114 protein-coding genes, 1 tRNA gene and 1 other RNA gene (1 of these 116 only partly in view) are annotated in these 112,360 nt (G+C 57.8%); 61 read left to right on the forward strand and 55 right to left on the reverse strand.

All coding sequences use genetic code 11. The features are described 5' to 3' along the window. Both AC2FIB_RS04765 and AC2FIB_RS04770 read right to left on the reverse strand, forming a co-directional pair. Positions 1–411: the 5' portion of a DUF6497 family protein gene (locus AC2FIB_RS04765; RefSeq protein ID WP_496734068.1), read on the reverse strand. Its footprint begins 75 nt before the window's first position; only the first 411 of its 486 coding nucleotides appear in the window; it begins with the start codon at positions 409–411; its stop codon lies off the left edge, out of view. Positions 412–521: 110 nt separating this feature from the next. Beyond that, the gene (locus tag AC2FIB_RS04770; protein WP_109313344.1) at positions 522–2,054 is read right to left on the reverse strand and encodes an acyl-CoA carboxylase subunit beta; all 1,533 of its coding nucleotides are present in this window, start codon (positions 2,052–2,054) and stop codon (positions 522–524) included. Positions 2,055–2,237: 183 nt separating this feature from the next. Here AC2FIB_RS04770 and AC2FIB_RS04775 point away from each other — a divergent pair, with 183 nt between their 5' ends. Further along, complete coding sequence (locus tag AC2FIB_RS04775; protein ID WP_058276833.1) at positions 2,238–3,443, forward strand: multidrug effflux MFS transporter; 1,206 nt, start codon at positions 2,238–2,240, stop codon at positions 3,441–3,443. 64 nt (positions 3,444–3,507) lie between these two features. Beyond that, positions 3,508–4,908, forward strand: coding sequence for a helix-turn-helix domain-containing protein (locus AC2FIB_RS04780; protein WP_496734065.1), 1,401 nt, complete (start codon positions 3,508–3,510; stop codon positions 4,906–4,908). 72 nt (positions 4,909–4,980) lie between these two features. Here AC2FIB_RS04780 and AC2FIB_RS04785 read toward each other — a convergent pair whose 3' ends face one another. From AC2FIB_RS04785 to AC2FIB_RS04810, 6 genes are all read right to left on the reverse strand, one after another. After that, entirely contained in the window at positions 4,981–5,220 is a 240-nt protein-coding gene (locus AC2FIB_RS04785) for an HP1242/YdcH family protein (protein WP_109313161.1), read from the reverse strand. Positions 5,221–5,311: 91 nt separating this feature from the next. Next, a complete protein-coding gene (gene betA / locus AC2FIB_RS04790; protein WP_496734063.1) occupies positions 5,312–6,970 on the reverse strand; it encodes a choline dehydrogenase in 1,659 nt (552 codons plus the stop codon). Between the two features lie 73 nt (positions 6,971–7,043). After that, positions 7,044–8,552, reverse strand: coding sequence for a choline-sulfatase (gene betC, locus AC2FIB_RS04795; protein ID WP_496734062.1), 1,509 nt, complete (start codon positions 8,550–8,552; stop codon positions 7,044–7,046). Beyond that, complete coding sequence (gene betI / locus AC2FIB_RS04800; RefSeq protein ID WP_496841782.1) at positions 8,549–9,121, reverse strand: choline-binding transcriptional repressor BetI; 573 nt, start codon at positions 9,119–9,121, stop codon at positions 8,549–8,551. The genes betC and betI overlap by 4 nt, the downstream gene beginning before the upstream one ends. Positions 9,122–9,208: 87 nt before the next feature. Further along, positions 9,209–10,117, reverse strand: coding sequence for a DMT family transporter (locus AC2FIB_RS04805; protein WP_496734059.1), 909 nt, complete (start codon positions 10,115–10,117; stop codon positions 9,209–9,211). A gap of 40 nt (positions 10,118–10,157) precedes the next feature. Continuing rightward, on the reverse strand, positions 10,158–10,757 hold the full coding sequence (locus AC2FIB_RS04810) for a LysE/ArgO family amino acid transporter (protein ID WP_496720652.1): 600 nt from the start codon (positions 10,755–10,757) through the stop codon (positions 10,158–10,160). Positions 10,758–10,843: 86 nt separating this feature from the next. Here AC2FIB_RS04810 and AC2FIB_RS04815 point away from each other — a divergent pair, with 86 nt between their 5' ends. Continuing rightward, entirely contained in the window at positions 10,844–11,740 is an 897-nt protein-coding gene (locus tag AC2FIB_RS04815) for a LysR family transcriptional regulator ArgP (protein ID WP_496734057.1), read from the forward strand. Here AC2FIB_RS04815 and AC2FIB_RS04820 read toward each other — a convergent pair. Then, a complete protein-coding gene (locus tag AC2FIB_RS04820) occupies positions 11,737–13,008 on the reverse strand; it encodes an MFS transporter (protein WP_496734056.1) in 1,272 nt (423 codons plus the stop codon). The two genes, AC2FIB_RS04815 and AC2FIB_RS04820, sit on opposite strands and share 4 nt — an antisense overlap. A gap of 156 nt (positions 13,009–13,164) precedes the next feature. Continuing rightward, on the reverse strand, positions 13,165–13,905 hold the full coding sequence (locus AC2FIB_RS04825; protein ID WP_058275643.1) for a YebC/PmpR family DNA-binding transcriptional regulator: 741 nt from the start codon (positions 13,903–13,905) through the stop codon (positions 13,165–13,167). Positions 13,906–14,015: 110 nt separating this feature from the next. Here AC2FIB_RS04825 and AC2FIB_RS04830 point away from each other — a divergent pair, with 110 nt between their 5' ends. The 4 genes from AC2FIB_RS04830 to AC2FIB_RS04845 all read left to right on the forward strand — a co-directional run bounded on the left by AC2FIB_RS04830 (position 14,016) and on the right by AC2FIB_RS04845 (position 19,142). Further along, positions 14,016–15,788, forward strand: coding sequence for an SLC13 family permease (locus AC2FIB_RS04830; protein WP_496696013.1), 1,773 nt, complete (start codon positions 14,016–14,018; stop codon positions 15,786–15,788). A gap of 16 nt (positions 15,789–15,804) precedes the next feature. Beyond that, a complete protein-coding gene (locus tag AC2FIB_RS04835) occupies positions 15,805–16,539 on the forward strand; it encodes a glutamine amidotransferase (protein ID WP_496734055.1) in 735 nt (244 codons plus the stop codon). 72 nt (positions 16,540–16,611) lie between these two features. Beyond that, complete coding sequence (locus tag AC2FIB_RS04840) at positions 16,612–17,469, forward strand: bile acid:sodium symporter family protein (RefSeq protein WP_496734053.1); 858 nt, start codon at positions 16,612–16,614, stop codon at positions 17,467–17,469. 11 nt (positions 17,470–17,480) lie between these two features. Then, positions 17,481–19,142, forward strand: a complete 1,662-nt coding sequence (locus tag AC2FIB_RS04845; protein WP_496734051.1) for an FAD-binding dehydrogenase — start codon at positions 17,481–17,483, stop codon at positions 19,140–19,142. A 14-nt stretch (positions 19,143–19,156) separates the two neighbouring features. Here the strand turns inward: AC2FIB_RS04845 and AC2FIB_RS04850 are convergent, their stop codons facing one another. The 3 genes from AC2FIB_RS04850 to AC2FIB_RS04860 form a co-directional block, all read right to left on the reverse strand. Next, complete coding sequence (locus AC2FIB_RS04850; protein ID WP_496734049.1) at positions 19,157–19,897, reverse strand: YbaY family lipoprotein; 741 nt, start codon at positions 19,895–19,897, stop codon at positions 19,157–19,159. Between the two features lie 98 nt (positions 19,898–19,995). Beyond that, on the reverse strand, positions 19,996–21,774 hold the full coding sequence (locus AC2FIB_RS04855) for an SLC13 family permease (RefSeq protein ID WP_496734047.1): 1,779 nt from the start codon (positions 21,772–21,774) through the stop codon (positions 19,996–19,998). 90 nt (positions 21,775–21,864) lie between these two features. Then, positions 21,865–22,680, reverse strand: coding sequence for a TIGR00282 family metallophosphoesterase (locus tag AC2FIB_RS04860; RefSeq protein WP_496841783.1), 816 nt, complete (start codon positions 22,678–22,680; stop codon positions 21,865–21,867). A gap of 89 nt (positions 22,681–22,769) precedes the next feature. On the opposite strand from AC2FIB_RS04860, the gene AC2FIB_RS04865 reads away from it, so the two are divergent. Further along, entirely contained in the window at positions 22,770–23,003 is a 234-nt protein-coding gene (locus AC2FIB_RS04865) for a putative hemolysin (RefSeq protein ID WP_058275635.1), read from the forward strand. Between the two features lie 5 nt (positions 23,004–23,008). Here the strand turns inward: AC2FIB_RS04865 and AC2FIB_RS04870 are convergent, their stop codons facing one another. Continuing rightward, on the reverse strand, positions 23,009–23,572 hold the full coding sequence (locus AC2FIB_RS04870; RefSeq protein ID WP_472723206.1) for a 5-formyltetrahydrofolate cyclo-ligase: 564 nt from the start codon (positions 23,570–23,572) through the stop codon (positions 23,009–23,011). Beyond that, positions 23,569–24,963: a magnesium transporter gene (mgtE, locus tag AC2FIB_RS04875; RefSeq protein WP_496734045.1), complete on the reverse strand. Its 1,395-nt coding sequence runs from the start codon at positions 24,961–24,963 to the stop codon at positions 23,569–23,571. Before mgtE ends, AC2FIB_RS04870 begins: the two co-directional genes overlap by 4 nt. Positions 24,964–25,103: 140 nt before the next feature. On the opposite strand from mgtE, the gene guaD reads away from it, so the two are divergent. Then, positions 25,104–26,393, forward strand: a complete 1,290-nt coding sequence (gene guaD / locus AC2FIB_RS04880) for a guanine deaminase (protein WP_496734043.1) — start codon at positions 25,104–25,106, stop codon at positions 26,391–26,393. On the opposite strand, the gene AC2FIB_RS04885 is transcribed toward guaD, so the two are convergent. From AC2FIB_RS04885 to AC2FIB_RS04895, 3 genes are all read right to left on the reverse strand, one after another. Further along, positions 26,390–27,724, reverse strand: coding sequence for an 8-oxoguanine deaminase (locus AC2FIB_RS04885; protein WP_496734042.1), 1,335 nt, complete (start codon positions 27,722–27,724; stop codon positions 26,390–26,392). The genes guaD and AC2FIB_RS04885 overlap by 4 nt on opposite strands. A gap of 114 nt (positions 27,725–27,838) precedes the next feature. Next, positions 27,839–28,630 carry a histidinol-phosphatase gene (hisN, locus tag AC2FIB_RS04890; protein WP_496734040.1) on the reverse strand — a complete coding sequence of 264 codons (792 nt, stop codon included), beginning with the start codon at positions 28,628–28,630 and terminating at the stop codon, positions 27,839–27,841. Between the two features lie 44 nt (positions 28,631–28,674). Then, on the reverse strand, positions 28,675–29,046 hold the full coding sequence (locus AC2FIB_RS04895; RefSeq protein ID WP_058275630.1) for a helix-turn-helix domain-containing protein: 372 nt from the start codon (positions 29,044–29,046) through the stop codon (positions 28,675–28,677). 320 nt (positions 29,047–29,366) lie between these two features. Between AC2FIB_RS04895 and AC2FIB_RS04900 the strand changes: the two genes are divergently transcribed. Beyond that, positions 29,367–30,323, forward strand: coding sequence for an NADPH:quinone oxidoreductase family protein (locus AC2FIB_RS04900; protein ID WP_472723203.1), 957 nt, complete (start codon positions 29,367–29,369; stop codon positions 30,321–30,323). Between the two features lie 8 nt (positions 30,324–30,331). Here AC2FIB_RS04900 and AC2FIB_RS04905 read toward each other — a convergent pair whose 3' ends face one another. Next, positions 30,332–31,213 carry a LysR family transcriptional regulator gene (locus tag AC2FIB_RS04905; protein ID WP_108859372.1) on the reverse strand — a complete coding sequence of 294 codons (882 nt, stop codon included), beginning with the start codon at positions 31,211–31,213 and terminating at the stop codon, positions 30,332–30,334. A gap of 127 nt (positions 31,214–31,340) precedes the next feature. On the opposite strand from AC2FIB_RS04905, the gene AC2FIB_RS04910 reads away from it, so the two are divergent. Further along, a complete protein-coding gene (locus tag AC2FIB_RS04910; protein ID WP_496734029.1) occupies positions 31,341–31,550 on the forward strand; it encodes a DUF1127 domain-containing protein in 210 nt (69 codons plus the stop codon). Positions 31,551–31,730: 180 nt separating this feature from the next. Next, on the forward strand, positions 31,731–32,507 hold the full coding sequence (locus tag AC2FIB_RS04915; protein WP_496734027.1) for a Bax inhibitor-1/YccA family protein: 777 nt from the start codon (positions 31,731–31,733) through the stop codon (positions 32,505–32,507). Positions 32,508–32,685: 178 nt separating this feature from the next. On the opposite strand, the gene AC2FIB_RS04920 is transcribed toward AC2FIB_RS04915, so the two are convergent. Continuing rightward, positions 32,686–33,192, reverse strand: a complete 507-nt coding sequence (locus AC2FIB_RS04920; RefSeq protein ID WP_496841784.1) for a hypothetical protein — start codon at positions 33,190–33,192, stop codon at positions 32,686–32,688. Here AC2FIB_RS04920 and AC2FIB_RS04925 point away from each other — a divergent pair. Continuing rightward, a complete protein-coding gene (locus AC2FIB_RS04925) occupies positions 33,191–33,409 on the forward strand; it encodes a hypothetical protein (protein ID WP_282119059.1) in 219 nt (72 codons plus the stop codon). The genes AC2FIB_RS04920 and AC2FIB_RS04925 overlap by 2 nt on opposite strands. Here AC2FIB_RS04925 and rpmG read toward each other — a convergent pair. Both rpmG and AC2FIB_RS04935 read right to left on the reverse strand, forming a co-directional pair. Beyond that, a complete protein-coding gene (gene rpmG, locus AC2FIB_RS04930) occupies positions 33,402–33,569 on the reverse strand; it encodes a 50S ribosomal protein L33 (protein WP_058275626.1) in 168 nt (55 codons plus the stop codon). The genes AC2FIB_RS04925 and rpmG overlap by 8 nt on opposite strands. Positions 33,570–33,695: 126 nt before the next feature. Next, on the reverse strand, positions 33,696–34,400 hold the full coding sequence (locus tag AC2FIB_RS04935) for a DUF533 domain-containing protein (RefSeq protein ID WP_496734023.1): 705 nt from the start codon (positions 34,398–34,400) through the stop codon (positions 33,696–33,698). Positions 34,401–34,715: 315 nt separating this feature from the next. Between AC2FIB_RS04935 and AC2FIB_RS04940 the strand changes: the two genes are divergently transcribed. The 3 genes from AC2FIB_RS04940 to AC2FIB_RS04950 all read left to right on the forward strand — a co-directional run bounded on the left by AC2FIB_RS04940 (position 34,716) and on the right by AC2FIB_RS04950 (position 36,608). Next, positions 34,716–35,351: a DUF1326 domain-containing protein gene (locus tag AC2FIB_RS04940; protein ID WP_496734021.1), complete on the forward strand. Its 636-nt coding sequence runs from the start codon at positions 34,716–34,718 to the stop codon at positions 35,349–35,351. A 13-nt stretch (positions 35,352–35,364) separates the two neighbouring features. Continuing rightward, on the forward strand, positions 35,365–36,207 hold the full coding sequence (locus AC2FIB_RS04945) for a DUF2182 domain-containing protein (protein ID WP_496734020.1): 843 nt from the start codon (positions 35,365–35,367) through the stop codon (positions 36,205–36,207). 68 nt (positions 36,208–36,275) lie between these two features. Next, positions 36,276–36,608: a GYD domain-containing protein gene (locus AC2FIB_RS04950; RefSeq protein WP_058275623.1), complete on the forward strand. Its 333-nt coding sequence runs from the start codon at positions 36,276–36,278 to the stop codon at positions 36,606–36,608. Positions 36,609–36,616: 8 nt separating this feature from the next. Here AC2FIB_RS04950 and rnpB read toward each other — a convergent pair. The 5 genes from rnpB to gatC form a co-directional block, all read right to left on the reverse strand. Further along, positions 36,617–37,016, reverse strand: an RNA gene (rnpB, locus tag AC2FIB_RS04955) — RNase P RNA component class A. Positions 37,017–37,067: 51 nt separating this feature from the next. Further along, on the reverse strand, positions 37,068–37,778 hold the full coding sequence (locus AC2FIB_RS04960; RefSeq protein ID WP_496734019.1) for an N-acetylmuramoyl-L-alanine amidase: 711 nt from the start codon (positions 37,776–37,778) through the stop codon (positions 37,068–37,070). After that, complete coding sequence (locus tag AC2FIB_RS04965) at positions 37,729–38,427, reverse strand: hypothetical protein (protein ID WP_496734018.1); 699 nt, start codon at positions 38,425–38,427, stop codon at positions 37,729–37,731. The genes AC2FIB_RS04960 and AC2FIB_RS04965 overlap by 50 nt, the downstream gene beginning before the upstream one ends. Positions 38,428–38,467: 40 nt before the next feature. Continuing rightward, entirely contained in the window at positions 38,468–39,955 is a 1,488-nt protein-coding gene (gene gatA, locus AC2FIB_RS04970; protein WP_496734017.1) for an Asp-tRNA(Asn)/Glu-tRNA(Gln) amidotransferase subunit GatA, read from the reverse strand. A gap of 3 nt (positions 39,956–39,958) precedes the next feature. Further along, positions 39,959–40,246, reverse strand: coding sequence for an Asp-tRNA(Asn)/Glu-tRNA(Gln) amidotransferase subunit GatC (gene gatC / locus AC2FIB_RS04975; protein WP_058275619.1), 288 nt, complete (start codon positions 40,244–40,246; stop codon positions 39,959–39,961). Between the two features lie 236 nt (positions 40,247–40,482). On the opposite strand from gatC, the gene AC2FIB_RS04980 reads away from it, so the two are divergent. Next, a complete protein-coding gene (locus AC2FIB_RS04980) occupies positions 40,483–40,647 on the forward strand; it encodes a hypothetical protein (RefSeq protein WP_186437502.1) in 165 nt (54 codons plus the stop codon). 140 nt (positions 40,648–40,787) lie between these two features. Continuing rightward, positions 40,788–41,351, forward strand: a complete 564-nt coding sequence (locus AC2FIB_RS04985; protein WP_496841785.1) for a DUF4202 domain-containing protein — start codon at positions 40,788–40,790, stop codon at positions 41,349–41,351. Here AC2FIB_RS04985 and AC2FIB_RS04990 read toward each other — a convergent pair. Beyond that, complete coding sequence (locus AC2FIB_RS04990; RefSeq protein WP_496734015.1) at positions 41,342–41,998, reverse strand: ceramidase domain-containing protein; 657 nt, start codon at positions 41,996–41,998, stop codon at positions 41,342–41,344. The genes AC2FIB_RS04985 and AC2FIB_RS04990 overlap by 10 nt on opposite strands. 60 nt (positions 41,999–42,058) lie before the next feature. Between AC2FIB_RS04990 and AC2FIB_RS04995 the strand changes: the two genes are divergently transcribed. Then, on the forward strand, positions 42,059–42,751 hold the full coding sequence (locus tag AC2FIB_RS04995) for a metal-dependent hydrolase (RefSeq protein ID WP_496734014.1): 693 nt from the start codon (positions 42,059–42,061) through the stop codon (positions 42,749–42,751). Between the two features lie 2 nt (positions 42,752–42,753). On the opposite strand, the gene AC2FIB_RS05000 is transcribed toward AC2FIB_RS04995, so the two are convergent. Continuing rightward, complete coding sequence (locus tag AC2FIB_RS05000) at positions 42,754–43,203, reverse strand: nucleoside deaminase (RefSeq protein ID WP_282151698.1); 450 nt, start codon at positions 43,201–43,203, stop codon at positions 42,754–42,756. Here AC2FIB_RS05000 and AC2FIB_RS05005 point away from each other — a divergent pair. From AC2FIB_RS05005 to AC2FIB_RS05080, 16 genes are all read left to right on the forward strand, one after another. Then, positions 43,202–44,074, forward strand: a complete 873-nt coding sequence (locus tag AC2FIB_RS05005; protein ID WP_496734013.1) for a pseudouridine synthase — start codon at positions 43,202–43,204, stop codon at positions 44,072–44,074. The genes AC2FIB_RS05000 and AC2FIB_RS05005 overlap by 2 nt on opposite strands. 174 nt (positions 44,075–44,248) lie before the next feature. Continuing rightward, complete coding sequence (locus AC2FIB_RS05010; RefSeq protein WP_496734012.1) at positions 44,249–45,163, forward strand: 5-bromo-4-chloroindolyl phosphate hydrolysis family protein; 915 nt, start codon at positions 44,249–44,251, stop codon at positions 45,161–45,163. 29 nt (positions 45,164–45,192) lie between these two features. After that, the gene (locus tag AC2FIB_RS05015) at positions 45,193–46,383 is read left to right on the forward strand and encodes a toxic anion resistance protein (RefSeq protein ID WP_058275612.1); all 1,191 of its coding nucleotides are present in this window, start codon (positions 45,193–45,195) and stop codon (positions 46,381–46,383) included. Positions 46,384–46,432: 49 nt separating this feature from the next. After that, positions 46,433–47,353 (forward strand): DUF2927 domain-containing protein, encoded by a 921-nt coding sequence (locus tag AC2FIB_RS05020; RefSeq protein WP_496841839.1) that lies wholly within the window; start codon positions 46,433–46,435, stop codon positions 47,351–47,353. Between the two features lie 21 nt (positions 47,354–47,374). Continuing rightward, positions 47,375–48,523, forward strand: coding sequence for an SPFH domain-containing protein (locus AC2FIB_RS05025; protein ID WP_496734011.1), 1,149 nt, complete (start codon positions 47,375–47,377; stop codon positions 48,521–48,523). Between the two features lie 3 nt (positions 48,524–48,526). Continuing rightward, positions 48,527–49,069, forward strand: a complete 543-nt coding sequence (locus tag AC2FIB_RS05030; RefSeq protein WP_496734009.1) for a hypothetical protein — start codon at positions 48,527–48,529, stop codon at positions 49,067–49,069. Next, a complete protein-coding gene (locus tag AC2FIB_RS05035) occupies positions 49,066–50,154 on the forward strand; it encodes a TFIIB-type zinc finger domain-containing protein (RefSeq protein ID WP_496734007.1) in 1,089 nt (362 codons plus the stop codon). Before AC2FIB_RS05030 ends, AC2FIB_RS05035 begins: the two co-directional genes overlap by 4 nt. Before the next feature lie 80 nt (positions 50,155–50,234). Then, on the forward strand, positions 50,235–50,903 hold the full coding sequence (locus AC2FIB_RS05040; RefSeq protein WP_496734006.1) for a nitroreductase: 669 nt from the start codon (positions 50,235–50,237) through the stop codon (positions 50,901–50,903). 25 nt (positions 50,904–50,928) lie between these two features. After that, positions 50,929–51,366, forward strand: a complete 438-nt coding sequence (dtd, locus tag AC2FIB_RS05045; RefSeq protein ID WP_496734005.1) for a D-aminoacyl-tRNA deacylase — start codon at positions 50,929–50,931, stop codon at positions 51,364–51,366. Further along, on the forward strand, positions 51,366–52,469 hold the full coding sequence (locus tag AC2FIB_RS05050) for a glycerate kinase type-2 family protein (RefSeq protein ID WP_496734003.1): 1,104 nt from the start codon (positions 51,366–51,368) through the stop codon (positions 52,467–52,469). Before dtd ends, AC2FIB_RS05050 begins: the two co-directional genes overlap by 1 nt. Positions 52,470–52,520: 51 nt before the next feature. Further along, positions 52,521–54,515 carry a CocE/NonD family hydrolase gene (locus AC2FIB_RS05055; protein ID WP_496734002.1) on the forward strand — a complete coding sequence of 665 codons (1,995 nt, stop codon included), beginning with the start codon at positions 52,521–52,523 and terminating at the stop codon, positions 54,513–54,515. Between the two features lie 125 nt (positions 54,516–54,640). After that, positions 54,641–56,227, forward strand: coding sequence for an ABC transporter substrate-binding protein (locus tag AC2FIB_RS05060; RefSeq protein ID WP_496734001.1), 1,587 nt, complete (start codon positions 54,641–54,643; stop codon positions 56,225–56,227). A 15-nt stretch (positions 56,228–56,242) separates the two neighbouring features. Beyond that, positions 56,243–57,199, forward strand: a complete 957-nt coding sequence (locus tag AC2FIB_RS05065) for an ABC transporter permease (RefSeq protein WP_058276793.1) — start codon at positions 56,243–56,245, stop codon at positions 57,197–57,199. Continuing rightward, positions 57,199–58,014, forward strand: coding sequence for an ABC transporter permease (locus tag AC2FIB_RS05070; protein WP_058275739.1), 816 nt, complete (start codon positions 57,199–57,201; stop codon positions 58,012–58,014). The genes AC2FIB_RS05065 and AC2FIB_RS05070 overlap by 1 nt, the downstream gene beginning before the upstream one ends. Next, entirely contained in the window at positions 58,011–59,648 is a 1,638-nt protein-coding gene (locus AC2FIB_RS05075; protein ID WP_058275603.1) for an ABC transporter ATP-binding protein, read from the forward strand. The genes AC2FIB_RS05070 and AC2FIB_RS05075 overlap by 4 nt, the downstream gene beginning before the upstream one ends. Positions 59,649–59,806: 158 nt before the next feature. Beyond that, entirely contained in the window at positions 59,807–60,643 is an 837-nt protein-coding gene (locus tag AC2FIB_RS05080; protein ID WP_496733999.1) for an alkaline phosphatase family protein, read from the forward strand. A gap of 4 nt (positions 60,644–60,647) precedes the next feature. Here the strand turns inward: AC2FIB_RS05080 and AC2FIB_RS05085 are convergent, their stop codons facing one another. The 8 genes from AC2FIB_RS05085 to AC2FIB_RS05120 form a co-directional block, all read right to left on the reverse strand. Continuing rightward, entirely contained in the window at positions 60,648–61,571 is a 924-nt protein-coding gene (locus AC2FIB_RS05085) for an alpha/beta hydrolase (RefSeq protein ID WP_496733997.1), read from the reverse strand. A 12-nt stretch (positions 61,572–61,583) separates the two neighbouring features. Beyond that, positions 61,584–63,473, reverse strand: coding sequence for an acyl-CoA synthetase (locus tag AC2FIB_RS05090; protein ID WP_496841786.1), 1,890 nt, complete (start codon positions 63,471–63,473; stop codon positions 61,584–61,586). A 154-nt stretch (positions 63,474–63,627) separates the two neighbouring features. Next, on the reverse strand, positions 63,628–65,448 hold the full coding sequence (locus AC2FIB_RS05095) for an ABC transporter transmembrane domain-containing protein (RefSeq protein ID WP_496841787.1): 1,821 nt from the start codon (positions 65,446–65,448) through the stop codon (positions 63,628–63,630). Between the two features lie 127 nt (positions 65,449–65,575). Further along, positions 65,576–65,650, reverse strand: a tRNA-Gly gene (locus AC2FIB_RS05100). A 136-nt stretch (positions 65,651–65,786) separates the two neighbouring features. Continuing rightward, positions 65,787–66,923: an N-acetylglucosamine-6-phosphate deacetylase gene (gene nagA, locus AC2FIB_RS05105; protein ID WP_496733993.1), complete on the reverse strand. Its 1,137-nt coding sequence runs from the start codon at positions 66,921–66,923 to the stop codon at positions 65,787–65,789. After that, positions 66,920–67,948, reverse strand: coding sequence for an SIS domain-containing protein (locus AC2FIB_RS05110; RefSeq protein WP_496733991.1), 1,029 nt, complete (start codon positions 67,946–67,948; stop codon positions 66,920–66,922). Before AC2FIB_RS05110 ends, nagA begins: the two co-directional genes overlap by 4 nt. 19 nt (positions 67,949–67,967) lie before the next feature. Beyond that, a complete protein-coding gene (locus AC2FIB_RS05115) occupies positions 67,968–68,717 on the reverse strand; it encodes a GntR family transcriptional regulator (protein ID WP_496724132.1) in 750 nt (249 codons plus the stop codon). Then, positions 68,704–69,579, reverse strand: coding sequence for a glucosamine kinase nucleotide-binding domain-containing protein (locus AC2FIB_RS05120; RefSeq protein ID WP_496733990.1), 876 nt, complete (start codon positions 69,577–69,579; stop codon positions 68,704–68,706). The genes AC2FIB_RS05115 and AC2FIB_RS05120 overlap by 14 nt, the downstream gene beginning before the upstream one ends. 169 nt (positions 69,580–69,748) lie before the next feature. On the opposite strand from AC2FIB_RS05120, the gene AC2FIB_RS05125 reads away from it, so the two are divergent. The 7 genes from AC2FIB_RS05125 to AC2FIB_RS05155 all read left to right on the forward strand — a co-directional run bounded on the left by AC2FIB_RS05125 (position 69,749) and on the right by AC2FIB_RS05155 (position 77,879). Beyond that, positions 69,749–70,636, forward strand: coding sequence for an N-acetylmuramic acid 6-phosphate etherase (locus AC2FIB_RS05125; protein WP_496733988.1), 888 nt, complete (start codon positions 69,749–69,751; stop codon positions 70,634–70,636). Between the two features lie 25 nt (positions 70,637–70,661). After that, positions 70,662–71,915 carry an ABC transporter substrate-binding protein gene (locus AC2FIB_RS05130; protein WP_496733986.1) on the forward strand — a complete coding sequence of 418 codons (1,254 nt, stop codon included), beginning with the start codon at positions 70,662–70,664 and terminating at the stop codon, positions 71,913–71,915. Between the two features lie 72 nt (positions 71,916–71,987). Further along, positions 71,988–72,902: a carbohydrate ABC transporter permease gene (locus AC2FIB_RS05135; RefSeq protein WP_058275594.1), complete on the forward strand. Its 915-nt coding sequence runs from the start codon at positions 71,988–71,990 to the stop codon at positions 72,900–72,902. Positions 72,903–72,912: 10 nt separating this feature from the next. Further along, complete coding sequence (locus AC2FIB_RS05140; RefSeq protein WP_496733985.1) at positions 72,913–73,752, forward strand: carbohydrate ABC transporter permease; 840 nt, start codon at positions 72,913–72,915, stop codon at positions 73,750–73,752. Further along, on the forward strand, positions 73,749–74,783 hold the full coding sequence (locus tag AC2FIB_RS05145) for a Gfo/Idh/MocA family protein (RefSeq protein ID WP_496733983.1): 1,035 nt from the start codon (positions 73,749–73,751) through the stop codon (positions 74,781–74,783). The genes AC2FIB_RS05140 and AC2FIB_RS05145 overlap by 4 nt, the downstream gene beginning before the upstream one ends. Next, positions 74,780–75,775: an ABC transporter ATP-binding protein gene (locus tag AC2FIB_RS05150; RefSeq protein ID WP_058275591.1), complete on the forward strand. Its 996-nt coding sequence runs from the start codon at positions 74,780–74,782 to the stop codon at positions 75,773–75,775. The genes AC2FIB_RS05145 and AC2FIB_RS05150 overlap by 4 nt, the downstream gene beginning before the upstream one ends. A 214-nt stretch (positions 75,776–75,989) precedes the next feature. Then, positions 75,990–77,879: a PhoX family protein gene (locus AC2FIB_RS05155; RefSeq protein WP_496841788.1), complete on the forward strand. Its 1,890-nt coding sequence runs from the start codon at positions 75,990–75,992 to the stop codon at positions 77,877–77,879. Between the two features lie 52 nt (positions 77,880–77,931). Here the strand turns inward: AC2FIB_RS05155 and AC2FIB_RS05160 are convergent, their stop codons facing one another. Continuing rightward, entirely contained in the window at positions 77,932–78,498 is a 567-nt protein-coding gene (locus tag AC2FIB_RS05160; RefSeq protein ID WP_496841789.1) for a tetratricopeptide repeat protein, read from the reverse strand. Between the two features lie 30 nt (positions 78,499–78,528). After that, positions 78,529–79,017, reverse strand: coding sequence for an Lrp/AsnC family transcriptional regulator (locus tag AC2FIB_RS05165; protein ID WP_113790039.1), 489 nt, complete (start codon positions 79,015–79,017; stop codon positions 78,529–78,531). Between the two features lie 102 nt (positions 79,018–79,119). Between AC2FIB_RS05165 and putA the strand changes: the two genes are divergently transcribed. Together putA and AC2FIB_RS05175 are read left to right on the forward strand one after the other, a co-directional pair. Continuing rightward, positions 79,120–82,521 carry a bifunctional proline dehydrogenase/L-glutamate gamma-semialdehyde dehydrogenase PutA gene (gene putA / locus AC2FIB_RS05170; protein WP_496841790.1) on the forward strand — a complete coding sequence of 1,134 codons (3,402 nt, stop codon included), beginning with the start codon at positions 79,120–79,122 and terminating at the stop codon, positions 82,519–82,521. Positions 82,522–82,563: 42 nt separating this feature from the next. Further along, positions 82,564–83,307 (forward strand): rhomboid family intramembrane serine protease, encoded by a 744-nt coding sequence (locus AC2FIB_RS05175; protein WP_496733975.1) that lies wholly within the window; start codon positions 82,564–82,566, stop codon positions 83,305–83,307. A gap of 7 nt (positions 83,308–83,314) precedes the next feature. Here the strand turns inward: AC2FIB_RS05175 and AC2FIB_RS05180 are convergent, their stop codons facing one another. Next, positions 83,315–84,136 carry an IclR family transcriptional regulator gene (locus AC2FIB_RS05180; RefSeq protein ID WP_496841791.1) on the reverse strand — a complete coding sequence of 274 codons (822 nt, stop codon included), beginning with the start codon at positions 84,134–84,136 and terminating at the stop codon, positions 83,315–83,317. 190 nt (positions 84,137–84,326) lie between these two features. On the opposite strand from AC2FIB_RS05180, the gene bhcA reads away from it, so the two are divergent. The 4 genes from bhcA to bhcD are packed head-to-tail and all read left to right on the forward strand — an operon-like array spanning position 84,327 to position 88,670. Next, complete coding sequence (bhcA, locus tag AC2FIB_RS05185) at positions 84,327–85,517, forward strand: L-aspartate--glyoxylate aminotransferase BhcA (protein ID WP_496733972.1); 1,191 nt, start codon at positions 84,327–84,329, stop codon at positions 85,515–85,517. A gap of 11 nt (positions 85,518–85,528) precedes the next feature. Next, positions 85,529–86,500, forward strand: a complete 972-nt coding sequence (gene bhcB / locus AC2FIB_RS05190; RefSeq protein ID WP_496733971.1) for a beta-hydroxyaspartate dehydratase BhcB — start codon at positions 85,529–85,531, stop codon at positions 86,498–86,500. 11 nt (positions 86,501–86,511) lie between these two features. Further along, the gene (bhcC, locus tag AC2FIB_RS05195) at positions 86,512–87,675 is read left to right on the forward strand and encodes a 3-hydroxy-D-aspartate aldolase BhcC (RefSeq protein WP_496733969.1); all 1,164 of its coding nucleotides are present in this window, start codon (positions 86,512–86,514) and stop codon (positions 87,673–87,675) included. Between the two features lie 11 nt (positions 87,676–87,686). Then, a complete protein-coding gene (gene bhcD, locus AC2FIB_RS05200) occupies positions 87,687–88,670 on the forward strand; it encodes an iminosuccinate reductase BhcD (protein WP_496733967.1) in 984 nt (327 codons plus the stop codon). 56 nt (positions 88,671–88,726) lie between these two features. Here bhcD and AC2FIB_RS05205 read toward each other — a convergent pair whose 3' ends face one another. After that, the gene (locus AC2FIB_RS05205; protein WP_058275936.1) at positions 88,727–89,512 is read right to left on the reverse strand and encodes an inositol monophosphatase family protein; all 786 of its coding nucleotides are present in this window, start codon (positions 89,510–89,512) and stop codon (positions 88,727–88,729) included. A 96-nt stretch (positions 89,513–89,608) separates the two neighbouring features. Next, positions 89,609–90,514, reverse strand: coding sequence for a LysR family transcriptional regulator (locus AC2FIB_RS05210; protein ID WP_496734210.1), 906 nt, complete (start codon positions 90,512–90,514; stop codon positions 89,609–89,611). Positions 90,515–90,608: 94 nt separating this feature from the next. Here AC2FIB_RS05210 and metF point away from each other — a divergent pair, with 94 nt between their 5' ends. Beyond that, entirely contained in the window at positions 90,609–91,475 is an 867-nt protein-coding gene (gene metF, locus AC2FIB_RS05215; RefSeq protein ID WP_496733965.1) for a methylenetetrahydrofolate reductase [NAD(P)H], read from the forward strand. A gap of 178 nt (positions 91,476–91,653) precedes the next feature. Then, the gene (locus tag AC2FIB_RS05220) at positions 91,654–92,304 is read left to right on the forward strand and encodes a DnaJ domain-containing protein (protein ID WP_496733963.1); all 651 of its coding nucleotides are present in this window, start codon (positions 91,654–91,656) and stop codon (positions 92,302–92,304) included. 50 nt (positions 92,305–92,354) lie between these two features. Here AC2FIB_RS05220 and AC2FIB_RS05225 read toward each other — a convergent pair whose 3' ends face one another. Further along, positions 92,355–92,873, reverse strand: a complete 519-nt coding sequence (locus tag AC2FIB_RS05225) for a YHS domain-containing (seleno)protein (protein WP_282119021.1) — start codon at positions 92,871–92,873, stop codon at positions 92,355–92,357. A gap of 250 nt (positions 92,874–93,123) precedes the next feature. Between AC2FIB_RS05225 and yghU the strand changes: the two genes are divergently transcribed. After that, positions 93,124–94,002 (forward strand): glutathione-dependent disulfide-bond oxidoreductase, encoded by an 879-nt coding sequence (yghU, locus tag AC2FIB_RS05230; RefSeq protein WP_496733961.1) that lies wholly within the window; start codon positions 93,124–93,126, stop codon positions 94,000–94,002. A 43-nt stretch (positions 94,003–94,045) separates the two neighbouring features. Here yghU and AC2FIB_RS05235 read toward each other — a convergent pair whose 3' ends face one another. Then, on the reverse strand, positions 94,046–94,834 hold the full coding sequence (locus AC2FIB_RS05235; RefSeq protein ID WP_496733959.1) for an SseB family protein: 789 nt from the start codon (positions 94,832–94,834) through the stop codon (positions 94,046–94,048). After that, positions 94,827–95,414 carry a uracil-DNA glycosylase family protein gene (locus AC2FIB_RS05240; protein WP_496733958.1) on the reverse strand — a complete coding sequence of 196 codons (588 nt, stop codon included), beginning with the start codon at positions 95,412–95,414 and terminating at the stop codon, positions 94,827–94,829. Before AC2FIB_RS05240 ends, AC2FIB_RS05235 begins: the two co-directional genes overlap by 8 nt. Positions 95,415–95,644: 230 nt before the next feature. On the opposite strand from AC2FIB_RS05240, the gene AC2FIB_RS05245 reads away from it, so the two are divergent. Genes AC2FIB_RS05245 through AC2FIB_RS05260 form a run of 4 tightly spaced genes read left to right on the forward strand, consistent with a single transcriptional unit; the run spans position 95,645 to position 100,206 of the window. After that, entirely contained in the window at positions 95,645–96,304 is a 660-nt protein-coding gene (locus AC2FIB_RS05245; RefSeq protein WP_108859323.1) for an ABC transporter ATP-binding protein, read from the forward strand. Continuing rightward, positions 96,282–97,856 (forward strand): KpsE/RkpR family capsule polysaccharide export protein, encoded by a 1,575-nt coding sequence (locus tag AC2FIB_RS05250; protein WP_496733956.1) that lies wholly within the window; start codon positions 96,282–96,284, stop codon positions 97,854–97,856. The genes AC2FIB_RS05245 and AC2FIB_RS05250 overlap by 23 nt, the downstream gene beginning before the upstream one ends. 5 nt (positions 97,857–97,861) lie before the next feature. Next, complete coding sequence (kdsA, locus tag AC2FIB_RS05255) at positions 97,862–98,695, forward strand: 3-deoxy-8-phosphooctulonate synthase (RefSeq protein WP_496733954.1); 834 nt, start codon at positions 97,862–97,864, stop codon at positions 98,693–98,695. Positions 98,696–98,709: 14 nt separating this feature from the next. Then, entirely contained in the window at positions 98,710–100,206 is a 1,497-nt protein-coding gene (locus AC2FIB_RS05260) for a phosphomannomutase/phosphoglucomutase (RefSeq protein WP_496841792.1), read from the forward strand. A gap of 56 nt (positions 100,207–100,262) precedes the next feature. Here the strand turns inward: AC2FIB_RS05260 and AC2FIB_RS05265 are convergent, their stop codons facing one another. Next, the gene (locus AC2FIB_RS05265) at positions 100,263–102,212 is read right to left on the reverse strand and encodes an AsmA family protein (protein WP_496841793.1); all 1,950 of its coding nucleotides are present in this window, start codon (positions 102,210–102,212) and stop codon (positions 100,263–100,265) included. Between the two features lie 93 nt (positions 102,213–102,305). Between AC2FIB_RS05265 and rimO the strand changes: the two genes are divergently transcribed. Beyond that, the gene (gene rimO / locus AC2FIB_RS05270) at positions 102,306–103,700 is read left to right on the forward strand and encodes a 30S ribosomal protein S12 methylthiotransferase RimO (protein ID WP_496733949.1); all 1,395 of its coding nucleotides are present in this window, start codon (positions 102,306–102,308) and stop codon (positions 103,698–103,700) included. Positions 103,701–104,301: 601 nt separating this feature from the next. Here the strand turns inward: rimO and AC2FIB_RS05275 are convergent. Continuing rightward, positions 104,302–104,490 carry a hypothetical protein gene (locus AC2FIB_RS05275; protein WP_058275732.1) on the reverse strand — a complete coding sequence of 63 codons (189 nt, stop codon included), beginning with the start codon at positions 104,488–104,490 and terminating at the stop codon, positions 104,302–104,304. Between the two features lie 215 nt (positions 104,491–104,705). Between AC2FIB_RS05275 and AC2FIB_RS05280 the strand changes: the two genes are divergently transcribed. Further along, positions 104,706–104,948, forward strand: a complete 243-nt coding sequence (locus AC2FIB_RS05280) for a CDGSH iron-sulfur domain-containing protein (protein WP_496733947.1) — start codon at positions 104,706–104,708, stop codon at positions 104,946–104,948. Between the two features lie 6 nt (positions 104,949–104,954). Here the strand turns inward: AC2FIB_RS05280 and AC2FIB_RS05285 are convergent, their stop codons facing one another. From AC2FIB_RS05285 to AC2FIB_RS05300, 4 genes are all read right to left on the reverse strand, one after another. Continuing rightward, positions 104,955–105,209: a DUF6455 family protein gene (locus AC2FIB_RS05285; RefSeq protein WP_496733945.1), complete on the reverse strand. Its 255-nt coding sequence runs from the start codon at positions 105,207–105,209 to the stop codon at positions 104,955–104,957. A 66-nt stretch (positions 105,210–105,275) separates the two neighbouring features. Further along, entirely contained in the window at positions 105,276–105,551 is a 276-nt protein-coding gene (locus AC2FIB_RS05290) for a DUF6455 family protein (protein ID WP_496733944.1), read from the reverse strand. Positions 105,552–105,619: 68 nt separating this feature from the next. Continuing rightward, the gene (locus tag AC2FIB_RS05295; protein ID WP_496733942.1) at positions 105,620–105,988 is read right to left on the reverse strand and encodes a YigZ family protein; all 369 of its coding nucleotides are present in this window, start codon (positions 105,986–105,988) and stop codon (positions 105,620–105,622) included. Further along, positions 105,985–106,692: a M48 family metallopeptidase gene (locus AC2FIB_RS05300; RefSeq protein ID WP_496733940.1), complete on the reverse strand. Its 708-nt coding sequence runs from the start codon at positions 106,690–106,692 to the stop codon at positions 105,985–105,987. The genes AC2FIB_RS05295 and AC2FIB_RS05300 overlap by 4 nt, the downstream gene beginning before the upstream one ends. Positions 106,693–106,814: 122 nt before the next feature. Here AC2FIB_RS05300 and AC2FIB_RS05305 point away from each other — a divergent pair, with 122 nt between their 5' ends. Next, on the forward strand, positions 106,815–107,063 hold the full coding sequence (locus tag AC2FIB_RS05305) for a DUF8831 family protein (RefSeq protein WP_496733939.1): 249 nt from the start codon (positions 106,815–106,817) through the stop codon (positions 107,061–107,063). On the opposite strand, the gene AC2FIB_RS05310 is transcribed toward AC2FIB_RS05305, so the two are convergent. Beyond that, positions 107,051–107,326, reverse strand: a complete 276-nt coding sequence (locus AC2FIB_RS05310) for a DUF167 domain-containing protein (RefSeq protein ID WP_496733937.1) — start codon at positions 107,324–107,326, stop codon at positions 107,051–107,053. The genes AC2FIB_RS05305 and AC2FIB_RS05310 overlap by 13 nt on opposite strands. Positions 107,327–107,464: 138 nt before the next feature. Between AC2FIB_RS05310 and AC2FIB_RS05315 the strand changes: the two genes are divergently transcribed. Further along, entirely contained in the window at positions 107,465–108,043 is a 579-nt protein-coding gene (locus AC2FIB_RS05315) for a nitroreductase family protein (RefSeq protein WP_496733935.1), read from the forward strand. Next, a complete protein-coding gene (locus AC2FIB_RS05320) occupies positions 108,040–108,738 on the forward strand; it encodes an EI24 domain-containing protein (protein WP_496733934.1) in 699 nt (232 codons plus the stop codon). The genes AC2FIB_RS05315 and AC2FIB_RS05320 overlap by 4 nt, the downstream gene beginning before the upstream one ends. A gap of 3 nt (positions 108,739–108,741) precedes the next feature. On the opposite strand, the gene AC2FIB_RS05325 is transcribed toward AC2FIB_RS05320, so the two are convergent. Next, positions 108,742–109,017, reverse strand: a complete 276-nt coding sequence (locus AC2FIB_RS05325) for a DUF1467 family protein (protein WP_496724063.1) — start codon at positions 109,015–109,017, stop codon at positions 108,742–108,744. Between the two features lie 21 nt (positions 109,018–109,038). Next, positions 109,039–109,443, reverse strand: a complete 405-nt coding sequence (mce, locus tag AC2FIB_RS05330; RefSeq protein ID WP_496733932.1) for a methylmalonyl-CoA epimerase — start codon at positions 109,441–109,443, stop codon at positions 109,039–109,041. Positions 109,444–109,577: 134 nt separating this feature from the next. Between mce and AC2FIB_RS05335 the strand changes: the two genes are divergently transcribed. Continuing rightward, a complete protein-coding gene (locus AC2FIB_RS05335; RefSeq protein WP_496841794.1) occupies positions 109,578–110,294 on the forward strand; it encodes a response regulator in 717 nt (238 codons plus the stop codon). Positions 110,295–110,541: 247 nt separating this feature from the next. Here the strand turns inward: AC2FIB_RS05335 and aspS are convergent, their stop codons facing one another. After that, entirely contained in the window at positions 110,542–112,317 is a 1,776-nt protein-coding gene (aspS, locus tag AC2FIB_RS05340; protein ID WP_496841795.1) for an aspartate--tRNA ligase, read from the reverse strand. Positions 112,318–112,360 lie beyond the last annotated feature (43 nt).

Below are 112,360 nucleotides of genomic sequence, written 5' to 3' on the forward strand. Positions count from 1 at the left end.
ACGGCCGAATTCGATGGGCCGGTCAGACAGGGAAATGACCACCCGGGCAGCGTCCAGTTCGTATTTAGCCACGTAAGTAACCGCAAGCGTCTGGCACAGATGTTCCATGTCGACCGAGGCAATATCGTACCCGATCCGGCCAATGTCCGAACCGATCTTGGGCGCAATAAAGCGAAACCGCACCCAAAGTTCACCGGGGTTATTGTCCAGCAAAACGTCGCTCAGGTGCACTGGCTGTCCGGACGGGACCGGCAACAGGTTTTCGGAGTCAGCCAGAACGGGGATCGCAAAAACCGACAGTACAACAGCTAAGGCGCGATCCCGGACCCGCCACAGGCGAGCTCCTCTCTCCGGGATCGCGCGCGCCTGGCTTTTGGCCCGCGCTGTTCTATGTCTGATTGGGCAACTCATTAGCAGTTGTGGCCTCAAAGTCAATTTTGCACCCAAGTAATCTGCCCTGACCGTTTGTCCGAGACGCTGTCCAAACCGTTTTGGCCGGGCAGATTTCCTTGCACATCCCCTCAAAGAGGGATGTTGTCGTGCTTTTTCCACGGGTTTTTCACGTGTTTGTTCCGCAAGCTGGCAAAGGCCCGCGAAACGCGACGGCGGGTCGATTGAGGCATGATCACCTCATCGATAAAGCCACGCTCGGCCGCGACAAACGGGTTCGCAAACCTGTCCTCATAATCCTGCGTGTGCTGCACAATTTTCTCGGCATCGCCCAGATCGGCACGGTGAATGATCTCGGTCGCGCCCTTTGCGCCCATCACCGCGATTTCGGCTGTAGGCCAGGCATAGTTGAAGTCACCGCGCAGGTGCTTGGACGCCATAACATCATAGGCACCACCATAAGCCTTACGGGTGATGACGGTAACTTTTGGCACCGTGGCTTCACCGTAGGCAAACAACAGCTTTGCACCGTGCTTGATCACTCCGCCATATTCCTGCGACGTCCCCGGCAGGAAGCCAGGCACATCCACCAGCGTCAGGATCGGAATTTCGAAGCAATCGCAGAACCGCACAAACCGCGCGGCCTTGCGCGAGCTGTCGATGTCCAGACAACCGGCCAAGATCATCGGCTGATTGGCTACAACGCCCACTGTCTGCCCTTCAAGCCGGATGAACCCGGTGATGATGTTTTTGGCAAAATCCTCCTGAATTTCGTAGAAATCACCCTCATCCGCCACTTTGGTGATGAGTTCCTTCATGTCGTACGGCGTATTAGGGTTGTCGGGGATCAATGTATCCAGCGAGGTTTCCAGACGGTCGGGTTCGTCAAAGAACGGGCGCACTGGCGGCTTTTCGCGGTTGTTGAGCGGCAGGAAATCAACCAAACGGCGCACCTCGGCCAGTGCTTCAACGTCGTTCTCAAACGCTCCGTCAGCAACCGAGGATTTCTTGGTATGGGTCGACGCTCCACCCAGTTCCTCGGCGGTAACCACTTCGTTTGTGACCGTCTTGACCACGTCGGGGCCGGTCACAAACATGTACGAGGTGTCTTTGACCATGAAGATAAAGTCTGTCATCGCCGGGCTGTAGACTGCGCCACCAGCACAGGGGCCCATGATCACGCTGATCTGCGGAACCACGCCTGACGCCATGATGTTGCGTTGGAACACCTCGGCATAACCAGCCAGCGACGCCACGCCTTCCTGAATTCGCGCCCCGCCCGAATCGTTAATGCCAATCACCGGTGCACCGTTCTGAACGGCCATATCCATGATCTTGCAGATCTTCTGAGCATGGGTTTCCGAAAGTGAGCCGCCAAAGACTGTAAAGTCCTGGCTGAACACATAAACCATGCGGCCATTGATCGTACCCCAGCCAGTAACGACACCGTCACCCGCTGGCCTTTGCTTCTCCATCCCGAAATCGGTGCACCGATGGCTGACAAACATGTCAAATTCTTCAAAGCTGCCTTCATCCAGCAACAGTTCGACCCGTTCCCGCGCAGTCAGTTTGCCGCGCGAGTGCTGTGCGTCGATGCGCTTTTGTCCACCACCCAGCCGCGCGTTGTCGCGACGGTCTTCAAGTTCGGAAAGGATGTCTTTCATAACGATGATCCCCTGTAAAATCTGGCCGGACACTATACGTAGATGCCGCAAGACCAAAGTATCTTTCGGCAAATTTGCAAATCTTTTCCAATCACCTTGGTGAATATTGTAAACTTGCTAATTTTCACTCACAAAACGCGTGATGGATGGCATTCTTATCCGTGGTGACTATACACGTGAACTATGCAGTTTAGTTCTTCGTCGGCACATCGCTCGCCTCCTAAAATTACCACTCTGGTATTGCTGTCCGGATTGTCCGCGCTCAGCCTCAATCTGTTTTTGCCGAGCCTGCCCAATATGGCACTGCACTTTCAGGCCGACTACAAGGTCATGCAGCTGTCGATTGCCCTGTACCTGCTGGTCAATGCGGTGCTTCAGATCCTGATCGGACCAATTGCAGACAAGGCGGGGCGCCGTCCCGTTCTACTTTGGGGGTTGGTCCTTTTTTTGGTGGCGACGTTGGGCTGCATCTATGCACCCAACGTCCAGGTCTTTCTTGTTTTCAGAATGTGTCAGGCAATCATCGTGGTCGGCATGGTTCTTAGCCGTGCGGCGGTTCGGGACCTATATGATCAGGACCAGGCGGCGTCGATGATCGGTTACGTAACGATGGGCATGGCCATTGTCCCCATGATCGGACCCGCGATCGGGGGCCTGTTGGAGGAGAGCTTTGGCTGGAAAGCCAACTTCTGGCTGCCCTTCGTTCTTGGCGTAATGACGCTGGTGCTAACTTACTTAGATTTTGGCGAAACCTCAGCCAAAAGCGGCAAAACACTGGTTCAACAATTCCGGGAATACCCCGAACTGCTGGGTTCCCCGCGATTTTGGGGCTATTCGCTGTCATCCGCGCTGTCGTCTGGCGCCTTCTTTGCCTATCTGGGCGGCGCTCCCTTTATCGGCACCGAACTATTCGGCCTCAGCGCCGCCGAGGTCGGCATCTACTTTGGCGCCCCAGCCGTAGGGTACTTTTTTGGCAATTTCTTCAGCGGTCGCTATTCCGTTCACTTCGGCGTCAATCGAATGGTACTTTGGGGCTGCTGGCTGAACGCAGCAGGCGTTGCAATGTCCGCGATCTTGTTTCTGGCCGGCTTCGGAACGGCGCTCAGCTTTTTCGGATTCATGACCTTTGTAGGCATTGGAAACGGCATGACGATTCCCAACGCAACGTCGGGCGCACTTTCGGTGCGACCGCATCTGGCCGCCACAGCATCCGGACTGAGTGGAGCGATCATGCTGGGCGGCGGCGCGGGCCTCAGCGCGCTTGCAGGAGCCTTGCTAACCCATGAAACTGGAGCAATGCCCCTGCTGTGGTTGATGCTGGCAACCTCGGTCCTGGCAGTATGCGCAATATTGTCCGTCATTCGACGCGAACGGCAACTGGGCCTTTGAATGGCTTGCCTATGACGGTTTGCAAAGTTAGCTTGCCGAATTAGGAAAGTTGCAAAGGCCCAACATGGCGACTCAGAAACTCTATGCAGGTGCAAAGCTACGCGAAATGCGTACGCGCTTGTCCCTGACCCAAAAGGAATTTGCCGCCAAACTGGGTGTTTCCCTGCCCTATCTAAACCAGATGGAGAACAACAACCGTCCGATTTCGACCACGGTCGTTCTGGCGCTGGCGCAAGAATTTGGAATGGATGTCACCGAGTTGAGCACCGGCGACAGTGAACGCCTGGTCTCGGACATGCGCGAGGCATTGGCCGATCCGGTCTTTGACGATGCCGTTCCACCGCTCGCCGATCTCCGTCTGACGGCTTCAAACGCACCCGCTCTGGCACGGGCCTTCATTGCACTGCACCGCACCTATCGTCAGACGCATGAACGCTTGGCCTCCCTTGACGAAGCATTGGGGCGCGAAGACGCGCAAATCCAGGCCAGCCCATGGGAGGAAGTGCGGGACTTCTTCCACTATTGCGACAACTATATCGACGCGGTGGACCGCGCGGCTGAACGATTTGCCGGGCGCGCCGAGGATGCCGGCGGCATACGCGCTGCAGCCCTGGACGGCCTCGCGGAGCGCGGCATCCGGGTCCAATTCCCGGATATCGATGAAACCCGAAAGTACGACCCAGAAAACAAATCACTGCAGCTTTCGTCCAGAACCGCACCACAAACTCAGGTGTTTCAGTTGTTGTTGCAGGTTGCACTGATCAGCCAGGACAAACTTCTTGAAGCAACGCTGGATTTTGCCAAATTTCACAGCGATGAGGCTCGTGCCATTGCCAAGATCGGGCTGGCAAATTACTTCGCCGGCGCATCACTGATGCCTTACGCCAAATTTCTGGCCACAGCACAGGAATATCGTCACGACCTTGAATTGCTTAGCAACCGGTTTGGCGCATCGATCGAACAGGTGGCGCACAGGTTGTCGACCCTGCAACGCCCTGGCGCAAAAGGCATTCCGTTTTTTTTCGTTCGCGTTGATCAGGCCGGAACGATCACCAAAAGACACTCGGCCACGCGCCTGCAATTTGCCCGGTTCGGCGGCGCCTGCCCCTTATGGAACGTCCACCGCGCTTTCGAAACGCCCGGCCACTTCCTGCGGCAGCTGGCAGAAACACCCGATGGTGTTCAGTACATATCTTTGGCTCGGGACGTGTCGAAATCAGGCGGCTCATTCGGCGCACCTGTGCGCCGTTATGCGATTGCACTAGGTTGCGAGGTGCGCCACGCCGAGGCGCTGGTTTATGCCGACAATCTGGATTTCAACAACGCCAGCGCTTACGAGCCAATTGGCATATCCTGCCGCATCTGCGAGCGGCCGAATTGTCATCAGCGATCGGTCCCGCCATTGGAAAGACGCCTGACGATCGACGCCCATACCCGCGGTACCTTGCCCTATGAAGTCACCTGATCTTCACCTGGCCTAAAAATATCCCGGGGGCGTGGCGGCTTGTCGCGACGGGGGCAGAGCCCCCGCCATTTCTCAGGACTTGGACAAGATCGCCCAGATCTCGTCTTTCAGAACCGCACGTCTTTTACGCAGATCTGTCTCAGCGATATCATCCATCGGTTCGACATTCGTTTCGGCACGATGAACCTCGCGGTTGATCTCATGATACTCGTCCGCCAGCCGTGAAAAATGAGCGTCCGTTTGCTTAAGCTGGCTCATCAACTCAACCTTGTCCGGAAACTCTTCGGCCAGTTCGTGCGGGGTGTGGGACATTCCTGTTCGCTCCTGAAAATATGTCGTTACGATTCAAGTCTATTCGTCCCGGCCCCGTCAAGCTTTGACGCGGATCAAATCATGCCGCCTTTCACCGTTGAGCAACAGCCCATTGCGGGTGAATCCAAGGGCGGTCATTGGCAGAAGGCAAGGCTTCCTTGCCCAACAGATGGTCGGACATTTTCTCACCCACCATGATCGACGGCGCGTTCAGATTGCCATTGGTGATCTGCGGAAAGATCGAGCTGTCGGCAACACGCAAGCCATCCACACCAATCACGCGTCCCTGCGGATCGACCACAGCATTTCTATCATCCGCCCGGCCCATACGGCAGGTTCCACAGGGGTGATAAGCACTTTCAGCATGTTCGGCGATAAAGGCATTAAGCGCTTCGTCAGACTGCACATCTGCACCCGGTTGGATTTCTTTACCGGAATAAGGTTTGAACGCATCCTGCCCGAAAATCTCACGCGTCAGGCGAATACAAGTGCGAAAATCTGCCCAATCCTGCTCGTGGCTCATGTAGTTGAAACGGATCACAGGCGCGTCCTCGGCATTGGTCGACCGCAGTGTGACCGCCCCGCGCGAGGGCGAGCGCATCGGCCCGACATGCGCCTGAAAACCATGACCTTCTGCTGCTGCCTGACCGTCGTAGCGAACGGCGATCGGCAGGAAATGGTACTGAATATCAGGATACTCCACGCCCGGCTTTGACCGGATGAATGCCGCACTTTCGAACTGGTTTGATGCACCCAACCCGGTCTTTGTGAACAACCATTGTGCTCCGATCAGGCCTTTACTGATCAGGTTCCAGTGTTTGTAGAGTGTGATGGGCTGTAGGGATGCCTGCTGGATATAAAGCTCCAGGTGGTCTTGCAGATTGCCACCCACACCCGGACGGTCCGCCACAATTTCGATCCCATGCTCGGCCAGATGCGCTGCTGGTCCGATACCGGAAAGCATCAGCAGTTTGGGAGAGTTGATGGATGATGCTGCCAGAACCACTTCGCGCCGAGCGCGGATGACCTCAGTCTTGCCACCTCGGATCAATTCCACTCCAATTGCGCGGCCATTTTCCATAACCACCCTTGAGGCCAGTCCGCGCACGATATCGCAGTTGTCGCGCTTGAGCGCAGGTTTCAGATAGGCATTCGCCGCCGACCAACGCCGTCCTTTCCAGACGGTTTGTTCCATCGGGCCAAAGCCTTCCTGCTTTTCACCGTTGTAGTCGCCGGTAACCTCGTACCCCGCCTGCTGACCCGCATCGACAAAAGCCTGAAACAGGGGATTCTCGCGAGGGCCGCGCGAGACATGCAGGGGCCCATCGGTTCCACGCCATGTCGGATCACCACCGTGGCCACCATCATGCCAGGTCTCCATGCGTTTGTAGTACGGAAGAACATCCGCAAAGGACCAGCCATCGGCGCCCATCTCGGCCCATGTATCGAAATCGCGCGCGTGGCCACGAACGTAGACCATACCATTGATCGAAGACGAGCCGCCAATCACCTTGCCGCGCGGGCAGGCCAGTTCGCGGTTATTCAGGTGCGGCTCGGGCTCGGACTTGTAACCCCAGTCATACATCGGCATGTTCATCGGATAGCTAAGCGCCGCTGGCATCTGGATGAACGGGCCCGCATCGGTCCCGCCATGCTCGATCACCAGAACCGAGGCCCCGGCCTCGCTCAGGCGATAGGCCATCGCGCAACCTGCGGATCCTGCGCCGACGATGACGAAATCTGCTTCCATTTTCAGGTCTCCATATCCTGCCGAACTGCGTTTTGAACCGTTCGGCAGGAGTATTTTCAAAAAGGTGAAGAGGTTACTCGCCGCGTGGGTAGCGGGCGTTTTCCTCGACGACATTCAGATCCATGTGATTGCGCATGTAGCGCTCGGATGCCTTCTGCAGTGGCTGGTAATCCCATGGGTAATACCCGCCCTGCCGCAGCGCCTCGTAAACAACCCATCGGCGCGCCTGGCTGGCGCGGACATCCGCGTCGAATTGATCCAAGTCCCAACGCGCCTGAGATTTCGCGCGCAGAGTTTCAAGCGTGCCTGCTTGTTCGGGGTTTTCCGCGAGGTTTTCCAACTCTTGCGGGTCAGCCTCAAGATCGTACAGCTGATCTGGGTCCAATGCGCAGCGATTGTATTTCCACTTACCGTAGCGCAGCGAAACCAGCGGCGCATACGAGCCTTCGGCCGCGTATTCCATCTTCACCGGAGCAGTCCGTTCGGTGCCATTGGCCAGTGGTACAAGGTCTTCGCCATCGGTCCACGGCGCGATCTCGGCCATATCTACACCCGCCAGTGCACCAAGGGTTGGCGTGACGTCGATTGTCGAAACCGGTGTGTCGATACGGCCTGCCGGCATATCCGGCGCGGCAATCATCAACGGCACGCGTGCCGACCCTTCGTAGAAGTTCATTTTGAACCACAGGCCCCGTTCACCCAGCATGTCGCCGTGATCCGAGACAAACATGATGATCGCCTCTTGCCGGGTTGTTTCCAGCACCTCTAGGATTTCACCGATCTTGTCGTCCAGATATGAGATATTGGAAAAGTACGCGCGGCGCGACTTGCAGATGTCTTCTTCTGTGATGTCGAAGCTGCGCCAATCATTGGCATCAAAGATACGCTTTGAGTGCGGATCCTGATTGTCATAACCAATGTCCGCAATCTCGGGCTGCAGGTGCTCACAGTCTTCGTACAGATCCCAATACTTGCGGCGCGCCACGTAAGGATCATGCGGGTGGGTAAAGCTGACGGTCACACACCACGGGCGGTCATCCTTGCCACGCGCCAGATCATAGAGCTTGGCCTTGGCGTTGTAGGCGACCTCGTCGTCATACTCCATCTGGTTGGAAATCTCGGCCACGCCTGCGCCCGTCACCGAACCCATATTGTGGTACCACCAGTCAATACGCTCGCCCGGTTTGCGATAGTCCGGCGTCCAACCGAAATCAGCCGGATAGATATCGGTTGTCAGGCGGTCCTCAAACCCGTGCATCTGATCGGGGCCAACAAAGTGCATCTTGCCGGACAGGCAGGTGTAGTAGCCCGCACGACGCAGATGGTGCGCATAGGTCGGGATGTCGCTGCGGAATTCTGCGGCGTTGTCATAAACACCCGTGCGCGAAGGCAGCTGACCGGACATAAAGCTGGCCCGCCCCGGCGCGCACAGAGGCGACGCGGTATAGGCGTTGGCAAACCGGGTCGACCGTTCAGCCAGCTTCTTCAGGTTCGGAGCGTGAAGCCAGTCAACGGGACCGTCTGGAAAGAGGGTCCCGTTCAGCTGATCCACCATCAGGATCAGAATGTTCGGTTTTGTCATTTTTCAGCCTCGAGCAGAGTGTTGAGGACACGCATTGCGTGATTGACCGCCAGCTGCGGTTCTTCCGGCGCGCTTAGTGCGGCGCGGATATACAGCCCATCGATCAGGGCGATCATGTTTTCGGCCGCCTCGGCCGGATCGCCCAGCAATGGGCGCAGGGCGTGGGTCAGGTTCGACCGGATACGTGCCTGATAGATTTGCCACAGGCGCAAGGCGTCATCATTGGTTTGGGCCAGCACGTAGAATGTCATCCAGGCTGCGATGACATCCGGAGTGAAACATGACGGCGCAAAACAGGCCCGGATAATCGCCTGCGCGCGCTCTTCCGGAACGGCATTTTTCAGCTCCCCTCGGGCCTCGTCAGCAAAGTCCGAAAGAATACGGCGCATGGCAGCCAGAAAAATCTGATCCTTGCCGCCGAAATAGTGATGCGCCAGCGCACTGGACATACCCGCACGTTTAGCGATCTGGCTGACAGTCACATCAAGGGATTTCTTCGACCCGAGCTCGGCGATTGTTGCCTTGACGATCGCGTCACGGCGGATTGGCTCCATTCCGAGTTTCGGCATCGCTATCCCCTCATTACGTGTACCGGGAAACGCTAAGGGGTTTTTATTGACCCGTCAATCAATAACGTTTTAAGCGGCCGTGAACGGCTAGAGTTTTGGTGCGATGCTTGGGGTCGTCAAGCTGCTGCGGTTCAAAACCGCCTCGCGCCAGGCAATGAAGCTGACCGCCAGAAGAATCACCGTACCGCCGGCGACAACCCAAATGTCGATGCTTTCGTTGAAGACCAGCGCGCCCAACATGGTGGCCCAGATCAGCTGCAGGAACGTAACCGGCTGTGTGACCGCGACCGGGGCCGCCTTGAGTGCGATCGTCATGAAATAGTGGCCCGCCGTGGCAAAACTGGCCACCAGAAACAGCACGCCGAGGTCGCGCAAGCTGGGCGTGGTCCAAACTGCAATAGCAAAGGGGATCAAGGCTATGGTCACCCAGATCGACATATGCGCCACAACGACCGACGGCGGCAGATCACGCACAAGCACTTTGGCGATCAGATAAGATCCGCCCAGGGTCAGGGCCGTGCCCAGCATGGTGATATGACCCAGTGAAATCTCACGAAAACCCGGCCTTAGGATGATCAGAACGCCAACCAGTGCCACGCCAATCGCGGCGATCCGACGGATGGCCAGCTTCTCGCCCAGAAACAACGCGGCCCCCAGCGTGACATAGACCGGCGTCATGTAGTTCATCGCCGTAACCTCGGCCAGCGGGATCTGGGTCATCGAGAAGAACCACAGCATCACTGCAAATGCGTGGACGACACCGCGTGTCCCCAGCAACACGATGTGGCTGCGTGTAAGGTGGGTTTTCAACACCAAGCGCAACGCTGGCAACAGAAAGATCAAGCCGAAGGCAAAGCGCAGGAACGCGGCCTGCGTAGGGTCCATCGAGGAGCCCAGCGACTTTACCAACGCGGTCATGACCACAAACGACAAGCCTGCCGAAAACATCCAGAGCATGCCAGCCACGGGGCGGTGTTGGGCGGTTAAAGTTGACATGTTAACGGTTGAACACCGAATACTTGGCAGAGGCAACCCGTCACATCAATACGAGCTTTGCAGCAATTGCCAGCATGACCACGCCGATTATTAAGTCCAGCACCTGCCACGCCCGTGGTCTTGTGAAAATCGGGGACAGCATCCCTGCCCCGTAGCCCAGCGAAAAGAAGAACACAAAGCTGGACGTCATTGCCCCAAGCGCAAAGGCCAGCCGATCCTCATACTGCGCCGAGATTGACCCAATCAGCACAACTGTATCCAGATAGACATGCGGGTTCAGCCATGTGAACGCAAGAACGGTCAGCAGAACAGATTTCAGGCTGACCCGCTTACCCTCGCCGATCTCCATCACCGCTCCGCCGCGCCAGGCCGAACTCAGGCTGCGCAAACCGTACCATATCAGAAAGATCGCCCCGCCATATCGCATGACGGTCTCGAACCAGGGCAACGCGTGCGCCAATGTTCCGAAACCCGCAACGCCTGCAGCTATGAGAATGGCATCAGACACCGCGCAAGTCAGGCACAGTGGGAATACGTGCTCGCGCCGCAATCCCTGACGCAGAACAAAGGCGTTTTGCGCGCCAATGGCGAGGATCAGGCTGAAGCCAAGCACAAAGCCTGCGATCAAGGATGTGGACATGAAACCTCCGATAGTCTGAGGCGTTGACTACTTGCTTACCAAGCATCTATCAAATTAAAGAAACTGACCTGAGTTAAGTCTGTCTAATGCTACTGGATCCAAACCACCTGACTGCGCTGTCTGCCATCCTGCGTCATGGCAGCTTTGACGCGGCCGCTTCGGAACTTGCAGTTACGCCTTCTGCGGTTTCACAACGGATCAAGGCGCTGGAAGACCTTGTCGGCGCGACCCTGATCAATCGCGGAACGCCCTGCACGGGCACTCCGATGGGTTTGCGTATCGCTCAACACGCTGAGGATATCGGGTTACTTGAGACGCATCTGGCCCGCGAACTGACACTTGATCAAACCAACGGCCCCGCGCGCGTGCGCGTCGCCGTGCCAGCCGACGTTCTGGCGACGTGGTTCATCAATGTCATGTCTCAGGTCGACGGCCTGCTGTTCGATCTGGTCGTTGACGATCAGGATCATTCGGCGGAATGGCTGAGGCGCGGAGAGGTCAGCGCCGCCATAACGGTCGGAGGTGATACAGTCCCAGGCAGCGACGCCGTCGCCCTTGGCGCCCTGCGGTACATCCCCACGGCCAGCCCCGATTTCATGCGCAAATGGTTCGCGGACGGTGTAAATGTCGAGACGTTGTCCCGCGCCACCTGTTTGACATTCAACCGCAAGGATGGGCTGCAAAAAGCCTGGATTACCCGGCAGACAGGTCAACGGCTATCCCCCCCCTCGCATTTCCTGCCCTCCTCTCAGGGATTTGTAGAAGCGGCCATTGCGGGGATTGGGTGGGGAATGAATCCGGAAAGCCTTGCGCGCCCAGCGCTGGAAGATGGCCGGTTATGCCCTTTGGTACCGGGCGCGCGGCTTGACGTAGGGCTGACCTGGCAGGTGGGTCGTGTGCTCTCCACGGCGTTGGCCCCGCTAACTGACGCAGTCAAGCGCGCCGCCAATGGTGCCCTGCTTCCAGTTGACACGGCAGACTAGGACTGAACCGCTTTTTTCTCGCTGGGTACAACCACACGGTAACAGGCGACCGCCGCGAAAACGCTTGTGGCGACGATGAAGGCGATTGCCCATGCGACCTCGTGCAAATGCGCAACGCCTGCCAACGCGGCCGAGAGCAATACGCCAGAGATCCGGCAAATGCTCTTGATCGCTGCGGCACCTTTGACCCTTTGATCTTTTGGGGCAACGTCCAGGAAGTACAGCTTGCGGGCACTGCTGATCCCTGTCACCGCAACAGTGACAACGAACAAGGCAATGGCGTGTAAGTGAACGTCATGGTCCATGCCCAGAAAGTGCACGGACAAAAGCGCACCGCCCGTCAGTGCCACCATCAGGTTCCCGGTGACCATCACGGCGCGATGCGATTTCATGTTCACCAATTGCCACAGTGGGGCAGAAACAAGATACCCCGACGCCGACGACACGATCATCGCCGTCAGCCCTCTGGCCGAATCGTGGTGCGCTTCGGCTGCGATCAGCGCAAAGAACGGTACGGACAGGGATACGACGACAAGCGGCATGCGCATGATCATGTACCGGCGGAACCAGTGCTGATCGAACATTGCGGCGATATCGGTGAAGTTATCCAGGAACTTTCGCTTCTTGACCCGTTGCGCGCCCTGTTCCTGGGTGGGACCGACGGTTTCGGACATCATTAGAATCGACAGGCCGGACAGGACAAAGAATGTTACCGAAACGGCGATGACTGCGGAATGGCGCGAAAACGGTGGGTTTTCTTTGGTGATCTCGTGAACCAGCAACGCCAATCCGATTGCACCCAATCCACCCACCCCTAGCTGCAGATAATGCATGATCATCCGCGATTTGGAGCGCACCTGATCGCCCAGCAGATCGGTATACATCAGCGACTGAATTTCTTCGATCAAACCGATCATGAAAAATGCCGCGACAAAAGCCACACCTATGACCGGAACGACACCTGTTGAGGCCACCAACAAAGCCAAAATCAGGCAGGCACCGATTGCGACCTCAGTCATCGCGATTGCACGTTTCTTACGGTCACGCGCTGCGATGGGATACGCGAGGAAAACATCCGAGATCATGCTGCCAACCATCCGCACCGACACCAGCGCGCCGGCTATGTACATCGGAAGCTCAAGCGATACGGCCAGAAACGGCAAGACCACGGATGGGCTGCCTAGGGTCCACGCCACCTGAGACAGAATGCTTTGCCCAGCCAGGACCGGAACGTTTCTTTTCGATGTGTCCAGTGACTTGTCAGTCATATGCGCGCTTGGGTTCCTCGGCTCGCAAAAGGGCGCGCCACTTGGGTTTGATCAATCCATGGTACTCAGTTCCACGCAACCGGCCAAGAACCCCCTGTGTCAAAAATGAAAACCCGGCCAAAGACCGGGTTTTTCGTGCTTTTCTTGCAATGCGGATCAGAGCTGAGCCATGACTTCGTCCGTGGCTTCGAAATTCGTCGTCACGCGCTGAACGTCATCGTCGTCCTCCAGCGCATCGACCAGCTTCATCAGCTTTTGCATGTCTTCCAGACCCAACTCGGTTGTCGTCGTAGGCTTCCAGATCAGCTTGGTGGAATCGGTTTCCCCCAGCGCAGCTTCAAGGGCGCTCGACACTTCGTTCAGGTCAGTATCTGCACACCAGATGATATGCCCTTCTTCCGAGCTTTCGACATCTTCAGCGCCGGCTTCGATTGCGGCTTCGAACACGGTGTCCGCGTCGCCGACGGAACCCGGATAAACCACTTCGCCCTTGCGTTCGAACATGAAGCCAACTGAACCGGTTTCACCCAGGTTGCCGCCGTTCTTGGAAAAAGTCGAACGCACGGTCGAAGCTGTGCGATTGCGGTTGTCGGTCATCGTCTCGACGATCACCGCCACACCGTTCGGGCCATAGCCCTCATACCGGATTTCTTCGTATTCATCGCCTTCGCCCGCCGTCGATTTCTTGATCGCGCGGTCGATGACATCTTTTGGAACCGACTGTGACTTGGCTTCTTTCACGGCCAAACGCAGCCGTGGGTTTTTTTCAGGATCGGGGTCGCCCATCTTGGCAGCGACGGTGATCTCTTTCGACAGTTTGGAAAACAGTTTGGACCGCGCGGCGTCCTGACGCCCCTTGCGGTGCTGGATGTTGGCCCATTTGGAATGGCCTGCCATGTTGCGTCCTCGTCATCGTGATTGCGTATTCGGCGCTCATATAGACGTTTGAGGGGCCAAGGATCAAGAGAGCGGCTTGCGACAGTCGCCGCGAAGGGTATGGTGGCCGCATGACGACAGACCAGATTATTCTTTTTTCCCTTTTCGCCACTGTGTTTGGAATGCTGCTTTGGGGGAAGTTTCGATACGATCTTGTGGCCTTCACCGCGCTATTGATCGGAGTTACGCTGGGTGTTGTGCCGGTCGATGACGCCTTTGCCGGGTTCGGACACCCCGCTACGATCATCGTCGCTTTGGTATTGGTTGTCTCGGCCGGGTTGGTGCGCTCCGGCGCTGTTTTCCTGATCACCCGCACACTGGTCGATGCCTCGCGCGGGCTTGGCGCGCACATCGCGCTGATGGGCGGGATTGGCGCTGTTCTGTCAGCTTTTATGAACAACGTGGCCGCGCTGGCGCTGCTGATGCCGGTCGATATCCAAACCGCGCGCAAGGCGGGGCGACCGGTCGGTCTGACCCTGATGCCGCTGAGTTTTGCCACTATTCTGGGCGGCATGGCCACGTTGATTGGAACGCCCCCTAACATCATCATCGCATCGATCCGGGCTGAGACCTTGGGTGAACCGTTCCGAATGTTCGATTTCGCCCCCGTTGGTGGATTGGCCGCGATTGCCGGGCTAGCATTTGTCGCGCTGGTCGGATGGCGGTTGATTCCCAATCGCGGAACACAGGAAGAGGCCTCGGAAACCCTTGCCGAATACATCGCGGAACTGACGGTCCCGCCAGAGTCGCCGCAAATCGGAAAACGTGTCAGCGAGCTTTATGAGGCCGCCGAGAAATCCGACGTGGCGATCATCGGCCTTATTCGAGATGGAAAACGGCGCTATGGCCGGTCGGCCCATGCTACAATAAAACCGGGCGACGCTTTGGTGCTGGAGGCCCGCCCCGAGGCGCTAGACGAATTTCGCACCGCGCTGAACCTCGATTTCTCAGATACCCGCCGTCAGGAATTGCTGACCGCCGAAGGGGACGGTCTTGAAGTGATTGAGGTAGTTGTGCCGCTAAACGCACGCGTCACCGGTCGCACCGCGCAAGGCCTGGGATTGGCCTGGCGTCAAAGCACCGTTTTGATGGGGATTTCACGTCAAGGGCGTCGCATTACCGAACAGGTCCGTAAAACTCAGATTGAGGCAGGCGACATTCTGTTGCTGCTATGCCCACGTGACCGCAGTGCCGATGTGACCGAATGGCTGGGGTGTTTGCCACTTGCTGAACGCGGTCTGAACGTCACCGCCAACGAAAAAGCGTGGCTTGCCATTGGCTTGTTTGGTGCAGCTGTTCTGGCGGCCAGTGTCGGGCTGATCTACCTGCCCATCGCTTTGGGGCTGGTCGTTGTCGCCTATGTTCTGACCAAGATCATGCCGATTGCCGATATCTACAATCATATCGAGTGGCCCGTTGTAGTTCTGCTGGGCTCGATGATCCCGCTAGGCAGCGCGTTGGAGACGTCAGGCGGCACGGAACTGATTGCGAACGCGTTGATTCAATTAACCGACGGGCTGCCTGCCTGGGCCATTCTGACCGTTTTGATGGTGGTCACCATGACCCTGTCAGACGTGCTGAACAACACGGCCACGGCCATTGTTGCGGCTCCGGTCGGCATCCAGATGGCCCGCACGCTTGAGGTTTCACCCGACCCGTTCCTGATGACGGTTGCCGTTGCTGCGTCAGCCGCGTTCCTGACGCCGATCGGGCACAAGAACAATACGTTGGTGCTGGGGCCCGGAGGGTATCAGTTTGGCGATTATTGGCGCATGGGGTTGCCGCTGGAAATCCTGATCATCGCCGTTTCCATTCCCGCCATCCTTGTGTTCTGGCCATTGTGACGGGTAAAGGCCTTTCATGAAACGTTTTCTGATCCTGCAACTGCGCCCGGAAACCGATGCCTCGGATGCCGAATATGCCTCGATCCTGGACAAAACGGGTCTGACCCCCAACCAGACCCATCGTATCCGATTGGATTGCGAAGCTTTGCCCGACGATCTGGATGTCACGGACTATGCCGGGGTGATCGTCGGCGGTGGACCGGGATGCGTCAGTGACGATCCTGCAACCAAATCGGAAACTGATGCACGTACCGAGGCGGCCATCATGGGATTGATGCCGCAGATCATCGCTCAGGATCATCCCTTTATGGGCTGTTGCTATGGGCTGGGCATTCTGGCCGCTCATCTTGGCGGTGACGTCAGCAAAGACAAGTACGGCGAACCTGTCGGGCCTTCGACCTGCCACCTGACCGAAGACGGGGCGCAAGACCCGCTGACGTCAGGGCTGACCGGAACATTCGACGCCTTCGTGGGTCACAAAGAGGCCGTGCAGGCACTGCCGGAAGGGTGCGTCCACCTGCTGGCCTCGGACCCCTGCCCGTTTCAAATGATCCGCTGGGGGCAGAATGTTTATGCTACGCAATTCCACCCCGAGGCGGACGCGCGCGATTTTGAGCAGCGCATCAATATCTACAAGAACCACGGCTATTTTCCGCCCGAAGACGCCCAGCGCCTGATCGACATTTGTCACGCAGCGGACGTCACGCAACCGGCCGAAATTCTCCGCAGATTTGCTGAACGCTATGGGTGACCCAACGGCGTTATTGCCTGATCCACGACCGCTCGCTTAGGGTAGCCCGAACGGCTTTGGGAGGAGTTGTTCTTGGATCTTCTAATTAATGTCGGCCTGCCGCTGTCGCTGGCCATTATCATGCTGTCTCTAGGCGTTGGGCTCGAAGTCGCCGATTTCCGCCGTGTCCTTAGCCGGCGCTATCCTTTCGCCATCGGCGCGTTGTGCCAGGTTGTGTTGCTGCCGGTCGCGGCATTTGTCACGGTCACACTGTTTGCGTTGCCACCCGAGATCGCTGTCGGCTTCATGATCCTCAGTTTTTGCCCCGGCGGTGTGACCAGCAACATCCTGTCGAAACTGGCCAAAGGTGATGTCGCCCTTTCGGTCAGTTTGACGGCCGTCATCAGCCTGCTTTCGATGGTCACCGTGCCCTTTCTTGCCGCGTGGTCAGTGAACTATTTCATGGGCGATGCGGCACCCGAGGTGTCCATCTCAGGGCTTGCGATCGCCATGTTCCTGATAACCACGCTACCCGTGGCGCTTGGCGTCACACTTCGCAGCTTTGCAACAGATTTTGCAAAGCGGATCGAGCCCGCGCTGTCCAAGCTTGCGACCGTATTGTTCGTGCTGATCGTTGTGGCTGCTCTGGCTGGAAATTGGCAGCTGTTTGTCGACAACCTCGGCGTCATGGGCGCTGGGTTGATCTCGTTGAACATCGCGCTTTTGCTGATCGGGTTGGGGCTGGCACGTGCCGCAAAGCTAACGTGGAACGAAAGCAAGACGGTCTCCATCGAAACCGGAATACAAAACTCGACTCTTGGGATTACACTGGCTGCATTGATCACGGCGACGGAAAGCGGGTTCAGCCCGTTGGCTCTGCCGTCGGCTGTGTACGGAATAACGATGTATGTTGTGGCCTTGCCCTTCATCCTTTGGTTCCGCAGCCGCTGAAAGGATAACACATGACGAATAACTCTGCCGATGCAATCGTCGTGGGCGCTGGGCTGGCCGGGTTGGCCGCCGCGGCCGAACTGGGCGACCGGGGCAAAAAGGTGATCGTGGTCGATCAGGAACCCGCGCATTTCCTGGGCGGTCAGGCATTCTGGAGCCTTGGCGGGCTCTTTATGGTCGACACGCCGGAACAGCGGCGCATGGGCATCAAGGACAGCTACGACCTTGCCTTGCGAGACTGGATGGGCAGCGCGCAGTTCGATCGTGACGAGGACGCATGGCCCCGCAAATGGGCCGAGGCCTATGTGGAATTTGCCGCTGGCGAGATGCGCCCTTGGCTGCATGACATGGGCCTGCGCTGGTTTCCAATTGTCGGTTGGGCTGAACGCGGTGGATCATACGCAGATGGTCATGGCAATTCTGTGCCCCGCTTTCATATCACCTGGGGCACCGGCCCAGGTGTTCTGGAACATTTCAAACGCCGAGTGCGTGACCATGTCAGCAATGGGTTGATCGAGCTTAAATTCCGCCATCAAGTCAGCCACATCATCATGCAGAACGGCGCGGCCAAGGGAGTGTCGGGCGAGGTTCTGGCCGACGACACCGCACCCCACGGCGCCAAGACCAACCGCGATGAAGTTGGCGAGTTCGAATTTTACGCCCCGGCCGTTATCGTCACGTCCGGCGGCATCGGAGGCAACTTTGAAATGGTGCGCAAAAGCTGGCCACGCGACCGTCTGGGCGAGCCGCCGAAGGACATGGTCGCTGGCGTGCCATTCCACGTCGATGGACGCATGATCGGTATCAGCGAAAAGGCTGGCGGTCATGTCATCAACGGCGACCGGATGTGGCATTATACCGAGGGCGTTCGTAACTGGAATCCGATCTGGCCATCGCACGGCATTCGCATTCTGCCCGGCCCAAGCTCGATGTGGTTCGACGCCGAAGGCAACCGGTTGAAGCCGCCATGCCTGCCGGGTTTTGATACGTTAGGAACGTTAAAGGAAATCCTGAAGACCGGCCATGAATACAGCTGGTTCGTTCTGACCCAGAAAGTGATCAAAAAGGAATTCGCCCTATCCGGGTCCGAACAGAACCCCGACATGACCGACGGCGGTTGGAAAGAGGTTCTGTTCCAACGTATCCTGACAGGCTCCAAGGCCACTGCTCCGGTCGAGGCGTTCAAGGAGCACGGCGAAGACTTCATCGTCGCCAATACCTTGACCGAGCTTGTTAACGGGATGAACCATCTGGGCGGAGGCCTGATCGACGAGGCGCACCTGCGCGCCCAGATCGAGGCGCGCGATTCCCAGATCGACAACCCGTTCACCAAGGATGCGCAGATGGCCGCCATTCTGGCCGCGCGCAACTACCGTGGCGACAAACTGATCCGAACCGCCAAGCCGCACAAGTTCCTTGATCCGGCCAATGGCCCGCTGATCGCGGTGAAACTGCACGTGCTGACGCGCAAGACGCTGGGTGGGCTTCAGACCAATCTGGACAGTCAGATGGTGGGCGCAGACGGTCAGGTCGTTCCTGGCCTGTTCGCAGCCGGAGAGGTCGCGGGTTTCGGTGGCGGTGGCTATCACGGCTATAACGCGCTCGAAGGTTCATTCCTGGGCGGCTGCATTTTCTCCGGCCGCAATGCAGGGCGCTCAAGGGCCGTCGCGTGACGGCCCCTTAAACCCTACTGTTCACGGGCAAACTGAACGACGGATTGCCCAGCACTGTCCAGCAACACCAGCGTATCGCCTTTGAACGCATATGCTGTCACCCCTTGTAGGGCTTTGAAAAATTGCCGCTCAACTTCATCCAGTGGGGGCGGACAGGCCATCAGGGTGGCAGCCATGTTGTCGGGGAATTCAATATTGTTGCCCGCAATCTCGGCTTGGCCGGAAAACCGGTTACATCCACCGCTGCCTGAGAACGCGCCATCATTGGCGAATGAAAGTGCGGGGCGCCTTTCGATCTCAAGTGCTGCGCCATTCAGGCCGGTTGCAGTCCAGTTGGTGTTCTCCAGCACGGCTGCCCCGGGCGGTTGTACTTTGACCAGCATCAGATCGGTCGTGTTCCCGGCCCCATTCGTCAGAACAGGGTAGGCAGTATCGGTTGTGAACAACAGCTTGTCGCCCTGAAAGATCGAACCACGCACCACGTAGCGCATCCCCTCTTGAATAAGGGCGTCGTCATAGCTCAGCTCGAATTGTGCTGGCACTCCGGTCAGCGCATAGCGCTTTGCCGACAGGGTCACCGACGGTGCGTCCGCGCGCGAGACGTCTTGCAATTGCACGTAAAGCGTCGCATCCGGAGGTACGGCGATACGCTCGCGATATGCTGCAGTGCCTTCGATCGTTCCGCCGATGGCCGCGCCGCTCAGCAGGACTGATGTGGCCGCAACTGTAAGCGCGGTATATCCGGTCTTGAGCATTGGCGTGCTCCTTTTCGCAAAATCACTTATTCAAAACATTGTATGAGGTTTTGATTTTACAAGGACTTCGCCGGAAAACCAGCGGTTCCGTGCCGAACTCAAAGCGGCCAAATCAGAGGGATCAACAGCGAAGCCAGCAAACCCACGGTCAGATTTAGCGGCACGCCAACCTTCAGAAAATCTGTGAACCTGTACCCACCGGGGCCGTAAACCATCATGTTGGTCTGATATCCGATCGGCGTCGCAAATGAAGCCGAGGCTGCCACCATGACCGCCACGACCAGCGGGCGCGGATCAACGCCCACTGCCTGCGCCAAACCGATGGCAATCGGCGTCACCACAACCGCCACTGCGTTATTCGACACCAGCTCTGTCAGCACAGAGGTCAGCAAATAGACCGCCCAGATAATCAGGAATGGTGGCAGGGCACCAAGACCTGGCGCCACGGCTTCGACAATCAAGGAAACTGCGCCTGATTTGTCCAGGGCCGCACCTATGGCCAGCATAGAGAAGATCAGGGCCAGCAATCTTCCTTCGACAAAGGAAAACGCCTCATCCGCGTCGATGCAGCGTGTAATCAAAACAACCGCAACAGCCAGGACCGACAACAGCAGGATGGGCGCAACGCCCAGCGCGGCCAGCACAACGATCCCGGTCAGCGCCCCGATGGCAATCGGCGCGTGGCTGCGGCGAAATGCGCGGGCCGAAGGTTGGGTCACATCGACCATATCCATATCAGCAGCCAGCTTCCGAATATCTGCTGGTGATCCCTCCAGTAGCAGCGTGTCACCGACCCGCACGACCAGATCATCCAATTGCCGCCCGATATTCTGGTTTCTCCGATGCACCGCCAGAACGTAAACGCCATAACGGCGGCGTAAACGCATCGCGCCCAACGTCCGCCCCACCATGCGGCAACCCGGAGTGATCAGCACCTCGACCGTTTTTGTCTCAACCGCCGAGACCTGATCGACGCGCTTAAGCTCCTTGTTGGTTTGCAGGCTCAGCAGTTCCGTCATCTCAGTCCGAAGAACGACACGGTCGCCAACTTTCAAAGCGACGCCCTTGAGGTTGCGCCGCAACGACTCGTCGCCGCGCACGACGTCGATCAGGCGCACGCCAGGACGTTTGAACAACTGCACGCCCGTCACCTCACGTCCGATCAGGTTGCTGTCGGGGGGAATGACAGCCTCGGTAAAGAACTTCATCTTCGACCGATCGCTAAGCATTGTCGCCATGCTGTCCCGTTCCGGCAGCAGGCGCGGCGCGACAAACCGCAGGTAGAACATGCCGTAAATGACCAGCGCGATGCCCAAGGGTGTGACCTCGAATATCGTAAACGGGGTCATCCCCTGGGCCCGCGCGACACCATCAACCAACAGGTTGGTCGAGGTCCCGATCAGGGTCAGCGTACCACCCAGAATGGCCGCATAACTAAGCGGGATCAGCAGTTTCGAGGCCGACACGTTCAGCGTCCGCGCGATCTGAACGAATACGGGGATCATGACGACCACTACGGGCGTGTTTGAAACCACCGCCGAGGCAAAGACAACAAAGGCCATCAGCGTCGCGATTGCGATCTTGGGACTTACCTGTGCCTGCTTCTGTGCGGTCGATGTGAATGCGTCCAGTGCTCCGGTGCGCACCAATGCTCCCATGATGATAAACATCGCGGCAATCGTCCAAGGGGCCGGATTTGACAGAACGGCAAGTGCGCTTTGGTAAGGCAGAATGCCCGTCACCAGCATCACGGCCACGCCACCGATTGCGACCACTTCGGTCGGGTAGGATTCGCGCAGGAACATGATGAACATGCCTGCAACGACCAACAGCGCCAGTATCGCGCTTCCCATTTCTGTCAGTTGAAGGAATTGCATTCTTGGTATTCTGTCCGAACCCTGGCCTGGCTTACGCGCCCGTCAGGCAGTTTCACGCATTGCGCGCGACAGAGCAAGCCTGACTTGCCCTTACTGTGGGCCAGCTTGCTGTAGACGCCCACCAACGCGCACCATTTGAACAGATTTCGCCTGACCGTCACGGTCATCGGTTTCAACGACCACACCGCTCAGCGTTGCCTCGCCATTAGCCGGCGTGAACCGGGCCTTGGGCATGCCAGTGATAAACCGGCGCATCGGTTCCAGCTTGTCCATGCCGATGACCGAGTCATAATCGCCGCACATGCCCGCATCCGTCAGATAGGCCGTGCCACCCGGCAGGATTTGCGCATCCGCAGTCGGCACATGGGTATGCGTGCCCACCACAAGGCTGGCGCGTTTGTCGCAATAGTGCCCCATGGCCATTTTTTCGGACGTCGCTTCACAGTGCATATCAACGATGATCGCCTGCGCCTGCCCACCACGCGGGTGCGATTTCAGGATTGGTTCAATAGCCGAGAACGGATCATCAAAGGGGCGTTTCATGAAGACTTGGCCCAAAACCTGAACAACCAGAACCTTGCGTCCGCCCGGCGCGGTGTACAACCGATGACCCCTGCCCGGCGCGCCCTTGGCAAAGTTCACCGGGCGCACAATACGGGGTTCACTTTCGATGAATTGCAGCATGTCTTTCTGGTCGAACGCGTGGTCGCCAAGCGTCAGGCAATCGGCCCCGGCATCCAGCAACAGCTTTGCGTGATCCCCGGTCAGACCCATCCCGTTCGAGGCGTTTTCGCCATTCACCACGACAAAATCCAGGCGCCATTCGTCGCGCAAGCGCGGTAAATGTTGCTGAATGGCCGCGCGCCCGGCGCGGCCCATGACGTCACCCAGAAAAAGTATTCTCATCCTTAACGTCCTAAGTGTGGTATCCGACAAGCACAAGTGGTTAAGCTGGCAGAATAAACCGCCAAAGAACATAATGCAGGAGATTTCCCATGCGCCTTGCCCTTCTGACCGCCGCCAGTTTGACCGCGCTTTCAGCTTGCGACCAGCCTGCTTCAAACGACTCGTCCACCCAGCTGGCGAACCCGGCAGCAACCTTTTGCGTTGAAAGCGGCAATCGTTACGAAATCCGAGATGGCGAAGGCGGCCAGATTGGCATCTGCATCCTGCCCGACGGCACCGAAGTGGACGCGTGGGAGTACTTTCGCGAAAACAGCCCGACCTGAGGCGGTCAGGCCGAGAACGTCAGTACTCGGCTTTCAGTGATGACCATATCCAACGTCTGATCCGTGGGTTCCAACGGCAGCCCCTCGGCCTCTTGTGCGTCAAAGGCAAAGCCGATGGCCAGTGTGGGGCGCTTGGCGCGCAATCCCTCTAGCGTGCGGTCATAAAAGCCACCGCCATATCCCAGTCTTCCGCCTTGCGCGTCAAAAGCAACCAGCGGCACAACCAGAATCTCGGGGTCAAAATAATCGTCAATCTCGGGAACCTTGGCGCCGAACGGGCCGTCTTTCAACACGCCCTCGGGCGTCCAGCGCGAAAACCGCAACGCTTGTCCGGCGGCCTGAATGACTGGCACACCGACCGGACCATAAGCCGCGGCCTCGGCCATAGCAGGCAAAGGATCAATTTCGGTGCGGATCGGCATGTACCCCGACATCGGGACGCCGCGATGCCCCGCAAGCACTTCGGACAAACGTCCGGCTGCACCCGGCAAACGCGCATCGAATGCAACCTTCCGGCGCGCAAATGCCGCCTTACGGGCGACGGCCTTGATTTCAGTCAGATCGGTCACAGAAGCACCACGCTGGCAAGCCCAAGGAAGATGAAGAACCCCATGACATCCGTTGTGGTGGTCACGAAGGTCCCTGACGCCAGCGCCGGGTCAATGCCCAAACGATCCAGCACAACCGGTACTACCGTACCTGCGAAGCCTGCGATCGCCATATTCACGACCAAGGCCGAGCCGATCACGACACCCAGCAAGGGTGAATCGAACCACATCATGCCGACAGTCCCCAAAACGGTCGCGAAGCACAGACCATTAAGCACGCCCACAAGCAATTCTCGCCGGATAACACGCGCCACGTTCGATCCGGTCAGGTCGCGCGTTGCAAGCGCCCGCACTGCAACCGTCAGCGACTGCGTCCCGGCATTCCCCCCCATCGAGGCAACGATTGGCATCAGGATTGCCAGTGCCACCAACTGATTGATCGCCGCTTCGAACTGCGAGATGACCAGTGACGCGCATATTGCGGTACACAGGTTGACGGCCAGCCAAGGCAGGCGCCGCCTGCTGGTTGCGGCGACACTGTCGGACAACGAGCTTTCGTCGCTGACACCGGCAAGGCGTAACATGTCCTCTTCGTATTCTTCATCCAGAACAACCATGGCGTCATCAATGGTAATCACGCCGACCAAACGCCCATCAGCATCAACCACCGGGGCGGAAATCAGGTGGTACTGGTTAAAGGCGTAGGCCACATCCTCTTCGTCCTGATCGACGGGAATGGTGTGAAATTCCTCTTCGGCGATGTCGTGCAACGGCACCTCGCGCCGGGTTGCCATCAGCTTGCCCAAGGTTACCTGCGCGACTGGTTTCAGTCGCGGATCAACTAGAACAACGTGGTAGAATTGTTCCGGCAGGTCATCATTGGCGCGCATGAAATCGATAGTCTGCCCCACGGTCCAATGCTCGGGCGACATAACCACCTCGCGCTGCATGAGGCGACCGGCTGAGTTTTCCGGATAAGACAGCGCCTGTTCCGCGGCGAGCCGCTCGGAATCTTCCAGCGCGTCCAGGATGGCTTCTTGCTGCGGCTCTTCAAGGTCTTCCAGCAGGTCAACGACGTCATCGCTTTCCATGTCCCGCACGGCGTCGGCCAGGACGTCGGGGCGCAGGACGCTGATAACCTCTTCGCGGACGGACTCATCCAGTTCGGATAAGATATCGCCGTCAAATTCCTTGTCGTAAAGACGGATCAAACGCCCACGGTCATAGGGATTAATCTGTTCAAGGAGGTCAGCAATGTCCGCAGGGTGCAGCGGCTCCATCAGCTCGATCAGCTTGTCGCGATCTTCCACATCAACCGCATACAGGATCGCGGCAACTGTCCGGCGATCCAGCGCATAGACGTCTTCCTCGCTGGCGGAATCGATTACGGGTTCATCATAGCCTGTCGTCATGTCTGCCCCCGGTTGGTTCGCGCATTGACCCCTAATTAGAAGAAGCAGCTACCGGAAAACAATGACAATGCGCCGATTTACCGACAAGTTTCGCCCCACTATGCTGTTTCGCAGTCCCATACAGGCGGAGATGAACGGAAATGGCGCAAAAAACGCTGCTGAAAGGGCGTGCCCTGAGCTTCAACGGATCACCATTCGAAGGTGAGCCGACAGAGGCTGTGACAATCAGCGAAGCGGTCCTGATCGAAGACGGCCGCATATCTGCAGTCGGCGAGGCCGACAGCTTGATATCCGCGAACCCGGATGCCGAAGTCGTAAACCACGGTCAGCACGTGATTATGGCTGGCTTTATAGATGCGCATGTCCATTACCCGCAGACCGCGATGATCGCCAGCTGGGGCAAGCGCCTGATCGACTGGCTGAACACATATACCTTCCCCGAGGAAATGAAGTTCGGGAATCCCGACTATGCAGCCGAGATCGCCGATCGTTATCTCGACCTGACGGCCTCGCACGGCACCACAACGATGTGCAGTTTCTGCACCATTCACCCCGAAAGTGTCGATGCGTTCTTCACGGCTGCCCAACAACGCGGGCAACGTGTTGTGGCGGGGAAAACCTGCATGGACCGCAATGCGCCCGAAGGGCTGCGGGATACTCCGCAGACGGCCTATGACCAATCGCAGGCGCTGCTTGAGAAGTGGCACGGTGTCGACCGGATATCCTACGCCATCACACCGCGGTTCTCCCCCACATCCACGCCCGAGCAGCTTGAGGCGATGGGCGCTCTGTGGGCCGAACACCCGCATTGCCTGATGCAAACGCACCTGAGCGAGCAGACAGACGAAATCTCATGGGTTCGTGAGCTTTTCCCTGATGCGAGGGACTATCTGGATACCTACGAAAAGTTCGGGCTGCTGGGGTCGCATGGCGTTTACGGCCATGTCATCCACCTGGAATCGCGTGAACGCGATCGGCTGCGCGAGGTTGACGCCTCACTGATCCATTGCCCAACCTCGAACACCTTTATCGGATCCGGCTTGTTCGACATGGACGGGCTGATGCGCGAAGGGCACCGGGTTGGTCTGGCAACAGATACCGGCGGTGGGTCGAGCTTTTCAATGCTGCACACGATGGCTTCGGCCTATGAAATCGGGCAACTGCGCGGCTCGCCCCTGCACGCGGCGCAACTGCTGTGGCTGGGAACGGTTGGCTCGGCGCGTACGCTGCGGATGGATGATTGCATCGGCAATGTCGCACCGGGGATGGAGGCTGATCTGGTCGTTCTCGACCTAGCCTCAACCCCTGCAATTGCCCAGCGTGAAGCCTGCGCCGATGATCTGTGGGAGGCGATCTTTCCCACGATCATGATGGGCGACGACCGGGCGATTGCCGAGGTTTGGATCGCCGGTCGCCGCGTGTCTTCCTAAGCCTGCAAAGCGCGCGCCAATTGGGTCTGCCGTTCGATCACGCGCGGCAGGTCCAACGTCGTGACATGCCCGTCGCGCACGATCTGGCGGCCTTCGACAAACAGGTGTTTCACCTTCATTGGTCCGGCCAGCAGCAGTGCGGCCGGGTCCCAACTGCCCGCGCTTTCGATCCCGCGCGTGTCCCATATGGCAATGTCGGCGCGCTTGCCGGGCTCTAGCCGACCACAATCAGGGCGGTTCAGCACGTCTGCCCCGCCGCGCGTCGCGATTTCCAGCGCTTCACGCGAGGACATGGCATCCGCACCTCTGGCAACGCGCTGCAGCAACATGGCCTGTCGAGCCTCGAGGATCAGACTGCCGTTATCGTTGCTGGCCGAACCGTCGGCGCCCAGACCCACCGGAACCCCGTGATCACGCATGGTTCGAACCGGTGCGATACCGGACCCCAAGCGGCAGTTTGAGCACGGGCAATGCGCCACGCCCGTTTGGGTTCTGGCGAAAAGATCAATCTCGGCCCCGTCCAGTTTCACGCAATGCGCGTGCCAGACGTCTGATCCGGTCCAACCCAGATCTTCGGCATATTGACCAGGGCGGCACCCGAACTGCGCCTGCGAATACGCTATATCTTCATCATTTTCCGCCAGATGAGTGTGCAGCATCACACCCTTGTCGCGCGCAAGGATTGCTGTGTCGCGCATCAGGTCCCTGCTGACGGAAAACGGAGAGCAAGGTGCCAACCCTACCCGGCACATCGCCCCATCGGATGGATCATGAAACGCGTCAACCACGCGGGTCATGTCGTCGAGGATATCGGACTCCACCTCGACCAATGCATCTGGCGGCAACCCGCCGTCGCTTTCCCCGATACTCATTGCGCCGCGGGTCGGATGGAATCGCAGACCAATTTCGGCGGCGGCAGCGATCGTATCGTCCAGGCGCGCGCCGTTGGGGTACAGGTAAAGGTGGTCAGAGCTGAGCGTACAGCCCGACAGAGCCAATTCAGCCAGGCCAATCTGAGCCGACACAAACATCTCTTCAGGGCCGAAACGAGACCAGATCGGATAGAGTGTCTGCAACCATCCGAACAGCAATGCATCCTGCCCGCCCGGCACAGCCCGCGTCAGGGTTTGGTACAGATGGTGATGGGTATTCACCAGCCCGGGCGTCACAACACAACCCGCAGCATCGTGGATCTCACCGTCGGTTTGCAAGTTGTGGCCGATCTGCGCGATCTGCCCCCCCACGATCAGAATGTCTGCGCCTGACAACTCTTGCCACGCGTCATCCATCGTCAGAATGGTATCTGCATTTTTGATAAGGATTTCGGTCAATTCGCCCTCCTGCAACAGCCCGTCTCATGCAAGAAGTGCAAAGGCTGGCGGAAAACGGGCATAAGAACCAGCCGCGTAGAACCTACCCGACCGGCCAAATTGCGGCAACCAGTTTCAATAGTTGCGCAGGATTTCCAGTGCGACCGCGTGCAGCTCGGGATTCGCCGCCGCCAGAGCCCGCCCGCCATTATGGGCCGGACCGCCCCGCCAGTCAGTCACAACCCCACCAGCAGCCTCGATCACTGCAATGGGGGCCTGAATGTCATAGGCGTTCAGGCTGGATTCGATCACCAGATCAACCTGCCCCGCCGCCACCAGCGCATAGGCATAACAATCCATGCCATAACGGGTCAACTTTGCTTGCCGGGCCACCGCTTCGAACCCTGCGCGGTCCTCAGGTGTGCCAACCTCTGGGAAAGTCGTAAAAACAACCGCCTGATCCAAGGCGGATGTCGAGCGTGTCTTCAACGGTGCCGTTCCGGATGGGCCGGTGACCTGCGCGATATCCGCCGAACCCACAAACCGTTCGCCGATATAGGGTTGGTCGATCACCCCCATAATCGGGCCGTCAGTTGTGCTGAGAGCAATCAGAACCCCCCAAGTCGGAGTACCGCTGATAAAACCGCGGGTACCGTCGATGGGGTCCAGAACCCAAGTCCGGCCGCTGGAGCCTTCTTCGCGACCAAACTCTTCGCCGAATATGCCATCTTCGGGCCGATAGCGCGCCAGAACCGCACGCATCGCCTTTTCGGCGTTTCGGTCGGCTATAGTGACGGGGTCAAACCCATCATCCAATTTGTTCGTGGTGTCCAGATTAGTTTGCCGGAAATACGGAAGAATGGCCGCACGCGCCGCGTCGGCCATTTCTTCTGCAATTTCCAGATCGCTTAGAGAGGTCTCTTGCATGCGTAACCCGTGAGGCGCGCACGGTTTGAAGTCAACCCGCTAATTTATGCGACGTCGCTAAGAACCCGCGCCAGCTCAAAAAGGCGGCGACGTTGGTTTTCGGGAATCGCGTAATAGGACCGCACGAGGTCCAGCGCTTCCTTGTCCCCCATCAGATCGGCAGGAACCGACTTTTTGCCTGATGTTTCTTTTTCGGCCTCTTCCAGACCTTCAAAGAAAAAGCTGACGGGAACGTCCAATGCCTCGGCAATGTCCCACAGGCGAGACGCGCTGATCCGGTTGGCCCCAGTTTCATACTTTTGAATTTGTTGAAACTTAATACCAACTTGCTGCGCCAACTGCTGCTGGGTCATGCCAATCAGCCAGCGGCGATGCCGGACGCGCTTGCCCACATGGACATCGACGTGATGGGTCATTGGTATTCTCCTCTTTTACACACAACTACTAGGGGCGCGCGTTGCTTTTTATCGCAACACTAGCGAGTCGCACTTAACCACTCCCTAATTTGGAACATACCCCCAAAACAGCACCATAGCGCAATATTGCCGCATTTGGGTAATTTTTCAAGAAGGTTGAATTCGTTTCCGGTCACAAAGATTTAAGGTTGTGTGTTTTTGACGCTTCGATGCGTATTGCACCCGCTGTCGGGCACCCGAAAGCAACCAATGCGCCCGGAGAAATGATTGACAAACCCTGGCTGAAAAGAATCTATGCCCCAAAATTACGGAGCGCGATCATGCAGGCATTCACGATTCAATCCCAGGGAAGCGCGGCCCAATTGGCTGATATTGACCTTCCCGAACCCGGCACGGGGCAAGTGCGCATCGCGATCAAAGCCTGCGGATTGAATTTTGCCGACCTGCTAATGCAGAAGGGTACGTATCAGGACACGCCCGAGGCTCCGTTCACGCTGGGTATGGAAGTTGCGGGCGTTGTCGACAAGCTGGGTAACGGTGTTACGCGCCTGAATGTCGGCGACCGCGTGGCCGTATATTCCGGTCAGGGTGGGCTGGCGGAATATGGCGTTTTTGATGCGAGCCGCGCGATACCCCTGCCCGACGCAATTAGCTTTGAAAATGCAGCGGCGATTCAGATCGCTTACGGCACCAGCCACATCGCTCTGGATCACCGGGCACATCTGCGACCTGGCGAAACCCTTTTGGTGACCGGGGCCGCAGGTGGGGTTGGACTTACCGCCGTCGAAATCGGCAAGCTTATGGGCGCGACGGTAATTGCCCATGCGCGCGGGCAGGAAAAACTGGATGTGGCCCGCGCGGCTGGTGCGGATCACCTGATCGACGCCTCGGAAGACTTGCGCGCACGCGTCAAGGAACTGGGCGGCGCGGATGTCGTCTATGACGCTGTCGGAGGGGATGTCTTCAAAGCCGCGTTCCGGGCAACCAACCCCGAAGGGCGTCTGTTACCCATCGGGTTTGCGGGCGGCGACGTCCCCCAAATTCCGGCCAACCATCTGTTGGTGAAAAACCTGACAGTGATTGGGTTTTACATCGGCGGCTATTTGAAGTTCCGGCCGCAGATCGTTCAGGACAGCTTTGACACGCTGTTCGGCTGGCTTGCCGAGGGTCGGATCAAGCCGCATATCAGCCACGTACTTCCGTTGGCCGAGGCCGACAAAGGCATGCAGTTGCTGCGCGATCGCGTGGCCACCGGCAAAGTGGTTATTTCTCCCTGACGGGCGCTTTAACCCACGACAGCCTTGAGCGGTGCACTGCCCAGCATACGAAAATTCTGACGCACCAGCGCAGCCAGCGCTTCGACGACGGCGCCGCGCCCGGTCTCGCCTCCGTACAGATTGATCATGTGGGCGGGCAGTTCCGGCAATGCCCCTCCGGTATCAATCTGTTCAAGATGTGCGGGTTCGGTCCCGTCCAGCATCGCGTGAACAGCCAGATCCGCGCTGACGGTCGCCTCGATCGTGCGGTCGTTTTCTGTTTCGACTGACAGTTCCCACGGGATACCTTCCGCATCAAGGGCCGAGATCATCTGGGGCCGAAACGCGCATCGCCGCCCAACAGCCAGCGGAATCGGGTTCTTACGCCATGCTGACCCGCCTGGCGCCCCAATCCACCGTAAGGGCAGTTCCGCGACGGTCTCAGATCCGTCACTGGCTGAGGCTTCGGTTGTCAGGATCAAATCGCACTCGCCGCGTTTGAACATTTCTTTCAGCTGAAGGGAATATGACGAAATCAGCTGCACCCGAACCCGCGGGAAGTCAGCGTTGAAACGCTGCAATACCCGCGGAATGGCCGGGTAGACGATGTCATGCGGAACGCCCAGAACGACCTCGCCTTCATAGGCCTGATCCGTGAGCTTTGAGATTACTTCGTCATTCAGTGCGATCATGCGCCGGGCATAGGCCAGTAGCTGTTCACCGGATGCAGTCAACGCAATTGTGCGCCCACTACGGTCCAACAATTCAAGGCCCAGCAGCTCTTCCAACCGCTTCAACTGCATCGACACAGCGGATTGCGTCAGATGCAGAAATCCGGCTGCCCGTGTGACGCCGCCTTGGTCAGCAACGGCAACGAAGGAACGGAGCGTGGTGATATCCAAATTTCGCATGTTCACAAATCCTTATGCATCTCTTCATAAATATTCATTTTCAAAATGTGACATGTTGCGCCATATAAATCAAGGAAGTTGATGGAAACACGATCAACCATCATGAAACAGAGAAAGGACAATAAATATGACCCAAATTGCAATCAAACAGCGCTGCACACCGCAGCGTCGCTCTTTGTTGTCCTCGCTTCGGGATGCCCTCTCCCTTCTGCGTCAGCGCAAAACGCTTGCCAGACTTGATGATCGCGCCCTGGAAGACATCGGTATCACCCGCCAACAGGCCGAAGCCGAGGCGTCACGATCCATTTGGGATGCGCCGGAGTTCTGGCAAAAGTGATTCGACACCGCACCTTTTCTCAGTAAATGGCAGCGCGAACCGTCGGGCTGCCGTTTTTGTTGCGTGTTTTAGCCAGTTTCGGCCGTTAAACCCTTGAAACACAGCCCGCACTTGCCGATATTTGCGGGGAATGGGGTCAACATCGTGGCCCGACAAGAAATATGCAAAGGGAGACCCTTAATGGCACAATTTGACACGATCCGGACGGCGACCGGTGCGCGCGCTGCCCAGATTGACGAGGGCCTGCGCGCCCATATGAACAAAGTCTACGGCACGATGTCTGTGGGCATGCTGATTACATTCATGGCGGCCTGGGCCATTTCCGGCCTTGCAACCACAACCGACCCGTCGGCTGCGGTCGGGCAAATCAACTCGGGCACCTATCTGACGTCGCTGGGTGCCGCGATCTATACCTCGCCGCTGCGCTGGGTGATCATGTTTGCACCGCTGGCGTTCATCTTTGGCTTTAGCGCCGGGATCAACCGCCTGTCCGCCTCAGCTGCGCAGCTGGTGTTCTATGCATTCGCAGCGGTGATGGGCCTGTCGATCAGCTGGATTTTCATTGCCTTTACAGGCATGTCGATCATTCAGGTGTTCCTGATTACTTCGATCGCCTTCGCTGGGCTGTCCTTGTACGGCTACGTCACCAAGAAAGACCTGTCTGGAATGGGTACCTTCCTGATCATGGGTCTGATTGGCCTGATCGTGGCGATGGTTGTAAACATCTTCCTGCAGTCACCCGCGATGATGTACGCGATCTCGGTGATCGGCGTTCTGATCTTTGCTGGTCTGACCGCCTATGACACCCAGAAGATCAAAACCACCTACCTGCAGATGGCCCATTCGGGCGACCAGGAATGGTTGGGTAAAGCCGCGATCATGGGCGCGCTGAGCCTGTATCTGGACTTTATCAACATGTTCATGTTCCTGCTGCAGTTGTTCGGCAACCGCGAATAAGACAGCCGGAATTCGAATTCAAAGGCGGGCCAGATTTGGCCCGCTTTTTTTGTTTGCCTCGCTGCATGGCATCCCGTCCGAGACGGCAAACAGGCAGCGCAGACTTGTGACGTTAAGAACAAAAAAAGCCTCCACCAACACGGTGGAGGCTTTCTTTAGTTGTATCTTTTTGGTTCGATCAGCTGCAGTTCAGAGCAACCGCAAAACCCGAGCTGCGCGACGACGACCCCTTGCGGAACACGTCACCCGCAGGCAGGCACCCGGTAAACTGTTCGGCATTTTGGCCAAAAGCTGCGCCGATGTTGTTGTCCACACGGGTGCTGTTGTTTTCGGTCCTAAGCACACCGAACAAAGTGCCGTTCACGCTGACAGTGCTTAAGAACAAGTTCATGTCCGAACCGGTCAGAACGACTGAGTTTGTGTCGCTGCGTCCACCATTGTCGATCGCGACGCGGGCTACTTTTTCCGCTTCGGTCTGATCCGTTACGACCGGGATGGATGGCAACAAAGCCAGTTCCGCCGGAATATTAGTGGCGTCGGGAAGGAACGAGACCGCACCGGGAACATCCGAGAGGGTCCGGGGCTCACCATCGATGCCCGTGAAGCCAACGCCCGATCGATTAAAGGGGTCTTCACAAGCCGCAAGGGCGAATACGGCAATTGTGGATAACAAGATTTTTTTCATGGCGACCAACATTTTGGAACGATTTGCTGAAGCGTATGGCCAAGGGGTTCCAAAAAGCAACCCGCCGCCCAACCGAATAGCCGTTACGCTGATGCGCCACTGCAACGGCCAGTTTCTGATCCCGGGCATTTCACCCAGCCGCATGCACAAAGAAAAAGGGTTCCGCATCAGCGAAACCCTTTTTCATTCTGTCCAAGTTGGACGGCAGATTACTTAATCTTGCCTTCCTTGTACTCGACATGTTTCCGAGCAACCGGATCGTATTTACGAACGATCATTTTCTCGGTCATGGTGCGAGCATTTTTCTTGGTCACGTAGAAGTGGCCCGTGCCCGCGGTCGAGTTCAGACGGATCTTGATTGTCGTCGGCTTCGCCATGGTTATCTCCTGCGTCCGAAAAGGCAGGGGCCTTTCGGTTGAATTCCTATGAGCGTGCGCTTTTACGCCTTGCACGGCTCGTGTCAAGGGCAATTGGGCACATGATCGGCTGATCAGGGATCAGGCCTATGTCGAAAGTGTCGGCGCGCCCATATACGAGTGAATCTGGTCGCGTTCGGCATCAGATAAACCCAGCGCAGTGGCCAGTTGAACAAGGTAAGAGGCCTCGCGCTGGTTATCCAGACGAATCGCCGCCAGAGACGTGGCATAGACCTGCGCTTTCAATGGCGCACCGGAATCAGCAGCCAGGCCGATAACATCAATCGGGCCATTCAACTGATCCTGAACAAAGGCGCGTTCTTCATCGCTGATGTCATCACCCAATTCGCCCAGAATGGTTTCCTTCTCTTGCTCATCTAGCTCTCCGTCCGCCTTGGCTGCCTGGATCATCGCGCGCAGCATCAGCTTGGCCTGCTCCTCCATCGCCGCGCCCCCGGGTGTGCCTTTGAATACCGTATCCATCATGTCGGCGGTCTGCTGGCTGCCTGATTTTGCTGCCCCCTGCATGGCATTCATCAGCCCACCAAGACCTGCGGCCCCGGCCGGATTGGCCATGCCAAGCTTTCCAATTATCTCTTGCAGCCCACCGGCACCCCCCGGCATCCCGAACTGTTCTGCCATCTTGCCCAGTTGATCCATGCCAAAGCCGCCCCCGGCGCCCTGCATCATATCTTGCAGACCGGCCATCCCGCCCATTTGCTTGTACTTTTCCATGCCTTTTGCTGCAGCAAATCCAACTGCGACCGAAGCCAGTGCCTTCATGAAACTCATAACAATCCTCCCAATATTCAAAATGCGTTTTTGCAATATAGCAGATATCTGCGACTCAAAAATCCGCGGATTAAGCAGATGCCCTAACGCTAGCGCAAAGCTGACCAATGGTGGCTTCGTATCAGAAAGTGAACATGTAACAGGCGTATTCCCGCACAAGTGCATGTCTAATTTGTCAGAAATTCGAATGTGTGATAGTAACCGCGCCATCACAATCCAAAGAAGCCAATTTCCGGCTCGATCTTCGAGGCACCATGAACAGGCAAGCAACCGTGCAAGCAGGGTTTGCACGATTAAATTTGTTTAGGGGGCATCATGACTGAATGGACTATTAAGGGCGAAGAGCTGGCCAACTGTAACTGCAACTTCGGTTGTCCTTGCCAGTTCAGCGTACTTCCGACACATGGCAATTGCGAGGCCGTCGTCGTATTCGACATCGAAAGCGGTCACTATGGGGACACAGATCTGGCGGGCGTAAGGGCGGCTGGGGTGTACTATTGGCCGGGTCCTATCCATGAGGGCAACGGTCAGATGCAACTGATCATAGATGAAAGCGCCAGCGCCGATCAGCGCGCGGCCCTGCAGGCCATCATGACCGGTGAAGATACCGATGAAATGGCAACCTTCTGGTATGTCTACAGCGCCATGGCTCCGACCAAACATGAAACGCTCTTCGTTCCGATCGAGCTGAACTGGAACCGCGACGAGCGCACCGGGTTTGCAAAGGTGAACGGCGTCTTCGATGTCGAAGTCAGCCCGATTCCGCATATCGTATCGGGTGCGGCGCACCGGGCGTCAATTCAGCTGCCAAACGGGTTTGAATACCGTCACGCCGAAGCTGCCTCGGGCTCTGCCAAGACTCATGGCGGCGAAATTAGCCTGACCTTTGACGCGACGCACGCTCATCTGGCCCACCTGAACATTTCGGGCCACGGTGTCCTGGGCGCCTGATCCGGGGGTCATCATGACATCCCATCCCACACCGCCCCGCACCGGGGCGGTTGAGCAGCTTATGCGGCGTGAGCGAGTCATCGTGCTGGCCGGTGTGTCGCTGATCGTTCTGGTTGCAGCCTGGTACACCATCGCCGGGATCGGCATGAACATGACGGCCACCGAAATGACCACGATGGCGGGTCCGATCGGAGAGCCCATGCAAATGGGTGAAGCGCCCGGTTGGGGCCTGCAATACGTAATCCTGATCTTTCTGATGTGGTGGGTCATGATGATTGCGATGATGACCCCCAGCGCCGCCCCGGCGGTCCTGCTGTATTCAGCGATAAAACGCGCGGGGCCCGAACGGGACAAGGCAGCGCAGTTCAGCTTTTACTTTCTGACGGGTTATCTGATCGCCTGGGCTTTTTTCAGCGTTGCCGCGACGGGTCTACAATGGGGCCTCGAAAGTGTTGGGCTGTCTGACGGTCCAATGATGACAATTCGGTCCAAAACATTCGCCAGTTGCGTCCTTATCATGGCAGGCGCGTACCAGTTGTCGGACCTCAAGACCGCCTGTCTGCGGCATTGTCAAAGCCCTGCCCGGTTCATTGCCGATCATCACCGACCCGGAGCGTTTGGCGCGTTCCGAACCGGTGCGCTGCATGGGCTGTACTGCCTTGGCTGTTGCTGGGCCTTGATGGCGCTGCTGTTCGTCGGCGGGATCATGAACCTGTACTGGATTGCCGGAATTGCGGTCTACGTCGCATTGGAAAAGCTGCTGCCGGGTGCACGATGGTTGCCCACCCTGACCGGTCTTGGGCTGATCGCAGTGGGTTTCTGGATCGTCCTGGACGCCCTTATGAGCATTTTTTAAGTCCCGTTTTCAGGCCGCGGAACAGGCCAATTTCAGCGTTCCAAACCATTGAAACAAGGAGAAGACTTATGCCTATTTTCATAACTTACGCGACCTACTCGCAGGATGGCGTCAAAGGAATGCTGAAGAAGCCTGCAGACCGCACGGCGGCCGTCCGGGCGTTGCTGAAAAAAGTCGGTGGCAAGCTTTTGGCATTTTACATGACGACCGGCGAAAATGACGTGGTGGTCGTAAGTGAAGTTCCGGATGGCACTGACGCAGTAGCCATTGGAATGGCCGTTGCGGCCTCGGGTGCAGTATCAAACGTTGAAACAGTACGCGCCTGGAAGGCGAAGGACTTTGCCGCCATTACCAAGAAGGCTGCCAAGCTGACCGGGGCTTACACGCCGCCCGGTAAGTGAACTGAGTTATGCGCGGAGGGCCTGTAAGCCGGATCTTGTTCCGGGGTTGCCCCCTTCGATGACCATTCCTCTAGGCCGCGCATTGCTGCGCGGCTCAAGCTGCCAACCCGGTCCCTCTTGGCCAGGACGTGCCTAGCGGCGGTATCGGCTTACGCCGACCGGCCCGCGCGGGGACCCTATTTGGCATTGCTCCCGGTGGGGCTTGCCGTGCCGCCACTGTTGCCAGCGGCGCGGTGGGCTCTTACCCCACCGTTTCACCCTTACCTCGGACCGAAGTCCGGGGCGGTCTGATTTCTGTGGCGCTTTCCGTCGGGTTGCCCCGCCCGGGCGTTACCCGGCACCGTTGTCTTGTGGAGTCCGGACTTTCCTCTCGGGCCTTGCGGCCCCAGCGGCCATCCGGCCCTCCGCGCAAGCGGTGGGTATGCTTTGTGACAGGCTGCGTCAAGAGCGCAGAGCGGATCAGGATTGGGCGGTCAGAGGTGCGAAATCGGCCTTCTGCAACGGACCTGTAGCCCAAGGACGGAATCGCAGGCGAACGGCAGACAGCAAAGTTTCGTCGTCTACGTCAGCGCTGAAGCCGGCGGATTGAGCCAGAATCCGAAACTGATCCATCGGCGCATCTAGCGGGCCATCGCTTTGTCCGCGCGGCGCGGCCAGTTTGTTGCGCTCGAGCCGCAGCCAGTCAAATCGCGGCCCGGGATCAAATTTGCGTCCGGGTGCCATGTCGGAATGACCGATCACACCGTATGGGCGAATGCCCCAGCGATGCATGATCTGAGGCAACAACTGTTCCAGCCTGCGCATTTGCAGGTCTGAAAACGGGTGCCTGCCGGTATTGTCCAACTCGATGCCGATCGAACGGGAGTTGATATCCTTCTGACCGCTCCATTCTCCGGCCCCTGCGTGCCAGGCGCGGTCCTCTTCTCGCACCATGTGCCAGAGCGTCCCGTCGCCCCCAATCAAGTAATGGGCCGAAACTTCGTGGACAGGGTCGCATAACCTGTCCAGTGCCTCTTGCGCGCTGTTCATCGCCGTATAGTGCAAAACGATCAGGGACGGCTTCAGCCCGTCCCTGCGTGGTCCGAAGTTAGGCGAAGCGTGCCAGATTGGCGCTTGCGGATCAGTTGTTGACGGCACTGCGGAATGCACTGGGATCCCAGGCACAGGCATACCCATCCCCATCCGGGTCCAGACCGTTGCGATCACGCTGAGGGCCGCCGTTGGCCAGAAACTCGATCTGAGCTTGGTCAGGCGACGGGAACTTGGCGCAATTCCGCTGCGCCTTGGCCTCAAGATTGAAACCAGCGCGGCTGTAAAGCTGTGTACCAACTGGATTCGAAGTGCTTAGAGCGTATTGCACGATATTAGGCTGGCCGTCCGATCCGCGCTGCGGAACAGCAGTTGGGGTGACGACTTCGTAGGTCTGGCGGTTCTGTTGAATCAGGGCCGCGTCGTTTTCGATCGTGCGACGGCCTGATACAGCCGCGAAATCCTGTTCGTCGGAGATCGCATTGTTACTGGCGGCGGACAGCGGGGCTTGCGTCAACGTGCTTTGCCCCGAAGTATTGGCCAATGCAGCTGCGGTTGCCGACGCGATATCAGCGTTATCCCCAGTCGGAGTGCTGCCGGGTGCGCCCAATTGTTGTTCTGAAACCTCAGCAGGGCCAGTCAATGGGTTGCCGGTATAGCCCTGTCCGGCTAGCGCCGCCTCGCGCTGCGCCTGATATTGAGGCGTGTTGAATCCTGTACCCTGGACCGGGGCCACCGTGTTACAGGCGGCCACAAGCCCGATTGCGGGGATCAGAAGCGTAAAGCGCATTCAGCTGCTCCGTCTTAGCTGGTCTTGCCTGATCCGAGGATTACCACCATTTGCTCGGCTTGGCCACAAACCCGGCCGCACTTTCCAGCGCGTAGGCTGTGTTCAGCAAATCGCCTTCGTCCCACGGGCGGCCGATCAGCTGCAGCCCCAACGGCAGACCCTGCTGGTCCAGACCTGCAGGAACCGAGATACCGGGCAAGCCCGCCAGGTTCACCGTTACGGTAAAGACGTCGTTGAGGTACATCTGTACCGGGTCCGCCTCGGTCATCTCGCCCAATCCAAACGACGCCGACGGGGTTGCCGGTGTAAGGATCGCATCGATCCCCGCAGCAAATACATCCTCGAAGTCTTTCTTGATCAGGGTTCGCACCTTGCGGGCACGGTTATAGTAAGCGTCGTAGAACCCTGCCGACAGCACATAGGTCCCGATCATCACTCGACGCTGCACTTCGTGGCCAAAGCCTTCGGCACGGGTCTTTTCGTACATCTCGGTAATGCCATCGCCTTGCGCCAGTTGCGCGCGGCGGCCATAGCGGACACCGTCATAACGGGCGAGGTTCGAGGACGCTTCGGCCGGTGCAATCACGTAGTATGCGGGCAGCGCATACTTGGTGTGCGGCAGCGAAATGTCGACGATCTCAGCGCCTGCTGCTTTCAGCATCTCGGCGCCTTCGGCCCACAGCTTTTCGATCTCGGCAGGCATGCCTTCCATGCGGTATTCCTTGGGGATACCGATCTTCTTGCCTTTAATCTCGCCGGTCAGCATCGCCTCAAAATTCGGCACCGCCAGTTCGGTGCTGGTCGAATCCTTGGGGTCGTGACCACACATCGTCTCGAGCATGATCGCAGCGTCGCGCACGTTCTTGGTCATCGGCCCGGCTTGATCCAATGAAGAAGCGAACGCAACGATGCCCCAGCGCGAGCACCGACCATAGGTCGGCTTGATGCCGGTAATGCCAACAAATGCAGCAGGCTGGCGGATCGAACCACCGGTATCGGTACCGGTGGCGGCCAGACAAAGATCTGCCGCAACGGCCGAGGCCGAGCCACCGGACGAGCCACCGGGTGTCAGTTGCGCATCATCATTGCCGCGGCGCCACGGGCTGACCGCGTTGCCGTACACGGAAGTTTCGTTAGACGAGCCCATGGCGAATTCGTCCATGTTCAGCTTACCCAGCATAACCGCGCCTGCGTCTGCCAGTTGCTGAGACACAGTAGATTCGTATTCAGGCTTGAAACCTTCAAGGATTTTCGAAGCCGCCTGTGAAGGCACCCCTTTGGTGCAGAACAAGTCCTTAATGCCGATCGGCAGGCCGCACATAGACGGTGCATCGCCGCCCTTGATCCGCTCGTCCGCCGACTTGGCGCGCTCCAGCGCGATTTCGGGTGTCTTGTGGACAAAAGCGTTCAGCGCGTCGGCGTCATCGATTGCCTTCAGGCAGGATTCGGTCAGCTCGACAGAGGTTACGTCGCCAGCGCGCAGAGCGTCGCGCGCTTCGGCCAGGCCCAGTTTGTTCAGATCGCTCATGTCTTACTCCACAACTTTGGGAACAGCGAAAAACCCTTCGCGCGCATCGGGGGCATTGGCCAGTACCTTGTCTTGCTGGTTGCCGTCAGTGACCACATCCTCGCGGCGTTTTAGGCGCATCGGCTCGACCGAAACCATCGGTTCGACACCTTCGACATCAACCTCGTTGAGTTGTTCGATGAAGCCAAGGATGGTGTTGAATTCGGATGCCAGCGCAGGCAGCGCGTCATCCTCGACCTTGATCCGGGCCAGTTTGGCCACCTTGGCGGCGTTGCTTTGATCAATCGACATCGGATATCCTCATATGCGTTAGGGGGCATTTACCTGTCTGGTCGCCGGGTCGCAAGACCGCCAAGGCGCTGATCCACCCTTGAGCGCATGGCAAAGGTCCATAAATCCTGTCCGATCATTCATTTCTAATTACTCTCATGCAAAAAATGAACCAATTAGTTCACTTCGCATCTTGAAATACTGAACTGAACTGTTCATTTCATATGGTACGGCACAGCCTAATATGGAGAAAAACGATGAAAACGTTCATGACTGCCTTTGTACTGGCCACTACGGTTCTTGCTGCGCAAGCTCAGGCGGGCGCTTTTGGCCCAAGCATGGACACCCTGACCCGCAGCCTGATTTTCCCCGATCAGGTGTCGGAACCTGTCACCCAGGATCAGAACAAACCGGGCAAATAATTTAGCCCGCAAAACCGGGTCGGGTCCAAATGCCCCGGCCCGGCAATTGCCTGCTGCGCTCCGCGCGGCGTATCGCTACGGTGGTCCACAAGTAACCCGCCGGCCTGCCCTGCAGATCCGGCAAGCCAACGGAGCGGAAGATGAACGCGCGCAAGCAAGCTGTTCTGGACGCAATTGATGCGGCCAACTCACACGACCCCAACCTCGAAGACGGCCAGCCCGCTGAACTGCTTTATGGTCAGCGCATGAGCGCTGAGTTGGACAGGTTGTTCCCCGACGCCTCGGACCCGTTGCAGATTGCAGCGCGGGGTCAGCATGTGGAACGATGGAAGCTCGCGCGCAGTGAATACCCCGAAGGTCGTGCCGGATATCTGGTTTGGCGCAAGGCGCAGGGCGTCCACCACGCCGAGATCGTGATGGGGCTTATGAAACAGAACGGCTACTCTGCCGAAGATATCGAATCTGCTGGCCGGATGCTGCGCAAACAGGGCATCAAGCGTGACGACGAGGTGCAGGCGCTGGAGGATGTGATCTGTTTCGTTTTCCTAAAATGGTACTTCGCTCCATTCGCCAAAAAGCACTCAGCCGAAAAAATTCAAAGCATTGTCAAGAAAACCGCGCGCAAGATGTCTGAGCAAGGCCGCGCACGTGTGCTGACCGAATTTGACTTACCCGCGGAGCTGGCCGCAGCGTTTCAGGCCTGAGCCGCGCGGGTCAGGTGCCTACGATACACCTCGATCATCCAGCCCAGCATGAGGGCATTCAGGATGTGCCACATGAAATGCGTGCCAAACGGGATCTGCCCACATATGGGTTCGTCCAGCGCACGAAAGGTGATCGATGCGATCAGGATCATCGCCCCGATGGCCAGACCACGGGAGGTGTCCGGCACCCGGCGGCGCAAAAGGAACGCATAGATCAAGATCAGCAGCGGCACCGGGGCATAGGCCGCTGACCCACCCAAACCCGGCACAAGCTGGAACAAGGGTACCGTAGCTGCGGCATAGGGAATGAACAGCGCCGTCACGATCCCGGCCGTAGGCGGCCGCATGTGCCAGACGTCCCGGTTGATCGCGAAAATGTAGACCAGGATGTACAGCAAAATCGGCAGAACATCCGCCATGGCGGCCCAGACCTGCGCGTGGGTATGGAACAGGTAGCTGCCAAGCCCGATGGCAGTCAGAATGGCCACCAACAGCATCGCCAGCGGCATCCCCTGCCCGCGCACGCGCAGCCACATGACAAATGCTGCAATCAGAAACGCCGCGTTTGTCAACGCGTTTATCGGTTCGGCCCAATAGGCGGGCGACAAGCGCTCGCAATAGCCATCAATTTCCTGAAACCAGTCCATGAACTTTTACATAGCCGATGCTAAGTTAATGCCAACAGTTTGTTTTGGGAGGATGAATTCATGAACATCATTTGGCTGGGACACGGCAGTTTCCGCATCGAAACCGGCGGACAGGTTCTGCTGGTCGACCCCTGGCTGACGGGTAACCCAGTCTTGTCCGAGGAACAGCATGATGACGCGCTAAATGGGGCGACTCATATCCTTCTTACGCATACACATTTCGATCACGTCGCCGATGTCGTATCGCTGGCCAAGCACCTGAACGTCCCCGTGGTCGGACAATACGACCTGATGGGGTTTTGGAGCGAGTCCGAAGGGCTGGAAACTATCGGCTACAACAAAGGTGGCACCGTGAACCTGAACGGCGTCAAAGTGTCAATGGTTCCGGCCTCGCACAGTTCAACCTTTTCCACGCCCGACGGGTTGCGCACCGGCGGCAGCGAGGTCGGGTTCATGATCGCCTCGGAAGGGCGCATGCTGTATGTCTCTGGCGATACAGATATCATGGCCGATATGGATTGGATGGGGGATTACTACAAACCCGATATCGGCATCCTGTCGGCAGGCGGTCATTTCACGATGGACATGAAGGGCGCGGCGTATGCGGCCAAGCGGTATTTCAATTTCAAGACCGTGATTCCTTGCCATTACAAGACCTTCCCGATCCTCGAACAATCAGCTCAGGCGCTGGTCGATGGGTTGCCGGGGGTCGATGTCATCGAACCCGAGGTGATGAAGGCCATTACCATTTAGGGTCAACGCCGTGCGGCGAAGAACTCTTTCAGAAGCTCGGCGGCCTCCTGCCCTCGGATGCCGTCGTAAACCTCTGGCACGTGGTGCGCTTGTGTATGGGTGAAAACCCGCGCGCCATGGTCAACGCCGCCAGATTTCGGATCGGCAGCCCCGTAATAGATGCGCCGGATACGCGCCGCCGCCAATGCCGCCGCGCACATCGCGCAAGGCTCTAACGTCACATAGAGATCGTGATCGGGCAGACGTTCGGATCCGGCTGCGGCGCATGCAGCACGCAGGGCCAGGATCTCGGCATGGGCGGTGGGATCGTTCAGCTCTCGTGTTCGGTTGCCCGCAGAGGCCACGATCACTCCATCGGGGCCGGCAATAACGGCACCTACAGGTACTTCGCCGCGATCTGCCGCAGCGCGCGCTTCAACCAGCGCCTTATCCATGTGCGATCTGAATACCATGCCTCTGACTGCATCAGAAACCTGTCTTTCGCAAGCGGCCGGGATGCGCTATGGGCTGCGGATGACCAAAACCCCTCCTCCCGGCGACCGGATCGCCAAAGTCCTTGCCCGCGCAGGCGTTGCCTCGCGCCGCGAAGCTGAACGCATGATCGAAGCAGGTCGTGTGAGTGTAAACGGCAAGACCATCGACAGCCCCGCGCTGAACGTCACCGCCAAGGACAAGATTTTTGTCGACGGCAAACCGGTGTCGGAGCCGGAACCTTCGCGCCTGTGGCTGTATCACAAGCCTTCTGGTCTGGTTACAACGACACGTGACGAAAAGGGGCGCGCGACCATTTTTGACAAACTGCCCGAGGATATGCCCCGGGTCATGAGTGTCGGGCGGTTGGACCTGAACTCGGAAGGGTTGCTGCTGTTAACAAATGATGGCGGCATCAAGCGCAAGCTGGAACTGCCCGCAACAGGATGGCTGCGCAAATACCGCGTGCGTGTAAATGGCCGCCCCAAGGATGAGGATTTCGAACCCTTGCGCAAGGGCTTGGTGATCGAAGGTGAGCGTTTTCAACCCATGACTGTCACGCTTGACCGCCAGCAAGGCGCGAATGCGTGGCTGACCATTGGTCTGCGCGAAGGCAAAAACCGCGAAATTCGTCGCGCGATAGAAGATATCGGTTTTGCGGTGAACCGGCTGCTGCGCGTATCTTACGGCCCGTTCCAACTGGGAAGCCTGAAACCTGGTGAGGTCGAGGAAATCCGCCGTCGGGTCATGCGGGATCAGCTGGGTCTGGAAGCCGAGCCCGAAGCATCGACCAAACGACCCGCGCGACCACAGCGAAAACGCCCCCAAATCGGCAAGAAACCTCGCAAGTGACGCAGGTTAGGCAACCTTCCCCCTAGCGCCACGGCCTCTCATGGCCTAGATTTCCCCAAGGGGCATACTTGGGGGGCGCCATGTCCGGGACCGGAGTGCAAAAATTAGCCTATGTTGTGCTGTTGGCACTAATGCTTGGCGTGTGCACTGGCCTGCTAGGGGGCTTGTGAGCGCATGACCAAACGGTATGGCGGAAAATACAGCCCTCAAGGCGACCCGGCACAGCCAGACCAAAACCCGCGTGGCCAGTTTGACGGCGCACGCGTCGAACCTGCTGGCGCCCGCGCCAACCTTTTGTTCTTGCCCGCGATCCCTTTGGTGTTCCTGTCACTGAACGACGGCGCAGTTGGCATGACAATCGGGCTGATTGCAGCCGGCGTTTTGACCGGCGCGGCATTCCTCTTGCGTGAAGGATTGCGGGCCGAGTCTGCCTATAATGCCCGGCGCACCGCCCGTCGCCCGGCGTTTCCCAGAAAAATATTCTCCAGTCTCCTGACCGGGCTTGGGATCGGGTTGGCCGCATACCGCACAGAATTTCTGGATGCAGCCACAGCGTCCGAGGCTAGCCTTATTGCACCGATCCTTTTCGGCTTGGTAGCTGGTGCCCTCCACTCAGCCTCATTCGGAATTGATCCGATGAAAGACAAGGGTATGGAGGGCATCGACACCTTTCAGCAAGACCGCGTTGCCCGCGTAGTTGAAGACGCCGAAACGCACCTGTCCGAGATGACCGACGCCGTCAAACGTGCGGGCGACCGCAGGATCGAAGCCCGGGTTGAACGGTTTCAGGATACCGCCCGCGACCTGTTCCGCACGGTCGAGGAAGACCCCCGCGATCTGGCCGGTGCGCGTAAATACCTGACCGTTTACTTAAAGGGCGCGCGTGACGCGACGGTCAAGTTTGCTGACGTTTATGCCCGCACCCGAGATGCGCAGGCGCTGGAGGATTATTCGTCCCTCCTGGATGATCTTGAACAGAATTTCGCGGCGCGTACCCGCAAGTTGCTTTTGGACGACCGCAGTGATCTGACGGTTGAAATTGATGTGTTGCGCGAAAGGCTGCAACGCGAAGGCGTCCGGTTGGACTGACCGGCCACAATTTGAGAGAGGATTACCCCATGTCCGATGACATCAAGAATAAGGCGGTCGAGGCTGAAACGCTTGTGCAGGAAGTGACCGCTGTCACCTTGCCCGACCCGACCGCCGAAATCGTTTTGCTTGAGGAGGCCGATGAACCTGTCAGCGCCGAAATCCGCAAGCGCATGGACGAGATCGACATGGATAACACCAATTCCATCGTCGCGTTCGGGTCGTCTGCCCAGGCGGAATTGCAGGAAATCAGCCAGGCCATGCTGGCGGATGTCCGCAACAAAGATGTCGGACCTGCCGGGGACAGTCTGCGCAATATCGTCACGACGATCCGCGGGTTTTCAGTCAGTGAGCTGGATGTCCGGCGCGAACGCAGCTGGTGGGAAAAGCTGTTGGGCAAGGCTGCGCCTTTCGCCCAGTTTACCGCCAAGTTTGAAGATGTTCAGGGGCAGATCGACAGGATCACCGACGACTTGCTGGGCCACGAGCATACGCTGCTGAAAGACATCAAGTCGCTGGACCTGTTGTATGAAAAGACGCTGGGCTTTTATGACGAGCTTGCGCTGTATATCGCAGCAGGCGAAGAAAAACTGACCGAGCTGGACAGCCAGAATATTCCCGAAAAAGAAGCCGAAGTTCAGGCCGCGCCCGAAGACCAACAAGTTATGAAAGCGCAAGAGCTGCGTGACCTGCGTGCAGCGCGGGATGATCTGGAACGGCGTGTTCACGACCTGAAGCTGACACGACAGGTGACGATGCAATCGCTGCCCTCGATCCGGTTGGTGCAGGAAAATGACAAGTCGCTGGTGACCAAGATCAACTCAACCCTCGTCAACACCGTGCCGTTGTGGGAAACGCAACTGGCGCAGGCCGTCACCATCCAGCGTAGCGCCGAGGCGGCCGCGGCCGTGCGTGATGCGAATGACCTGACGAATGAGCTGCTGACCTCGAACGCGGCGAACCTGCGTGAGTCGAACAAGATGATCCGCGAGGAAATGGAACGCGGTGTGTTTGATATCGAGGCGGTCAAGCAAGCCAATGCTGACCTGATCGGTACGATCAACGAAAGCCTTGCAATTGCTGACGAAGGCAAGGCCAAACGCGCCGCAGCCGAACAGGAGCTGCAGAAGATGGAGACCGAGCTACGCGACACCCTTGCCTCTGCCAAGGCGCGCAAAGACGGCGTCGGCGACAACGCTGGAACTGCGGTTTCGAGCTAAAGGCAGGCTGGACGTGCGAGTGCCGGGATATCTGAAACCTCTGTTGGGTATGGTGGCGCTGTTGGCGCTGGCCAATTGTGATGAGGCGCTGACGTCGTCCGTCGTGCCGCAACCGCGCCCGGTTGCACCTGCACCGGCACCTAATGCTTATGTTCCCCCGTCTGCGGCAAGCCAGGATCTGGCCCGGTTCTATCAGCGGGTCGAACGTGACCTGCTCACCCGCGACATGTTGCGCGTGGATGGAGGCGGTCCCGACACACCGTATGATGCCGATGATCTGGCCCGCAATTTCGAGGCTATTGCCTTTTACAGCGAATACCCCGATCACGCTGTAACCACGCGCATTCGGCGAACGGACGGGCAACTTAGCCGGTGGGCAGGACCTGTGCGGATTCAGACCGAATTCGCCCCGTCCGTGGCACCCGAGATACGCGCAAAAGACTCCGCCGACGTCGAGGCATTTGCGGAACGGCTGAGCAAATTGACGGATCATCCAATCTCGGTCGTCAATCGCAAGGCCAATTTCCATGTCTTCTTTGCAGGCAAAGATGACAGCGCCTATGTGGTGAAACGCCTGAAACAGCTGATTCCCGGTATCAGCACGCCTTCGCTAGAATTGGTAGCAAACCCGCGTGCCAATATTGACTGCCTTGTTTTTGCGTCTCCGACCAATACCTCACCGTATAAATTTGTGCGGGCTGTCACGCTCATCCGGGCTGAACTGCCAGACCTCACCCGACGCAGCTGCATCCACGAGGAAATTGCGCAGGGGCTTGGATTGTCCAATGACAGCCCGGCGGCACGGCCTTCGATTTTCAACGACAATGACGAGTTTGCGCTGTTGACCAGCCATGACGAAAAACTTCTGACAATGCTTTATGATCCCCGACTTGAGCCCGGTGTGACAGCCGAGGACGCCCGCCCGGTGGTCCGGATTATTGCTCGCGAATTGATGGGCCAGCAGCTCTGAGCCCAAGGAAAGGAGACCCCAATGGGTATTTTCGATTTTCTGACCGGAGAATTTATCGACGTCATTCACTGGGTCGACGACACCCGTGACACCATGGTTTGGCGGTTCGAGCGTGAAGGGCATGCGATCAAGTACGGCGCCAAACTGACGGTGCGTGAAGGACAGGCAGCGGTATTCGTGCACGAGGGACAACTGGCAGACGTGTTCACACCCGGTCTTTATATGCTTGAGACCAACAACATGCCGATCCTGACGACGCTACAGCATTGGGATCACGGGTTTCAGTCGCCCTTCAAGTCCGAAATCTATTTCGTCAACACAACGCGTTTCAATGATCTGAAATGGGGCACAAAGAACCCGATCATGCTGCGCGATCCGGAATTCGGACCGACCCGTATCCGCGCCTTTGGCACATACACGGTCCGGGTCAAAGACCCCGCGAAGTTCCTGATAGAAATCGTCGGCACCGATGGTGAATTCACCATGGACGAGATCAGCTTTCAGATCCGCAACATCATTGTGCAGGAATTCAGCCGTGTGATCGCCGGGTCCGGCATTCCTGTTCTGGACATGGCCGCCAACACCGCCGATCTGGGCAAGCTGATCGCGGCCGAGGTCTCGCCCGTGCTGGAAGGTTATGGCCTGGAAATGCCAGAGTTCTACATCGAAAACATCTCACTACCGCCTGCGGTCGAGGCTGCGTTGGACAAGCGGACGTCGATGGGATTGGCGGGCGATCTGGGCAAGTTCACCCAGTATTCGGCCGCCGAAGCGATGACCGCAGCAGCGACCAACCCCGGTCAGGGCGGCGGAATGGGTGCCGGTCTTGGCATGGGAATGGGCATGGCAATGGCACAGCAGATGTCGAACATGGCATCGGGTCAACCAAGCGGCCCGTGGGGCGGTTCCACCCCCACTGCCCCGCAGTCGGCGACACACGCGGCACCGCCCCCTCCTCCGCCGGTCGAGCATGTCTGGCACATTGCGGTGGATGGGCAGACCAGCGGGCCGTTTTCCAAGGCCAAGATGGGCCGCATGGCGACCGACGGTGATATCACCCGCGACACCCATGTCTGGACCGCCGGTCAGGACGGCTGGAAAAAAGCGGGCGACGTGCAGGAGCTTGCTCAGCTGTTTACCATCCTGCCGCCGCCTCCGCCGGGGGTGTAATCGGTGACGGCAAACGCCGACATATCTGCCTATTCGCAAAGAGAGATCAGGCGCGCCGTCAATTTGAGTGCAATTCTCGGGTGGTTTTGCGTGATTGGCGCGCCGATGCTTTTTGATCTTTTCCAAAGCGGATGGGACGCCACTCTGTGGTCTCTATTTCAGTTATTGACCTTATTTGGTGTACCCTCGGCTTTTCTGATTGCATGGATTTTCGTCGCACCCGCCCTGCGCAAGATAATGCGCAAGCCGGTTACTTTTTTCCGGGCAGCTTATTGGGGGGGAGCGATCAGCACAGGTCTTGTCCTGCTGAGTATTGCAATCGGTCGGCTAAGAGGATGGCATCAATCGCACAACGATAATTTCGATTCTCAAATCGGGGGCGGCGATTTCGTGCGATCTGTTGATGGCATACTGACGCCTTATGGATGGCAGGTTCTGGCGCGTAACTCTCTCTTGTTTATTACCGTTTGCATCTTTGTGGCTGTCGTGACCCGCGCAATCATCGGCCCGGGAAAGCCTGTTCGGCCAGCCGAGGTCAAGCAATGACTGAAGAACACCGATTTCCCTGCGATCAATGCGGCGCGGATTACCGGTTCAATCCGGGCGACGGGACCCTGACCTGCGATCATTGCGGGCATTCGGAATCCATAGGTGCCGGACCGTGGGGCGGTGCCAGCCTGAAAGAACTGGATTTTAACGCGGCGCTGGCGAACAAGCTGCCAGACGCGGAAATCGAGGAAACACGGGTTCTGTCCTGCCCGAACTGCGCAGCTGAGGTCGAGTTTGACCCGAACACCCATGCGGCCGAATGCCCGTTCTGTGCCACTCCGGTAGTCACGGAGACAGGAGTTAACCGGCATATCAAGCCAAAAGGCGTGTTGCCCTTTGCTCTGGATGAACGGTCGGCTCATAAGGCGATGTCGAGCTGGCTTGGCAAGTTGTGGTTCGCGCCCAACGGGTTGAAAGATTACGCCCGCAAAGGTCGCAAGATGCAGGGGATTTACGTCCCCTACTGGACCTTCGACGCGGATACCAAGTCAGCTTATCGCGGCGAGCGGGGCACGGTGTATTACGAGACCCGGACCGTCATGCGTGACGGCAAGCGCGTGCAACAGCAGGTGGCAAAGGTGCGGTGGTCCCCAAAATCGGGTCGGGTTGCCCGGTTCTTTGACGATGTTCTTGTGCTCGCGTCCCAGTCACTGCCTAAACGCTATACTGACGCATTGGAACCCTGGGACCTGCCCGCGCTTGAACCTTACCAGCCCGAGTATCTGGCGGGATTCCGAGCTGAGGCCTATACAGTCGAATTGCAGGACGGGTATACCGAAGCGCGCGGGCATATGGCCCGGGTGATCGAACGGGATGTTCGGTTCGATATCGGCGGTGACCGGCAGCGCATTCACGCAATCGACACGGATGTGCAAAATGTAACCTTCAAACATATTTTACTGCCTGTCTGGCTGGCCGCATACAAATACCGGGGCCAGACCTATCGTTTCGTTGTGAATGGCAGAACGGGGCGTGTTCAGGGCGAACGCCCTTGGTCCGCTATCAAGATCACGATCGCTGTTGTGTTGGGTCTGCTGGTTGCAGCGGGTGTCGGATACCTCATGGCAACTGGTCAGCAGTAGCACCTTTCCCCATTTAACCGCTTGAATATCGCCGAACCTGCCGCCATCCTGCGCCTCGTCTGCACGAAGGGGAGAGCAGAGTGACGCTATCCGATTTGGATCGATTGCTGGCTGAGCGACATTCTTGCCGGGCGTTCCGACCTGAACCCGTTCCCAAGGACCAGATCGAACAGATTCTGACCTGTGCGTCACGTGCCCCCAGCTGGTGCAATGCGCAACCCTGGAACATCGTGATCACCAGTGGAGCCGAGACTGACGCTTTTCGAAAAGCACTTCAAAACGAAGTCGTGACCGCCACACCGGAACCCGACCTGCCGTTCCCGACGGCGTATACCGGTATCTATCAGGAACGACGTCGCGAATGTGGCTGGGCATTATACGAAGCCGTGGGCGTGCAGCGCGGGGACCGCGCCGGTTCGGCCAAGCAAATGATGGAAAACTTTGCCCTCTTCGGTGCGCCGCATTGTGCGATCATCTCAAGCCCTGCCGACCTTGGCCCTTACGGAGCAATGGACTGCGGAGGTTTTGTCATGGCTTTCACCCTCGCCGCGCAAGCCTTGGGAGTGGCCACAATCCCTCAGGCCGCCGTGGCCAGCTATGGCAAGTTTCTGCACCGGTATTTCGACATTCCCGATGATCGGTTGATCTTGTGTGCAATCTCATTCGGATACTCGGATGCAGACCACCCTGCGAACGGGTTTCGAACCGACCGGGCCGATCTGGACGAGATCGCTCGTTGGGTCGGATAACCACGCCACCAAACGGAGAACAGATTTGCGTGCACTTCTACAGAGAATATCCCGGGCAAAAGTCTCGGTTGACGGACAAACGGTTGGACAGTCCGGTCCGGGGCTGATGATCCTGGTCTGTGCGATGAAGGGTGACGACGAACAAAAGGTCGAACAACTGGCGGCCAAGGTCTCAAAACTGCGTATTTTCAAAGATGACACCGGCAAGATGAACCGCTCTGTCGTGGATGTGGGTGGCTCGGCGTTGGTGATCAGCCAGTTCACTCTGGCCGCCGATACCTCGCGCGGGAACCGGCCGGGGTTTTCCGAGGCCGCCCCCCCGGATGTGGGGCAGCGCCTCTATGAAGAGTTTGCGCGGCGGTTGCAGGCCCATGGCGTGCCCGTCGAAACCGGGCAGTTCGGGGCCGACATGGCGGTAGAACTGGTCAATGATGGACCGGTCACAATTTGGATGGAAAGCTGATGGACCAAAGGCAACAGGCAATTCGCATTTGGCAGGCTGGCGTTGATGCGGTTGACGGAAAACGAGCCACCAAAGCTGCTCTGGATAAGGTCCAAACGCCCGACCGGATTCTGGCCGTCGGCAAGGCAGCCGCAGCGATGGCCAGCGCGGCATTGGACCACTTCGGCCCGCGTCCGACGCTGGTTGTCACCAAGGACGATCACGGGCGCGACCTGCCGGAACATGTGCAGTTGATCGAAGCCTCTCATCCGGTTCCGGACACACGCAGTCTGGACGGTGGCCGCGCCCTGCGCGAAGCGATCGAGGTGATGGCACCTGGTTTCCATGTGCTGCTGCTGGTTTCGGGCGGGGCATCATCTTTGGCAGAGGACTTACTGCCGGGTAACTCTTTGGCAGATCTGGCGCAATTGAACACAAGGCTGCTGGCCGAAGGTTTGGATATCACCGCAATGAATGCCGAGCGTCGAAAGCAGTCGCGGATCAAGGGCGGGGGGCTGTTGTCCCATTTCGACGGGGCGAAAGCGACCGTTCTGGCAATCTCGGATGTGCCCGGGAACGACCTGAACGTCATCGGATCGGGAATTGGCGCATTGCCTGACACTTACAAATTTGACGCCTCGACCAAGATCGTTGCTTCGAACGCCCATGCACGCTCGGCAGCCGCAGAAATGGCGCGCCGAGACGGATTGCAATTGCTGGCTGACGAAGAATGCCTGCATGACGACTTCTTAAGCGTCGCATCCCTTATCGGGCAACGCCTGAGGGATATGCCCCCCGGCGTCATGGTTTTCGGCGGCGAACCAACGGTGGTTTTGCCGGACAAGCCGGGCCGTGGCGGGCGTAATCAGGCTCTGGCGCTGGCACTCGCCCGGGAAATAGCTGGAACACCAAACTTGACTGTTGTTGTCGGTGGTACCGATGGCACCGATGGCCCAACCAATGCGGCCGGAGCTGTAGTCGACGGCAAAACTTGGGGCAAAGGGGCCGATACCGCCTTGCAGCAGGCAGACAGTGGTAGTTTTCTGGACAAGTCCGGGGCTTTGCTGGTGACAGGCCCAACCGGAACGAACGTGATGGACCTTGTTGTCGCAATCAAACAGTGATTTGACGATTTTAGTACGTTGCAAAAAGACAAAGACCGAAAGACTTCCGAAATGACTCGCTCGCCCAATTCGCTATGCGATATCGAAGATCTACCGGATGTCGGCATAGTGATGCCGGATGGATGTCGTCTTTCAGCGCGTGTCTGGCGCCCGGTGGATGCGGACAGCAACCCCGTTCCGGCCATTTTGGAGTTCCTGCCCTATCGCAAGCGCGACGGCACGGCGACGCGGGATGCCCTGACCCATCCATGGTTTGCCAAACGCGGCTATGCTTGCATTCGTGTGGACATGCGCGGCAATGGAGACAGCGAAGGGTTGATGGAAGACGAGTACACACAGCAAGAGCTGGATGATGCCGTTTCCACAATTCAATGGCTGGCGGATCAGCCGTGGTGTTCGGGCACCGTTGGGATGATGGGAATCAGCTGGGGCGGGTTCAACGCGCTTCAGGTTGCCGCCCTTCAACCCGCACCGCTGAAAGCAATTATCACTCTGTGTTCAACCGCAGATCGTTACGCAGACGACATCCACTTTAAGGGCGGATGCTTGCTGAATGAAAACCTGGGTTGGGGCGCGACCATGTGGTCGTACTCATCCCGCGCACCGGACCCTACGCTGCGCCCCAACTGGCGGGAGTTATGGCTTGAGCGTTTGGAAAACCAACCGTTCCTACCCTCGGTCTGGCTGCGCCACCAGACGCGCGACGCCTATTGGCAGCATGGCTCTGTCTGCGAAGACTTCAGCGCGATCCGCGCGGCGACTTTGGCCATAGGCGGCTGGGGTGACGCGTACAAGAACACCGTGCCGCTGCTGGTCGAACAGCTTAGCGCTCCGGTCAAGGGAATCGTGGGGCCATGGGTGCACAAATACCCGCATTTCGCAGTGCCCGAACCGAGGATCGGTTTTCTGCAAGAGGCGCTGCGTTGGTGGGATCGCTGGCTGAAGGGTCTGGATAGCGGCGTTGAAACCGACCCAGACTATCGAGCGTATCTGATGGACGGCGTCCGCCCAAGGCGGTGGTACAACAATAGACCCGGGCGCTGGATCAGCGAGCAAGCCGGCGCGACCTCGCATTTGTCCAACCTGACACTGAACCTGTCGAACGATGGGCTCGGGCAAGATGAGCCGCTGGACACGCGGATCCAGTCACCCCAAACCTGCGGCATGGATGGCGGCGAGTATTGCGCAATTTGGCTGGGACCCGACATGCCCGGCGATCAGCGCACCGATGATGCTTTGTCCGCCTGTTTCGATGGCCCGCCTTTGTCGGAAGATCTTGATATTGTCGGCGCTCCGCGCATTTGCCTGAATGTTAGTGCCGACCGTCCGCAGGCACAGATTGCCGTGCGGTTAAATCATGTCCATCCGGATGGGGCCTCAACCCGGATCACCTATGGCGTTCTAAACCTGTCGCACCGAGACAGCCACGCGCAACCAACTCCGTTGACACCTGGAAAACCCTACGAAATCTCATTGGACCTGGATCATATCGCCTATCGCGTTCCCAAAGGGCATCGCGTGCGGGTGGCTGTGTCTAGCGCGTATTGGCCGCTGATCTGGCCAGCGCCCGAACCCGTCGAACTGCACCTGAAAGGTGGTACGATCACGATCCCGAACCGGCCGACCTCGGGTGATGATGAGCATGTGTTTCAGCCGCCCGATTCTGAAACCCCGATTGATGTGACGACCCTGCGGGAAAGCAGCAACTCTCGCCGGGTGGAGACTGACTTGAATTCAGGTGAAACCCGATTGATCATAGAAGACGATTTTGGTTACGTAACGGACAATCACCACGGGCTGACCTATGGTGGGACAGCATCTGAACGCTGGACCATCAACCCTGACGACCCGCTCTCCGCTCGCGGGCAGTGCCATTGGACACAAGAGATCAGTCGCGACGGGATTGATCTGCGCACTGAAACCTCCTGTGAAATGTGGTCGGATCGCGAGAACTTTTTCCTCAAGGCGCAGATAAGTGCTTTTGAAAACGAAACTTTGGTATTCTTTAAACAAACGGAGGACGCCGTTCCACGAAACCAGATGTGATATTTTGGTGGCCAAAGGTCAGACATTTGTCCTTGCTCGGTAGACCGAAATGCGCCTAACTTGACTCATGCGTCAATAAAAATGCCCGGGAAGGGCTGAAATCCAATCAACTGGGAGATCACTAAATGAACGAACAACTCACTCACATGGCCGGTCAGGTCACTGCGGGCAAACTGACCCGTCGCGAATTCATGGGGAAAGCGGCGGCTCTGGGTGTGTCGGCGGCGATGGCCAGCACCTTGTTCGCTGACGCTGCGCGCGCGGCAGGACCGAAGAAGGGTGGCGACCTGAAATTTGGCCTGCAGGGCGGCGAATCCACCAATTCGCTGGATCCGGCGACCTATGCCAGCTCGGTGCCGTTCCAGAACGGCAAACAATTCGGCGACCAGCTTGTGGAAGTTGCGCCCGACGGGTCGATCGAGCCGCGCCTGGCTGAAGCCGTCGAAGGCAGCGCGGACGCCAAAGTTTGGACATTCAAACTGCGTCAGGGTGTCGAGTTTCACAACGGCAAGACCATGACCAGCGAAGACGTGCTGAAAACCATGGAGCGCCACTCGAACGAAGACTCCAAGTCCGGTGCCCTGGGCATCATGAAGGGCATCGAGTCAATGAAGGCCGATGGCGACAATTTCCAGGTCACACTGACCGAGCCAAATGCCGACTTGCCCTATCTAATGGCCGACTATCACCTGATCATTCAGCCTGATGGCGGAATGGAAAACCCAGGTGCGGGCATTGGCACCGGACCATACCAGTTGGAAGTCGACGAGCCGGGCGTACGCCACGTGTTCAAGAAATTTGCCAACCACTGGAACCCCGATTTCGGCAATTTCGACAGCGTCGAAGTAATTGTCATCAACGATGCGACTGCCCGTACGGCTGCTCTGCAATCCGGTCAGGTTCACGCGATCAACCGCGTCGAACCAAAGGTTGCCGATCTGCTGGGCCGCGCCCCAAACTTGACGGTGCACTCGACCGCCGGCCGTGGACATTATGTGTTCATCATGCATTGCGACACCGCGCCGTTCGACAACAACGAACTGCGGCTGGCGCTGAAACACGCAATCAACCGCCAAGACTTGGTCGACAAGGTTCTGCGCGGCTACGGCACAATTGGCAACGACATGCCGATCAATGCGGCATACCCGCTGTTTGACGGCTCTATCCCGCAACGCGACTTCAGCCTTGAAAAGGCGGCAGAGCACTATGCGAAGTCGGGCCATGACGGTTCGCCGATCATCCTGCGTGTCGCAGATGGCGCCTTCCCGGGTGCCGTTGACGCAGCGGCCCTGTTCCAGCAAAGCGCGGCTCAGGCCGGTATCCCGCTGGAAATCAAGCGCGAGCCCAACGATGGCTACTGGTCGGAGGTCTGGAACGTTCAGCCGTTCTGCGCATCCTATTGGGGTGGCCGTCCGGTGCAGGATCAGATGTACGCCACCGCGTATCTGTCGACCGCCGACTGGAACGACACCCGCTTCAAGGTGCCGGAGTTCGACGAAATGCTGTTTGCAGCACGGGCCGAACTGGACAACGACAAACGCAAGGACATCTACAGCAAAATGGGCATGATGGTCCGCGACCAGGGCGGTCTGATCTGCCCGATGTTCAACGATTTTGTCGAAGGCGTCACCAATCAGCTCGAAGGTTGGGAAAGCGACCCAACCCAAGAGATGATGAATGGCAACATGTCACGCAAGATGTGGTTCGCCTGATAGGGCCCACGGATAATGCATCCTATCATCAAACTGGTTTCCCAGCGCCTTGCGCTGGGACTCCTGCTTCTCTTCGGTGCATCGGCTCTGATTTTCGGCCTCACCGAAGCCCTGCCTGGGGACGCTGCGCAAGCGGTCCTTGGCCAATCCGCAACCCCCGAGGCGCTGGCAAACCTGCGCGAGGAAATGGGCCTCAACCGTCCCGCTCTAACCCGATATTTCGAATGGTTGGGCGGCATCCTGCAGGGCGATCTGGGTCAGTCTTTGACCAACAAACTTGACATCGCAGAAAGCATCGGAAAGCGCTTGGGGAACACCCTGTTCCTGGCATGTGCTGCAGCCGTCGTTTCCGTGCCGCTAGCTATCTTTCTAGGCCTTCTGGCCGTTCGGTACCGCAACCGCTGGCCTGACAAACTGATTTCTGCCATCACCCTGACAACGGTTTCGATCCCGGAATTCCTGATCGGTTACGTGGTGATCTACTTCGTCTCAGTGAAACTGGGCTGGTTCTCCTCACTCGCAATGATCAACGACACAATGTCCTTCGGGCAAAAGCTCAATGCCATCGCCTTGCCTGCCTTTGTTCTGACACTGGTGGTTCTGGCGCAGATGATGCGAATGACCCGCGCTGCGATCCTGAACCTGATGCAATCGGCCTACATCGAAACGGCTGAACTGAAAGGCCTCTCGAATTTTCAGGTCATTGCGCGCCACGCGTTTCCCAACGCGATTTCCCCTATTGTCAACGTTGTGATGTTGAACCTGGCCTATCTGGTTGTGGGCGTCGTCGTTGTCGAAGTGGTGTTCGTATATCCAGGCATGGGGCAATATCTGGTGGATTCGGTGACCAAGCGTGACGTGCCAGTCGTTCTGGCCTGCGGCGTCGTCTTTGCCGCGGTCTATATCGGGCTCAACATGGTTGCCGATATTGTGTCTATCCTTGCCAACCCAAGACTGAGGCATCCGAAATGATGAAGAACATTCCTATTTCGGCCGCCGTCGGTCTGTTTTTCACCGGACTGTACTTTTTCATAGCCATCGCAGCCCCGCTGATCGCCCCTTACGGAATGGCCGAAGTGGTCGGTGATGTGTGGGAACCGTCAAGCGCCGAGCATCTGCTGGGCACGGACAATATCGGGCGCGATCTGCTGACACGCATGATCTATGGTGGTCGCACGACCATCTTTATCGCTGCGATGGCTACGATCCTCAGCTTTATCACTGGCACCTCTCTGGGCCTATTGGCTGCGGTTTTGGGTGGTTGGGCTGACCAGGCGCTTAGCCGGATGGTTGACCTGATCATGTCGATCCCAACGCTGATCCTGGCACTGGTTATCCTGGCGATTGTTCCGGTGACCGTTCCGATCCTGATCCTTGTGATGGGGCTGTTGGACGCCACACGTCCTTACCGACTTTCTCGATCGGTCGCCGTGGACATCAACGTGATGGACTATGTCGAAGCCGCAAAGCTGCGCGGTGAAGGTCGGCGCTGGATCATTTTCCGGGAAATCCTGCCAAACGCTCTGTCGCCTCTGGTGGCTGAATTCGGGCTGCGGTTCATCTTTATGGTTCTGTTCATCTCGACCCTGTCGTTCCTGGGTCTGGGCGTCCAGCCACCGCTGGCGGACTGGGGCGGCATCGTGAAGGAAAACAAGGACGGGATCGTCTATGGCATCGGCGCGGCCCTATACCCCGCTGTCGCCATCGCGACGCTCGCCATCTCGGTCAACCTTGTAGCTGACTGGGTTCTGAACCGTACCACATCGCTGAAAGGAGGCCGGGGATGAGTGATACCCTTCTCAAGGTCCGCAACCTCAAGATTGGCGCGACCGTCTATCCGCCCGGCGAAAAGCCCCATGACATCGAAATCGTGCACGGGGTCAGCTTTGACCTCGAACGCGGCAAGGTGTTGGGGCTGATCGGTGAATCCGGTGCCGGTAAATCGACCATCGGTCTGGCGTCTATGGCTTATGGCCGCGGTGGCGTCGAACTGACCGGTGGCGAAGTCTGGGTCAACGGGCGCGACATTCTGAAATCTCCGCATAGCGACATCCGCAATCTGCGTGGTGGCGAGGTTGCCTATGTCTCGCAATCCGCCGCCGCATCGTTCAACCCGGCCAAGAAGATTATGGATCAGGTGGTCGAAGCTGCGGTCGAACATAAGAAGTTTTCGCGTAAAGAGGCCGAAGGCCGCGCGCGGGAACTTTTCGCCAAGCTAGGGCTGCCCGATCCGGACAATATCGGCGATCGTTACCCGCACCAGGTCTCGGGCGGTCAGCTACAGCGTTGCATGACGGCGCTGGCGCTGTGCCCCGAGCCTGATCTGGTGGTGTTTGATGAACCGACCACAGCACTGGATGTGACCACTCAGATCGACGTTCTGATGGCGATCAAAGAGGCCATTCGCGATACTGGCGTTGCTGCGCTCTATATCACGCATGACCTCGCCGTTGTCGCTCAGGTCAGTGATGACATCATGGTTCTGCGGATGGGCAATACGGTCGAGTATGGCAATACCGACCAGATCATCAACAACCCGCAGGAAGAGTATACCAAGGCGCTGGTTTCGGTCCGCTCGATCGAGCACGAAGAGAAAAAACCCACACCGGAATCGGTATTGAGCGTCGAAGGTATTACCGCGCGCTACAAGGGTTTGAATTTTGACGTGCTACACAACGTCAATGTCGAGCTTCATCCGGGGCAGACACTGGCCGTCGTCGGTGAATCCGGTTCGGGCAAGTCGACCCTGGCGCGGGTGATCACAGGCTTGCTGCCGCCACGCGATGGTGAAATCACCTTTGCCGGCCGCAAGCTTAGTGGCGATCTGAAGGGCCGCAGCCGTGAAGACCTGCGCGAGCTGCAGATGATCTACCAGATGGCTGACGTGGCAATGAACCCACGCCAGACGGTTGGTACGATCATTGGACGCCCGCTGGAGTTCTACTTCAACATGCGCGGTGCCGAAAAACGCAAGCGGATCGTCGAACTGTTGGATGAGATCGAACTGGGCGAAAAGTACATGGACCGCTATCCGGCGGAACTGTCAGGTGGTCAGAAACAGCGTGTCTGTATCGCGCGGTCGCTGGCAGCCAAGCCCAAGATGATCATCTGTGACGAGGTCACCTCGGCACTTGATCCACTGGTTGCGGACGGCATCCTGAAACTGCTGCTGGACCTTCAGAAGATCGAGGATGTGGCATACCTGTTCATCACCCACGATCTGGCGACGGTGCGCGCGATCAGCGATAGTATCGCGGTGATGTATCAGGGCCGCGTGGTTCGCTATGGGTCGAAAAGCGAGGTGCTGAGCCCGCCGTTTGACGACTATACCGATCTGCTGCTCAGTTCCGTCCCCGAAATGCATCTGGGTTGGCTGGAAGAGGTTGTCGCCCACCGCAAAATGGAAAGCGCCGGAAACTGACCCCTGCCCTTTCCGTGACAGATAAGTGAAAAATTGAAATCCCGGCGCCTTGTTCGATGACAGGTGTCGGGATTTTGCTATGGGAGGCGTGAACGGGCAGACCCCTGATCGCGAATCCCCTAGGGTCGCCAGAAATATTTAGTCAAAAGGCCAAAGACATGGATCGCAAACTACTCCTCATCATCCTGGACGGTGTTCCGTGGCGCAATTTTCGACGGTTGTTCGGTAACCTTGAAGGTTGGGTCGACAGCGGTGAGGCGCGGGTCTGGAAGCTACGCGCTGTTCTGCCGTCCACATCCGCCAGCTGCTATGCCTCGATCCATACTGGTGTGACACCGCAGGAACACGGCTGTACCGGCAACGGCAATGTCTTCCGCCTGAGCCACAAGGACGTTTTCAGCCAGGTACGAGAGGCTGGTGGCGTAACCGGCGCTGTCACCCACAGCTATTGGTCGCAGTTCTTCAACCGCCACCCGTTCGATTACGTCCGCGACATCGAATATGATGAGCCTGAGAGCAAAACGATCAACCACGGCCGCTTTCACTCCATGACAGGCTATGGCAAAGCCAATCAGATGACCCCGTCCGACGTTGATCTCTATGCCACTCTGACCAATCTGTGCCTGCGTCATGGGCTGGACTACGGCCTGCTGCATGCCTGCACATTGGACAGTATGGGGCACCGTTTTTACCACGATTGCGAAGAGATGGACCACGCTTGCTTCGTAGCTGACGAGATGTTGGCACCTTTCATCCCGCGTTGGCGGCAACTGGGGTACGACGTGATTGTTACCGCTGATCACGGACAGGATGAGCGGGGACACCACGGCGGGCGCAGCCCGCTGCAACAGGAAACCGCGTTGTATTACTTTGGCGACGCCGAAGGCCCCGAGGTCGACACGGTGATCGACCAGCTACAGCTGGCGCCCACGATCCTGAACCGCATGGGTGCGCCCATTGCCGAAACGATGAAGGCACAGTCTTTCCTGAAGTAACGGATTAATCGTAGGGCCAGATCTGCTGGCCCAGCGCCTCAATCGCAACTGAGATCCGTTCAAAGCTGTCAGCCGCGCGCTTCACACTTGTCCGCGCGCGCAGATATCCGTGAACGAGGCCCGGCTCGTTGATCCAATGCGCCTGCCCTCCGGCGGCGGAAATCTTGTCGCAATAAGCGGCGCCATCATCCCGCAGCGGATCACAATCTGCAGTCACCACCACGGTCGGCGGAAGACCCGAGAAATCTGTGTCGTTAAGCGGCGCGAAGGTCGGATCATCTTGCGGGACAGTGCCACCGCAACGTACCTTTTCGTAGAAAACGATCTCATCCAGCGTCAAAAGCGGCGCATAGGCGTGTTCGATATACGACCCGTTCGCGCTGTCGCCGCCCAAACCTGGGTAGATCAGCACCTGCCCCAGCACATTCTCCAACCGCCCTCGCCCATATTGGGCGACCGCTGCCGCCAGATTGCCACCGGCACTGTCACCCGCAAGGACAATAGGATCGCCAAATTCCTGCACGGCCCAGTTCGTAGCGGTCCAGCCGTCCTGAAACTGCGCAGGATGTACGTGTTCGGGGCACAGGCGATAGTCGACGGCCACGACCCGATACCCGGTTTGCGCGCAAATCTCGGCGCAGACGTCGTCGTGGCTGTCCAATCCGCCAACAACAAAACCGCCACCATGAAAATAGATGACGGTTCGTGTCGGGTGACCTGCATTGTAAACGCGGACAGGCACACCATCGGCCTGCCTGTTCTGTGTTTCGACCCCTTGTGGGCGGGGTTGGCGAAAGTCGCGACACATCGTGTCGTAGACCCGGCGCTGATCCTCGATCGTAAGGTCGACCGCATCATCCGGATAGCTTTCAGCCGTTCGTTTTATGAACGCCCAAGTCTCTTCATCAATCAGACGTTCATAATCCATGTTTCCTCCCGGTCAGGCAGCCCACTCCCACGGCCGGGTGAACGATCCCAGCACTTTGCTGACATCGTCCTCTGCGGAACCCTTCGCGTCAAGCTGCGCAACGAGTCCACGTTTCTTATCGTCGATGACCGAAATGACCCGTGCCTCAAGACCAGCCTCTTCCAACGCGCCGTTATAGATACGCGTGATCGCCTGTTTGCGGAGCTCAGGCTTAAAGACCTTACCGACGGCAGTTTTGGGCAGCTCGTCCAGAATGGTCATGTGCTTGGGTTGTGCCGCGCGTTCATGGACATGCACATTGCAATACTCCATCAGCTCTTTCTCGGTGACCGAGGCCCCATCAACCAGTTCGACAAACGCGCAAGGCACCTCGCCCGAATAGGCGTCAGGCTGCCCGATGGCACCGGCAAACGCGACAGCATCGTGCCCCAGCAGAGCTTCTTCGATCTCGGCCGGGTCAATGTTGTGACCGCCGCGAATGATCAGGTCCTTGGCACGACCTGTGATCCAAAGGTAGCCATCTCCGTCAAAGCGTCCCAGATCACCTGTGCGCAAGTACTTGTCGAAGTGGTACAGATCTACGTTCTTGTCCGCCTCGGTATAGGTGTTACCGGCGAAAACGCCCGGATTCGAAATGCAGATCTCACCAATTTCATCTGCGGCGCATTCCTTTGGTCCGTCCGGACCATCCTGCAGGATTTTCACATCCGTATAAGGGAACGGAATACCGATCGAGCCGATCTTCTTTTCCCCGTCCACCGGGTTGCAGGACACCAGACAGGTGGCTTCGGTCAGACCATAGCCTTCCACGATGGTCACGCCGGTTGCCTCTTCAAAGCGTCGGAACAATTCGACCGGCAGAGGCGCTGAGCCCGAAAATGCCGTTTTCACGCTTGAGATGTCCGCATCCACTGGGCGCTGCATTTTCGCGGCAATTGCAGTTGGGACGGTGATGATGAACGTCACTTTCCAGCGTTCGATCAGTTTCCAGAAATTGTCGAACACGCCGTCGCCGCGATATCCAGCAGGCGTCGGGAAAACCACATGCGCGCCGGATGAGACGGCAGCCATCATGATCACATGCACGGCAAAAACGTGGAACATGGGCAGCGGGCACATGATCACGTCTTCTTCGGAAAACAGCAGCGTGTTCCCAAGCCAACCGTTGTAGATCAGGCCCGAGTATTTGTGCTGTGCGACCTTCGGCATACCGGTCGTGCCGCCAGTGTGGAAATAGCAGGCAACGCGATCTTCCTTGCTGTCTTCAAAGGTCAGTGTCGTAGGTTGCTTGGACAGTTCCTTGTTGAAGTTCTTATAGTCCGCATGCGCCAATTTTTCCTTGTCGCCCATTTTGGGACGCAGGAACGGCACCAGCCAGGATTTCGGCGGCGTCAGATAACGGTTGAGGTCAATCTCAAGAATGGTCTTGACGTTGGGCGCATGGCGCACCGCCTCTTCGACTTTCTGCGCCACATCCGTCTTGGGGAAGGATTTCAGGGTCACAACCACTTTGGCACCGGTTTCGCGCAGGATTGCTGCGATCTGCTCAGGCTCTAGCAGCGGGTTGATCGGGTTCACGATCCCTGCGACCGCACCGCCCATCATGGTGACCAGCGTTTCGTTACAGTTGGGCAGCACATAGGCCACCACGTCTTTCTCACCGACGCCCAAAGACCGGAACAGGTTTGCCGCCTGATTGACTTTGCCCAACAGTTGCGACCACGTCAGCGTCTCGGCCTTGTCTGTCGGGCCAGACATGAGCTGAAAGCTTACAGCACTACTGTTCGGAAATTTGCCTGCCGTGCGTGACAGCAACTGGTGGAAAGTGACCGGAACATCCCGATCCTCCCACGGCATTTCCTGCTCCATTCTCGCCTTGTCTTCCAAACCCACAAAGGCCATGTGACTCCTCCCTGTTTTTCTCCCGCGTCTTGCGCGGTTTTTTCCAAAACAAGATGGAAGCAAAACCCCGCAGGTGCAAGCGACGGGTTAGAGGGGCCACGCCCAAATTTGTAGAATTACGCAGCGGCGTAAAACTAACTTCCCCAACGTCAGGCTATTCTGCCGCAACTCCGTCGGTGAATTGCAGGCGCGCCAGACGGGCATACAAGCCATCCTGAACGACCAGATCCTCGTGCGTGCCTTGGGCCACGATCTGACCGGCTTCCATCACAACGATCCGATCCGCCTTTTTGACCGTCGCCAGACGGTGGGCCACGATCAGTGTGGTGCGCCCGGCGCGCATCTGGTCAACCGCGCCCTGAACCGCGCGTTCGCTTTCGGCATCCAATGCCGAAGTCGCCTCGTCCAGCAGCAGAACCGGAGCATCACGCAAGATGGCGCGGGCAATCGCGATCCGCTGTTTCTGACCGCCCGACAGCATAACGCCGCGCTCCCCGACAAAGCTGTCATAGCCTTCGGGCAGATTCGAGATGAACTCATGTGCCGCAGCTGCACGCGCGGCGGCCTCGACCTCGGCATCCGAGGCGTTCAGACGCCCGAACCGGATATTCTCGCGGGCCGAGGCTGCAAAGATGATCGGGTCCTGGGGCACCAATGCCATGTGCTGCCGGAAATCGGATCGGTCGAGGTCACGCAGGTCAACGCCATCCAGGCTGACGTGACCTGCGTCCGGATCGTAGAACCGCTGGATCATTTGAATCACTGTGGTTTTGCCTGCACCCGATGGACCAACGAAAGCCACGGTTTCACCCGGTTGGATCGACAGGGTCAGATGGTCCAGTGCCACAACATCCGGACGGGCCGGATAGTGGAAGATCACATCCTCAAAACGGATCTCGCCCCGAACAGGTGTAGGCAGCGACGCTGCCTTGTCCGGATCAATCACGGTATCCTGCGCATTCAGCAATTCTACCAGACGCTCGGTCGCGCCGGCTGCACGTTGCAGCTCGCTCCAAATCTCAGAGAGGGCGGCGACAGAGCCGGCCATGATGATTGAGTAGATCACGAACTGGATCAGAACACCTTCAGTCATCACGCCGTTGCGAACGTCGTTTGCCCCCATCCACAGCACGCCGACGATGCCCGAAAATACAAGGAAAATAACGATTACCGTCATTACAGCGCGCGTTTGAATACGCCGAAGAGAAACCGCATAAGAGGTTTCAGTCATATCGCCGAACTGCTTCCGGCTGGCTTTTTCATGCGTAAAGGCCTGAACGGTTTGCACCGCGCTCAGTGCCTCTCCCGCGTTACCCGAAGAGGCCGCGATCCAGTCCTGATTTTCGCGGCTGAGGACCCGCAAACGACGCCCCAGAACAAGTATCGGCACCACCACAACCGGGATCAGCAAAAGCACCAAACCCGTTAGCTTGGCCGAGGTCAGCAGCATCAGAACCAAACCACCCGCGAACAAAAGCATATTGCGCAAGGCAATGGATACGGACGATCCCAGCACAGACTGAATCAGGGTCGTGTCCGTGGTGATACGGCTGAGAACCTCTCCGGTCATGACCCGTTCATAGAACTCGGGGCTCATCCCGATAACGCGGTTAAACACGGCCTTGCGGATATCGGCCACGACGCGCTCACCCAACCGGGTCACCAGCGCATAACGTATGCCTGTTCCCACCGCCAAAATCGCGGCAATGCCCAGCGCAGCCAGAAAGTACCAATCTAGCAGCTCGCCATCTTCAATTCGGAAATTATCGACGACGCGACGCACCGCAAGCGGCAAGGTCAGCGTCATGCTGGCTGTCAACACCAGTGCCAGAACCGCACCCGTCATCAGGGCCCGATACGGCTTCATAAATGGCCAAAGAGACGACAGAACGCCTATCTTCCGCGATCCGGCACGCTCTTCCGTGGCACCGGGTGCAGGTTTGCCCTTAGGCGTGGCTGAGGCAGAGTTCGCCATAATTGGCCCTTACGTCTTTTTCGCACTTAAGTGTTCGCTTCTTGGCGGCCACGGCAAGCCGGGTCAAGAACCACAATATCTGACCCCACATAAAAGGGCCATTTGACGCAGAATTTAAGGGCTGATTTGGAGCGGGCGGCGGGAATCGAACCCGCTTCATCAGCTTGGAAGGCTGAGGTAATAGCCAGTATACGACGCCCGCTCAGCGCTGGTCGGTTTAAGCGATGCGTCAGATGTCGTCAAGCGCCGTTCGAAGTCAGATTTCAAATTCGTCGACAAAAATTGACAGGCGGTATACCGCATCCCGCAGACAGTCGTTCTGGCAGTTAAAGACAAACTCAAGATTGCGCGGGCAGCCATTCGCAACGGCTGAAATCGGCAGATATCCGGATCACCGAACCGTATTCTAAGACCGTTGGCGTGGCCAACCCGATTAGCTGAGCCGGATAGGAAGTGGCCGCGGCCAATGCGTCCTGCAACGGCACGCCGACTTGGTTGACCAGCACACCAACGGCGGTCGTCAGGTCCAGGTCCGCGCCGGCCAGCGTTCCGTCCGCCAGTGTCAACCTGCCGTCGGTTCGCGTGATTTTGCGGCCTTCAAGGGTGAATTCCGTTTGATCAGTACCCGCCACAGCCATCGCATCGCTCACCAGAAAGATTTGACCCGGCGCAGTTTTCGCAACCCAGGCTGCGCGCATCGCGGCGGGGTGCACATGGACACCGTCGGCAATTAGCCCTGCAGACAGCGTTCCGCTGGCCAGCGCCGCGCCGACGAGGCCGGGTTCACGATTGCACAGCTGGCTCATCGCATTGAACAGATGGGTTACGCAACGCGCACCGGCGGCGGTATAGCTCTGGCAGGTCGCAAAATTTGCATTGCTGTGCCCGAGCGAGACAAGGATGCCAGCGTCGCTCATGGCGCGGACCTGCTGCTCGGAAACACCCTCCGGCGCGACAGTTACCTTGAGGCAAGGAAGTGCACTAGCCGCTTCTATCAGCGTGTCCAGATCCGATCGTTCCATCGGCCGTATCAAATTACCGTCGTGCGCCCCTTTCCGCGCGACCGACAAATGCGGTCCTTCCAAATGCAATCCGGTAACGCCCGGCACCTGTGCACGTACCGCGTCGATCGTCGCATCTATTGCTGCACGGGTTTTGGCGGGTTCGTCGGTGATCAGAGTGGGCAGCAGCGAAATCACACCCAATCGGCGATGGGCACCGGCAATTCTGCGGATCGTTTCGACCGACGGATTATCGTTGAACATAACGCCATCGCCGCCATTGACCTGCAGATCCACAAAACCGGGGCTGAGTATGTCGCCGTTCAGATCGACAACGTCCTTTTCCTGGGCGACCTCGGCGTCGGGCAAAACTTCCCCCGAACGCCCCTCACGAAAAACAAGCGCGTGGTCGTGTAACAATCGGCTGCCGTCAAAGATTGGCCCGTTTCGAAAGATCACCTTGCGTTCTGTCATACCGTTTCGGTCACTTTCTTAAGGTGTCGCGGTGCGTCCGGGTCGATCCCCCGTGCACTGGCGACGGCCTCTACCATGCTGTAAAAAGACGTAATCGCCGTTATTGGGTCGGTGATCCAATGATCCGTTCGAACTACCGGCAGAGCCTGCGCGCGTGTTACTTTGGTGGTCGTCGCAAAAACCGCAGCACCTTTTTCGGCCAAGGCATCAGCCGCATCGGCAGTCGCCTGTTCGGCTGCATCATTGGCCGCGAACGAAATCACCGGAAACCCTTCTTCGACAATCGACACCGGGCCATGCAGTACTTCGGCCGCTGAATAGCTTTCGGCATGGATTTGGCAGGTCTCCTTGATTTTCAACGCAGCTTCGTCAGAGATCGCATAAGAAGGCCCCCGACCAAGCGTAAACAAAGACCGCCCGGTGATTGTTTCGGCTGCAGCCGACCAATCGCATTGGGCCGCTCGCGCTAGGTATTCGGGCAAGGATTGGATCGCCCCGATCAATTCAGCATCCTCTTTGACCTCGGCCAGAAGCCATAGACCGGACACCAACGAAGTCACAAATGTCTTGGTTGCTGCGACGCTCAGCTCTGGTCCCGCGTGCAGTGGTAGAACCGCATCCGCCACTTCGGCCAGGCGCGATTCCGAGTTGTTGGTCACCGCAATTGTCAGTGCGCCAGAGTTTCGCAAAGACCCTGTGAGGCCAACGATATCCGGGCTTTGGCCGGATTGTGAGATGGACAGGCAGACAGATCCTTTTGCGCTAAGGTCCACCCCGTAAATTGAACTGACGGACGGCCCTACTGAGGCAACCGGCAACCCCAAAAGCAGTTCGCTGGCGTATTTCAAATAGCTGCAGGCATGATCGGATGATCCCCGCGCGACCGAGATCAAAAACCGCGGATCCGTATCCCTTACTCTTTGCGCAGCTGCTCGGATATTGTCTGCCCCCGTGCTGAGCAATCTGTCGACGGCATCAGGGATTTCCAGGATTTCCTGACGCATTTTCGAGTTCTTTTCGGACATTTGATCCCGGTCCTTCCGGCTATAGGCGCAATTCAGCGACAAAGTCATAAGCGTCGCCGCGATAGAGCGACCGCGTCATCTCTGCGACCCGCCCGTTTTTCAAAAATGAGATACGCTCGATGTTCAGCCCCGCCGCACCTTCGGGCACCTCCAGCAGGTCTGCCTCTCGCGCAGCAAGATTGAGAGCTGATATCTTTTGCACCGCGCGCACCGGGCGGCGCCCCAGACCTTCAAGAACTTCGTACAGAGACGTGGTGACTTCGATTGGGTTCGGCAGGATATCCAACGGCAGCGCAGCACGTTCCAGCGCCAACGGACGCCCGTCCGCCTCGCGCAAGCGGTAAATACGAGATATCTGCTCACCCTCTGACAGATTCAGCGCAGTGACCTCTTCCGGGGTTGGCGCAAATACTCCGCGCTCCAACCACTTTGAGGTCGTCTCCATTCCTCGGCTCGACATATCTTCGGTGAACGAGGTCAGGTGTTTCAGCGATTGTTCAACCCTTTGAACACGTTCCCGAATGAAGGACCCAGACCCTTGGCGCTGCTCGATCACACCTTCCTGCACCAGCTCCTGAATCGCCTTGCGCACGGTCACGCGGGATAGTTCTGTGATTTCAACCAGTTCCCGCTCCGATGGCAGCGATGAGTTCGGCGCAAGGACGCCCGTATCGATCCCCTCTTGCAACCTGCGCCGCAATTGCACGTAGCGGGGGCCATTTTCAGGGGTCAGCCAAAGATCAGAGCGCAGGAATTCAGCAATACTCATGCGAGACCTCCTTCGCCAAAGCCAACGCCCCGGTCAACGGCTCGCCCGATGGAGGGCGTATCTCTGACTGCATGGCAGCAGGCAGATAGTCCGCATAATGCGGAGAGATGCCGCCGGTCAGGCAGATCGCGACTTCTGGCTGCCATCCGAGACGTGCCGCCAAATCGGCAATGTAAGTAGCACCGGCCTGCATAATTTTTTTGGCGACCTCGTCTCCGGACACTGCTGCAGTGGTAACCATCGGGGCCAACGCGCCGAACTCTGTCGGCGTCGCCCGTCCGGCAAACTCGACTATTCCGGCGGCACCGCGAAGTTCGTTCAGCAACTGCTGTGTCAGATCGCTAGAGGCCTGAACGCCATCCACGGAATTCAATGCTTCTGCCAATGCAAAACGACCAACCCATTGCGCGGACGCTTCATCCCCCAATATCGGCCCCCAGCCCCCTGCAAACCGCATCACCCGATCCTTCTGCGAAGCAACAAACGACCCCGTACCACAATGCGCGATCAGTCCATCCTGAGACCCAAGCGCACCGCGAAGCGCGGCGGGTCGGTCATCTGAAACGCGCGCCCGCGTTAGGCCCAGCGCGCTCTGCACGCGACTGGCAATATGGTCATCTGTGACGCCAGCCAATCCGACAAAGGCGGGCAACTGGGTCAGGTCCTGAACATCTACAGCAAGCGTTTGCGCAATCTGCGTAATCCCCGATTTCATCTGCTGGACGGACGCATCGAAATCTGTCGAGACATTGGCAGCCCCGGTCTCAACAGAATGGACAATACCAGCGACTTCACATGCAACCCTGCATCGGGTTCCGCCACCATCTATGGCCAGTACAGCGTTGCTCAGAGACTCAGTCATGACAATACCATTATAATACCTATTTGAATTTAGGAAGGCCAAAATAGACCGATTTCTGCAGCTTTTCTCTGTTTTAATACAGAATACGTTGATTTCAGCCGAAAAAATAAAATTATAGACAAGTGGTATTGAATAGGTATTGTATTGGGAACCGCAAAGGGGGATTCTTTTGACGCTGCCGCCGACCGAACAACTGCATCCAGACGCCATCAAGCTGGACCCACAAGACCCTGTCGCCTCTGCTCGGGCGCTGGTTGAGGGGCAGATTGAAGCCGCGACCTCGGCACGGGGCGCATTGGACGCGATCGCGCGGGGCGGCAACGCCATGGCGCAGACCATCCGCGCGGGCGGCGTTTTACACTATGTGGCGGCTGGCTCATCCGGGCTGATGGCTGCTGCCGACGCGCAAGAGCTGGGCGGCACCTTTTCAATCCCCGCGAACCAGCTCCGTATACATATGGCAGGCGGCCTGCCGACCGGTGTCGAAATGCCCGGAGGCGCAGAAGACGAAGCCGACGGGTTAGCAGACGCGCTTTCGACATTGCAACCGACGGATACAATCATCGCAGTGTCCGCAAGCGGATCGACGCCATACACCCTGACCGCCAGCAATATCGCACAGTCATTTGGCGCAACCGTTATCGGAATTGCCAATAACGCAGACAGCCCTTTGCTGGAAAGCGCAGATATCCCAATTCTTTTGGCGACGCCGCCGGAATTGATCTCGGGTTCGACGCGTATGGGTGCCGGAACAGCTCAAAAAATCGCTCTGAACATGCTGTCGTCACTTATGGCACTGCAACTTGGCCATGTTCACGGCGGCATGATGGTCAACCTGCGCGCCGACAACGACAAGTTGCGCGCGCGGGCGACGGGGATCGTCGCGCGGATCGCCAATGTTGATACGGAAAAAGCAAAACTCGCGCTGGACGCCGCGAACGGAGACGTGAAGCCGGCGGTGCTAATCGCTGCACGTGGCATATCACCCAAGGATGCCTCTGCTGTTCTTAACGCAAGCAACGGGGTTCTGAAATCCGCACTGGAACAAGATAAATAACTGCTAACCAACTGGGAGAACACGAATGAAACGCAACAGCCTGAAACTGGCCTTACTGGGCACGACCCTGATGGCTTCAAGCGCCTATGCCGAGGACGTCACGCTGATCATCGAAAGCTGGCGCAATGACGACCTGACCTTGTGGCAGGAGCAGATCATCCCGGCCTTCGAAGCCAAACACCCTGGGATCAAACTGCAGTTCACCCCGTCAGCTCCGGCGGAATACAACGCTGTGCTGAACTCGAAACTGGATGCAGGTTCGGCCGGTGATCTTATCACGTGCCGTCCGTTTGATGCGTCGCTGGCACTTTATGAGGCCGGGCACCTGACCGATCTGTCCTCGGTCGACGCTATGAGCAACTTCTCGGACGTGGCAAAATCGGCATGGCAGACGGATGACGGCTCGGCCAGTTTCTGCGTTCCGATGGCGTCGGTGATCCACGGCTTCATCTACAACAAAGATGCGTTTGCCGAGCTTGGCATTGAAGTGCCGACCACCGAAGACCAGTTCTTTGCTGCCCTCGACAAGATCAAGGAAGACGGCACTTACATCCCAATGGCGATGGGCACCAACGATCAGTGGGAAGCCGCCACAATGGGCTACAACAACATCGGCCCGAACTATTGGAAAGGTGAAGAAGGTCGCCAGGCTCTGATCGCAGGCGAACAGAAACTGACGGACGAAGCCTGGACCGCCCCCTACGCAACGTTGGCACGTTGGGGACAGTATCTTGGTGACGGGTACGAGGCGCAGACCTATCCCGACAGCCAGAACATCTTCACTCTGGGCCGGGCCGCTATCTACCCTGCCGGATCGTGGGAAATCGCTGGCTTCAACACACAAGCCGACTTTGAAATGGGCGCATTCAAGCCGCCAGTCCAAAACGCAGGCGACACCTGCTATATCTCTGACCACACGGATATCGGCATCGGCATGAACGCTGCTTCCGAGCACCCCGAGGCCGCTGAGACCTTCCTCGCATGGGTCGCAAGCCCCGAGTTTGCCGAAATCTTTGGCAACGCCGTCCCGGGTTTCTTCCCGCTGTCCAACATTCCGGTCGAGCTGGCAGATCCGTTGGCCAAGGAGTTCGTCGGATGGCGCGACGAGTGTGAATCGACCATCCGTTCAACATATCAGATCCTGTCGCGCGGCACGCCGAACCTTGAGAACGAGACTTGGGGCGCATCCGTTGCCGCCATCAAGGGCGCCAACAGCCCCGAAGAACTGGGCGCAGACCTGCAAAAAGGTCTGTCCTCCTGGTACACTCCGCACCAGTAAGCCCTGATCTGACATATACCCGGGCGCTAGTGATCGCCCGGGTATCCCCGACACTCCTTTGAAAGCAATCCCATGAACCGCCCCCGCTTCCGCTGGCATATCCTTGTGTTTCTTGCACCGGCCGTTCTTGTTTACACGGCGGTGATGATCTTCCCGCTGTTCAACACGCTGCGTCTGGCGCTCTATACTGAGATTGACCAAAGCCGCGTTTTCGTTGGATTGCAGAACTTTCAAACTCTGTTCTTTGATCCGATCTGGTCGGAACAGTTTTGGAATGCTTTAGGCAACAACTTCTGGTTCTTCCTGATCCACATGCTGGTTCAAAACCCAATTGGGATTGCTCTGGCTGCCCTGCTCAGCCACCCGCGCCTGCGGTTTGCCGCGCTGTACCGGTCGGCAATCTTCATTCCCACGATCCTGAGCTTTGTGATCGTCGGGTTCGCGTGGAAACTGATCCTCTCGCCGATCTGGGGCATTGCGCCGTCAATGCTGGATGCTGTCGGGCTCAAGTCGCTGTTTGCGCCCTGGCTGGGGAAAGAAGAGTACGCGCTGACCACGCTGGCCTTGATCTCGGTCTGGCAGTTTGTCGGCATCCCGATGATGTTGATCTACGCCGCGCTTTTGACCATTCCCGAAGAAATTCTTGAGGCCGGAGAGATCGACGGAATCACCGGAACCGCGGCCTTCTGGAAGATCAAACTGCCGCTGATCCTACCCTCGATCGGGATCATCTCGATCCTGACCTTCGTGGGGAATTTCAACGCATTCGATCTGATCTACGCGTCACAAGGCGCGCTGGCAGGACCGGACTTCTCGACCGATATTCTTGGTACCTTCATGTACCGCACATTCTTTGGCTTCCAACTTCAATTGGGTGACCCGCATATGGGTTCGGCTATCGCCGGGGCGATGTTCGCCATCATCCTTGTGGGTGTCTGTATCTACCTGTTCGGCATCCAGACCCGGATGCGCCGGTATCAATTGTGAGGGCCACGCGATGAACAAAGCACGTCATAACCCCCTCAACATGGTCGCGATGCACGGCGCGCTGATCCTGTACACACTGATCGCACTGTTTCCGGTCTTTGTGATCCTGATCAACAGCTTCAAATCCCGCCGCGCGATCTTTCGCGAACCATTGGCTCTGCCCAATGCCGACAGCTTCTCGATGATTGGCTATGAGACAGTGATGAAGCAGGGGGATTTCTTCCTGTATTTCCAAAACTCGATGATTGTCACCGTGGCATCGCTGTCCTTCATCCTGTTGTTCGGCGCGATGGCCGCCTATGCGTTGTCGGAATACAAGTTCAAGGGCAACCTGATCATGGGGCTGTATCTGGCGCTGGGGATCATGATCCCCATTCGTATCGGCACCGTGGCGATCCTTGAGATGATGGTGGCGACCGGGCTGGTAAACTCGCTCTGGGCGCTGATCCTTGTATACACGGCCCAGGGATTACCATTGGCCGTATTCATCCTGTCCGAATTCATGCGACAAGTCAGCGATGACCTGAAGAATGCCGGGCGTATCGACGGACTATCTGAATACACGATATTCTTCCGCCTTGTTCTGCCTCTGGTCAGGCCCGCGATGGCGACCGTGGCCGTGTTCAACATGATCCCGATCTGGAACGACCTTTGGTTCCCGCTGATCCTCGCTCCGGCTGAAGAGACCAAGACATTAACGCTGGGCAGCCAAGTGTTCATCGGACAGTTCGTGACGGACTGGAACGCGGTCCTTTCGGCCCTGTCGATGGCAATCCTGCCGGTGCTTGTCCTGTATGTCATCTTCTCGCGCCAGCTGATCCGCGGCATCACATCCGGAGCAGTCAAATGACCCGCGTACTGATTGCAGGCCTTGGTAATATGGGTTTGAGCCACGCGCTGGCGCACCATCACCACCCCGACGCGCAGATCGTAGGTTTGGTGAACCGGTCTGGCCGTGTGGATCACCCAGACCTTGCAGGTTATCCGGCATATTCGGACTTCGCAGCGGCGCTGGCTGAAACGAAACCCGACTTGGTCGTGGTCGCCACCTACTCTGATAGCCACGCAGATTATGCCTGCGCGGCGATGGAGGCTGGCGCACATGTGTTTGTTGAAAAACCGCTGGCCACTAATGTCGCCGACGCCCGGCGTGTGGTCGAAACAGCAACCCGGCTGAATCGTAAGCTGGTGGTTGGATATATCCTGCGCCATCACCCCTCTTGGATGCGGCTGATCGATGAGGCGCGCAATCTTGGCGGGCCCTATGTGTTCCGGTTGAACCTGAACCAGCAGTCGTCGGGCGCGGAATGGGAAACGCATAAGGCATTGATGCAGACCACTTCCCCCATTGTCGATTGCGGCGTGCACTATGTCGACGTGATGTGCCAGATCACCGACGCGCTGCCCGTCCGGGTGCATGGTATGGGCCTGCGCCTGTCGGATGAAATCGCACCGGACATATACAATTACGGCCAGTTTCAGGTGGTCTTCGACGACGGCTCGGTCGGCTGGTACGAGGCCGGATGGGGCCCGATGATGTCGGAAACCGCGTTCTTTGTGAAAGATATCGTGTCGCCCAACGGGTCCGTTTCGATTACCGATGGGAACAAGGGTGCGTCTGCCGACATCGACGGCCATACCAAAGTCGGCGGCTTGCTGGTCCATACACCGCAAGGCGACCACACCATCGAGATGCCGGACGAACCCGGCCATCAAGAACTTTGTGATGCCGAGCAGGCTTATATGCTGCGCGCCATCGCCGAAGATATCGACCTGACCCGTCATATGAATGACGCCGTCCAATCGCTCGCCATTTGTCTGGCTGCGGATCAAAGTATCCGAACCGGCCAGCCCGTTTCCCTTGAGGAGCCCGCATCATGACCGCCCTGACGCTGAACAATGTGAACAAGTCCTTTGGCAACGTACATGTTCTGAAAGACATCACGCTTGAGGTCGAAGAAGGCGAATTCGTCGTCTTTGTCGGCCCGTCGGGCTGCGGCAAGTCCACCTTGCTGCGGGTGATTGCGGGGCTCGAAGATGCATCGTCTGGTGAGATCAACATTGGCGGGCAGCAGGTCAATCTGGTACCGCCATCCAAGCGCGGGATCGCGATGGTTTTCCAAAGCTATGCGCTCTATCCCCACCTCAGCGTTCGGGGCAACATGACCCTTGCACTGAAGCAGGAAAAGCAGCCCAAATCGGAAATCGAAGGCCGTGTCGCCAAGGCCAGCCGGATGCTGAACCTTGAACCCTATTTGGACCGTTACCCGTCCGAGCTGTCAGGTGGCCAGCGCCAGCGTGTCGCCATCGGGCGCGCCATTGTGCGTGAACCTAAACTGTTCCTGTTTGATGAGCCCCTGTCCAATCTGGACGCCGCCCTGCGGATGAACACTCGGATCGAGATCGCCAATCTGCACCGTGCTTTGGATGCATCGATGATCTATGTGACCCATGATCAGACCGAAGCGATGACGCTGGCCGACAAGATCGTTGTTCTGCGCGATGGTCGGGTTGAGCAGATCGGTAGCCCGATGGAGCTGTACAACAACCCCGCAAATCAGTTCGTCGCCGGGTTCCTGGGCTCCCCTTCTATGAACTTCCTGCCTGAAGCGTTAGTTCAAGAAAGCGGTCAGAACACGATCGGAATTCGCCCCGAGGACCTGTTCCTGTCAGATGACGGCCCGCTTGCCGCGCGTGTCAGCCATGTGGAAAAGTTGGGCGGGGACACCAATGTGATAGCCAAAGTTCAGGACCACGACGTCACAGCCCGTTTGTTTGGTCAGCATGCCATCGCCGAAGGTCAGGAGTTGCGATTCGGATATGCATCCGAGAAGGCCTATCGCTTTGACGAAGCAGGGCAGCGGCTGGCTTAAACCGGCATACTGCTGGGATCACACAACCTGATCGTCACAACAACATTTTACCAAGATAACAAGCGCGGCTGGCAGAAAGCTTTGGTATGCTTTCGCCAGCCGATTGCTTTTTCTTGAGAGCCAAATGAAGTCATTAATAATGTTGTTAAGAACATGTCACAATGTCGCCCTACATGCCTTTCATCGACTACTCTAAGACAGCCAGGAGCCATTCATGAAAGACGTTGATAACACCACCCTGTCCGCCGACGATTGGGACGAGCTGCATTTCCCCCGCCCCGAAGAAAACGATTTTGATCGCGTCGTCGAAAACGCCATCTCGCGCCGTGGGTTTCTGGCTGGCGTAGTGGCCCTTGGCTCGGGTGCCGCCGCAATGGGCACGGGCCTGCTGGGCTCAACTGCAGCACACGCTGTTACGGCCTCGCGCTTTGCCTTCACGCCGATCGCTGCCCAGACAGACGGCACTGTTCACGTACCTGAAGGCTATGAGTGGAAGGTTATGACGCGCTGGGGCGACCCGCTGTTTTCCGATGCCGACGGCTATGACATCACCGATGGTGGCCCAGTTGAAAAATCGGACCGCATCTTCGGTGAAAACACCGACGGGATGGAGACATTCTCGTTCCAGGGCCACGAGTTGATCGCGATCAACCACGAATACCCGAACCGCAAGATCAACCTGCCCGCCGCGCAGGAAGGTGTTCCGGCCAACGCCGACGATGTTCTGAAGTTGCAGAACATTCAGGGTGTCACCGTGATGGAAATCACCGAAGGCCCCGATGGCTGGTCGGTCGTCAAGGACAGCCCTTTCAACCGTCGTATCCACCATAACACGCCGATGAAGATCGTTGGCCCCGCAGCAGGTCACGACCTGCTGAAAACTGAAGCTGATCCGACCGGAACCACCTCGCTAGGTACGGTGAACAACTGTGGTGCAGGTAAAACTCCGTGGGGTACCTACCTGACCTGCGAAGAGAACTTTAACGGCTACTTCGGGTCCAGCGATGAAAACGCCACTTACGACCAAAAGGTTGCAGATGGCTTCAAACGCTATGGCGTCAAAGCTGAAAGCTGGAATGGCTATGAACTGTTCGATCCGCGTTTCGACACGTCGAAAAACCCGAACGAACCGCACCGCGCGGGCTGGATCGTCGAAATCGACCCGACCAAGCCCGACAGCACGCCGGTCAAGCACACCGGTCTGGGCCGTTTCAAGCACGAGAATGCCGAGGTCACTCTGGCCGCAGATGGTCGTGTTGTTGTCTACATGGGCGACGATGAGCGGGGTGAGTACCTGTACAAGTTTGTGTCGAACGGCACCTACCAACCGGGAGGTGAAACCGAGGGCCTGCTGAACGACGGCACGCTCTACGTCGCCAAGTTCAACGACGACATGAAGGGCGAATGGCTGGCTCTGACACCGGAAACCACCGGGATGGACGAAGCCGATATCGCAGTCTTTACCCGTATGGCCGCGTCCAAGGCCGGCGGCACGACCATGGACCGCCCTGAATGGGTCGCATCCAGCCCTGTTGCGGTAGAAGCGTATTGCTGTCTGACCAACAACAAAAACCGCGGCGTGAAGGCTAACGCCGGTGGAGATGACACCTCGGTCAACGCCCCCAACCCGCGCGAGGCCAACAAGTACGGTCAGATCGTGCGCTGGCGCCCCGCAAATGACGACCACGCCGCCGAAGGGTTCGATTGGGACCTGTACGTGATGGCGGGCAATCCGACGGTTCACTCGGACGATCGCGCCGGTTCGGCAAACGTGAATGAAGGGAACCTGTTCAACTCGCCCGATGGCATGGTGATAGACTCGACCGGGTTGATCTGGATCCAGACGGACGGCAATGACGACAATGAAGGAGACTTCGCAGGCAACGGCAACAACCAGATGCTGGTTGGTGACCCGATCACCGGCGAGATCGCGCGCTTCATGACCGGCCCGAACGGCTGTGAGGTCACCGGTCTGGCCTGGTCCGGCGATCTGCGCACGATGTTTGTCGGCATCCAGCACCCCGGCAGCAATTGGCCGGACGGCGGCACGCCACGGTCGTCAGTGATAGCAATCAAGCGTACCGATAACGGTCTGGTCGGCTAATCCCCACAAAACCTATACGCCCCCGACCTTGCGGTTTCGGGGGCGTTTTGTTTCAAATGTCCTCACCCGGTATGGCAAGTGGCCCACCCGGTGCCATGAGATGGCGCTCTGAAAGCCACGGGTTCAGCTCCAACGCCTGAGACAACGCTTCTCGCGCCTCGTCCATGCGCTGTAGTCCCATCAGGGTCAGCGCACGGCCACTGATCGCGGCGACGTGGTTGGGAGACAACTCGATTGCCCTGTCCAAGTCGGGCAGCGCGGATTGAAAATCCTGACGCAGGTAGTGGGCGAATGCGCGTTGGTTGTACCCTTCGGCGTAGGACGGGCAATACGCAACCAACTTGTCAAAGTCTTCAATCGCGCCCAGCAGGTCCCACGCATTTCGGCGTGTCATGCCACGATCCAGAACAGCCTGCGCGCTTTCGTCCGGGGCATCGGTCCAGAACTCCCATAACTGACCGGACAGTGCACGAGCGGACTGTTCGGTTTCAGCGCTCTGTATCTGTTCCAGAACCGCCGATACATCCGCGGAATGGTCTGGCGCGACAGGGCAGTCCTGAGCATTGGCCGCAAAAACGGTCGCAGCATAGAAAATTGAGGCGTAAGCAAAGCGTTTCATGCGCCAATGGTGACGCGTGCAACGTGTTCGTCAACCCATCGCATCCAAGGCCCCAGACATCCCGGTCTCTTTCACAGCCTCCATCGCAACAAAGGTTGAGGTGCTGGCGACATGCGGCAATGATGAGATCTTTTCGGCCAAAACCGCGCGGTATTCCGACATAGATCCGGTGCGAATTTTCAGAAGATAGTCAAAATTCGACGCAATCATATGGGCTTGTTCGATCTCAGGCACTTTACGAACGGCGATGTTGAACTCTGATAAGGCTTTCTCGCGCGTGTCAGTCAATCGGACTTCGACAAAGGCTACGTGGTCCAAACCAAGGCGAATGGGGTCCAGCAAGGCACGATATCCGGTGATGATGCCATCGGCCTCAAGTCTCTTCACACGTGCTTGAGTTGGCGATTTTGAAAGCCCGATACGCCGCGCGAGATCGGCGATGGGGATCCGGCCGTCCTCGGCCAGAATCGCCAGAATTGATCTGTCGAACCGATCCAGCCCCGGAAAGTCTTTTTGCATCGCTCAAACCCCTGAAATCAGACCAATCGCCTAGCCGTAGATGAAACTAAGGCAATCGTCCCGGAAAATCGACACTATATTACTCAAAAGACCGGAGGACACATGTCACACAGCCTGCGCGCACGCATTGATGCCAAAACCTATGCCGATCCGTCGGAAATTCTTGACGCGTTGATCGCAAATGCTGATCTGAGCGAAGCCGACCGCACCGCGATCTGCGCGGCTGCGGCGCAATTGGTGCGTGACATCCGATCCAGCACCTCACCCGGTATGATGGAAGTGTTCCTGGCCGAATACGGCCTGTCCACCGACGAAGGCATCGCGCTGATGTGTCTGGCCGAGGCGCTGCTGCGCGTACCCGATGCCGACACCATCGACGCGCTGATCGAGGACAAGATCGCCCCATCGGATTGGGGCAAGCATCTGGGTCGGTCTTCTTCGTCGCTGGTCAACGCGTCCACGTGGGCCCTGATGTTGACGGGCAAGGTTCTGGACGAAGACAGGACCTCTCCGGTCGGTGTCTTGCGCGGTGCGATAAAACGTCTGGGCGAACCCGTGATCCGCACGGCAGTCGGGCGCGCAATGAAGGAAATGGGCCGCCAGTTTGTGCTGGGCGAGACGATCAAATCCGCCATGGATCGCGCCAGCGGTATGGAGGCAAAACGCTACACCTATTCCTACGACATGCTGGGCGAAGCGGCACGAACCGAGGCCGATGCCGCCCGCTATCACCTGTCCTACTCACGGGCGATTGCTGCAATCGCCGAAGCCTGTATTCACGACGATATCCGGGCCAATCCGGGGATGTCTGTTAAGCTGTCGGCGCTCCATCCACGCTACGAGTTGGCGCAAGAAGCAGAAGTCATGGAAGAACTGGTGCCCCGTTTGCGGGCTTTGGCCCTTTTGGCTAAGGCGGCAGGCATGGGCCTGAATGTGGACGCCGAAGAAGCAGACCGCCTTTCCTTGTCTCTGCAGGTGATCGAGGCGGTGATGGCCGAACCGGCCCTGGATGGTTGGGACGGCCTGGGTATCGTCGTTCAGGCTTATGGCCCGCGCGCCGGGATCGTGCTGGACACACTGTATGACATGGCCGGGCGTCATGACCGAAAGCTGATGGTTCGTTTGGTCAAAGGGGCCTACTGGGATACCGAGGTCAAACGAGCTCAGGTTGAAGGCATCGATGGCTTTCCCGTGTTCACTCGCAAGGCAGCCACGGATATTTCCTACATCGCCAATGCCCGCAAACTGCTGGGTATGACCGATCGAATTTACCCGCAATTTGCCACCCACAACGCCCACACGGTCAGCGCGATCCTTCACATGGCCGATGACCAGCCATTCGAATTCCAGCGCCTGCATGGGATGGGCGAAACCCTGCACCAGCTTGTCAAAGACCAAAACGACACACGGTGCCGGATCTATGCGCCGGTCGGGGCGCATCGCGATCTGCTGGCCTATCTGGTGCGGCGTCTGCTGGAGAACGGTGCGAACTCGTCATTCGTAAACCAAATCGTGGACGAGAACGTTCCGCCGGAAGAGGTCGCCGCTGATCCGTTCCTGACCATTGTGGATCAGGCACGACCGCTGCCAACCGGACCGGACCTGTTCCAACCCGAACGCGTCAATTCGAAGGGTTTTGACCTTCACCACACCCCGACTTTGGACAAGATCGACGCCGCGCGGGATGCTTTCCGGGCGCACCACTGGTATGCGCAGCCGCTGCTGTCCGGCGATGCAAGCCCGGAACAGGACCAACCGGTTACCAATCCGGCCCAACCGCAGGATCGCCCCGGAGCTATCGCCCCCGCCAGCGCCGAAGATGTTGAGCTTGCCCTGGCATCCGCCTCACCGTGGCGGGCACCAGCAGCAGAACGGTCGCGTATCTTGAATACTGCTGCCGATCTATATGAGGCTCATTTTGGCGAGCTTTTCGCCTTGCTCGCGCGCGAGGCAGGTAAGTCCCTGCCCGATGCCGTTGCCGAACTGCGTGAGTCGGTCGATTTCCTGCGCTACTACGCTGCGAACATTCCCGATGCGGAACCGGCAGGCGTTTTCACCTGCATCAGCCCTTGGAACTTCCCGCTCGCTATCTTCACAGGCCAGATTTCAGCAGCCTTGGCCACAGGCAACGCAGTTCTGGCCAAGCCCGCACCGCAAACGCCACTGATCTCGCATCGGGCCGTTCAATTGCTGCACGAGGCCGGAGTTCCCCGCGACGTGCTGCAATTATTGCCCGGCGGCCCGTCCGTTGGTGCGGCGTTGACCTCTGATCCGCGTGTATCCGGCGTGGCGTTTACCGGATCGACGGCGACCGCGTTGAAAATACGCGCAGCCATGGCCGACAACCTGCGCCCCGGCACGCCTCTGATCGCCGAGACCGGCGGGTTGAACGCGATGATCGTGGACAGTACCGCCCTGCCCGAACAAGCTGTTCAATCCATCATCGAAAGTGCGTTTCAATCTGCCGGGCAGCGGTGTTCTGCCTTGCGGTGTCTCTATGTCCAAGAAGATATCGCCGACGATTTGCTGACAATGCTAACCGGTGCGATGCAGGTTCTGCAGGTCGGAGATCCTTGGTTGATCTCAACCGATTGCGGACCGGTTATTGACGAGACCGCGCGCCAGGGCATTGCAGATCACGTTGCCAATGCCCGCGCCGAAGGCCGCGTTTTAAAGGACACGCCCATACCGCCGGAAGGGACATTCATCGCCCCAACACTTATTGAGATACCCGGCATTTCCGCGCTGAAGCGTGAGATTTTTGGCCCTGTCCTGCATGTCGTTCGCTTCAAGGCATCTGAGATTGATCAGGTGATCGCCGACATTAACGCAACCGGGTACGGACTGACATTTGGTTTGCACACACGCATTGACGACCGGGTGCAACACATCACCGAAGCGGTGCATGCGGGCAATATCTACGTCAACCGCAACCAAATCGGCGCCATCGTAGGATCTCAGCCATTTGGCGGTGAGGGGCTTTCGGGCACAGGCCCTAAGGCGGGTGGGCCGAATTACATGACGCGGTTCTGCGCCCCGGACCGGCAGCAGTCCGACGAACAATGGGAACACCCAATGAGCGAGCTTCCCGATGTTCAGGGTACGCCCGCGTCGGTGCAGACCCAATCCCTGCCCGGCCCGACGGGCGAATCCAACCGGTTGAGCGAATTCGCACGCCCGCCATTGCTGTGCATGGGGCCCGGAACCAAGGACGCGCGCGCGCAAGCCGACGCCGTTCAGGCGCTGGGTGGTACGGCCATTCAGGCGACCGGTTCGTTAGACTTGCATCGGCTGGAGAACGTGACCGGGATATCGGGCGTTCTTTGGTGGGGCGATGACGACACAGCGCGTGAGATCGAACGTCACCTCGCCCGCCGGGACGGTCCGATACTGCCGCTGATCCCCGGCCTTCCGGACCGCGCACGCGTTCTGGCCGAGCGTCACCTGTGCGTTGATACAACAGCCGCGGGCGGCAATGCCGCATTGCTAGGGGGTGCGGCGTAAGCATGCCTTGACGCTGGGCCGGGAAAAGCCCAGCGTCGCCTCATGTTTCCAATCCGCGACCATAACCCTTCGGGGCGAACACCCTATGTCGTCTATCTGCTGATGGCGGCCAATATCCTGATATTCCTCAGCTATGTGGGCATCATGAACGATGCCCGGCTGATCAATCAGCTGTATTACGACTACGCGATTATCCCGGCGCGGATCACTGACGGTTTTGCGTTTGAGACACTGGTGACCTCGATGTTCCTGCACGGAGGTTGGATGCATCTGGCCGGAAACATGCTGTTCCTGTGGATTTTCGGCGACAACCTCGAAGATGAAATGGGCCACCTGCCCTTTCTGCTATTCTATATTGCCGCCGGGATCGGGGCGGGTCTGATCCATGTTTTCACAGCCCCGAGCTCGGTCGTGCCGACTATTGGCGCATCCGGTGCGATTGCGGGTGTCATGGGTGGTTACTTGCTGCTGTTCCCCAAGGCCCGCGTGGATATTCTGCTGATACTCATCGTCTATTTCCGCATATTCACAATACCTGCCTTTGTCATGCTGGGGGTTTGGTTGGCTATGCAGTTCTTTGGCAGTCTGGCCAGCAACCCGGACGAAGGCGGGGTGGCCTATTGGGCGCATACGGGTGGGTTTTTCGTGGGTCTGATCTTGTGCATCCCAATCTGGCTGCGGCGCGGCGGCACTGATTTTTGGGGCCGCACCCACGGCCATCCGCCGCATCCTGAACACAAGTACAAGCTAACCCAGTCGCGTATTCCCCGCGTACCCCGCAGGTAGCAGCGCTTCAGGTTTTCGGGGTCTGGCCGCCGCTAAGATGGGTGATTTCCCGCGCCGCGGCCAGAACCAATTCACCCAGCGCATGCGCTCGATCCGCGCCAAACCGAGCGGTCGGACCCGATACCGAGATCCCTGCACATGGCTCCCCCCGGTCATTAAAAATCGCCGAACCGATACAGGACATGCCCTGATATCTTTCTTCTCGGTCATGCGACCAACCGCGTGTACGGGTCTTGGAAAGATCCTGTTGAAGTCCGTCGCCCGGTATCTGCGTGTTCGCGGTGAATTCCACCGGATCAATTGCCTCTAGCGTTTTGGCCAACTCCATTTCGGTCATCGCGGCAAGGATCGCCTTGCCGGTGCCCGAGGCATACATCGGCGTTCTTGCCCCGGGCGGGAAAAAGGCGCGAATGGGGTTCGGAGTTTCGACCTGCCCGACAAAGACCACCTCGGACCCATCCGGAACCGCCAGGTTGGCGGTCTCACCGCTCTCCTGCATAAGGCGTCTCAGGATTGGGCGCCCGATTTCAAGCACGCTGTTGCGGCGCAGGAACGAAGCGCCGGTCCGGTATGCCTCGATCCCGATCATCCATTCCTGACGCTCGTCGTCAAAGGCAACAAAGCCGTGTTTCTGCAAGGTCACCAGAATGCGGTGCGTCGTGGCCGTCGGCACATCGATCTCGCGTGCCAGATCGCTGAGCGCTGCGCGTTCCAGACGGGCCACCGTTGTCAGAACACCCAGTGCCCGATCCAGCGATTGCATAGTCCCGGCCGAACTTGCCTTGAACAGGGATTTGGGCCTGCCGCGCGGTCTTTTCTGATTGTCCATCACCCTACTCCCTTGCTCTACGCCAGAATATTTCTGAACCGTTCATTTTTGAGGTCCAAAAATGAAAAACGAAAAACCGCATAAATACAGCGCGTTAAATATTTAATCGCAAAAATGAAAATACTTTTCAAGAAAATTGCACGTCGTGAGGTTTTCCCGGACACTTACACCCAAAGCGGAGGAATAACAGATGTCCAACCAAAACCCGGTTTTCATACCCGGCCCAACCAACATCCCAGACCGGTTGCGTCTTGCCATGCAGGTCCAAACGCAGGATCACCGCGCGCCGGATTTTGTCGAAACCTTTGCACCTGTCCTTAAGGACACAAAAAAGGTATTCGCTACTACGACCGGTCAGATCGTGACCTTTCCATCCAGTGGCACCGGTGGGTGGGAAGCAGCCGTTACCAACACACTCAGCCCCGGCGACAAGGTTCTGGTTGCGCGCTATGGCGTGTTCAGCCATCGCTGGATCGACCTGTGCGAGCGGCACGGGCTGGACGTTCAGATTGTCGAATGCCCTTGGGGCACCGGCGCACCCGCTGATCAGTTTCAGGCCGCGTTGGCCGATGACACCGCGCATGAAATCCGCGCTGTTCTGGTGACCCACAACGAAACAGCCACCGGGGTGCGTTCCGACATCGCAGCGGTTCGGCAGGCGATGGATTCGGAAAATCATCCCGCGATGCTGTTTGTCGATTGCGTCAGCTCTCTGGCCTCGATGCCGTTCGACTTTGACGCTTGGGGTGTAGATATCGCCGTATCGGGGTCGCAAAAGGGGTTCATGCTGGCGACCGGCATGGCAATTCTGTGCGTCAGCACCAAGGCACAGGACGCGATGAAAAGCGCCAAGCTGCCGCGTACCTTCTTTGACTTCGACGATATGATGGCGGCCAACGCATCGGGCGGGTTTCCCTATACTCCGCCGCTGCAACTGATCTACGGCATGCGCGAAAGCCTCAAGATGCTGTTCGAAGAAGGGCTTGAGAACGTTTATGCCCGGCATTTCCGACTGGCCGAAGGTGTGCGCCGCGCCGTTGACGCATGGGGGCTGAAACTGGTCGCGCAATCGCCCGATCTGTATTCTGACACTGTCAGCGCGATCTACGTGCCAGACGGGTATGATAGCAACACACTGACTGACCACGCGTTCAATGCTTATGGCGTGTCCTTTGGTATTGGACTTGGTCAACTGAATGGTAAGGCGTTCCGCATCGGCCATCTGGGCAGTCTGACGGATGTGATGGTTCTGTCCGGCCTTAGCACAATCGAGATGGCGATGGCCGATCTGAACTATCCGATCACTTTGGGCAGCGGGGTCGCGGCCGCACAGGATTTCTATCGCACCGGCCCATCTGACCGCGCCCAGGCCGCAGCCTGAGGAGGATGGCAATGCTGGATCACATCCCCGCAGCCGATCTGACGATCGACGATATGCGCGCTGCGCATGAACGGATCAAACCCTTCATCCGGCGCACGCCGATCATGGAGTCGGATTATTTGAACAACCTGACCGGAGCGCAGCTGTTCTTTAAATGCGAGAACTTCCAAGAGGCTGGTGCGTTCAAAGTACGCGGTGCGAGCAATGCGGTTTTCGGCCTGAGTGATGATATGGCGACCAAGGGTGTTTGCACACACTCCAGTGGCAACCACGCTTTGTCCCTGTCTTATGCCGCCGGACGGCGGGGTATTCCCTGTAACGTGGTGATGCCGCGCACTGCGCCGCAAGCCAAGAAGGACGCCGTGCGCCGCTATGGAGGTACGATCACGGAGTGCGAGCCGTCAACCTCGTCCCGCGAGGCGACCTTTGCCGAAGTTCAAGCCAGAACAGGCGGAGAGTTCGTGCACCCCTATAACGACCCGCGCGTCATTGCGGGTCAGGCCACCTGCTCGGCCGAATTGTTAGAACAGACAGACGGAGTGGATGCGGTCATCGCCCCGATCGGAGGCGGGGGCATGGTCTCGGGCACGTGCCTGACGGTGTCGAACCTGGCCCCCGACACCGCAATCTATGCCGCCGAGCCAGAACAGGCGGACGACGCATACCGGTCCTTCAAAGCAGGACACATCATCGCCGACGATGCGCCAAAAACGATCGCCGATGGGCTGCTGGTGCCGCTGAAAGAGAACACGTGGCACTTCGTGTCCCGAAATGTGACCGACATTTTCACCGCCTCTGATGCTGAAATCATCGAAGCGATGAAGCTGACCTGGAAATACCTGCGCGTCGTGATGGAGCCGTCATCGGCCGTGCCTCTGGCAACCATACTCAAGAACCCGGACGTATTCCGCGGCAAGCGCGTCGGCGTGATCATCACCGGCGGCAACGTGGATCTGGACAAACTGCCCTGGCTGAAAGGGTAAGGAGGAACGACATGAACAAACCTGTAAACATCAAAGAGCTGGAAGTCGGGTTCGACATCCCCGCTGCCATCGGCATGGATGAAAGCGAAATCCAGACCCCTTGCCTGATCCTGGACCTTGATGCGCTGGAGCGGAACATCAAGAAGATGGGCGATTATGCGAAGGCCCACGGTATGCGCCACCGCGTGCACGGCAAGATGCACAAGTCCGTCGACGTCGCCAAGCTGCAAGAGCAGCTCGGCGGTGCGGTTGGCGTCTGCTGTCAAAAGGTATCTGAGGCTGAGGTTTTCGCGCGGGGCGGCATCAAGGACGTTCTCGTGTCGAACCAGGTCCGTGATCCGGCCAAGATCGACCGGTTGGCGCAACTGCCCAAATTGGGCGCGCGCACTATTGTGTGCGTGGACGACATCGACAATGTCGCCGATTTGTCCAAAGCCGCTGTCGATCACGGCACGGAACTTGAAGTCTTTGTCGAAATTGACTGCGGTGCAGGTCGGTGCGGCGTGACCACGACCCAAGCCGTTGTCGATATCGCCAAGGCAGTCAACGCAGCGCCCAACCTGAAGTTTACCGGCATTCAGGCCTATCAGGGCGCGATGCAGCACCTCGACACCTATGAGGCGCGCAAAGAGAAGCTGGATACAGCCATCGCCATGGTCAAAGGCGCGGTTGACGGTTTGAAAACCGAAGGCATCGACTGCGAGCTGGTTTCGGGCGGTGGAACAGGATCATACTACTTCGAGAGCAATTCGGGTGTTTACAACGAATTGCAGTGCGGATCGTATGCTTTCATGGATGCGGATTATGGGCGCATTCTGGACGAGAACGGCAAACGGATCGATCAGGGTGAATGGGAAAACGCGCTGTTCATTCTGACCAGCGTTATGAGCCATGCCAAGACTGACAAGGCCATCTGCGACGCTGGCCTCAAGGCGCAATCGGTCGATAGCGGCCTGCCCTTCATCTTTGGGCGCGACGATGTGGAATACCTCAAATGTTCGGACGAGCACGGTGTCATCGGCGACCCCGACGGCGTTTTGAAGGTGAACGACAAGCTTCGGCTTGTGCCCGGACATTGTGATCCCACCTGCAACGTCCACGATTGGTACGTCGGCGTGCGCGACGGCAAGGTTGAGGCGCTGTGGCCCGTGTCGGCCCGCGGAAAGGCTTATTGATGAGGGATGCTATGACCACGCAAGATGGCCTGCTGATTGTGGGCGAAGACCTGTGCGAACAGCTGGTGGGCCGCCAACAGGCATTTGACGCGGTCCAATCCGTGTTTGGTGCGATGGCCAACGGCGGGGCACGGAACTTTCCTGTCGTTCGCGAGGCACTGGGTTATGCCGATGCACTGTATGGGTTCAAATCCGGTTTTGATCGGGATGGACAGGTTTTGGGCGTTAAGTCTGGCGGCTATTGGCCGGGCAATGCCGAACAAGGATTGACCAATCACCAATCCACGGTGTTTCTGTTCGATCCCGACACGGGGCGGCTTTCGGCATTGGTGGGTGGCAACTACCTAACGGCCGTGCGAACAGCAGCTTCATCAGCGGTTTCCATCGCACATCTTGCCCGAAAAGACGCCAAAGTGCTGGGCATGGTTGGCGCCGGACATCAGTCGGCCTTCCAGCTACGCGCCGCCGTTGAACAGCGGGACTTTGAAAAAGTTGTCGCCTGGAACCCGCACCCCGACATGCTGCCCCGTTTGGCGGCTGTCGCCGAGGAAATCGGACTGGAATTCGAAGCCGTCAGTCAACAAGAGCTGGGTGCCCAATCGGATGTCATCATCACCATCACCTCGGCGTTCGAGCCGCTATTGATGAAAGACTGGATCAAACCCGGCACGCATCTGGCCTGTATGGGCACAGACACGAAAGGCAAGATGGAGGTCGATCCGGCGCTGGTCGCCTCGGCCACCGTTTTCACTGACGAGGTCGCGCAATCCGCGACGATTGGCGAGGCACAGCACGCCATGGGAAGCGGCACTTTGACCGAAACACAGATCACCCCAATTGGTGCGGTCATCAACGGCGATCACCCCGGGCGGAGCAGTGCTGACGAGATCACCCTGTTCGACGGAACTGGCGTGGGTCTGCAGGACCTCGCTGTTGCATCCGTCGCCGCGCGGCTGGCGGACGAAGCAGGTCTGGCACAACGCGCGACCCTTTGAAAACAAAAAAAGCGCGCCTCAATCGGGGCGCGCTTACGGAATTGCTATATGGCCGGTCAGCCTCGGATCACCTTGGAAAACTGATCGAAAATCGGCTCGTTCGAACAGATCACTTCACCGTCTTCCAAAACGTTGCCTTCAGGGTTTAGCGCCTGAACAAATCCGCCCGCTTCTTGGACGATGATGATCCCTGCGGCCACATCCCAGGAATTCAGGCGACGCTCCCAAAAGCCTTCGTAACGCCCCGCTGCCACATAAGCCATGTCCAGCGCGGCGGCACCCCAGCGGCGCACACCGGCACAAGCAGGCATTAGACGCGCCAGATCCTGCAGGGTCGCAGGCAGGTCCGAACGGCCACCAAAAGGCAGGCCCGTCGAGAAAATCGACTCGATCATCCGATGACGGCCCGACACGCGGATACGCATGTCGTTCATCCAAGCGCCTTCGCCTTTTTCGGCAAAGAACATCTCATCCTTGGCGGCGTCATAGATAACACCGGCGACGATCTTGCCCTTATGTTCCAGCGCGATTGAGATCGCCCAGTGCGGCAGACCGTGCAGGAAGTTCGTAGTACCATCCAGCGGATCAACGATCCAGCGGCGGGTTGGGTCTTCGCCCTCAATCACGCCACCTTCTTCGGCCAGCCAACCATAGGTCGGGCGTGCGCCCAGCAGTTCCTCTTTCAGGATCGCCTCGGCAGCAATGTCAGCTTTGGACACAAAGTCGCCTGCGCCTTTCATCGAAACCTGAAGGTTCTCGACTTCACGGAAATCCTTGACCAAAGAACGCCCCGCCTTACGCGCGGCTTTGATCATGATGTTGAGGTTTGCACTGCCAACCATTGTCCAAAGGCTCCTGTCCGGTCAAACCGCGCGTATACTGATGCAAAGCGCCCTTGCCAAGAGGAATGATGCGCATAGCAGACCCGCGTTTTTTGCCTATTGCGCTTGCAGCTTGCGCGCCTCGGTTTCAGCCAGCTTGATCAGCTCTTGCACAAAGGGTTTTTCCAGATCCTCGCTGCGCACTGCCGCGTAAAGCCTGCGGGTGATGCCGTCCTTGGTCAGGGGGCGGGTGACGTAGTCGGAATTGTACTTCACTTCGCGCACAACCCAGTCAGGCAGCACCGAAATACCGCGGTTCGACGCGACGAGCAAAAGGATCACTGCAGTCAATTCGACTTGCCGGATTGCGGCCGGCTCGACCCGCGCGGGTATCAGCAACTGGCTGAACACATCCAGCCGGGTGCGCTCGACCGGATAGGTAATCAGGGTTTGCCCACGGAAATCCTCAGCCTCGATGAACTCTTTCTGCGCCAACGGGTGGGATGATGCAGCGACAAAGACGGCATCATAGTCAAACAGTTCAATGAACTCGATGCCCGGCAGGTCCTCGGGGTCGGACGAGACAACCAGATCCACCTCTTCTTTTTGCAGTGCTGGCAGGGCGTCGAATGCCAAACCTGGGCGGATATCAACGTCCACATCACCCCATGATTTCCGGAAAGATTCAAGAACTGGAAACAGCCATTCGAAACACGCGTGACATTCGATCGCGATATGCATCCGCCCCGTGCGTCCATCCCGAAGCGACGAGAATTCCTGTTGTGCGGCTTGGATTTGCGGCAATATCTGTTCGGCCAGACGCAACAGGCGCAGCCCGGCCGCAGACAGCTTCATCGGTTTGGACCGGCGTAGGAACAATTCAACCCCCGCCTGATCCTCTAACCCTTTGATTTGGTGGCTCAGAGCCGATTGGGTGATGTTCAATTGATCCGCCGCACGGGCCAAACCACCACATTCATGGATCGCCTTGATCGTACGCAGGTGGCGGAATTCGATGTGCATTGCAGTGATACTCATGTTGTTCTTGAAAAATATGAGTTTGTCTCACATTGCCCGAACTGGCACAAGGGCTCTGCACCAACCAAATGAGGCCGAGATGACCAAGCCAGAAATTTCATTCGAGTTCTTTCCGCCCAAGACGCTCGAAGCCTCGTTTCGTCTTTGGGACACGGTCCAGACTCTGGCCCCGTTAGAGCCTCGCTTTGTCTCGGTCACCTATGGTGCGGGTGGCACTACGCGGGAACTGACACGCGACGCGGTGTCGACCCTGCACAAATCCTCAGGTCTGCCGGTAGCGGCGCATTTGACATGCGTGGATGCCTCGCGCCAGGAAACGCTGGAAATTGCGGATACCTTCGCGCGGGCTGGTGTTCAGGACATCGTGGCGCTGCGCGGCGATCCACCTGCTGGTCAGAACCGATTTCAACCGCACCCCGACGGGTTTGCCAACTCGGTCGAACTGATCTCGGCTCTGGCAGAAACCGAGATGTTCAACATTCGGGTCGGCGCCTACCCCGACATTCACCCCGAGGCACAAAACGCCCGCACCGATATTGATTGGCTCAAAGCCAAACTGGATGCGGGCGCAGATGAGGCCCTGACCCAGTTCTTTTTTGAGGCCGAGACGTTTTTCCGGTTCCGGGACGCCTGTGAAAAAGCCGGCATCGACAAGCCCATCGTGCCCGGCATCCTGCCGATCGAGAACTGGAAGGGTGCACGCAATTTTGCCAAACGATGCGGCACGCGCATTCCCCAATGGGTCGAACAGGCGTTTGAAAAGGCCGTGCGCGACGATCGTGAGGACTTGCTGGCTACAGCATTGTGTACCGAGCTGTGCTCGGACCTGATCGACGGGGGCGTGGACAAGCTGCATTTCTACACGCTGAACCGGCCGGAATTGACGCGTGATGTGTGTTTTGCCCTTGGCATAACGCCGAAGGCTGATCTGCAAAACGTGGCCTGAATTGGGCCCGCCTGATAAACAGCACCCCACTGCCGGGAAAGAAACTAAGAACAATTGCCGCGACGCGCTGCAATTGTTCCTGTAAGCACTTCAATTTTGCGTGAAATTTGACAAGTTCACCGCCTTTCTCAAACTAAGGCAGTGACGTTTTTTTGTTTTGTAATGAGTAAATTGGGTTATGGAAACTGTTGAAAAGATCAATGCCCGCACAGAAGCACTGCATGCTTTGGGGTTGAGTCAAAAGGCCAGTTCGGACGACATCAGAAGCGCCTGGCGGAACATTGCGTTCCATGGTCATCCAGACCAGGCCGAGGGCGACAGTTCCGGATTTACCCGCGCCAAGGAAGCATATGATTTTTTGCGAAAAGAAGGACTGGCGGGAAAGGGTGTCGGGGCAGGAAAACCTCGCCGCCCGAAACTGCGCCGTCGTATTATCACATTGGAACCAACCGACATCAACGCGTGCCGCGCCCTGCTGAACAACGCGTTGCCGGACCGATCAGACGAGGTTGAAACACCGGATTCCGAGCTGATGTGCAAGTCGGACCATGTGCCCGATGCAGTCGGGTTCTTTGGCCGCCATTTGACATTCTTTGTCTCGACGCCGGTCTATGAAGGTGCAAACCGCGTGGCGTTGCCCACGTCGGTTTTGGCGAGCTCACGCCAGACGGAAACCGAGGTGCTGAATTTCCAGTCCAACGACTCTGGCGGTGGCGAGGTTGTTGTGCCCGAAGCGATTACTGCGCGTACGTTCCCTGGGGCCAAAAGCGTTCGCATTCGCTTCGATGCCGATCAGCAGATGCGGGACGAATTCTCGTTTGCGCATTGACGAAAAAGCCCGGCTTAAATGCGCCGGGCTTTGGCTTGGTGAGTGGCCACTTAGTTTGAAATCGGGCCTTCCGATGTGAATTTCGGGATCACGCTGGAGGATGCGGCATCGGGTTCGATCCCCGGCCAGTTGCCTTCGGCGAGGTTGATATTGCCGGGCACATCTTCTTCCCAGAAACCGACAACGACATCGGTGATGTTCAGATAAAGCTTGTCGTCGACAATGCGCCACAGGTTCGGGTTCGCAGGGACTTTGCCGCCCTTCGAAACACCGTATGCGCAATGTCCGTCATATTGCGGTGCGTAGAAGGCTGGGTTCTCTTGAAATTTATCGCGGTTCTCTTCAGACGAAAATGCCCAGGTGGCACCATTGTATTCCGCGGTGATGTCTGCACGGCCGCGTACAGGTGCGGGCTGAGATTGACCAACCGCAACCTGATCTAGACCACGGTATGCGACGACATCGTAGCCGGACACGGCGAACCCGGTGCCGTCAATATACTGGTCACCAGCAAAGGCCGGAGCGGCAAGGGTCAGAGCCGCAGCTACAGTCAGGGCAAAACGTTTCATGGTGGTAAGTCCTTTTGTCCTCGGGGTTGTTGATTTGCCCGAACTTGCGGGTCTGAACATACAATAGGTGATTCAGACCGCTTGCGAAGTCCCCCTCGCGTCGCTGTGACGTTGAATGAGAATTCGTGAGATGTCGGGTGAGGATTGTTACAAAAACGCTGCGCTCTGGGGGGTTGGACTTGGTGCTTTGCAACATTAGCTGTTGTGATGGACGGACAATTCACCTGCACTTTGCGAAGAAAGGCAAGAAATGAGCGAGCAACCGACCTATACGCCCCCAAAGGTCTGGACATGGGACAGCCAGAATGGCGGCCAATTTGCCAACATCAATCGCCCAATCGCTGGCGCCACCCACGACAAGGATCTGCCGATTGGACGGCACCCCCTGCAGCTCTATTCACTGGCCACGCCGAACGGCGTAAAAGTGACTGTGATGCTGGAGGAACTGCTGGCGCTGGGTCACGAAGGTGCCGAATACAACGCCTGGCTGGTCAATATCGGCGAAGGCGATCAGTTCAGCTCGGGCTTTGTCGGGGCCAACCCAAATTCTAAAATCCCCGCTCTTTGGGATCGCTCGGGCGACAAGCCGACACGCGTGTTCGAAAGCGCTTCGATCCTGTTTCATCTGGCCGAAAAGTTTGGCGCGTTTTTGCCCGCGTCCGGACCGGATCGTACGGAAGTCATGAACTGGGTCTTCTGGCAGATGGGCAGTGCACCCTATCTGGGCGGTGGGTTTGGCCATTTCTACGCCTATGCGCCGGAAAAGTTCGAATACCCAATTGACCGCTTTACGATGGAGACTAAGCGCCAGCTGGACGTTCTGGATCGCGAACTGGCCGACAAGACGTATATCGCAGGCGAGGATTACACCATCGCGGATATGGCGATCTGGCCATGGTATGGCCAGCTGGTTTTGGGCCGCCTTTACAGCGCCGCCGAGTTCCTAGACGTGGAATCCTACAAGAACGTCATGCGGTGGGCCCAGGCGATCGACGCACGCCCTGCCGTTCAGCGGGGCCGCATGGTCAACCGCCCGTTCGGTGAGCCACATACCCAGCTGCACGAACGTCACGAGGCCAGCGATTTCGAAACCCGCACCCAGGACAAACTGGAAGCAGCTGCGGAGTAATCACAAAAAGCCCCGCAGATCAGTCGTGCGCGGGGCTTTTTTCCTATTTCAGAATAGGCGGTTTATCTGGGTTACTGCCGGGTGTCGTCTGCGCGACAACACGCGCCTCTGGCTGTGGCAGATCGAACCGCAAACCGATCCGCGCCAATGAGGCAGCAGCCTGATCGTGTGCACCGAAGAACCCGACATCCATTGCCCCCGCCTCAATCCCGGAAAACGTCAACGCCTCGGACGCGGCCTTGGCCAGTGCGGGCTCTGCCCCTTCTACCGCACCAATGAACCCAAGCAGGTGGCCGGAACCGCCGCCTTCGGACTTCGTTCCCACCAAATATGCAGCTTCCGCCAGCCCAACTGCGGTGGCAAGTTTTGCGTCTAGCGCGGTCAACAGATCGTCGGGCAGGCCCGCAGGGGGCAAGAACTCTGCCAACCGTTGCTGAACCTCCTCTGGCCCATGCTGCAGAGTTTCCGCCAGCCAGCCCAGCGCCTCGGACGGGATCAGCATGGAGGACGGCGCAACTTCGAGGTTGAGGCCCAGCCCGATCCCCTGCCCCGCGAGCATGGAGGATAACACCCGGCCCGAAAGTGCCACATAAGGGACAGGACGTTCGGCAAACCGCGCCAACCGGTCCTCTCGGTCAAAGGCCAGCACAAAGCGCCCATCGGCGACGTCGAACAATTCGGGTGAGATGTTTTCGCCCTTCGCCTCTTCTGTCAGCATCAGAAACAGCTCGCTGTCGGCAAGCCGTTCGAAGAACCTCAATCGCGCGGCATCATCTTGTGGGGCGGCAGTCATTGCGGCGTAGGCAGCGTCCAGAGCCGTAGTTTCAGTCATTCAGAACCTCTTGCACCCGTGCACGCAGAACCGGCAGAAGGTCGGTCTGGAACCACGGGTTTTTCTTCATCCATGCCGTATTCCGCCACGAGGGATGAGGCAAGGCAAAGACGCGCGGCGCATGGTCCCGCCAGTTGCGAACCGTTTCCGTCACCGAGCTGCGCGCATGCAGGTGGTATTTATGAGCGTGCCCACCCACCAAAATAGTCAGGGGTATTTCCCCCAGGGATTGCATGACTTTGTTGTGCCAGGTTTGCCCGCAGACGGGGGGCGGCGGCAAATCCGCCTTGCGCGTATCATACCCCGGAAAACAAAAAGCCATCGGCACGATCGAAACCTGTGACCGATCGTAGAACACAGCTTCATCCACCCCAAGCCAGTCCCGTAAGCGATCTCCGGACGGATCGGTGAACGGTCGGCCCGACTCATGCACCCGTGCGCCAGGGGCCTGACCGGCAACCAAAATCGGCGTTCCCGGCTGAAACCAGACCACTGGGCGCGGCTGATGCGCGGTCTCTGTCGCAGCAAATCTTTCCGCGCAAATACGGCAGGCCGAGATTTCTTTCTGTAGCGAATTCATCAGATGGCAAGGTTTCCTGCATCAAATTGGTTGACGGTCACCCTTAAAGATAGTCAACGCAATGCGTGGGTCCAACCGATGGAAAAGTCACATTACCAACAGCACACGTGCCGGTGCATTGATCATTGCCACTAAAACTCGACATAATATGGCCCACATAAAACGTAGGATAACAACCCGATTACCGGCACATCCGGTACTTTTAAAATGGTGCAAGCAGCAGGCCCTCAATGCTTGAGTTTGAAAATGTCAGTAAGTCCTTCTGGACCGGGACACGCCGCAAGGTGATCCTGGACAGTGTCTCGTTTCGGGTTCAGTTGGGCCGTTCGATTGGCATTCTTGCACCTAACGGAACCGGCAAGACCACCTTGATCAATATGATGGCCGGCCTGGAAAAGCCCGATGAAGGCGTGATTCGAAAGTCCTGCCGTGTGTCGTTTCCTATGGGTTTCACCGGTGGTGTCGCAAACAAACTGTCCGCCCTGGAAAACGCGCGCTACGTCGCCAACATCTACGGGATGGACCCCGATTACGTCGAAGCCTACTGCAAATGGCTATGCGGATTGGGGGAGTATTTCAACCAACCTCTGGCCACTTACTCCAGCGGTATGAAGGGGCGCTTTACGTTTGCGTTGATGTTGGCCCTGGATTTCGACATGTATCTGATTGACGAAGGAATGCCAGCGTCGACGGATGTGGAATTCAACAGGAAGGCCGGCGACATCCTTCGGGAAAAACTACGCACGACTACAATGGTGATCGTGTCGCACAGCCCCTCCGTGCTGGAGAAATTTGCGCAAGAGGCTGCCGTTTTGATGGATGGCCAGCTTTACATGTTCGACACCTTGGAAGAGGCAAAGCAGCTATATGACTACCAAACCCAAGGCTAGCATCTACAATTGGCGCCGCAACCGCCGCAACGCGGGTACGGAAGAAGACCGCGCTGATGCCATTTCACGCATTCGCAACGCGACCCAGCCACCCACAGCGGCCAATGACTCGGAGTCCAATACCGAGATTGACGCCATCAAACGCGAGGGACTGACCGGACGCCAATTGCGGTTGGCACGCAGATTGGCGCAAAAGAACGGCCTAGAGGCGACCTCGGACTATGATGCGGTGCGTTTGCTGCGCCAAAAGGGCATCGATCCGTTTCATCGCGCCAATTTGCTGGGGATGGCCGGTGAAACGGCGCAGACCGAGGATCAAGCCAAGGACAAGGTCACGATTCATTTGCCGCAAACGGTCAGTGAAGGTGGAAAGACCCTGCCCGGGCCCGAGATGTCTCCTGCGCAACGGCGCGAGCTTGAAATTGGCGAGATACAAAAAGACATCGCCCGCCGTCGCCGTCGCAAACTGCTTGCCCTGTTTGCCCGCCTGACGGTTTTCGTCTTCTTGCCCACCTTTATTGTCGGGTTCTATTTCTACCGTGTGGCGACGCCCATGTATGCCAGCGACTCGGCCTTTTCGATCCTGCAGGCGGACGGGGGCGGTGCAGCTTTTGGCGGGCTTTTGGCGGGCACACAATTCGCCACCGCTCAGGATTCTGTCGCTACTCAGGAATTTCTTGAGTCCAAGGATGCGCTGCTGAGGCTTGAACGTGACATGGGCTTCGCAGAGATTTTCCAGCAAGACTGGATCGACCCTATTCAACGGCTTTCGCCGGACGCCACGCTGGAAGAGGCCTACAAGCTTTTCCGGCGCATGATCACCATCGGATACGACCCGAGCGATGGCATTATCCGAATGGAAGTTGCGGCACCTGATCCGCAGATTTCGGTGGCCATCTCTGACCGTCTTCTGTCCTACGCCGAAGAAACCATAAACGGGCTCACAGAACTCAAGCGCGAGGACCAGATGCGCGACGCGCTGGATGGTTTTGAAATGGCACAGAAGGAGCGCAGGAGGGCGCAGGAAGATCTGATCGAACTTCAGATTCAAGGCGCGCTGCTGGACCCGCAAAACGTCATCGTCAGCTTGCGCGGCCGCATCGACGCCCTGGAAACACAGATTCAAGAAAAAGAGCTGCAGCTGGCGGCATTGCTGGACAACCGTCGTCCGAACCAGGCCAAGGTGGATGGTGCCAGTGCGGACATCGCGCGGCTTGAGACTGTGTTGGAAGAACTCAACTCGGAAATGCTGGATGTGTCTGCAGGCGAAAACTCGCTTGCCCGGCTCAGTTTACGAATTCAGATGGCACAAGCCGATCTTGTTGCCAGGGACATGATGCTGCAGACAGCCATGCAGCAAATGGAAACCACGCGGACCGAAGCAAACCGCAAAGTGCGCTATCTGACAGTGTCTGTGAGGCCGGTGCCAAGTCAGGAACCCACCTATCCGCGCAAGTTCGAAAATACGATTTTGGCTTTTCTGTTGTTTGCTGGTATCTACCTGTTGATCTCGCTTACCGCGTCGGTCCTTCGTGAACAGGTATCCTCGTAAGACACATGAAACATGTAAAAATCTCCGATCTCACGGTCGGCAATGATCTGCCTCTGACGATCATTGCTGGCCCCTGCCAACTTGAAAGCGCGGATCATGCGCAGATGATCGCAGGCAAAATGAAAGAAGCCTGTGATGCCGCCGGTGCGCAGTATGTTTTTAAGGCCTCGTATGACAAGGCGAACCGCACATCAATTTCAGGTGTCCGTGGGCCCGGAATTGCTAAAGGACTGGACATTCTGGAAGGTGTGAAGAAACAAATTGGGGTGCCTGTCCTGACTGACGTACATACGCCAGAGCAATGCGCAGACGCGGCCAGTGTTTGTGATGTTTTGCAGATTCCCGCGTTATTGTGCCGTCAAACCGACTTGGTGTTGGCCGCAGCCCAAACAGGCGCGGCGATCAATGTCAAAAAAGGGCAATTTCTGGCACCATGGGATATGGCGAACATTGTCGCCAAGATCGAGAGTGTTGGTAACTCGAATATTCTGCTGACAGAACGTGGCACCTCGTTTGGGTACAACACCTTGGTGACAGATATGCGCTCGCTCCCGCAGATGGCGGCGACAGGCTATCCGGTTGTGATGGACGCAACCCACTCGGTTCAGCAGCCTGCAGGGCTTGGAGGTTCGACCGGCGGTCAGCGTGAATTTGCTCCGGTGATGGCGCGCGCAGCTGCCGCCATCGGCGTAGGTGCTGTGTTTATTGAAACACACGAAGACCCAGACAAGTCTCCGTCAGATGGGCCTAACATGATCTATCTGGATCAAATGCCTCAATTGATTGACACATTGATGCGCTTTGATGCATTGGCCAAAGCCAATCCTATACAGATTTAAGCAAGAGCAATAGCATGACCAAACCCATCCCAGAGGTGACCCCGAACACCTGGAGTTTTCTGCGCGATCCGATGATCAAGCCGACCGGCTTTCGCGAATATGACGCGCGCTGGAAATATCCCGAAGAGATCAACCTGCCCGGCATGACCGCGCTTGGCTTGGGTCTGGGCACACAGATGCGCAAACGTGGGATCGAACCGGTGATTGCGGTGGGCAATGACTATCGCGACTACTCGCTGGCGATCAAAAACGCGCTGATCCTGGGCCTGATGCAGGCTGGCATTCAGGTCAAAGATATTGGCCCCGCGCTCAGCCCGATGGCCTATTTCGCGCAATTCCATCTGGATGTGCCGGCCGTGGCCATGGTCACAGCCAGCCACAACCCTAACGGCTGGACCGGCGTCAAGATGGGCTTTGATCGTCCTTTGACACACGGCCCCGACGAGATGTCAGAGCTCCGCGACATCGTCCTGAACGGTGAAGGCACCCCGCATGAAGGCGGAACATACGAATTCGTTGATGGTGTAAAAGAAGCCTACATCGACGATCTGGTCGGCAATTTCAAAATGTCCCGCCCCCTGAAAGTCGTGTGCGCAACTGGTAATGGAACGGCTTCGGCCTTTGCGCCTGAGATTTTCGAGCGCATTGGCGTCGAAATGGTGCCCAGCCATACCCAATTGGATTATACTTTCCCCCACTATAACCCCAACCCCGAGGCTATGGAGATGTTGCACGACATGTCCGCCTCTGTGAAAGCCAGCGGTGCCGATCTGGCTCTGGGCTTTGACGGCGACGGCGATCGCTGCGGTGTTGTGGATGATGAGGGGGAAGAGATCTTCGCCGATAAGGTCGGAGTGATCATGGCCCGTGATCTGGCCAAATTGTATCCGAACTCGACCTTTGTGGCAGATGTGAAATCCACTGGTCTGTTTGCCAGCGACCCCGAACTGCAGGCCCTTGGTGTCAAAGCGGATTATTGGAAGACCGGGCACAGCCACATGAAGCGTCGGGTCAAAGAGATCAATGCGCTGGCCGGCTTTGAGAAGTCTGGTCATTACTTTCTGGCTGAACCTATCGGGCGCGGCTACGACTGCGGGATGCGCGTCGCCGTTGAAATCTGCAAGCTGATGGATCGCAATCCGGATCAAAGCATGTCGGACCTGCGCAAGGCGCTGCCAAAAACCTGGTCTACCCCGACCATGTCGCCCTATGCGGCCGATACCGAGAAATATGACATTCTTCAGCGGCTGGTCGACAAGCTGGTTGCAAAAGCAGATGCCGGAGACAGTTTTGCCGGTCGCGCGATTAAAGAGGTCGTCACCGTCAACGGCGCCCGTGTCATTCTGGACAATGGCAGCTGGGGTCTGGTGCGCGCATCCTCGAACACTCCGAACCTTGTCGTGGTCTGCGAAAGCAGCGAAAGCGAGGATGAGATGCGCGCAATCTTCGCAGATATCGACGCAGTTATTCGCACTGAACCCGGTGTGGGCGACTACGATCAGACCATCTAAGTGCTACTGCGTTTCGGGGCACCTTCTGCCCCGACGCCCTTGCGTATTGGCGCTGATTAGTTGCCGCCAAACAGCTTCAGCAGCCCCTTGTTCACTTCGTCTTCCAGTTTGTTTTTGATCGCGTCTTCGATCTGATCGCTGTCCGTAATCGTCGTATTCAGCTCGTCCCCGACCTTGTCCAGAACTTTCTGCTTGGCCTCATCTTCAAGCTCTTTGGCCTTTCCTTCAGCAACAGCTTCGAGGACTTTGGTTAGATCCGGCTTGATCGTCGGGTTGCTCCACGGCCCGACAATTTTCACTGGTACCGCGATGCCGTTTCCCGAATTCGCGCGCAGCGCCACAGGTGTGAAAAGATAGTCGATATCGCGGTTGCCGATTCCGACCCGACCGGAACCGTCGGCCCGGAAGTTATCCAGCGACATCAACAGGTCGTTGTTCCACAACACCCCTTGATCCATGGTGAAGCTGGCAGACAAGCTGTTGAACACGGTTGTGCCGCGCTCGCCCCCGCTGCGGCCCATCAGGCGGTCCAGATCAAACCCCGAGATCACGCCCTTGCCCACGTCCACACGACCCTTGCCGCTGAGTGAGCGCATGATCTGATCCTCGGTCTGTCCAACTCCCAGAAATTCAAACGACCCTGATCCGGTGCCGGACAACCGCTCGATCCCGCCAAGGGCGGACAGAGCTTGCTGCACATCCATGCCATCCGCGGTCAGATTGCCGCCGACCGATAAACCGTTCCGGTTGTTGGCAACCACTTGCCCGTTCAGATGCCCTGAAAACAATGTGGCAGGGTTCATCTGAAGAACCGCTCTGGATCGATCAAGGTTAAGCGTCAGATCGCTGGGTCCCAGCGTCAGACCCGGTACGGCAATGGAATTGGCTTTGAGGCGGATTTTGCCATTCGCCAAGGCCAGCGCAGACGCATCAATCGGGGTGGTCGACCACCCTTGGTCAGGCGACGGCGCCGACCCTCCGCCAGCGCCACCAGGCGTATCATTGAATTGAGTAAGATCCAGGTCACCGCCTTCCAGCCGTGCGGTAATCTGCGGCGGGTCCGAGATAACGATATCTGCCTCGCCGGTCAGGCGATTATTATCCAGCAACGCCACCAAATTGCGCAGTGAAATCCGACCATCGCTGGTATAGGTCATTTGCCCGGCCACGTCAGCCTCGCGCCCAAGACCCAATGGCACCCCAACACCGGCCTGACCAAAAGCAGCCAGCATACGTTCCGTGTTCGTCGTTTTGGCCAGCAATCTGCCATCCATTTCACCAGCCAGATTGACCCGGCCTGCAAAACCGAACTCTCCTCCGGGCGCGGTCATGGTCAAATCCAGCGGCGTTACCGCGCCGGACGCGTAAGCTGGCAGATCTTGAATCTTGAGGTCGACATCGACCGCCCCCCCGGGCACTGCCATCTGAGCCTGAACCTGCAGAGGCGCCGAAACGTCCGGCCAACTGGCCGCCAGATCGACATTGGCAAAATCGAATTTAGTTGCGCCGTTTTCGATATAGACCAAACGTGCATTCGTCAGCTTCAGATGATCCAGCGTCACCTCGCCCTGCTGCCCTTGCGGTGCCGCGCCGCTTGCAGTCCCCGCCGAGGCTGTGTTTGCGGGTGCCGAAAGTTCCCAATTCCCACGCCCATCCGAAAGTTCCAACCGCAGAACCGGATTATCGGCGATCACCCGTTTGATGCGCAGGTCCCCGGAGATCAGCGCGGCAGCATCAACCCCCACGGCCAGGCTTTCGGCGCTCAGCATTGGTTCAGGACCGGCCCATTGTGCATTTCCAAAAGTCACCGGACCGGTTTCCAGCCCCAGCACGGGCCAGAAAGACAGGTTCACATCACCCGTAAGCTTCAGATCACGCCCGGTTTGGGTGCGGACCTGCTCGGCCAATATGGTGGCCAGCTTGTCGCCGGGCATCAGCAGCAAGGCCCCGATGACCAAGCCAAAAACCGCCACCAACAGGAAAACTATGCGCAACAGCCACTTCATATTCTGCTCTCCGCCTTTTTCATGCGTTAAAAAGATCATCCAAAGCCTGCGCCGCATTTGCAAGGGGAAGCGTTCCCCACTATATGCCGCGCAATGACAACGAACCCGCCAAACCTCCGCCCCGACCTGGCGCCTGCCGCCCGGATGCCCGAGACGCCACGTTCGAACCAGCCAACAATTGGCATGGTATCCTTGGGCTGCCCCAAGGCCCTGGTCGATAGTGAGCGCATTCTGACGCGCCTGCGTGCCGAAGGATACGGCATCTCGCCCGACTATTCAGGCGCGGATGCCGTGATCGTGAATACCTGCGGGTTTCTCGATAGTGCCAAGGCCGAGTCGCTAGACGCTATTGGTGAGGCATTGGTGGAGAATGGCAAAGTCATCGTGACCGGTTGTTTGGGCGCGGAACCGGATTACATCCGCGAACATCACCCGCGCATCATGGCTGTTACTGGCCCGCATCAATACGAGCAGGTACTGGATGCGGTGCATTCGGCAGTGCCGCCCGATCCTGATCCGTTTGTGGACCTGCTGCCTGCTACCAGCGTACAGTTGACCCCCCGCCATTACAGCTATCTCAAGATTTCCGAGGGCTGTAACCACAAATGCAAATTCTGCATCATCCCTGACATGCGCGGCAAGCTCGCCAGCCGTCCGGCCCACGCGGTGCTGCGCGAAGCCGAAAAACTGGTCGACAACGGCGTGCGTGAATTGCTGGTGATCTCGCAGGATACATCCGCCTATGGGTTGGATCGGAAATACGATGTGAACCCGTGGAAGGACCGCGAGGTGCGCAGCCACATCACCGATCTGGCACGTGAGCTGGGGCAGTTGGATGCATGGGTTCGGCTCCACTACGTCTACCCCTACCCGCATGTGCGCGAGTTGATCCCACTGATGGCGGACGCCGGATGCAACATTCTGCCCTATCTGGACATCCCGTTCCAACATGCCCACCCGGACGTCCTTAAACGCATGGCGCGCCCGGCGGCGGCGGCCAAAACTTTGGATGAGATCGCCGCATGGCGCGCAACCTGCCCGGACATCACGCTGCGATCGACTTTTATCGTTGGTTATCCGGGTGAGACTGAGGCCGAGTTCCAGACCCTTCTGGATTGGATGGACGAGGCGCAACTGGATCGTGTCGGCTGTTTTCAATACGAAAATGTTGACGGCGCGCGGTCGAACGACCTGCCAGGTCACGTTCCAGCCGAGGTCAAACAAGAGCGTTGGGAACGCTTCATGGAAAAAGCGCAGGCCATCTCCGAGGCTAAGCTGGCCGCCAAGGTCGGCCAGACCATCGACGTGATCGTGGACGAGGTTGATGACGAAGCCGCCACGTGCCGCACCAAGGCGGACGCGCCCGAGATCGACGGGAACCTGTTCATCGATGAGGGTTTTGATGACCTGAAGCCTGGTGACATCGTGTCGGTCGAGATCGATGAGGCCGACGAATACGATTTATGGGGCACACGCACCTCAGCCTAATGTGCCGTTCACCCTCGATAGGCAGAGCGTGATTTAAGTTTATTGGCTTGATACGGGATTTTCCCGGACCATGAATGAAAACCTCAACTCGCTAGAAGGAGGGTTTTCATGGCATACTTTCGTGCAATCTCTTTCAATTGCATGGCCGCGATACTTGCGTCCCAACTTTTTGCCGTCCCGTCGACTGCAGGCGGCATCACCGTTGGAACGAGCGGCCAATTTGTTGTTGGGTCAAAATCGCAGAACGCTCATAATCGCAATAATATCCGCATTCACCGGCACTATTACTCTCCGAAAGTCTACACACCCAAAGTCTACCACGCAAAACCGGTTCTTAAGAACGCGCCCCACGTTCAGCAAAAGCAAAAAAAGAAATCCTATCGCTACCTTTATGCACCACGGTACGAGTCAAGGCGTCAACACTATCACCGCAAGTCTTTTGGGCACGGATATTGACGGCTGGAGAGGCGATGATTGCCCATTTCGACGCATTCTGATCTGACCCGCAATGGCATAAAGCGGGCACAAAAAAACCGCCCAACAAGGGCGGTCGGATGCGTTGAGTAAGCGGGCGGCCAATACAAGACCGCCCGCAGAATTCTTACTGAGCGACCGGGTTACAGATGGTCTGTCCCGCTTCGGTCGTGGCGAGCTCGGTTCCAGCCGGGCAGCTCGGTGTGCCGAACTTGTCGTATTCAGGCGTGATGTAAACCGGCGTCGGCTCTTCCTGCTGCGAGCATGCAGCCAGAACCAGGGCAATTGCGCTAACGGCAGCAAATTTAAGTTTCATGTCCGTCATTCCTCTAAAAATTTTCTCATATTGCCCTATTATCTGGGGCCAGTCTCAAAATACGACCTCGTTGATATTATTGCAACAAAATCAATCACAGATTCGTGAGAGCGGCAAAACCATGCTGCTTACATAAAGAAACATAAGCGCTCTACACGCCCCGCGCGAAGGCATTATAGTTGTTTCACGACATTAGCCAAAAGCGGAGCAGCCACATGTCAAATCAGCCGAAACCTGCCCAAAAAGCCCCCTACCCGGTCGAAGTGACCGAAGGGAAAACCTATTTCTGGTGTGCCTGTGGCAAGTCAGAGCGTCAGCCCTTCTGCGATGGTTCACACAAGGGAACCCAGTTTGAACCGGTGAAGTTTACTGCCGAGACCAGCAAGAAGGTGTTCTTTTGCGGGTGCAAACAAACGGCCAATCCGCCGCTGTGCGACGGTTCGCATTCCAAGCTCTGACTAAGTCTACAAAGCGTTCAGCGTTTCCGCATTAGCGCAGAATTCAGGGGCCGAATCGGCTTTGACCTGTTGTTTCGACAGCCACAATTCGCATTGGTCGCTGCACCCGGAGGCACGACAGCGCGTCACGATCTCCGCATAACCATTGGTGGTCAACCGCCCCTCGGCCATCGCTTCGGTCAACGAAACATCCATACATCTGGCCACCGACCGGGTTAGCCAAAAGTGTTTCTCCACGTCGCCCAGATTGTCTCGGGTCATTGGCAGATCTGCCTTTTGTTTGCACAAAGCGCCGTCAAACACAGCAATGGCGCGGCATGATTTTTCTTAACCGTCGCGCTTGCTTTCCGACAGCGAAGTGAGGCGGTCAAACAGGGACGTGTTCCTGCAGTATTCCGGGGATTTCTGGCCTTGGGCAGGTTGTGCCAGAAATTGCGCACAATGATCAGGGTTCGAACAATCGCTGCATCGCAGGACCGCATCAGATATCTGGTCAATCGAGACATCACCGCCTATGGCCGCATCTTCCAGATCGACCCCGACGTGGGTTGCCATCTGGTCGACCAGTTCCGCATGTCGTTTCAGAGTATTTTTGCCAAGCATTGCGCTGTCTCCCTGTCGCACAGTTCTGACAGGATAGCGCAGCGGCCCGAACTGGCATTTGACTCAGGTCAAGACCCGGCGCCGATATGGTCCAGATAGGCGCGGGTGGCATCCTGCACCCTGCGAAAGCGGTCACCGCCCAGCTTTTTACCCCCGTACCAGCGGGTGACAATGATGATGTGGCCCTCCAGTCCGGCCCTTTCGAGCATGCGTAGGATGACCATTCCGGCACCGCTTTCGCCGTCGTCGGCCTTGAGAGCCCCTGTAGGCAAGATCGTCGCCCAGGTATTGTGCGTCGCCTTGGCATAGGCTTTGTCGGACTTGAGGTCTTGCAGAACGGCATCCACGCCCTCGCGCGTTTGCACAGCAGCCCCCGACACCGCGTATTTCGATCCACGATCCGTCAGGATTACGCCCAGCCTTGCTAATTGGGTCATTGCGTCAGCCCAAGTTTTCGGGCCGTGTTCTGAACCATCTGCACACGCTGCGCATTCGGCGGATGTGACGCGAGAAAACTGTCCTCCGGGTCCGGGATGCGGTCAAAGTACTTTGCACCAATCAACGGGTTATATCCGGCATTGTGGGTAATGATTGTGCCCAACTGGTCAGCCTCAAGCTCGAAGGCCTTAACATTCAATTGCACCCCCACTTCCGCCCCAATTTTCTGTGTACGCTCCAGGTCTTCTCCCTCTTCTCCAAAGAGCTTGCCCAGATTGTTGAAAATGACTGCGCTTGCCTGTGCGTTTTCGGCCTGGCGCGGAATGTGACGCAGCAGATGATGAGCGGTCTCGTGCCCGAGTACAAATGCCAGCTCATCTGGATTTTGCGCCGACTGAATCATGGATCGGGTCATTATGATCACCGGCTGGCCCCTGTCATCCAAGGTCTGAAACGCATTCGCTTCCGCTTGTGGATTGAGATCAACAAGAACCGTGAAATCACAATTTTTGACTTTGGCCCGCTTCAGACACTCTGCCCGGGCTTCCTTGCCGATGGAGCGGCTGACATCCCGAACCGCAGCCGCCTCTACCTGATACTCGCCCAAGGTCCCCGACCATTGGGTCGCGGGCTGCAATCGCATCTCGCCAGCACTACAGGCCGCCAGAAAAAGAGGAAGAAACAAACAGATCAGACGATACATTCATAAACCTTTGAAACGATTGGCCCGTTTTCACGACCATAGCGCGGAGCCGCGCCAATCACCACAGCCCGATTGGTAAGGTACGGGTTGCATTGCACTCGGCTGACCTGCACTCTGCTTTCATGTTTTCGATTGAGCATGAATTCGACTCGACAGTCATTACTCTGGTGGACGAAGGCCCAAAGCCTTTGCAAGAGGATGTCGTCATCAACAGCTTCGCCGAATGTGTGACGCTTGAACAATTGGACCCGCGCACGGATCAGATTCAGAGGATCACGTTGTCCCCTGAACAGGTGCGCGATCTGGCGGCGGCTTTGGACTTGCCGGAAGGCGTGTACCAAGTCCGGGAAACACCGGATCAGGGTAAATAGACAAACACCTTGTCACGCGACGCCTGCCCCCGCCTGAGGATCAGAGTAGACGGTGCCACCCCCATGGCCACGGCCAATATGTTACGCACCGACTCGTTTGCCTTGCCGTTTTCGGGCGGCGCGGTAACGGTGATGCGAATGTTTCCCTGATCGGTTAAAACCCCATCCTTCGCAGCTTTCGGCGTGACCCGGACCTCGATCCCTTCATCGGGTACGGCGCGCGCGCTCAGATCCGGTACATTTCGCAGCTTTGGTTTGGCCATCTTCCCTCTCTTCTTCTTGAACACCCTTGCACGAACGCTCAGGGAGTGAAATTGATCTCCTGCATCCAGCCACTTGCCCTTGAAACCCGCCAGATGTTCAACCACATACACAACCGCCTATGTAAAGGAAGTTAACATATGTCCTTGAAGAATCCGGCCGCTCTGGAGTTTCTGCAATCGCGACGGTCGCGCCCTGCAAAAACGCTGATTGAACCCGCGCCCACGCGGGACCAGCTATTACCCCTGCTAACGGCCGCGGCGCGCAGCCCGGATCATGGCAAGCTGGAACCCTGGCGTTTCATCGTACTCGATAAAGGCGCTATGCCGCGCCTTGCGCAATTGACCGAAGAATGTGGCTCGGCGCTGGGTAAATCCGCTGAGGACATAGCCAAGGCCCGCAACCAGTTCGACATGGGCCATCTGGCGGTCGCCGTGATCGAGGTTCAGAAACCCTCCGCGAAAATCCCTGCAATCGAACAGACCTATTCCGCTGGCGCAGTGTGCCTGGCTTTGCTGAACGCGGCACTTGCTGCGGGTTGGGGCGCAAACTGGCTGTCCGGTTGGCAGACCCACGACCGCGACTTTTGCCAAAAGGCGTTCGGGCTGCAAGAAAATGAACGCGTCGCGGGTCTGGTTCATATCGCGACCGAGGGCAAAGCACCGCCCGAAAGACCCCGCCCTGACGTGGATGGGTTGACGCAGTGGGTTTCGGAATGACCATTCTCAACGCCTTTTTTGCAGCACTGGGACAGATCGGCGACCCAAAGTTCCGGGCTGTCCTGTTGCGCGGCGTTGGTCTGACGATCGTTTTGCTGATCGCCGCCTGTGCTTTGGCAATCTGGCTGATCAACCGGCTGTCGGGGAACGAGATCTCTCTGCCCTTTATCGGTGCCGTGCCGTGGCTGAACGACGTGCTGAACTATTCCGGCATCTTTGTCGTCCTGATCCTGCCAATATTTCTGATGGTTCCGGTGGCCTCGGCGATTACGTCGATGTTTCTGGAAGACGTGGCGCAAGCTGTCGAAGACAAGCATTACCCATCTTTGCCAGCTGTACCCGGCATTCCGTTCAGCGAAAGCCTGCGCGACGGGCTGAGTTTCATGGGAGTTCTGATCGTTGCCAACCTGCTGGCCCTGATTCTCTATGCAATCTTTACCCCACTCGCTCCCTTCATCTTCTGGGGCATGAACGGTTTCTTGTTGGGGCGGGAATACTTTACGCTGGCGGCCATGCGCAGGTTGGGTCGCGAAGGTGCACGTAAGCTGCGCGCCAAACACGCAACGACCATCTGGATGGCAGGCATTTTGATGGCGATCCCGCTATCCGTGCCCCTGGTGAACCTTGTGATCCCAATCCTTGGGGTCGCAACGTTCACCCATATCTACCACAAGCTATCAGGGTCTATGGCGTAAAGATCAGCGCTGAGGCTCCAGCTGGTTCAGCCAGTCGAAGTCTCGCACGGAAATCATGCCGGACAGGATGATGCCTGCGATAATGGCCCAGAGCACCACCGTGATACCGGTGGTGATCCACATCTTTTTCTTCAGGTGATGCTCTTCAGGTGCGCCCGCGTGGGTGCCCGGAACGATATCACCCAGATCGCCCTGCGTCTTGATGCGAATTGGCAGCACCACCAGCAAGGTCATGAACCAGATCACAGCGAACAGAACGGCCGCACCAGTAATCGACATCTTATCCCCTCCGGGGTTAGGTTACACCTGTTCCAGCTCGACCAGGCAGCCGTTAAAATCTTTGGGGTGCAGGAACAGCACCGGTTTACCATGCGCACCGATCTTGGGCTCACCCGAACCCAGCACGCGCGCTCCGGTTTCCTTCAGATGATCGCGCGCGGCGATGATATCCTCGACCTCGTAGCAGACATGGTGGATGCCGCCGGCAGGATTCTTTTCCAGAAACCCATTGATCGGACTGTCGTCGCCCAGCGGGTAAAGTAGTTCGATCTTGGTGTTGGGCAGTTCGATGAAAACAACTGTGACGCCGTGATCCGGCGCATCCTGTGGCGCGCCGACTTTCGCGCCCAGCGCGTTGCGGTACTGCTCAGAGGCGGCCTCAAGATCGGGTACGGCAATGGCTACGTGGTTCAGTCGACCAATCATGGAACTCTCCTCTATTCTGCGTTGCAGCGGTTATGGGGGCAGATTGAACAAAGAACAAGTGCGCCAAATTGCCGTTAACGCCCTGTTAGCCAGAAGTTCCTAGCGTGAGGTATCTGCTGATTAGGAGTTCCGCCATGGACGATTCGAGCCCCTTCGCCTCTCCCGCGCAGCCGACGGCCACGCGGCCCCTGCTGGGACAAACTATTCTGGTTGTGGAAGACAGCCGCTATGCCTGCGACGCCATCCGCTTGATGTGCCTGCACAGCGGCGCGCGCATCAGGCGGGCGGATTGCCTGCAATCGGCACGGCGTCACCTGCAGATCTACCGCCCCTCTGTCATCATCGTGGACATGGGTCTGCCGGACGGGTCCGGCGCGGATCTGATCGCCGATCTGTCTGAGGCTGCGCCCCGCATTGGGGCCATTCTTGGCATGTCCGGGGATGACCACATGAAACGCACCGCAATGCGGGCCGGTGCTGATGGGTTTCTGGCGCAACCCCTAAAATCGCTGGCTTATTTTCAGACATCCGTTCTGGAACGTTTGCCCGAAAATCACCGCCCCAGCAGCCTGCATGCCGTCCGGGATGAGATCATTAACGCCGATCCGTTGGCCTATCAGGATGACATGGCCCATATCGCCGACGTTCTGGCCGGTCCGAATGATCAGCGCACGCTGGATTACGCGGCACAGTTTCTGCGCGGGGTCGCCCGCGATGCCGACGATACAGTTCTGGCGGACGCGGCGCAGCGGCTTGCCGAGTCCCGGGCAGGCGGGACCCCAATAACGGCCGTGGCCGCTCAGGTCGCCGGGATTGTGCAGACCCGTTTGAAACAGCGTGAGGCGATTTGAGATGATGACCGCTTACTTCATAACCGCAACGATCCTGTGTCTTTGGGTCTACTGGCAAACCCGCGCTACCGCCCGCGATATTCGCTCCAGCAGGAAGTCCTTTAGGGACCCATGGGAATAGGTCGCCAACAAACAGGCTACGCAGACCTGTGACCAAGCTATGAATACCGGTCCATAGCCATGACCTTTGTACAAGCGCAAGCCATGAGAAAACCCGCTGCAGGGTAAGCAGCGGGTTTTGCTATTCTCAGTCCTGAGGGATGATCCGCAAGCCCAGCTCCATCATCTGATCCGAGGTCGGATCGGATGGCGCATCCATCATTAGATCCTCGGCACGCTGGTTCATAGGGAACATCATGACTTCGCGGATGTTGGCTTCATCGGCCAGCAGCATCACGATACGGTCGATACCAGCGGCGCAGCCACCGTGCGGCGGCGCACCATAATGGAAGGCGTTGAACAGCGCACCAAAGCGGCTTTTCACTTCTTCTTCGCCGTATCCAGCCAGTTCAAAGGCTTTCAACATGATTTCCGGCTTGTGGTTCCGGATCGCGCCCGACACCAGCTCATACCCGTTACAGGCCAGGTCGTACTGATAGCCACGCACGTCCAGAGGATTGCCTTCCAGAGCCTCCATTCCGCCCTGCGGCATCGAGAACGGGTTATGTTCAAAGTCGATCGCGCCGGTTTCCTCGTCCTGCTCATAGATCGGGAAATCCACAATCCAGGCAAAGGCAAAGCGGTCTTTTTCGGTCAGGTTCAACTCCTCGCCGATCACGTCGCGGGCCTTACCAGCGACTTTTTCAAAGGCTTTCGGCTTACCGCCCAGGAAGAACGCGGCATCGCCGACACCCAGACCCAGCTGCTGACGGATCGCCTCGGTGCGCTCGGGGCCGATGTTTTTGGCCAGCGGTCCTGCGGCCTCCATCCCTTCGCCCTGATCGCGCCAGAAGATGTAACCCATCCCGGGCAGACCCTCTTTCTGAGCAAAGGCGTTCATGCGGTCGCAGAACTTACGGCTGCCGCCGGTCGGCGCCGGGATGGCGCGGATTTCGGTGCCTTCTTGCTCCAGCAGCTTCGCGAAAATCGCGAAGCCAGACCCGCGGAAGTGGTCAGAGACCACTTGCATTTTAATAGGGTTGCGCAGGTCCGGCTTGTCGGAACCGTACCACAATGCAGCGTCCTTGTAGGAGATCTGCGGCCATTCCTGATCTACTTTGCGGCCACCGCCGAACTCTTCGAACACACCGGTCAGAACCGGCTGGATCGTGTCGAACACGTCCTGCTGTTCGACAAACGACATCTCAAGGTCAAGCTGGTAGAAATCGGTGGGTGAGCGGTCCGCGCGCGGGTCCTCGTCACGGAAGCACGGCGCGATCTGGAAATACTTGTCGAAGCCCGACACCATGATCAGCTGTTTGAACTGCTGTGGGGCCTGCGGCAGCGCGTAGAACTTGCCCGGGTGCAAACGCGACGGCACAAGGAAGTCACGCGCGCCTTCAGGCGACGAAGCGGTGATAATCGGCGTCTGATATTCGCGGAAACCCTGTTCCCACATACGTTTGCGCATCGAAGCGACAACGTCCGAGCGCAGGGTCATGTTGTTCTGCATCGCCTCGCGGCGCAGGTCCAGGTAACGGTAGCGCAGACGCGTTTCTTCGGGGTATTCTTGATCTCCGAACACCATCAGCGGCAGTTCGTCAGCCGCGCCCAGAACCTCAAGCTCCCGCACGTAAACTTCAATCTCACCGGTCGGCAGTTTCGAGTTCACCAGCTCCGGGTCACGTGCTTTGACGGTGCCGTCGATGCGGATACACCATTCCGAACGTACTTTCTCAAGCTCGGCAAAAGCTGCACTGTCGCCATCACACAGAACCTGTGTCACACCGAAATGGTCGCGCAGGTCGATGAACAGCACGCCGCCGTGATCTCGTACCCGATGCACCCAACCGGACAGGCGGACGGTTTCACCGACATTGGCGGCGGTCAGTGCGGCGCAGGTGTGGCTGCGGTAGGCGTGCATGGATTTATCCCTTCGGGCGTAGAATTCGTCGCGCCGGTACACC

This window comes from Ruegeria sp. YTSA072 (assembly GCF_059610285.1).

Coding starts and splice junctions, on each gene's coding strand:
- AC2FIB_RS04770 (WP_109313344.1), bottom strand. CDS start 2,054: ATGAAAGACATCCTTTCCGAACTTGAAGACCGTCGCGACAACGCGCGG.
- AC2FIB_RS04775 (WP_058276833.1), top strand. CDS start 2,238: ATGCAGTTTAGTTCTTCGTCGGCACATCGCTCGCCTCCTAAAATTACC.
- AC2FIB_RS04780 (WP_496734065.1), top strand. CDS start 3,508: ATGGCGACTCAGAAACTCTATGCAGGTGCAAAGCTACGCGAAATGCGT.
- AC2FIB_RS04785 (WP_109313161.1), bottom strand. CDS start 5,220: ATGTCCCACACCCCGCACGAACTGGCCGAAGAGTTTCCGGACAAGGTT.
- betA (WP_496734063.1), bottom strand. CDS start 6,970: ATGGAAGCAGATTTCGTCATCGTCGGCGCAGGATCCGCAGGTTGCGCG.
- betC (WP_496734062.1), bottom strand. CDS start 8,552: ATGACAAAACCGAACATTCTGATCCTGATGGTGGATCAGCTGAACGGG.
- betI (WP_496841782.1), bottom strand. CDS start 9,121: ATGCCGAAACTCGGAATGGAGCCAATCCGCCGTGACGCGATCGTCAAG.
- AC2FIB_RS04805 (WP_496734059.1), bottom strand. CDS start 10,117: ATGTCAACTTTAACCGCCCAACACCGCCCCGTGGCTGGCATGCTCTGG.
- AC2FIB_RS04810 (WP_496720652.1), bottom strand. CDS start 10,757: ATGTCCACATCCTTGATCGCAGGCTTTGTGCTTGGCTTCAGCCTGATC.
- AC2FIB_RS04815 (WP_496734057.1), top strand. CDS start 10,844: ATGCTACTGGATCCAAACCACCTGACTGCGCTGTCTGCCATCCTGCGT.
- AC2FIB_RS04820 (WP_496734056.1), bottom strand. CDS start 13,008: ATGACTGACAAGTCACTGGACACATCGAAAAGAAACGTTCCGGTCCTG.
- AC2FIB_RS04825 (WP_058275643.1), bottom strand. CDS start 13,905: ATGGCAGGCCATTCCAAATGGGCCAACATCCAGCACCGCAAGGGGCGT.
- AC2FIB_RS04830 (WP_496696013.1), top strand. CDS start 14,016: ATGACGACAGACCAGATTATTCTTTTTTCCCTTTTCGCCACTGTGTTT.
- AC2FIB_RS04835 (WP_496734055.1), top strand. CDS start 15,805: ATGAAACGTTTTCTGATCCTGCAACTGCGCCCGGAAACCGATGCCTCG.
- AC2FIB_RS04845 (WP_496734051.1), top strand. CDS start 17,481: ATGACGAATAACTCTGCCGATGCAATCGTCGTGGGCGCTGGGCTGGCC.
- AC2FIB_RS04850 (WP_496734049.1), bottom strand. CDS start 19,897: ATGCTCAAGACCGGATATACCGCGCTTACAGTTGCGGCCACATCAGTC.
- AC2FIB_RS04855 (WP_496734047.1), bottom strand. CDS start 21,774: ATGCAATTCCTTCAACTGACAGAAATGGGAAGCGCGATACTGGCGCTG.
- AC2FIB_RS04860 (WP_496841783.1), bottom strand. CDS start 22,680: ATGAGAATACTTTTTCTGGGTGACGTCATGGGCCGCGCCGGGCGCGCG.
- AC2FIB_RS04865 (WP_058275635.1), top strand. CDS start 22,770: ATGCGCCTTGCCCTTCTGACCGCCGCCAGTTTGACCGCGCTTTCAGCT.
- mgtE (WP_496734045.1), bottom strand. CDS start 24,963: ATGACGACAGGCTATGATGAACCCGTAATCGATTCCGCCAGCGAGGAA.
- guaD (WP_496734043.1), top strand. CDS start 25,104: ATGGCGCAAAAAACGCTGCTGAAAGGGCGTGCCCTGAGCTTCAACGGA.
- hisN (WP_496734040.1), bottom strand. CDS start 28,630: ATGCAAGAGACCTCTCTAAGCGATCTGGAAATTGCAGAAGAAATGGCC.
- AC2FIB_RS04895 (WP_058275630.1), bottom strand. CDS start 29,046: ATGACCCATCACGTCGATGTCCATGTGGGCAAGCGCGTCCGGCATCGC.
- AC2FIB_RS04900 (WP_472723203.1), top strand. CDS start 29,367: ATGCAGGCATTCACGATTCAATCCCAGGGAAGCGCGGCCCAATTGGCT.
- AC2FIB_RS04905 (WP_108859372.1), bottom strand. CDS start 31,213: ATGCGAAATTTGGATATCACCACGCTCCGTTCCTTCGTTGCCGTTGCT.
- AC2FIB_RS04910 (WP_496734029.1), top strand. CDS start 31,341: ATGACCCAAATTGCAATCAAACAGCGCTGCACACCGCAGCGTCGCTCT.
- AC2FIB_RS04915 (WP_496734027.1), top strand. CDS start 31,731: ATGGCACAATTTGACACGATCCGGACGGCGACCGGTGCGCGCGCTGCC.
- AC2FIB_RS04925 (WP_282119059.1), top strand. CDS start 33,191: ATGGCGACCAACATTTTGGAACGATTTGCTGAAGCGTATGGCCAAGGG.
- AC2FIB_RS04920 (WP_496841784.1), bottom strand. CDS start 33,192: ATGAAAAAAATCTTGTTATCCACAATTGCCGTATTCGCCCTTGCGGCT.
- rpmG (WP_058275626.1), bottom strand. CDS start 33,569: ATGGCGAAGCCGACGACAATCAAGATCCGTCTGAACTCGACCGCGGGC.
- AC2FIB_RS04935 (WP_496734023.1), bottom strand. CDS start 34,400: ATGAGTTTCATGAAGGCACTGGCTTCGGTCGCAGTTGGATTTGCTGCA.
- AC2FIB_RS04940 (WP_496734021.1), top strand. CDS start 34,716: ATGACTGAATGGACTATTAAGGGCGAAGAGCTGGCCAACTGTAACTGC.
- AC2FIB_RS04945 (WP_496734020.1), top strand. CDS start 35,365: ATGACATCCCATCCCACACCGCCCCGCACCGGGGCGGTTGAGCAGCTT.
- AC2FIB_RS04950 (WP_058275623.1), top strand. CDS start 36,276: ATGCCTATTTTCATAACTTACGCGACCTACTCGCAGGATGGCGTCAAA.
- AC2FIB_RS04960 (WP_496734019.1), bottom strand. CDS start 37,778: ATGCCTGTGCCTGGGATCCCAGTGCATTCCGCAGTGCCGTCAACAACT.
- AC2FIB_RS04965 (WP_496734018.1), bottom strand. CDS start 38,427: ATGCGCTTTACGCTTCTGATCCCCGCAATCGGGCTTGTGGCCGCCTGT.
- gatA (WP_496734017.1), bottom strand. CDS start 39,955: ATGAGCGATCTGAACAAACTGGGCCTGGCCGAAGCGCGCGACGCTCTG.
- gatC (WP_058275619.1), bottom strand. CDS start 40,246: ATGTCGATTGATCAAAGCAACGCCGCCAAGGTGGCCAAACTGGCCCGG.
- AC2FIB_RS04980 (WP_186437502.1), top strand. CDS start 40,483: ATGAAAACGTTCATGACTGCCTTTGTACTGGCCACTACGGTTCTTGCT.
- AC2FIB_RS04985 (WP_496841785.1), top strand. CDS start 40,788: ATGAACGCGCGCAAGCAAGCTGTTCTGGACGCAATTGATGCGGCCAAC.
- AC2FIB_RS04990 (WP_496734015.1), bottom strand. CDS start 41,998: ATGGACTGGTTTCAGGAAATTGATGGCTATTGCGAGCGCTTGTCGCCC.
- AC2FIB_RS04995 (WP_496734014.1), top strand. CDS start 42,059: ATGAACATCATTTGGCTGGGACACGGCAGTTTCCGCATCGAAACCGGC.
- AC2FIB_RS05005 (WP_496734013.1), top strand. CDS start 43,202: ATGCCTCTGACTGCATCAGAAACCTGTCTTTCGCAAGCGGCCGGGATG.
- AC2FIB_RS05000 (WP_282151698.1), bottom strand. CDS start 43,203: ATGGTATTCAGATCGCACATGGATAAGGCGCTGGTTGAAGCGCGCGCT.
- AC2FIB_RS05010 (WP_496734012.1), top strand. CDS start 44,249: ATGACCAAACGGTATGGCGGAAAATACAGCCCTCAAGGCGACCCGGCA.
- AC2FIB_RS05015 (WP_058275612.1), top strand. CDS start 45,193: ATGTCCGATGACATCAAGAATAAGGCGGTCGAGGCTGAAACGCTTGTG.
- AC2FIB_RS05020 (WP_496841839.1), top strand. CDS start 46,433: ATGGTGGCGCTGTTGGCGCTGGCCAATTGTGATGAGGCGCTGACGTCG.
- AC2FIB_RS05025 (WP_496734011.1), top strand. CDS start 47,375: ATGGGTATTTTCGATTTTCTGACCGGAGAATTTATCGACGTCATTCAC.
- AC2FIB_RS05035 (WP_496734007.1), top strand. CDS start 49,066: ATGACTGAAGAACACCGATTTCCCTGCGATCAATGCGGCGCGGATTAC.
- AC2FIB_RS05050 (WP_496734003.1), top strand. CDS start 51,366: ATGGACCAAAGGCAACAGGCAATTCGCATTTGGCAGGCTGGCGTTGAT.
- AC2FIB_RS05055 (WP_496734002.1), top strand. CDS start 52,521: ATGACTCGCTCGCCCAATTCGCTATGCGATATCGAAGATCTACCGGAT.
- AC2FIB_RS05060 (WP_496734001.1), top strand. CDS start 54,641: ATGAACGAACAACTCACTCACATGGCCGGTCAGGTCACTGCGGGCAAA.
- AC2FIB_RS05065 (WP_058276793.1), top strand. CDS start 56,243: ATGCATCCTATCATCAAACTGGTTTCCCAGCGCCTTGCGCTGGGACTC.
- AC2FIB_RS05070 (WP_058275739.1), top strand. CDS start 57,199: ATGAAGAACATTCCTATTTCGGCCGCCGTCGGTCTGTTTTTCACCGGA.
- AC2FIB_RS05075 (WP_058275603.1), top strand. CDS start 58,011: ATGAGTGATACCCTTCTCAAGGTCCGCAACCTCAAGATTGGCGCGACC.
- AC2FIB_RS05080 (WP_496733999.1), top strand. CDS start 59,807: ATGGATCGCAAACTACTCCTCATCATCCTGGACGGTGTTCCGTGGCGC.
- AC2FIB_RS05085 (WP_496733997.1), bottom strand. CDS start 61,571: ATGGATTATGAACGTCTGATTGATGAAGAGACTTGGGCGTTCATAAAA.
- AC2FIB_RS05090 (WP_496841786.1), bottom strand. CDS start 63,473: ATGGCCTTTGTGGGTTTGGAAGACAAGGCGAGAATGGAGCAGGAAATG.
- AC2FIB_RS05095 (WP_496841787.1), bottom strand. CDS start 65,448: ATGGCGAACTCTGCCTCAGCCACGCCTAAGGGCAAACCTGCACCCGGT.
- nagA (WP_496733993.1), bottom strand. CDS start 66,923: ATGACAGAACGCAAGGTGATCTTTCGAAACGGGCCAATCTTTGACGGC.
- AC2FIB_RS05110 (WP_496733991.1), bottom strand. CDS start 67,948: ATGTCCGAAAAGAACTCGAAAATGCGTCAGGAAATCCTGGAAATCCCT.
- AC2FIB_RS05115 (WP_496724132.1), bottom strand. CDS start 68,717: ATGAGTATTGCTGAATTCCTGCGCTCTGATCTTTGGCTGACCCCTGAA.
- AC2FIB_RS05120 (WP_496733990.1), bottom strand. CDS start 69,579: ATGACTGAGTCTCTGAGCAACGCTGTACTGGCCATAGATGGTGGCGGA.
- AC2FIB_RS05130 (WP_496733986.1), top strand. CDS start 70,662: ATGAAACGCAACAGCCTGAAACTGGCCTTACTGGGCACGACCCTGATG.
- AC2FIB_RS05135 (WP_058275594.1), top strand. CDS start 71,988: ATGAACCGCCCCCGCTTCCGCTGGCATATCCTTGTGTTTCTTGCACCG.
- AC2FIB_RS05140 (WP_496733985.1), top strand. CDS start 72,913: ATGAACAAAGCACGTCATAACCCCCTCAACATGGTCGCGATGCACGGC.
- AC2FIB_RS05145 (WP_496733983.1), top strand. CDS start 73,749: ATGACCCGCGTACTGATTGCAGGCCTTGGTAATATGGGTTTGAGCCAC.
- AC2FIB_RS05150 (WP_058275591.1), top strand. CDS start 74,780: ATGACCGCCCTGACGCTGAACAATGTGAACAAGTCCTTTGGCAACGTA.
- AC2FIB_RS05155 (WP_496841788.1), top strand. CDS start 75,990: ATGAAAGACGTTGATAACACCACCCTGTCCGCCGACGATTGGGACGAG.
- AC2FIB_RS05160 (WP_496841789.1), bottom strand. CDS start 78,498: ATGAAACGCTTTGCTTACGCCTCAATTTTCTATGCTGCGACCGTTTTT.
- AC2FIB_RS05165 (WP_113790039.1), bottom strand. CDS start 79,017: ATGCAAAAAGACTTTCCGGGGCTGGATCGGTTCGACAGATCAATTCTG.
- putA (WP_496841790.1), top strand. CDS start 79,120: ATGTCACACAGCCTGCGCGCACGCATTGATGCCAAAACCTATGCCGAT.
- AC2FIB_RS05175 (WP_496733975.1), top strand. CDS start 82,564: ATGTTTCCAATCCGCGACCATAACCCTTCGGGGCGAACACCCTATGTC.
- AC2FIB_RS05180 (WP_496841791.1), bottom strand. CDS start 84,136: ATGGACAATCAGAAAAGACCGCGCGGCAGGCCCAAATCCCTGTTCAAG.
- bhcA (WP_496733972.1), top strand. CDS start 84,327: ATGTCCAACCAAAACCCGGTTTTCATACCCGGCCCAACCAACATCCCA.
- bhcB (WP_496733971.1), top strand. CDS start 85,529: ATGCTGGATCACATCCCCGCAGCCGATCTGACGATCGACGATATGCGC.
- bhcC (WP_496733969.1), top strand. CDS start 86,512: ATGAACAAACCTGTAAACATCAAAGAGCTGGAAGTCGGGTTCGACATC.
- bhcD (WP_496733967.1), top strand. CDS start 87,687: ATGACCACGCAAGATGGCCTGCTGATTGTGGGCGAAGACCTGTGCGAA.
- AC2FIB_RS05205 (WP_058275936.1), bottom strand. CDS start 89,512: ATGGTTGGCAGTGCAAACCTCAACATCATGATCAAAGCCGCGCGTAAG.
- AC2FIB_RS05210 (WP_496734210.1), bottom strand. CDS start 90,514: ATGCACATCGAATTCCGCCACCTGCGTACGATCAAGGCGATCCATGAA.
- metF (WP_496733965.1), top strand. CDS start 90,609: ATGACCAAGCCAGAAATTTCATTCGAGTTCTTTCCGCCCAAGACGCTC.
- AC2FIB_RS05220 (WP_496733963.1), top strand. CDS start 91,654: ATGGAAACTGTTGAAAAGATCAATGCCCGCACAGAAGCACTGCATGCT.
- AC2FIB_RS05225 (WP_282119021.1), bottom strand. CDS start 92,873: ATGAAACGTTTTGCCCTGACTGTAGCTGCGGCTCTGACCCTTGCCGCT.
- yghU (WP_496733961.1), top strand. CDS start 93,124: ATGAGCGAGCAACCGACCTATACGCCCCCAAAGGTCTGGACATGGGAC.
- AC2FIB_RS05235 (WP_496733959.1), bottom strand. CDS start 94,834: ATGACTGAAACTACGGCTCTGGACGCTGCCTACGCCGCAATGACTGCC.
- AC2FIB_RS05240 (WP_496733958.1), bottom strand. CDS start 95,414: ATGAATTCGCTACAGAAAGAAATCTCGGCCTGCCGTATTTGCGCGGAA.
- AC2FIB_RS05245 (WP_108859323.1), top strand. CDS start 95,645: ATGCTTGAGTTTGAAAATGTCAGTAAGTCCTTCTGGACCGGGACACGC.
- AC2FIB_RS05250 (WP_496733956.1), top strand. CDS start 96,282: ATGACTACCAAACCCAAGGCTAGCATCTACAATTGGCGCCGCAACCGC.
- kdsA (WP_496733954.1), top strand. CDS start 97,862: ATGAAACATGTAAAAATCTCCGATCTCACGGTCGGCAATGATCTGCCT.
- AC2FIB_RS05260 (WP_496841792.1), top strand. CDS start 98,710: ATGACCAAACCCATCCCAGAGGTGACCCCGAACACCTGGAGTTTTCTG.
- AC2FIB_RS05265 (WP_496841793.1), bottom strand. CDS start 102,212: ATGAAGTGGCTGTTGCGCATAGTTTTCCTGTTGGTGGCGGTTTTTGGC.
- rimO (WP_496733949.1), top strand. CDS start 102,306: ATGACAACGAACCCGCCAAACCTCCGCCCCGACCTGGCGCCTGCCGCC.
- AC2FIB_RS05275 (WP_058275732.1), bottom strand. CDS start 104,490: ATGAAACTTAAATTTGCTGCCGTTAGCGCAATTGCCCTGGTTCTGGCT.
- AC2FIB_RS05280 (WP_496733947.1), top strand. CDS start 104,706: ATGTCAAATCAGCCGAAACCTGCCCAAAAAGCCCCCTACCCGGTCGAA.
- AC2FIB_RS05285 (WP_496733945.1), bottom strand. CDS start 105,209: ATGACCCGAGACAATCTGGGCGACGTGGAGAAACACTTTTGGCTAACC.
- AC2FIB_RS05290 (WP_496733944.1), bottom strand. CDS start 105,551: ATGCTTGGCAAAAATACTCTGAAACGACATGCGGAACTGGTCGACCAG.
- AC2FIB_RS05295 (WP_496733942.1), bottom strand. CDS start 105,988: ATGACCCAATTAGCAAGGCTGGGCGTAATCCTGACGGATCGTGGATCG.
- AC2FIB_RS05300 (WP_496733940.1), bottom strand. CDS start 106,692: ATGTATCGTCTGATCTGTTTGTTTCTTCCTCTTTTTCTGGCGGCCTGT.
- AC2FIB_RS05305 (WP_496733939.1), top strand. CDS start 106,815: ATGTTTTCGATTGAGCATGAATTCGACTCGACAGTCATTACTCTGGTG.
- AC2FIB_RS05310 (WP_496733937.1), bottom strand. CDS start 107,326: ATGGCCAAACCAAAGCTGCGAAATGTACCGGATCTGAGCGCGCGCGCC.
- AC2FIB_RS05315 (WP_496733935.1), top strand. CDS start 107,465: ATGTCCTTGAAGAATCCGGCCGCTCTGGAGTTTCTGCAATCGCGACGG.
- AC2FIB_RS05320 (WP_496733934.1), top strand. CDS start 108,040: ATGACCATTCTCAACGCCTTTTTTGCAGCACTGGGACAGATCGGCGAC.
- AC2FIB_RS05325 (WP_496724063.1), bottom strand. CDS start 109,017: ATGTCGATTACTGGTGCGGCCGTTCTGTTCGCTGTGATCTGGTTCATG.
- mce (WP_496733932.1), bottom strand. CDS start 109,443: ATGATTGGTCGACTGAACCACGTAGCCATTGCCGTACCCGATCTTGAG.
- AC2FIB_RS05335 (WP_496841794.1), top strand. CDS start 109,578: ATGGACGATTCGAGCCCCTTCGCCTCTCCCGCGCAGCCGACGGCCACG.
- aspS (WP_496841795.1), bottom strand. CDS start 112,317: ATGCACGCCTACCGCAGCCACACCTGCGCCGCACTGACCGCCGCCAAT.